The 108983-nt window shown below is 70.3% G+C and carries 122 protein-coding genes and 3 pseudogenes; 54 read left to right on the forward strand and 71 right to left on the reverse strand.

Going from position 1 to position 108983, the window contains the following annotated elements; all coding sequences use genetic code 11:
* Positions 1-68: 68 nt before the first annotated feature.
* Positions 69-218, reverse strand: coding sequence for a hypothetical protein (locus VM306_RS38060; RefSeq protein ID WP_325523794.1), 150 nt, complete (start codon positions 216-218; stop codon positions 69-71).
* 271 nt (positions 219-489) lie between these two features.
* Here VM306_RS38060 and VM306_RS38065 point away from each other — a divergent pair, with 271 nt between their 5' ends.
* Genes VM306_RS38065 through VM306_RS38075 form a run of 3 tightly spaced genes read left to right on the forward strand, consistent with a single transcriptional unit; the run spans position 490 to position 2219 of the window.
* Positions 490-906: a glycoside hydrolase family 3 N-terminal domain-containing protein gene (locus tag VM306_RS38065; protein WP_325523796.1), complete on the forward strand. Its 417-nt coding sequence runs from the start codon at positions 490-492 to the stop codon at positions 904-906.
* A gap of 28 nt (positions 907-934) precedes the next feature.
* The gene (locus tag VM306_RS38070; protein WP_325523798.1) at positions 935-1705 is read left to right on the forward strand and encodes an SDR family oxidoreductase; all 771 of its coding nucleotides are present in this window, start codon (positions 935-937) and stop codon (positions 1703-1705) included.
* Positions 1706-1742: 37 nt separating this feature from the next.
* Positions 1743-2219 carry a DUF4037 domain-containing protein gene (locus VM306_RS38075; protein ID WP_325523800.1) on the forward strand — a complete coding sequence of 159 codons (477 nt, stop codon included), beginning with the start codon at positions 1743-1745 and terminating at the stop codon, positions 2217-2219.
* Here the strand turns inward: VM306_RS38075 and VM306_RS38080 are convergent.
* The 3 genes from VM306_RS38080 to VM306_RS38090 form a co-directional block, all read right to left on the reverse strand.
* Positions 2206-3156 carry an alpha/beta hydrolase gene (locus tag VM306_RS38080; protein ID WP_325523802.1) on the reverse strand — a complete coding sequence of 317 codons (951 nt, stop codon included), beginning with the start codon at positions 3154-3156 and terminating at the stop codon, positions 2206-2208. The genes VM306_RS38075 and VM306_RS38080 overlap by 14 nt on opposite strands.
* 26 nt (positions 3157-3182) lie before the next feature.
* Positions 3183-4127: an NADP-dependent oxidoreductase gene (locus tag VM306_RS38085; protein WP_325523804.1), complete on the reverse strand. Its 945-nt coding sequence runs from the start codon at positions 4125-4127 to the stop codon at positions 3183-3185.
* A gap of 95 nt (positions 4128-4222) precedes the next feature.
* Complete coding sequence (locus VM306_RS38090) at positions 4223-4690, reverse strand: cupin domain-containing protein (protein ID WP_325523806.1); 468 nt, start codon at positions 4688-4690, stop codon at positions 4223-4225.
* A 150-nt stretch (positions 4691-4840) separates the two neighbouring features.
* Between VM306_RS38090 and VM306_RS38095 the strand changes: the two genes are divergently transcribed.
* Positions 4841-5338, forward strand: a complete 498-nt coding sequence (locus VM306_RS38095) for a MarR family winged helix-turn-helix transcriptional regulator (protein ID WP_325523808.1) — start codon at positions 4841-4843, stop codon at positions 5336-5338.
* A gap of 2 nt (positions 5339-5340) precedes the next feature.
* On the opposite strand, the gene VM306_RS38100 is transcribed toward VM306_RS38095, so the two are convergent.
* The 4 genes from VM306_RS38100 to VM306_RS38115 form a co-directional block, all read right to left on the reverse strand.
* The gene (locus VM306_RS38100) at positions 5341-7245 is read right to left on the reverse strand and encodes an ATP-binding protein (protein WP_325523810.1); all 1905 of its coding nucleotides are present in this window, start codon (positions 7243-7245) and stop codon (positions 5341-5343) included.
* Positions 7246-7274: 29 nt separating this feature from the next.
* Positions 7275-8129: a helix-turn-helix domain-containing protein gene (locus tag VM306_RS38105; RefSeq protein ID WP_325523812.1), complete on the reverse strand. Its 855-nt coding sequence runs from the start codon at positions 8127-8129 to the stop codon at positions 7275-7277.
* A 51-nt stretch (positions 8130-8180) separates the two neighbouring features.
* The gene (locus VM306_RS38110) at positions 8181-9416 is read right to left on the reverse strand and encodes a PHB depolymerase family esterase (RefSeq protein WP_325523814.1); all 1236 of its coding nucleotides are present in this window, start codon (positions 9414-9416) and stop codon (positions 8181-8183) included.
* Positions 9417-9562: 146 nt separating this feature from the next.
* Positions 9563-10330 carry a DeoR/GlpR family DNA-binding transcription regulator gene (locus VM306_RS38115; protein ID WP_325523816.1) on the reverse strand — a complete coding sequence of 256 codons (768 nt, stop codon included), beginning with the start codon at positions 10328-10330 and terminating at the stop codon, positions 9563-9565.
* Positions 10331-10670: 340 nt separating this feature from the next.
* Between VM306_RS38115 and VM306_RS38120 the strand changes: the two genes are divergently transcribed.
* The 5 genes from VM306_RS38120 to VM306_RS38140 are packed head-to-tail and all read left to right on the forward strand — an operon-like array spanning position 10671 to position 15443.
* On the forward strand, positions 10671-11801 hold the full coding sequence (locus tag VM306_RS38120; RefSeq protein WP_325523818.1) for an SIS domain-containing protein: 1131 nt from the start codon (positions 10671-10673) through the stop codon (positions 11799-11801).
* Positions 11801-12754, forward strand: coding sequence for an N-acetylglucosamine kinase (locus tag VM306_RS38125; RefSeq protein ID WP_325523820.1), 954 nt, complete (start codon positions 11801-11803; stop codon positions 12752-12754). The genes VM306_RS38120 and VM306_RS38125 overlap by 1 nt, the downstream gene beginning before the upstream one ends.
* A 9-nt stretch (positions 12755-12763) precedes the next feature.
* A complete protein-coding gene (locus VM306_RS38130) occupies positions 12764-13699 on the forward strand; it encodes a DMT family transporter (protein ID WP_325523822.1) in 936 nt (311 codons plus the stop codon).
* Positions 13696-14616: a 1-phosphofructokinase family hexose kinase gene (locus VM306_RS38135; protein WP_325523824.1), complete on the forward strand. Its 921-nt coding sequence runs from the start codon at positions 13696-13698 to the stop codon at positions 14614-14616. Before VM306_RS38130 ends, VM306_RS38135 begins: the two co-directional genes overlap by 4 nt.
* Positions 14613-15443, forward strand: a complete 831-nt coding sequence (locus tag VM306_RS38140) for a class II fructose-bisphosphate aldolase (protein WP_325523826.1) — start codon at positions 14613-14615, stop codon at positions 15441-15443. The genes VM306_RS38135 and VM306_RS38140 overlap by 4 nt, the downstream gene beginning before the upstream one ends.
* Here the strand turns inward: VM306_RS38140 and VM306_RS38145 are convergent.
* Together VM306_RS38145 and VM306_RS38150 are read right to left on the reverse strand one after the other, a co-directional pair.
* A complete protein-coding gene (locus tag VM306_RS38145; RefSeq protein ID WP_325523828.1) occupies positions 15424-16035 on the reverse strand; it encodes a TetR/AcrR family transcriptional regulator in 612 nt (203 codons plus the stop codon). The two genes, VM306_RS38140 and VM306_RS38145, sit on opposite strands and share 20 nt — an antisense overlap.
* A 13-nt stretch (positions 16036-16048) precedes the next feature.
* Complete coding sequence (locus VM306_RS38150; RefSeq protein ID WP_325523830.1) at positions 16049-16489, reverse strand: nuclear transport factor 2 family protein; 441 nt, start codon at positions 16487-16489, stop codon at positions 16049-16051.
* Between the two features lie 128 nt (positions 16490-16617).
* Here VM306_RS38150 and VM306_RS38155 point away from each other — a divergent pair, with 128 nt between their 5' ends.
* The 3 genes from VM306_RS38155 to VM306_RS38165 are packed head-to-tail and all read left to right on the forward strand — an operon-like array spanning position 16618 to position 19525.
* The gene (locus VM306_RS38155; protein WP_325523832.1) at positions 16618-17676 is read left to right on the forward strand and encodes a TetR/AcrR family transcriptional regulator; all 1059 of its coding nucleotides are present in this window, start codon (positions 16618-16620) and stop codon (positions 17674-17676) included.
* On the forward strand, positions 17673-18272 hold the full coding sequence (locus VM306_RS38160; protein WP_325523834.1) for a transcriptional regulator: 600 nt from the start codon (positions 17673-17675) through the stop codon (positions 18270-18272). Before VM306_RS38155 ends, VM306_RS38160 begins: the two co-directional genes overlap by 4 nt.
* A complete protein-coding gene (locus tag VM306_RS38165) occupies positions 18260-19525 on the forward strand; it encodes a PEP/pyruvate-binding domain-containing protein (RefSeq protein ID WP_325523836.1) in 1266 nt (421 codons plus the stop codon). The genes VM306_RS38160 and VM306_RS38165 overlap by 13 nt, the downstream gene beginning before the upstream one ends.
* 136 nt (positions 19526-19661) lie before the next feature.
* Here the strand turns inward: VM306_RS38165 and VM306_RS38170 are convergent, their stop codons facing one another.
* Positions 19662-19877, reverse strand: a complete 216-nt coding sequence (locus VM306_RS38170) for a hypothetical protein (protein WP_325523838.1) — start codon at positions 19875-19877, stop codon at positions 19662-19664.
* Between the two features lie 19 nt (positions 19878-19896).
* On the opposite strand from VM306_RS38170, the gene VM306_RS38175 reads away from it, so the two are divergent.
* Positions 19897-20091: a hypothetical protein gene (locus VM306_RS38175; RefSeq protein WP_325523840.1), complete on the forward strand. Its 195-nt coding sequence runs from the start codon at positions 19897-19899 to the stop codon at positions 20089-20091.
* Positions 20092-20189: 98 nt separating this feature from the next.
* On the opposite strand, the gene VM306_RS38180 is transcribed toward VM306_RS38175, so the two are convergent.
* Positions 20190-21323 (reverse strand): NADH:flavin oxidoreductase/NADH oxidase, encoded by a 1134-nt coding sequence (locus tag VM306_RS38180; protein ID WP_325523842.1) that lies wholly within the window; start codon positions 21321-21323, stop codon positions 20190-20192.
* Positions 21324-21448: 125 nt separating this feature from the next.
* Between VM306_RS38180 and VM306_RS38185 the strand changes: the two genes are divergently transcribed.
* The gene (locus tag VM306_RS38185) at positions 21449-22246 is read left to right on the forward strand and encodes an alpha/beta hydrolase (protein ID WP_325523844.1); all 798 of its coding nucleotides are present in this window, start codon (positions 21449-21451) and stop codon (positions 22244-22246) included.
* A gap of 12 nt (positions 22247-22258) precedes the next feature.
* On the opposite strand, the gene VM306_RS38190 is transcribed toward VM306_RS38185, so the two are convergent.
* The gene (locus tag VM306_RS38190; protein ID WP_325523846.1) at positions 22259-23071 is read right to left on the reverse strand and encodes an IclR family transcriptional regulator; all 813 of its coding nucleotides are present in this window, start codon (positions 23069-23071) and stop codon (positions 22259-22261) included.
* Positions 23072-23196: 125 nt separating this feature from the next.
* On the opposite strand from VM306_RS38190, the gene VM306_RS38195 reads away from it, so the two are divergent.
* The 4 genes from VM306_RS38195 to VM306_RS38210 are packed head-to-tail and all read left to right on the forward strand — an operon-like array spanning position 23197 to position 28010.
* Entirely contained in the window at positions 23197-24309 is a 1113-nt protein-coding gene (locus VM306_RS38195; RefSeq protein WP_325523848.1) for a CapA family protein, read from the forward strand.
* Positions 24306-25541 carry a dipeptidase gene (locus tag VM306_RS38200; protein WP_325523850.1) on the forward strand — a complete coding sequence of 412 codons (1236 nt, stop codon included), beginning with the start codon at positions 24306-24308 and terminating at the stop codon, positions 25539-25541. Before VM306_RS38195 ends, VM306_RS38200 begins: the two co-directional genes overlap by 4 nt.
* Positions 25538-26692: a M20 family metallopeptidase gene (locus VM306_RS38205; RefSeq protein ID WP_325523852.1), complete on the forward strand. Its 1155-nt coding sequence runs from the start codon at positions 25538-25540 to the stop codon at positions 26690-26692. The genes VM306_RS38200 and VM306_RS38205 overlap by 4 nt, the downstream gene beginning before the upstream one ends.
* 10 nt (positions 26693-26702) lie before the next feature.
* On the forward strand, positions 26703-28010 hold the full coding sequence (locus VM306_RS38210) for an MFS transporter (RefSeq protein ID WP_325523854.1): 1308 nt from the start codon (positions 26703-26705) through the stop codon (positions 28008-28010).
* Positions 28011-28061: 51 nt separating this feature from the next.
* Here the strand turns inward: VM306_RS38210 and VM306_RS38215 are convergent, their stop codons facing one another.
* The 5 genes from VM306_RS38215 to VM306_RS38235 are packed head-to-tail and all read right to left on the reverse strand — an operon-like array spanning position 28062 to position 33052.
* Positions 28062-29093 (reverse strand): alcohol dehydrogenase catalytic domain-containing protein, encoded by a 1032-nt coding sequence (locus tag VM306_RS38215; protein ID WP_325523856.1) that lies wholly within the window; start codon positions 29091-29093, stop codon positions 28062-28064.
* Positions 29090-29944, reverse strand: coding sequence for a mesaconyl-C4 CoA hydratase (locus tag VM306_RS38220; protein ID WP_325523858.1), 855 nt, complete (start codon positions 29942-29944; stop codon positions 29090-29092). Before VM306_RS38220 ends, VM306_RS38215 begins: the two co-directional genes overlap by 4 nt.
* Positions 29941-31077 carry a CaiB/BaiF CoA-transferase family protein gene (locus VM306_RS38225; RefSeq protein ID WP_325523860.1) on the reverse strand — a complete coding sequence of 379 codons (1137 nt, stop codon included), beginning with the start codon at positions 31075-31077 and terminating at the stop codon, positions 29941-29943. Before VM306_RS38225 ends, VM306_RS38220 begins: the two co-directional genes overlap by 4 nt.
* 23 nt (positions 31078-31100) lie before the next feature.
* Positions 31101-31898 carry a CoA ester lyase gene (locus VM306_RS38230; RefSeq protein ID WP_325523862.1) on the reverse strand — a complete coding sequence of 266 codons (798 nt, stop codon included), beginning with the start codon at positions 31896-31898 and terminating at the stop codon, positions 31101-31103.
* Positions 31898-33052, reverse strand: a complete 1155-nt coding sequence (locus VM306_RS38235) for an acyl-CoA dehydrogenase family protein (protein ID WP_325523863.1) — start codon at positions 33050-33052, stop codon at positions 31898-31900. The genes VM306_RS38230 and VM306_RS38235 overlap by 1 nt, the downstream gene beginning before the upstream one ends.
* 121 nt (positions 33053-33173) lie before the next feature.
* Here VM306_RS38235 and VM306_RS38240 point away from each other — a divergent pair, with 121 nt between their 5' ends.
* Positions 33174-34112: a LysR family transcriptional regulator gene (locus VM306_RS38240; protein ID WP_325523865.1), complete on the forward strand. Its 939-nt coding sequence runs from the start codon at positions 33174-33176 to the stop codon at positions 34110-34112.
* A 382-nt stretch (positions 34113-34494) separates the two neighbouring features.
* Here VM306_RS38240 and VM306_RS38245 read toward each other — a convergent pair whose 3' ends face one another.
* From VM306_RS38245 to VM306_RS38260, 4 genes are all read right to left on the reverse strand, one after another.
* Positions 34495-35205, reverse strand: a complete 711-nt coding sequence (locus tag VM306_RS38245; protein ID WP_325523867.1) for a maleylpyruvate isomerase family mycothiol-dependent enzyme — start codon at positions 35203-35205, stop codon at positions 34495-34497.
* A 246-nt stretch (positions 35206-35451) separates the two neighbouring features.
* Positions 35452-35772 carry a hypothetical protein gene (locus tag VM306_RS38250; RefSeq protein WP_325523869.1) on the reverse strand — a complete coding sequence of 107 codons (321 nt, stop codon included), beginning with the start codon at positions 35770-35772 and terminating at the stop codon, positions 35452-35454.
* A 98-nt stretch (positions 35773-35870) separates the two neighbouring features.
* On the reverse strand, positions 35871-36467 hold the full coding sequence (locus tag VM306_RS38255) for a TetR/AcrR family transcriptional regulator (protein WP_325523871.1): 597 nt from the start codon (positions 36465-36467) through the stop codon (positions 35871-35873).
* Positions 36460-37296: an alpha/beta hydrolase gene (locus VM306_RS38260; protein WP_325523873.1), complete on the reverse strand. Its 837-nt coding sequence runs from the start codon at positions 37294-37296 to the stop codon at positions 36460-36462. Before VM306_RS38260 ends, VM306_RS38255 begins: the two co-directional genes overlap by 8 nt.
* Before the next feature lie 1082 nt (positions 37297-38378).
* Here VM306_RS38260 and VM306_RS38265 point away from each other — a divergent pair.
* A complete protein-coding gene (locus VM306_RS38265) occupies positions 38379-38789 on the forward strand; it encodes a MerR family transcriptional regulator (protein ID WP_325523875.1) in 411 nt (136 codons plus the stop codon).
* An 84-nt stretch (positions 38790-38873) separates the two neighbouring features.
* On the opposite strand, the gene VM306_RS38270 is transcribed toward VM306_RS38265, so the two are convergent.
* On the reverse strand, positions 38874-39077 hold the full coding sequence (locus tag VM306_RS38270) for a cold-shock protein (RefSeq protein WP_030475722.1): 204 nt from the start codon (positions 39075-39077) through the stop codon (positions 38874-38876).
* Positions 39078-39770: 693 nt separating this feature from the next.
* On the opposite strand from VM306_RS38270, the gene VM306_RS38275 reads away from it, so the two are divergent.
* A complete protein-coding gene (locus VM306_RS38275; protein WP_325523878.1) occupies positions 39771-40019 on the forward strand; it encodes a hypothetical protein in 249 nt (82 codons plus the stop codon).
* 95 nt (positions 40020-40114) lie between these two features.
* Positions 40115-41029, forward strand: coding sequence for an NAD-dependent epimerase/dehydratase family protein (locus VM306_RS38280; RefSeq protein ID WP_325523880.1), 915 nt, complete (start codon positions 40115-40117; stop codon positions 41027-41029).
* Between the two features lie 16 nt (positions 41030-41045).
* Here the strand turns inward: VM306_RS38280 and VM306_RS38285 are convergent, their stop codons facing one another.
* Entirely contained in the window at positions 41046-41999 is a 954-nt protein-coding gene (locus VM306_RS38285) for a GlxA family transcriptional regulator (RefSeq protein WP_325523881.1), read from the reverse strand.
* A 70-nt stretch (positions 42000-42069) separates the two neighbouring features.
* Here VM306_RS38285 and VM306_RS38290 point away from each other — a divergent pair, with 70 nt between their 5' ends.
* The 3 genes from VM306_RS38290 to VM306_RS41500 all read left to right on the forward strand — a co-directional run bounded on the left by VM306_RS38290 (position 42070) and on the right by VM306_RS41500 (position 44760).
* Positions 42070-43035, forward strand: a complete 966-nt coding sequence (locus VM306_RS38290; protein WP_325523883.1) for an NAD-dependent epimerase/dehydratase family protein — start codon at positions 42070-42072, stop codon at positions 43033-43035.
* Between the two features lie 189 nt (positions 43036-43224).
* Positions 43225-44319 (forward strand): alkene reductase, encoded by a 1095-nt coding sequence (locus VM306_RS38295; protein ID WP_325523885.1) that lies wholly within the window; start codon positions 43225-43227, stop codon positions 44317-44319.
* 54 nt (positions 44320-44373) lie between these two features.
* Positions 44374-44760, forward strand: coding sequence for an NAD(P)H-binding protein (locus tag VM306_RS41500; RefSeq protein ID WP_414672501.1), 387 nt, complete (start codon positions 44374-44376; stop codon positions 44758-44760).
* A gap of 70 nt (positions 44761-44830) precedes the next feature.
* On the opposite strand, the gene VM306_RS38300 is transcribed toward VM306_RS41500, so the two are convergent.
* The 12 genes and pseudogenes from VM306_RS38300 to VM306_RS38355 form a co-directional block, all read right to left on the reverse strand.
* Positions 44831-45427: a TetR/AcrR family transcriptional regulator gene (locus VM306_RS38300; protein ID WP_325523887.1), complete on the reverse strand. Its 597-nt coding sequence runs from the start codon at positions 45425-45427 to the stop codon at positions 44831-44833.
* 169 nt (positions 45428-45596) lie between these two features.
* Positions 45597-45872, reverse strand: a pseudogene (locus VM306_RS38305) (MgtC/SapB family protein); the annotation flags it as partial.
* Positions 45873-45888: 16 nt separating this feature from the next.
* Positions 45889-46026: a hypothetical protein gene (locus tag VM306_RS38310; RefSeq protein WP_325523889.1), complete on the reverse strand. Its 138-nt coding sequence runs from the start codon at positions 46024-46026 to the stop codon at positions 45889-45891.
* Between the two features lie 42 nt (positions 46027-46068).
* Positions 46069-46416, reverse strand: coding sequence for a hypothetical protein (locus VM306_RS38315; protein ID WP_325523891.1), 348 nt, complete (start codon positions 46414-46416; stop codon positions 46069-46071).
* 120 nt (positions 46417-46536) lie between these two features.
* Positions 46537-46752, reverse strand: a complete 216-nt coding sequence (locus VM306_RS38320) for a DoxX family membrane protein (RefSeq protein WP_325523893.1) — start codon at positions 46750-46752, stop codon at positions 46537-46539.
* Positions 46753-46799: 47 nt separating this feature from the next.
* Positions 46800-47417, reverse strand: coding sequence for a class I SAM-dependent methyltransferase (locus VM306_RS38325; protein WP_325523895.1), 618 nt, complete (start codon positions 47415-47417; stop codon positions 46800-46802).
* On the reverse strand, positions 47404-48915 hold the full coding sequence (locus VM306_RS38330; RefSeq protein WP_325523897.1) for an MFS transporter: 1512 nt from the start codon (positions 48913-48915) through the stop codon (positions 47404-47406). The genes VM306_RS38325 and VM306_RS38330 overlap by 14 nt, the downstream gene beginning before the upstream one ends.
* Positions 48916-49063: 148 nt before the next feature.
* On the reverse strand, positions 49064-50050 hold the full coding sequence (locus tag VM306_RS38335; protein WP_325523899.1) for a pectate lyase: 987 nt from the start codon (positions 50048-50050) through the stop codon (positions 49064-49066).
* Positions 50047-51039 (reverse strand): pectate lyase family protein, encoded by a 993-nt coding sequence (locus tag VM306_RS38340; protein WP_325523901.1) that lies wholly within the window; start codon positions 51037-51039, stop codon positions 50047-50049. Before VM306_RS38340 ends, VM306_RS38335 begins: the two co-directional genes overlap by 4 nt.
* A gap of 19 nt (positions 51040-51058) precedes the next feature.
* Complete coding sequence (locus VM306_RS38345) at positions 51059-52018, reverse strand: pectate lyase family protein (RefSeq protein ID WP_325523903.1); 960 nt, start codon at positions 52016-52018, stop codon at positions 51059-51061.
* Between the two features lie 13 nt (positions 52019-52031).
* Entirely contained in the window at positions 52032-53054 is a 1023-nt protein-coding gene (locus tag VM306_RS38350; RefSeq protein WP_325523905.1) for a pectate lyase, read from the reverse strand.
* Between the two features lie 353 nt (positions 53055-53407).
* Entirely contained in the window at positions 53408-54343 is a 936-nt protein-coding gene (locus tag VM306_RS38355) for a zinc-binding dehydrogenase (protein ID WP_325523907.1), read from the reverse strand.
* A gap of 100 nt (positions 54344-54443) precedes the next feature.
* On the opposite strand from VM306_RS38355, the gene VM306_RS38360 reads away from it, so the two are divergent.
* Positions 54444-55379, forward strand: a complete 936-nt coding sequence (locus tag VM306_RS38360) for an AraC family transcriptional regulator (RefSeq protein ID WP_325523909.1) — start codon at positions 54444-54446, stop codon at positions 55377-55379.
* A gap of 181 nt (positions 55380-55560) precedes the next feature.
* On the opposite strand, the gene VM306_RS38365 is transcribed toward VM306_RS38360, so the two are convergent.
* The 5 genes from VM306_RS38365 to VM306_RS38385 form a co-directional block, all read right to left on the reverse strand.
* A complete protein-coding gene (locus VM306_RS38365; protein ID WP_325524024.1) occupies positions 55561-56037 on the reverse strand; it encodes a DUF5980 family protein in 477 nt (158 codons plus the stop codon).
* A gap of 97 nt (positions 56038-56134) precedes the next feature.
* A complete protein-coding gene (locus tag VM306_RS38370) occupies positions 56135-56431 on the reverse strand; it encodes a hypothetical protein (protein WP_325523911.1) in 297 nt (98 codons plus the stop codon).
* Between the two features lie 6 nt (positions 56432-56437).
* Positions 56438-56566, reverse strand: coding sequence for a hypothetical protein (locus VM306_RS38375; RefSeq protein ID WP_325523913.1), 129 nt, complete (start codon positions 56564-56566; stop codon positions 56438-56440).
* A 111-nt stretch (positions 56567-56677) separates the two neighbouring features.
* On the reverse strand, positions 56678-57184 hold the full coding sequence (locus tag VM306_RS38380) for a GNAT family N-acetyltransferase (RefSeq protein ID WP_325523915.1): 507 nt from the start codon (positions 57182-57184) through the stop codon (positions 56678-56680).
* The gene (locus VM306_RS38385; protein ID WP_325523916.1) at positions 57181-57417 is read right to left on the reverse strand and encodes a hypothetical protein; all 237 of its coding nucleotides are present in this window, start codon (positions 57415-57417) and stop codon (positions 57181-57183) included. The genes VM306_RS38380 and VM306_RS38385 overlap by 4 nt, the downstream gene beginning before the upstream one ends.
* 370 nt (positions 57418-57787) lie before the next feature.
* Here VM306_RS38385 and VM306_RS38390 point away from each other — a divergent pair, with 370 nt between their 5' ends.
* Entirely contained in the window at positions 57788-58183 is a 396-nt protein-coding gene (locus tag VM306_RS38390; RefSeq protein ID WP_325523918.1) for a DUF6294 family protein, read from the forward strand.
* Positions 58184-58276: 93 nt separating this feature from the next.
* Here VM306_RS38390 and VM306_RS38395 read toward each other — a convergent pair whose 3' ends face one another.
* Both VM306_RS38395 and VM306_RS38400 read right to left on the reverse strand, forming a co-directional pair.
* Entirely contained in the window at positions 58277-59044 is a 768-nt protein-coding gene (locus VM306_RS38395; protein ID WP_325523920.1) for an MBL fold metallo-hydrolase, read from the reverse strand.
* 28 nt (positions 59045-59072) lie between these two features.
* A complete protein-coding gene (locus VM306_RS38400; protein ID WP_325523922.1) occupies positions 59073-59876 on the reverse strand; it encodes an alpha/beta hydrolase in 804 nt (267 codons plus the stop codon).
* A gap of 95 nt (positions 59877-59971) precedes the next feature.
* On the opposite strand from VM306_RS38400, the gene VM306_RS38405 reads away from it, so the two are divergent.
* Positions 59972-60394, forward strand: coding sequence for a MarR family winged helix-turn-helix transcriptional regulator (locus tag VM306_RS38405; protein WP_325523923.1), 423 nt, complete (start codon positions 59972-59974; stop codon positions 60392-60394).
* A 173-nt stretch (positions 60395-60567) separates the two neighbouring features.
* Positions 60568-61095 carry a DUF4232 domain-containing protein gene (locus VM306_RS38410; RefSeq protein WP_325523925.1) on the forward strand — a complete coding sequence of 176 codons (528 nt, stop codon included), beginning with the start codon at positions 60568-60570 and terminating at the stop codon, positions 61093-61095.
* Positions 61096-61110: 15 nt separating this feature from the next.
* On the opposite strand, the gene VM306_RS38415 is transcribed toward VM306_RS38410, so the two are convergent.
* Positions 61111-63327, reverse strand: coding sequence for an MMPL family transporter (locus VM306_RS38415; RefSeq protein WP_325523927.1), 2217 nt, complete (start codon positions 63325-63327; stop codon positions 61111-61113).
* A gap of 375 nt (positions 63328-63702) precedes the next feature.
* On the opposite strand from VM306_RS38415, the gene VM306_RS38420 reads away from it, so the two are divergent.
* Both VM306_RS38420 and VM306_RS38425 read left to right on the forward strand, forming a co-directional pair.
* Positions 63703-64086, forward strand: coding sequence for a hypothetical protein (locus VM306_RS38420; RefSeq protein ID WP_325523929.1), 384 nt, complete (start codon positions 63703-63705; stop codon positions 64084-64086).
* 453 nt (positions 64087-64539) lie between these two features.
* A complete protein-coding gene (locus VM306_RS38425) occupies positions 64540-65703 on the forward strand; it encodes a cellulose-binding domain-containing protein (RefSeq protein ID WP_325523931.1) in 1164 nt (387 codons plus the stop codon).
* Positions 65704-65861: 158 nt separating this feature from the next.
* Here the strand turns inward: VM306_RS38425 and VM306_RS38430 are convergent, their stop codons facing one another.
* Positions 65862-67079 (reverse strand): MFS transporter, encoded by a 1218-nt coding sequence (locus VM306_RS38430; RefSeq protein ID WP_325523932.1) that lies wholly within the window; start codon positions 67077-67079, stop codon positions 65862-65864.
* Positions 67080-67303: 224 nt separating this feature from the next.
* Between VM306_RS38430 and VM306_RS38435 the strand changes: the two genes are divergently transcribed.
* The 7 genes and pseudogenes from VM306_RS38435 to VM306_RS38465 all read left to right on the forward strand — a co-directional run bounded on the left by VM306_RS38435 (position 67304) and on the right by VM306_RS38465 (position 72171).
* A complete protein-coding gene (locus tag VM306_RS38435) occupies positions 67304-67858 on the forward strand; it encodes a hypothetical protein (protein ID WP_325523934.1) in 555 nt (184 codons plus the stop codon).
* Positions 67859-68052: 194 nt separating this feature from the next.
* Positions 68053-68847 (forward strand): ABC transporter permease, encoded by a 795-nt coding sequence (locus VM306_RS38440; RefSeq protein ID WP_325523936.1) that lies wholly within the window; start codon positions 68053-68055, stop codon positions 68845-68847.
* A gap of 16 nt (positions 68848-68863) precedes the next feature.
* Positions 68864-69883, forward strand: a complete 1020-nt coding sequence (locus tag VM306_RS38445) for a glycine betaine ABC transporter substrate-binding protein (RefSeq protein WP_325523938.1) — start codon at positions 68864-68866, stop codon at positions 69881-69883.
* On the forward strand, positions 69876-70670 hold the full coding sequence (locus VM306_RS38450) for an ABC transporter ATP-binding protein (protein WP_325523940.1): 795 nt from the start codon (positions 69876-69878) through the stop codon (positions 70668-70670). Before VM306_RS38445 ends, VM306_RS38450 begins: the two co-directional genes overlap by 8 nt.
* Before the next feature lie 173 nt (positions 70671-70843).
* Positions 70844-70942, forward strand: a pseudogene (locus tag VM306_RS38455) (TetR family transcriptional regulator); the annotation flags it as partial.
* The gene (locus tag VM306_RS38460) at positions 70942-71163 is read left to right on the forward strand and encodes a hypothetical protein (protein ID WP_325523941.1); all 222 of its coding nucleotides are present in this window, start codon (positions 70942-70944) and stop codon (positions 71161-71163) included. The pseudogene VM306_RS38455 and the gene VM306_RS38460, both read left to right, overlap by 1 nt.
* Positions 71164-71811: 648 nt before the next feature.
* Positions 71812-72171 carry an STAS domain-containing protein gene (locus tag VM306_RS38465; RefSeq protein ID WP_325524025.1) on the forward strand — a complete coding sequence of 120 codons (360 nt, stop codon included), beginning with the start codon at positions 71812-71814 and terminating at the stop codon, positions 72169-72171.
* Positions 72172-72625: 454 nt separating this feature from the next.
* Here VM306_RS38465 and VM306_RS38470 read toward each other — a convergent pair whose 3' ends face one another.
* Entirely contained in the window at positions 72626-73015 is a 390-nt protein-coding gene (locus VM306_RS38470) for a MerR family transcriptional regulator (protein ID WP_325523943.1), read from the reverse strand.
* A gap of 107 nt (positions 73016-73122) precedes the next feature.
* Between VM306_RS38470 and VM306_RS38475 the strand changes: the two genes are divergently transcribed.
* Positions 73123-73836, forward strand: a complete 714-nt coding sequence (locus VM306_RS38475) for an SDR family oxidoreductase (protein WP_325523945.1) — start codon at positions 73123-73125, stop codon at positions 73834-73836.
* Between the two features lie 38 nt (positions 73837-73874).
* On the opposite strand, the gene VM306_RS38480 is transcribed toward VM306_RS38475, so the two are convergent.
* Entirely contained in the window at positions 73875-74441 is a 567-nt protein-coding gene (locus VM306_RS38480) for a TetR/AcrR family transcriptional regulator (protein ID WP_325523947.1), read from the reverse strand.
* A gap of 58 nt (positions 74442-74499) precedes the next feature.
* Between VM306_RS38480 and VM306_RS38485 the strand changes: the two genes are divergently transcribed.
* The 3 genes from VM306_RS38485 to VM306_RS38495 are packed head-to-tail and all read left to right on the forward strand — an operon-like array spanning position 74500 to position 77868.
* Entirely contained in the window at positions 74500-75723 is a 1224-nt protein-coding gene (locus VM306_RS38485) for a metal-dependent hydrolase family protein (protein WP_325524027.1), read from the forward strand.
* The gene (locus tag VM306_RS38490; protein ID WP_325523949.1) at positions 75720-76568 is read left to right on the forward strand and encodes an alpha/beta hydrolase; all 849 of its coding nucleotides are present in this window, start codon (positions 75720-75722) and stop codon (positions 76566-76568) included. Before VM306_RS38485 ends, VM306_RS38490 begins: the two co-directional genes overlap by 4 nt.
* Positions 76569-76584: 16 nt before the next feature.
* Positions 76585-77868 (forward strand): FAD-dependent oxidoreductase, encoded by a 1284-nt coding sequence (locus VM306_RS38495; protein ID WP_325523951.1) that lies wholly within the window; start codon positions 76585-76587, stop codon positions 77866-77868.
* Positions 77869-77900: 32 nt separating this feature from the next.
* On the opposite strand, the gene VM306_RS38500 is transcribed toward VM306_RS38495, so the two are convergent.
* From VM306_RS38500 to VM306_RS38510, 3 genes are read right to left on the reverse strand one after another with little or no spacing between them, the layout of a single operon-like run.
* Complete coding sequence (locus tag VM306_RS38500) at positions 77901-78668, reverse strand: alpha/beta hydrolase (protein ID WP_325523953.1); 768 nt, start codon at positions 78666-78668, stop codon at positions 77901-77903.
* A 28-nt stretch (positions 78669-78696) separates the two neighbouring features.
* Positions 78697-79284: a histidine phosphatase family protein gene (locus VM306_RS38505; RefSeq protein WP_325523955.1), complete on the reverse strand. Its 588-nt coding sequence runs from the start codon at positions 79282-79284 to the stop codon at positions 78697-78699.
* 51 nt (positions 79285-79335) lie between these two features.
* A complete protein-coding gene (locus tag VM306_RS38510) occupies positions 79336-80037 on the reverse strand; it encodes an SDR family oxidoreductase (protein ID WP_325523957.1) in 702 nt (233 codons plus the stop codon).
* A 70-nt stretch (positions 80038-80107) separates the two neighbouring features.
* On the opposite strand from VM306_RS38510, the gene VM306_RS38515 reads away from it, so the two are divergent.
* Positions 80108-80911, forward strand: coding sequence for a helix-turn-helix transcriptional regulator (locus VM306_RS38515; RefSeq protein WP_325523959.1), 804 nt, complete (start codon positions 80108-80110; stop codon positions 80909-80911).
* On the opposite strand, the gene VM306_RS38520 is transcribed toward VM306_RS38515, so the two are convergent.
* Both VM306_RS38520 and VM306_RS38525 read right to left on the reverse strand, forming a co-directional pair.
* Positions 80847-81653 (reverse strand): hypothetical protein, encoded by an 807-nt coding sequence (locus tag VM306_RS38520; RefSeq protein WP_325523961.1) that lies wholly within the window; start codon positions 81651-81653, stop codon positions 80847-80849. The two genes, VM306_RS38515 and VM306_RS38520, sit on opposite strands and share 65 nt — an antisense overlap.
* Before the next feature lie 66 nt (positions 81654-81719).
* A complete protein-coding gene (locus VM306_RS38525) occupies positions 81720-82457 on the reverse strand; it encodes a D-Ala-D-Ala carboxypeptidase family metallohydrolase (RefSeq protein ID WP_325523963.1) in 738 nt (245 codons plus the stop codon).
* A 218-nt stretch (positions 82458-82675) separates the two neighbouring features.
* Here VM306_RS38525 and VM306_RS38530 point away from each other — a divergent pair, with 218 nt between their 5' ends.
* Positions 82676-82861 carry a hypothetical protein gene (locus tag VM306_RS38530; RefSeq protein ID WP_325523965.1) on the forward strand — a complete coding sequence of 62 codons (186 nt, stop codon included), beginning with the start codon at positions 82676-82678 and terminating at the stop codon, positions 82859-82861.
* Positions 82862-82890: 29 nt separating this feature from the next.
* Here the strand turns inward: VM306_RS38530 and VM306_RS38535 are convergent, their stop codons facing one another.
* On the reverse strand, positions 82891-83292 hold the full coding sequence (locus tag VM306_RS38535) for a cupin domain-containing protein (protein ID WP_325523967.1): 402 nt from the start codon (positions 83290-83292) through the stop codon (positions 82891-82893).
* Between the two features lie 91 nt (positions 83293-83383).
* Between VM306_RS38535 and VM306_RS38540 the strand changes: the two genes are divergently transcribed.
* Positions 83384-84112, forward strand: coding sequence for a DUF2071 domain-containing protein (locus tag VM306_RS38540; protein WP_325523969.1), 729 nt, complete (start codon positions 83384-83386; stop codon positions 84110-84112).
* Here the strand turns inward: VM306_RS38540 and VM306_RS38545 are convergent, their stop codons facing one another.
* A complete protein-coding gene (locus tag VM306_RS38545) occupies positions 84113-84340 on the reverse strand; it encodes a DUF2188 domain-containing protein (RefSeq protein ID WP_325523971.1) in 228 nt (75 codons plus the stop codon).
* A gap of 87 nt (positions 84341-84427) precedes the next feature.
* A complete protein-coding gene (locus VM306_RS38550; RefSeq protein WP_325523973.1) occupies positions 84428-84796 on the reverse strand; it encodes a SpoIIE family protein phosphatase in 369 nt (122 codons plus the stop codon).
* Here VM306_RS38550 and VM306_RS38555 point away from each other — a divergent pair.
* Positions 84762-84992 carry a hypothetical protein gene (locus VM306_RS38555; protein ID WP_325523975.1) on the forward strand — a complete coding sequence of 77 codons (231 nt, stop codon included), beginning with the start codon at positions 84762-84764 and terminating at the stop codon, positions 84990-84992. The two genes, VM306_RS38550 and VM306_RS38555, sit on opposite strands and share 35 nt — an antisense overlap.
* Here the strand turns inward: VM306_RS38555 and VM306_RS38560 are convergent.
* From VM306_RS38560 to VM306_RS38585, 6 genes are all read right to left on the reverse strand, one after another.
* Positions 84989-86476: a SulP family inorganic anion transporter gene (locus VM306_RS38560; RefSeq protein ID WP_325523977.1), complete on the reverse strand. Its 1488-nt coding sequence runs from the start codon at positions 86474-86476 to the stop codon at positions 84989-84991. The genes VM306_RS38555 and VM306_RS38560 overlap by 4 nt on opposite strands.
* A gap of 318 nt (positions 86477-86794) precedes the next feature.
* Complete coding sequence (locus tag VM306_RS38565) at positions 86795-88039, reverse strand: RNA polymerase sigma factor (RefSeq protein ID WP_414672502.1); 1245 nt, start codon at positions 88037-88039, stop codon at positions 86795-86797.
* A complete protein-coding gene (locus VM306_RS38570) occupies positions 88003-88326 on the reverse strand; it encodes a YciI family protein (protein WP_325523979.1) in 324 nt (107 codons plus the stop codon). Before VM306_RS38570 ends, VM306_RS38565 begins: the two co-directional genes overlap by 37 nt.
* A gap of 19 nt (positions 88327-88345) precedes the next feature.
* The gene (locus tag VM306_RS38575) at positions 88346-88960 is read right to left on the reverse strand and encodes a dihydrofolate reductase family protein (RefSeq protein ID WP_325523981.1); all 615 of its coding nucleotides are present in this window, start codon (positions 88958-88960) and stop codon (positions 88346-88348) included.
* 238 nt (positions 88961-89198) lie between these two features.
* Positions 89199-89717: an SRPBCC family protein gene (locus VM306_RS38580; RefSeq protein WP_325523983.1), complete on the reverse strand. Its 519-nt coding sequence runs from the start codon at positions 89715-89717 to the stop codon at positions 89199-89201.
* Positions 89718-89809: 92 nt separating this feature from the next.
* Entirely contained in the window at positions 89810-90499 is a 690-nt protein-coding gene (locus VM306_RS38585) for a TetR/AcrR family transcriptional regulator (RefSeq protein WP_325523985.1), read from the reverse strand.
* 62 nt (positions 90500-90561) lie between these two features.
* On the opposite strand from VM306_RS38585, the gene VM306_RS38590 reads away from it, so the two are divergent.
* The gene (locus tag VM306_RS38590) at positions 90562-91428 is read left to right on the forward strand and encodes an NAD(P)H-binding protein (protein ID WP_325523987.1); all 867 of its coding nucleotides are present in this window, start codon (positions 90562-90564) and stop codon (positions 91426-91428) included.
* A 42-nt stretch (positions 91429-91470) separates the two neighbouring features.
* Here the strand turns inward: VM306_RS38590 and VM306_RS38595 are convergent, their stop codons facing one another.
* Both VM306_RS38595 and VM306_RS38600 read right to left on the reverse strand, forming a co-directional pair.
* The gene (locus VM306_RS38595) at positions 91471-91917 is read right to left on the reverse strand and encodes an SRPBCC family protein (RefSeq protein ID WP_325523989.1); all 447 of its coding nucleotides are present in this window, start codon (positions 91915-91917) and stop codon (positions 91471-91473) included.
* A gap of 176 nt (positions 91918-92093) precedes the next feature.
* The gene (locus VM306_RS38600) at positions 92094-93347 is read right to left on the reverse strand and encodes an amidohydrolase family protein (RefSeq protein WP_325523991.1); all 1254 of its coding nucleotides are present in this window, start codon (positions 93345-93347) and stop codon (positions 92094-92096) included.
* Positions 93348-93457: 110 nt separating this feature from the next.
* On the opposite strand from VM306_RS38600, the gene VM306_RS38605 reads away from it, so the two are divergent.
* On the forward strand, positions 93458-94330 hold the full coding sequence (locus tag VM306_RS38605; protein ID WP_325523993.1) for a LysR family transcriptional regulator: 873 nt from the start codon (positions 93458-93460) through the stop codon (positions 94328-94330).
* Positions 94331-94537: 207 nt separating this feature from the next.
* On the opposite strand, the gene VM306_RS38610 is transcribed toward VM306_RS38605, so the two are convergent.
* Complete coding sequence (locus tag VM306_RS38610) at positions 94538-95116, reverse strand: helix-turn-helix domain-containing protein (RefSeq protein ID WP_325523995.1); 579 nt, start codon at positions 95114-95116, stop codon at positions 94538-94540.
* Between the two features lie 85 nt (positions 95117-95201).
* Here VM306_RS38610 and VM306_RS38615 point away from each other — a divergent pair, with 85 nt between their 5' ends.
* Positions 95202-96083: an SDR family oxidoreductase gene (locus tag VM306_RS38615; protein ID WP_325524011.1), complete on the forward strand. Its 882-nt coding sequence runs from the start codon at positions 95202-95204 to the stop codon at positions 96081-96083.
* A 3-nt stretch (positions 96084-96086) separates the two neighbouring features.
* Here VM306_RS38615 and VM306_RS38620 read toward each other — a convergent pair whose 3' ends face one another.
* Entirely contained in the window at positions 96087-97277 is a 1191-nt protein-coding gene (locus VM306_RS38620) for an FAD-dependent oxidoreductase (RefSeq protein WP_325524012.1), read from the reverse strand.
* Between the two features lie 57 nt (positions 97278-97334).
* On the opposite strand from VM306_RS38620, the gene VM306_RS38625 reads away from it, so the two are divergent.
* A complete protein-coding gene (locus tag VM306_RS38625; RefSeq protein WP_325524013.1) occupies positions 97335-97844 on the forward strand; it encodes a MarR family winged helix-turn-helix transcriptional regulator in 510 nt (169 codons plus the stop codon).
* Here the strand turns inward: VM306_RS38625 and VM306_RS38630 are convergent.
* Entirely contained in the window at positions 97780-98475 is a 696-nt protein-coding gene (locus VM306_RS38630; RefSeq protein WP_325524014.1) for a response regulator transcription factor, read from the reverse strand. The two genes, VM306_RS38625 and VM306_RS38630, sit on opposite strands and share 65 nt — an antisense overlap.
* Positions 98472-99644 carry a sensor histidine kinase gene (locus VM306_RS38635; RefSeq protein ID WP_325524015.1) on the reverse strand — a complete coding sequence of 391 codons (1173 nt, stop codon included), beginning with the start codon at positions 99642-99644 and terminating at the stop codon, positions 98472-98474. The genes VM306_RS38630 and VM306_RS38635 overlap by 4 nt, the downstream gene beginning before the upstream one ends.
* A 107-nt stretch (positions 99645-99751) precedes the next feature.
* Between VM306_RS38635 and VM306_RS38640 the strand changes: the two genes are divergently transcribed.
* A complete protein-coding gene (locus tag VM306_RS38640) occupies positions 99752-101719 on the forward strand; it encodes an alpha/beta hydrolase (RefSeq protein ID WP_325524016.1) in 1968 nt (655 codons plus the stop codon).
* A gap of 57 nt (positions 101720-101776) precedes the next feature.
* Here VM306_RS38640 and VM306_RS38645 read toward each other — a convergent pair whose 3' ends face one another.
* The 4 genes and pseudogenes from VM306_RS38645 to VM306_RS38660 form a co-directional block, all read right to left on the reverse strand.
* Positions 101777-101917, reverse strand: coding sequence for a hypothetical protein (locus tag VM306_RS38645; RefSeq protein WP_325524017.1), 141 nt, complete (start codon positions 101915-101917; stop codon positions 101777-101779).
* Positions 101914-102231 (reverse strand): annotated as a pseudogene (locus tag VM306_RS38650) (SDR family NAD(P)-dependent oxidoreductase); the annotation flags it as partial. The gene VM306_RS38645 and the pseudogene VM306_RS38650, both read right to left, overlap by 4 nt.
* Before the next feature lie 173 nt (positions 102232-102404).
* Positions 102405-103304: an SDR family oxidoreductase gene (locus VM306_RS38655; RefSeq protein ID WP_325524019.1), complete on the reverse strand. Its 900-nt coding sequence runs from the start codon at positions 103302-103304 to the stop codon at positions 102405-102407.
* Between the two features lie 131 nt (positions 103305-103435).
* Positions 103436-105217, reverse strand: coding sequence for an N-acetylglutaminylglutamine amidotransferase (locus VM306_RS38660; protein WP_325524020.1), 1782 nt, complete (start codon positions 105215-105217; stop codon positions 103436-103438).
* Between the two features lie 160 nt (positions 105218-105377).
* On the opposite strand from VM306_RS38660, the gene VM306_RS38665 reads away from it, so the two are divergent.
* From VM306_RS38665 to VM306_RS38675, 3 genes are all read left to right on the forward strand, one after another.
* The gene (locus tag VM306_RS38665) at positions 105378-106820 is read left to right on the forward strand and encodes an amidase family protein (RefSeq protein ID WP_325524021.1); all 1443 of its coding nucleotides are present in this window, start codon (positions 105378-105380) and stop codon (positions 106818-106820) included.
* 117 nt (positions 106821-106937) lie between these two features.
* Positions 106938-108440, forward strand: a complete 1503-nt coding sequence (locus VM306_RS38670) for a molybdopterin-dependent oxidoreductase (protein WP_325524022.1) — start codon at positions 106938-106940, stop codon at positions 108438-108440.
* Positions 108441-108578: 138 nt separating this feature from the next.
* On the forward strand, positions 108579-108983 hold a 405-nt coding region (locus VM306_RS38675; RefSeq protein WP_325524023.1), incomplete at its 3' end, for a fasciclin domain-containing protein.

The raw sequence follows: 108983 nt of genomic DNA on the forward strand, positions 1-108983 counted from the left end.
AGGGGTGCGCAAGTGTTTTCGCGCTTGCGCGCCGCACAGGCAGGTCGCCGCGAGGGCCAGGCGTTCGGTCAGCTCTCCGAGGACGTCCGCTGGGAGGGGAGCGGCTCCTGGAACAGGTTCGTCCAGGACGGCTGGCCCGACTGCGCCGAGCCCGCGTCCACGTGCGTCTGGTGCGTCTCGGGGTGGCTGAACAGGTCGTCTGCCGGGTGCAGGTTCATGTGGGTGTTTCCGATCTCGTGACAAGAGCAAGGTGGGGACTTCAGAACGTGTTCGGGGTCCGCGTGCGAGGCCGTGGCCGGCTGTGATCGCCGGGAGAGAGCGCACTGCGTGGGAAGGCGGGGTTGCGGAGCGCAACGACCCGATGGGTCAACCGTACACCTCATCTTCCGAACACCTCTGACGAAGCGCGAAATACCCGCCTCGGTGTGTCGTTAATCCTCGTGTCACGGCGGACTTGCGGAACGAGGTCGCGTCCGTCGGACAGGCGCTTTGACCTGCGCTTTGTCCGCGCTGCCCTCGGGTGGCGACCGTGAGCACCTCTCGTGCCGGCAGGCCGGGACGTTCGGGCAGGACAGCGCCTTGACGGCCGAACTGGCCGTCGCGTACGTGCGCGGCTTCCAGGGCCCGTCGCTCGGACCGGTGTCGGTGGCCTGCACCAGCGAGCACTTCCCCGGTGGCGGCCCGCAGAAGGACGGCGAGGACGCGCACTTCCCGTACGGGCGCGAACAGGTCTACCCCGGCGGCCGCTTCGCAGACCACCTCGCGCCGTTCCGCGCGGTCGTCGAGGCGGGCAGGCTCCCGTTCGACCTGCCGCGGTCGATGGAGCAGGTGCGCCGCCACCACGAGGACGTCGCGGGCTACGAGGATCCGCTCTTCCCGTTCGGCCACGGGTTGTCGCCGCGATGACGACGAGGCGTGGCTTACGCTGCGGTCCATGTCGGATCGCAGGTCGGGTGTGCTCGTCACCGGGGCGTCGCGGGGGATAGGCCGCGCGACGGCCGTGGCGTTCGCGGAGCGGGGTTTCCGGGTGGCGGTGCACTACAGCAGCCGCCGTGACGACGCCGAGGAGACCCTCGCCCAGCTGGCCGGAGACGGGCACGCGGTGATCGGCGGCGACCTCGCCGACGCCGGCACCGCCCGTGCCCTGGTCGCGGAGGCGGTGGACCGGCTCGGCGCGGTGGACGTGCTGGTCAACAACGCGGCGGTCGCGCCGACCGCCGCCAACCGGCACCGGATCGGCGAGACCTCGTGGGACACGTGGACGGACGCGTGGCGGTCCATGCTGGACGTCAACCTCCTGGGCGCGGTCAACGTCACCCGGGCGGTGGCGCAGCACCTCATCGATCGCGGCGCGCCGGGCAGCATCGTCAACGTGGGGTCGCGGGGCGCCTTCCGCGGCGAACCCGACCACCCGGCCTACGGAGCGAGCAAGGCGGCGCTGCACGCTTTCGGGCAGTCGGCCGCGATCGCGCTGGCTCCCCACCGCATCTCGGTCACGTCGGTCGCGCCGGGGTTCATCGCCACCGAACGCCAGGAGGCGAAGCTCGCCGGTGCCGAAGGCGACGCGGTGCGGGACCAGAGCCCGTTCGGCCGGGTCGGCACGCCGGAGGAGATCGCCGCCGCCATCGTCCACCTGGCCTCACCGGGGGCGGTCTGGTCGTCCGGGACGGTCCTGGACCTCAACGGGGCCTCGTACCTGCGCTGACCCGCCCACCGGTACGGGATGGCCGGGTTCTGCCGCGGTGTGTCCGCCTGCGGCGTGCGGGTTCAGCACCACGATCTACGCGGGGGAGGTGTTCCACGACGTGTCGTTCCACGACCCCGACGGCGTGCCGGCCGATCTGCGCACCCGCGTCGACCCGTACCCGGAGCGGATGCGCGCCGCGGTGATCGAGAAGTTCGGCTGGGAGTCCGGCTCCTCGGTGACCACCGCGACCTCCGCGGCTGAACGCGGCGACGTCGCGTACGTGACGGGGTGTGCCTTCCGGACGGTCTCGTGCCCGACCCAGGTCCTGTTCGCCGCCGAACGCCGGTACCTCACCAACGAGAAGGGGTCGGTCGCCCTGGCGGACGGGTTCGCCCCGGCCCCGGCGGGCTACGCGGACCGGGCCGGCGACGCGCTGGCGTCCCTGGCCCGATCTCCGCGGGACCTCGTCTCGGTTCTCGACAGGTTGCGCGCACTGCGCGACGACGTGCTCCGCGGCGCTAGATCGACCTGAGGACCCGGACTCGGTCGGCGATCGCCCGCCGGGCCACATCGGAGTCGAAGGCGATGGAGTCGAACTCGTGCGGCGCCCCGGGGTGCAGGTGGAACTCGACCGGCACCCCGGCCCGGCTGAGCTTCGTCGCGTAGGCCATGTCCTCGTCGCGGAACACGTCGAGCTGACCGACCTCGACGTAGGCCGGTGGCAGGCCGGTCGCGTCCTCCAGCCGGGCCGGAGCCGCGGTGGCCGGGACATCGGGCCCTCCTGCCGCGTCACCGAGCAGCGCGGGCCACGCGGTGAGGCTGTCCTCGTAGGACCACAGCAGGTACGGCGCGATGTGCGCGTCGACCTCGGTGGTGCGGTCGTCGAGCATCGGCATGATCAGGACCTGACGGGCGATGGCCGGGCCGCCGCGGTCGCGGGCGAGGATCGCCAACGCCGCCGCCAGGCCGCCCCCGGCGCTGTCGCCCATCACGCCGATCCGCGCCGGGTCCACGCCCAGTCCGGCGGCGTGCTCGTGCAGCCAGCGCAGTGCCGTGTACGCGTCCTCGAGCGGGGTGGGGAAGGGGTGCTCGGGGGCGCGGCGGTACTCGACGGACAGCATCGGCACGCCGCTCGCGGACACGTAGCGCGAGACCGGCCCGTCGAACAGGTCGATGTGGCCGAAGATGTAGCCGCCGCCGTGGAAGAACAGCACGGCGGAGCCGGGCGTCGCGCCTTCCTTGGTGTACCAGCGCATCGTGATCCGCGTGCCGTCGTCCGCGGTGGCGTGGTGGTCGGTCGTGGTCACGTCGGCGGGGATCGGCTGGGCCGTCCCGGCGGCGCCGATGATCGGTTCCCACATGGCCCTGCGCGCCTCGACGTCGCCGACGGCCGGAGGGGTGGCGTCCGCCATCGCGCCGGCCATCGGGGCCAGCGCGGTGGCGATCTCGGGATCCAGCCCGAGTGACATGGTCTTCTCCTTCGAGGTGGGGGGTGTCAGACGCCGGAGACGAGGAAGACGACCTTGCCGCGGACCGCGCCCGACGCGGCCTGGACGTGGATCGCCGGCAGCTCGGTCAGCGGCACCCGCTGGGCGACGTCGACCCGCAGGTCACCGGAGTCGACCAGAGCCACGAGCTTCGCGAGCTGCTCCGCGTCGCTGCGGACGTAGAGGTTGACGCCGCGCACGTCGCGTTCCTCGTCGGACGGCGCGGGCATCCAGATCGTCGTGTTGACGACGGCCCCGCCGGGGCGGACCAGCGTGACCAGCTCGGCCAGGACCGCCGGGTCGACCGGCGCGAGGTTCAGCACGAGGTCGACCTGCTCGGTCACCGCCGCGAGCACGCTGGTGGCGGTGTGGTCGACGACCTCGTCGGCGCCGGCGGTCCGCACGGCCTCGGCGCTGCGCGGGCTGGCCGTGGCGATCACGTGGGCACCGGCCTCTTTGGCCAGCTGGACGGCGTAGCCGCCGACCGGTCCACCCGCGCCGTTGACCAGCACGCGCTGCCCGGCCTTCAGCTGACCGTGGTCGAAGAGGGCCTGGTAGGCGGTGAGGCCGACCAGCGGCAACGCGGCGGCGTCGGCCAGCGGGATGCCCTTGGGCGCCGGGGTCAGGGCGGCCGCCGGTGCGAGGACGTACTCGGCCGCGGCGCCGGGCTTGGTCATCGGCAGGAAGCCGACGACCTCGTCACCGACCGCGAGGCCCTCGACGCCCTCTCCCAGCGCGTCGACCGTGCCGGCGACGTCGAGACCGGGGGTGTGCGGCAGCTCGACCGGGATCGGGCCCTGCATGACGCCGAGGCGGATGTTGCCCTCGACCGGGTTGAACGTCGTGGCCGCCACGCGGACCAGGACCTCACCGGCCGCGGGGACCGGCTGCTCCACGTCCTCGTAGCGCAGGACCTCGGGGCCACCGAACTCGTGGAAACGCACTGCCTTCATGGCAACTCTCCCTCGTTGTTTGCTTCGAACTCGAAGCATCTGGAACTGAGACTAGCCCTGCTTCGAATTCGAAGCAAAGTGATGCGCGGCACGTGTCAGCGGGGAGGACCGAGCAGGACGTTGCCGGAGATCTCGGCGGCCTCTGCGAGCAGCGACAGCGGGATCTCGAACCCGTCGGGACGCGGTTCGCGCAGGTCGCGACCGGCGTGCCGGAACATCTTCTCCAGCCCGCCCGGCGTCGAGATGAGCAGCAGGTCGGCCCTCTCGGAGGTGATGCGGTAGGAGTGCGGGATCCGGCGGGGCAGGAAGACGATCCCGCCCTCGCGCAGCTCGTGCTCCTCGTCGCCCGCCCACACCAGCGCGGTGCCGGCCAGCAGGAGGAAGACCTCGTCCTCGTTGTTGTGCATGTGCCACGGCGGCGCCTCGCCGAGACCGGCGTCGAAGCGTCCGACGGTCAGCTGCCCGCCGGTCGCCTCCGCGTCGAGCAGGACGCTGAAGATGCTCCCGCCGATCCATTCGAGCTGTTGCTGGTCTTCCCTCTGGGCGAGGTGGGGAATGCTCAAGGCCGTCCTCGGAGCCGGTGGGACGGCGGCGCCGTCCCCCTGCTGGAGACCCTGACCCGCCGCGCTGCCCGGCCGCCACGTCCCGCGGTGCCCACCGGTGTCCAGCGCTGCTCACCTGCTCCTTCGAATTCGAAGCAGTAAGCTGGCGTCATGGCCGACTCACCGCCGTCGCTCGACCCCGTCCAGCTCGGCGCCTACTTCGCCCTCGTCGAGGTGACCAGCCTGCTGCGCCACGCGGTCGAGCAGCAGCTCAAGGACGCCGGTGACCTCAGCTACGTGCAGTTCCAGCTGCTGGCGCGGCTCGGGGACCCGCCGACCGGCAGCCACCGCATGACCGACCTGGCCGACGGCGTCGTCTACAGCCGCAGCGGCCTGACCTACCAGGTGGGGCTGCTGGAGAAGGCGGGCCTCGTCGAACGCACACCCTCGGCCGACGACGAGCGCAGCGTCACGGTCACCATCACCGACGCCGGGCGCACGCGGCTCGCGGCGGTGCTGCCCGGCCACGTCGAGGTCGTCAGCGGCCTGCTCTTCGAACCGCTCTCCCGCGACGACGTCACCGCCCTCGCCGGCCTGCTGGCCCCGGTGCGCGACCACATGCGGTCCACGCCGCCCCGGTCAGCGGCGCCACGCCGTCGCAAGAGCTGACGTCACCGGGCCAGGAGGTGCTCGACGAGCCGCTCCCTGGCGAGGGCGAGGTGACGCCGGTAGGTGCCGTAGGGAACGCCCAGCCGTCGTGCGGTCGCCTTGTGGGTGCCGGAACCCGAGACGTACGTGGCGGTGAGCGCGTCGTGCGCCTTGACGCCCGCGGGGTCGACCCGCAACGCGTCGAGAGCGGCCGTGATCGCGTCGCGCAGGTCCGTCACGGGATCGGCCGAACCCGGTGGCACCAGGTGTGAGCGCAGCAGGACGCTGGTCGCGAACTCGCGGGGAGCGCGCCACGTGCGCAGCGCTTCGAGCACTCCCTCCTCGAACGCGTTGCGCGGCAAGCGGTTGGGCGGTCCGGGTGCCCACGCGACCGCGGGCGCGGCGGCACGAGCCCGGTGCTCCACCCACTGCTCCACGGGCTGGCGCCGCCAGTCCCGGCCGAAGACGTGCTGCCGGTCCACCACCACTACCTCGTGCATCCCGGCGGTGAGGTGGTGCCGCCGCCGTCCGGCGTCCTGGAAGACGGTGAACGTCATCGCCCGTCCGCTGGCCCGCATCTCGGCCGCGACGGTCCGGCGGTCGATGAGGTCCATCAGGGGCGACGGCCGCTGGTGCCCGCCGGACTGCACCGCGAAGCGGCGGATGCCCAGGTGCTCGCCCCGGCGCAGGGGAGCGACCGCCTCGACCTGCTCCCACAAAGCCGCGATCACCGGGTCCGCGGCCAGGTCCTCCGGCGACGGCGCATCCAGCCGCAGGATCGCCATGAACCCCACGAGTGCGCCCGCGGACCGGTAGACGCGAAAGCCCTGAGGCTGATGCCGGATCCAATGCGCGACCGCGGGTCCCTCCGCCATGCGCAGGACCTCGGGCACGTCACCGGGTTCGAGCCGCGTGTCCACGATGTCGGAGTGCGGGTCGTGCGAACCGTCCTGGTCGCGGAAGAGGAACATCCACTCCGCGACGCGTCGAAGTGCGTCGTCCTCGGTGGCACGGCGCACCGCGTCCAGGCACGTGACCGAGATGCGGGTGCGGACGTCCTCGTGGCGTTCGGGGTCCCGCCAGCGCAGATCGGCGTCGAGCACCGACCGCACCGCGTCGTGGGGGAGCAACCCGTCGGGGGTGGCCTCGACGTAGGGCTGCCGGCGCAGCCAGGCGAACACCGTCGAGGCGTCCTCGTCGCCCAGCACCGCGCGCAGCAGCGACTCGCGCGTGACGCGGGCCTGCGCGAGGACGTCGAGGCCGCGCCGGTGGACAGGGCTCGGGAGATCACCCACCAGCCGTTCGACCAGGGTGGTGAGCAGGTCGCCGGTGGGCTTCCAGTGCGCGGCCGGTGCCGAGGCGGCGAGGGTGAGGACGAGCGGACTGCCCCCGGCGAAGGAGACGATGGCGCCGCGCTGGTCCGGGGTGACTCCTCGTGCCGCGAGCAGGGCATCGGACGCGGCGGCGTCGAGCGGGCGCACGTCCAGCCTGGTGAAGCGTCGTGTCCACTCGGGATCGAGCGACCACTCCGCGTCGGGAGCGGTCCTGCTCGCGAGCACCACGACCGCGCCCGCCGCGAGCCGCGGCAGGAACGTGTCGCGCAGCCACGGCTCGAGCTGCCGGCAGCGTTCGAAGGCGTCGACCAGGACCACGGCACCGGGTTCGACGCACGCGGGCGCGGCGGCCTCTTCCAGGCGGCGCGGATCGGCGTTCAGGAACCGCGCGTCGACGTGCGCCACCTCGCGTCCGTCGAGCCGTGCCTGCCGGGCGGTGTGGCGCAGGAGTGCGGACTTGCCGATGCCGCCGGGGCCGTGGAGGTGCACCACGTGCGGGGCGTCCACCGCACCGGACAGCACCCGGTCGAGCACCGCCAGTTCCGCGGTCCTGCCTGCCAGGCCCACGTCCCGGAGCGAGGCGTTGATCAACACGTCACCCAGGATCGCTGCCAGGCGAACGTTCAACCTGGGCCAGGTTGTCCCACCCTGATGATGGCCGGCCCGGTGGAGGCGCCGACGACCTCGCCGAGCCGTCCCGCGTCGGCCGAGCCCGGCGCCGGGGTGAGCACCACGGCCTGGAGGTTGTCGCCGGGCACGTCCAGCAGGTTGCCGTCGAGCGCGATGTCTCCCACGCCCGGATGACGGAACACGGCCCGGTTCTCGTACCCGGCAAAGGATGTCGGCGCACGCCACAAGGTGTCGAACGAGCGGCTCGTGGTCCGCAGCTCGTCGACGAGTTCGGTGAGCTGCTCGTCGGAGGGGTAGCGGAGGTACGTGCTGTGCAACCGGTTGACGAGCGTGGCCCGGAACGCGGCCGCGTCGTCGTCATCGCGGCTGATCTCGCGGTGGGCGTTCGAGAACGTGCGCCACGCGACGTTCCAGTCCCGGGGTTGCCGGTTCGACGCTCCCGCGCCGAGAGCCATCCATGCGCCGTTCACGGCGACCACGTTCCACGCCGCGTCCGTCAGGAACACGGGCGTGCCGGCGAACCGCTCCAGCAACCGCATCGCCACCGGCCCGGCCGCGCGCGGCACCTGTCCGTCCGCCGCGGCGTACCCGGCCAGTGCGCAGAGCCGTTCGTACTCCGCCGGTCCCACCCGCAACGCGCGGGCGATGGCGTTCACGACGGCGGCGGACGGGTGGCGGCGGCCCTGTTCCAGCCGCCGCACGTGGTCCGCGGACACCCCGGCCAGCTCGGCCAGCTCCTCCCGTCGCACCCCGCGAGCCCGCCGCGCACCGGGTCGCAACCCGATCGCGGCGGGGTCCGTGGTCTCCCGCAACCGGCGCACCTCCGCGCCGAGATCCCGCAACGCCATGACGCCAGTGTCCCTTGTGGAGCAAGTGCGGCGTCTCACATGCCCGTGCGGTCAGCCGGTGGCGCAGGTCGTGCCGTTGAGGGTGAACGAGGACGGTGCGGCTGTGTTCCCGCTGTGGGCCGCCTGGAATCCGATGTCGACGGACCTGCCCGCCGCGATCGTGGCGTTGTGACCGGCGTTGCGCGCGGTGACCTGCCCGGAGGACGGCGAGTAGGTGGCGTTCCAGCCGGAGGTGATGCTCTGCCCGCCCGCCAGGGTGAAGGCGAGGGACCAGCCGGCGATCGCGGCGGTGCCGGTGTTGGTGATGGAGATGCTCGCGGTCAGGCCGTTGTTCCAGGCGGTGACGGCGGCCTTGACGGAGCACGTGCCCGGCGTCGGGTTCGGATTACCGCCCCCGGTGATGCCGAAGAACTCGAGCGCGACGGCCGCCATGCCCGACGACGGCAGGCTGTGCCCGGCGCCCTGGATGCTGTAGGCCTCGACCTTGTCGCCGTAGCGGCTGCGGTTCCAGCCGGGACGCGGGGTGTCGGTGGACGTCGGCGTCTGGCTCAGGCCGAACACGTTCGTCCACTGCTCGACCTCCTCCTGCAGCAACGAGTACGGCACGAGCGTGTCCGCGGTGCCGTGCCACAGCTGCATCCGCGGCCGCGGGCCGGTGTAGCCGGGGTAGGCCCGCCGGACGAGGTCGCCCCACTCCTGCGGGGTGCGGTTCAGCCCGCCGCCACCGGTGCACCTGCTGCTGCCGGGCGGGAAGTCGGCGGCGCTGGCGAAGCAGTGGAACGGCACGCCCATGAACGCCGCGCCCGCCTTGAAGACGTCCGGGTAGAGGGCGAGCATCTCGTTGGTCATCATGCCGCCGGAGGACGACCCGGTGGCGAAGACGCGGTCCGGGTCACCGCCGTAGCGCTGCTGGACGTAGGTCACCATCGACACGATCGACACCGGGTCGCTGCCGCCGCCGCGGCGCTTGGCGGCGTCCGACCACGTGTCGAAGCACTTGCCGAACCCGGCTTCCTGCTGCGCGCTCGGGTAGATCACGACGAAGCCGTACCGGTCGGCGAGCGAGGCGAACTCGCTGCCCGAGTAGAAGCCGGGTCCCGAGCCGCCGCAGCCGTGCATGGCGACGACGATCGCGGGCTTCGCCGGGCGGGTGTCCGGCACGTAGACGTGCATGCGCATCCCGCCGGGGTTGTCGCCGAAGCCGGTCACCTCCACCAGGGACGCGGCGGACGCCGGTGTCGCCGGCACGACGCCGGCGAGGGTCAGCACGGCGATGACGATGGCCATGAGGGTTGTTCTGCGCGTGAACACAACCGACCTCCGGTCAGGGCTTCCGAATCCCCCCGGAGCGCGAAGCTATTCACTTTCGTGACGGTCGTCAAACTTTCGACGTACGAATGTGGTGCGGCGTTCGACGAACGACTTCCCGCGGCTCACCCGTCCTTCGTGGTCGCGACCTCGACGACGGTGACCCGGACCCCGGCCGCCCGGATCGCCGCCACCGCCGCGGGGTCGGCCGACAGGTCCGTGACGACTTCGTGCACGTCGTGGATGTCGGCGATGCGGGCGAGCGTGGCCTTGCCGAGCTTGCTGCCGTCCGCCATCACGATCACCCGCTTGGCGCGGCTGAGCATCGCGCGGTTGGTGCGCGCCTCGTTCTCGTCGTGCGTCGTGATGCCCGCGACGGCATCGATGCCGTCGACACCGATGAACGCCGTGCCGATGCTGATCGACGCCAGCACGTGCTCCGCCCACGGGCCGACGAGCTCGTAGGACTGCGGTCTGGCGACGCCGCCGACCACGACGAGCTTGTGCCGGGGGTGCAACGCCATCTCCATCGCGATGTTCAACGCGTTGGTCACGACCGTCAGATCGGCGCGGCCCGGCAGCTGCTTCGCGAGCTCGCTGGTGGTGGACCCTCCGGTGAGCGCGATGACGTGCGACCCCGACGGCAACATCCGGACCGCCTGGCGCACGATGGCGCGCTTCGCGTCACGGGAGCGGCCGCCGCGATAGCGCACCGGCACCTCGTTCCCGGCGCCCTGCGGCTTCGCCCCTCCGTGCGTCCTCGTCAGCAGCCGCTGCTCCTCCAGCTGAGCCAGGTCGCGGCGCAGTGTCGCGGAGGAGACGCCGAGTCGTGTGCAGAGGTCGCCGACCTGCAGCGAACCTGTTTCCCTGAGCACTCGCAGTATTTCGGACATGCGTTCTGCTCGCGTGGTGCGCCTTTTCCGCGCGCGCATTTCGGGTGCGGCGGAATCCGTCGGGTCGGCCATGGATCGGAGCCTACGACAACTCTTCCCGGTGAGCGATTGTGCACGGGCTGCATCGGCCAGCGTCAGTCCTGAACAGGGGAGACGCGGCGAAACGCTCATTTGAAATGCTCACTTGAGCGGCGAACCTTGCCACTCGCGCAGCGCCGGACGTACGAATGCACCACTCGTCGAACCGGTGCGGGAGCCGGGGACTCAGGGCGATCAACGGCATTCGGGGAAAGCGTCCGAATGCGTCTGGGAAGTGTCCCGGTAATCGGAAGGCGACACCATGGGTGAGCGTGGGCTCGGCACCAGCTGGACCGCGGAGGAGATCTGGCAGCAGCCGGCCACCTGGCCGCGCGTGGCGGCCGCCGTGGAGCAGGTCCGCCCGCGGGTCGAGGGCTTGGTCGGCGCGGCGCTGGCCGACGCCAGGACCCGTGTCGTCCTGACGGGTGCGGGCACGTCGGCGTTCATCGGCGAGGTCGTCGCCCCGGCTCTGGCACGGCACCTCGGCAGGCCGGTGGAGACCCTGCCCACCACGGAGGTCGTCGCCGACCCGCTCGCCGCTGCCGTGGACGACCGGCCGGTGCTGCTGGTGTCGTTCGCTAGGAGCGGCAACAGCCCCGAATCCCTTGCGGCGGCCGAACTCCTGCACCGGCTCACGCCGGGCCTGCGGCACCTCGTGATCACGTGCGACCCGCAGGGGGAGCTGGGCCGCCGGTGGGCCGGTGCGGACGACGCCGTCGTGGTCGCGCTCCCGGAGGAGACGAACGACCGCGGTTTCGCGATGACGTCGTCGTTCACCGGCATGGCGTTGGCGGCGCTGCTGGCCTTCGGGCTGGACGTCGACGTCGACGCGGTGGCACGGGAAGGAACCGCGGTGCTCGGCGAGGCCGCGGAACGGGCGTCGGCGATCGCCGGGGCCAAGCCGGCCCGCCTGGTGTACCTGGGCTCCGGGGCGTTGCGAGGCCTGGCGAGGGAAGCCGCGCTCAAGAGCCTGGAGCTGACCCGCGGCGAGGTGGTCGGGATCGCCGAGTCGTCGCTGGGCTTCCGGCACGGCCCGAAGTCGGTGCTCGACGACCGCACGATCGCGTTCGTCTTCCTCTCCACCGACCCGTACGCGCGTTCCTACGACGTCGACATCGCGCGAGAGCTCGTGCAGTCGCTCGGCGCCGATCGCGTTGTCGTGGTGGGGGATGCGGACTCCGGCGAGTGCGGGGGAGCCCAGGTGTGGCCGGTCCGCGGCTCGTTCACCTCGCCTTCCGTGTGGGCGCTGGTCGCCGTGATCACAGCCCAGACGACGGCGCTCGCGTGCTCGCTCGCGCTGGACATGACGCCGGACAACCCGTTTCCCGGCGGCGAGGTCAACCGCGTGGTGCAGGGCGTGGTCATCCACGAGTTCCCGGACGGAGTGAGCTGATGTTCCTCGGTGTCGACGGCGGCGGTACGAAGACCGCGTTCTGCCTGGTGGACTCGGACGGCCGCGTGGTCGCGGAGGCCCGCACCGCCAGCGTGTACTACCTCGGCGACGGCCTCCAGATCGTGGAACCCCTGCTGCGCCAGGGGATCACCGAGGTCTGCGCCACCGCCGGGATCTCGGTCCCGGACATCACCTACGCGTTCTTCGGACTGCCCGCCTACGGCGAGATCAGCGGCGACGTCCCGGTGCTCGACGCGTTGCCCGCGAAGATCCTCGGCGGCGGCAACTACCGGTGCGGCAACGACATGATCTGCGGCTGGGCCGGTTCGCTCGGCGCGGTCGACGGCATCAACGTCGTCGCGGGCACCGGTTCGATCGCCTACGGCGAGAACCGCGGCAGGCAGTGGCGTGGCGGCGGCTGGAGCGAGCTGTTCGGTGACGAGGGATCCGGCTACTGGGTCGCGATCAACGGGCTCAACGCGTTCAGCCGCATGGTCGACGGACGCCTGCCCGCGGGACCGCTCGTGGACGAGATGCGCACGGCACTCGGACTGGTGGCGGACTTCGACGCCATCGACGTCGTGGTGAACCAGTGGCACGGCGACCGCGGCAAGATCGCGAACCTGAGCAAGGTCGTGGTCGCGGCGGCCGACGCCGGAGACGCGGCGGCAGCGGAAGTCCTGCGCCAGGCGGGCCAGGAGCTCGCGCTGCTCGTGAACATCGGCCGCGAGGCCCTCGGGTTCCCCGCCGCTGAACGGGTCCCGGTGTCGTACTCCGGCGGCATGTTCAGCTCGGCGCACGTGCTGACGTCGTTCCACGAGTCGCTCACCCACGACTTCGACCTGCGCGCACCCCTGCTCGAACCGCACATCGGTGCCGCACTCCACGCGGCACGCCTGCACGGACACCCGTTGCGTGCAGAGCACATCTTACCCGCGGCGCTCTCCCTCTGAGGAGTCGAAATGACCGGATCCGGCGTGTCCCCCTCGTTCTTCCGCGCGAACAACTGGGTTCCGTACGCGGGACTGCTGGTGCTGTTCTGGGGCGTGTGGGGAGCGTTCTCCGCGTTGCCCACCAAGCTCTACGCCTACCCCGACCCGATGGTCTACGTCGTGTGGTCGCTGACGATGCTCATCCCCGCGTGGGTCTCGTTGCGCGGCAGGAAGTTCGACCGCAGCCGCACCGCCGCCGGATACGGGTTGCTGATCGGCCTCACCGGTGCCGGCGGACAGCTGCTGCTGTTCAAGGCGCTCACCATCGGACCCGCGTACGTCATCTTCCCGATCGTCGCACTGTCCCCGGCGATCACCGTGCTGATGGCGTTCGGCCTGCTGCGCGAACGGCTCGGAGTCCTGTCCTGGACCGGTGTGGTGCTCGCGCTCGCCGCCGTCGTGCTCTTCTCCGTGTCCACAGGGGACTCCGCCGACAGCGGCTGGCTCTACCTGCTGCTCGCGATCGGGGTCTGCGTGGCGTGGGGCGTGCAGGCGTTCTACATGCGCAAGGCGGCGCTCGCCGGGGTCGACGACCCGACGACGTTCGGCTGGATGACCATCAGCGGCCTGGTGCTGATCCCGGTGGCGCTGCTGATGATGGGCGGGCTGCCGCTCGGCTTCCCGTGGCAGGCACCGGCCCTCACCGCCGGCACGCAGCTGCTGAACGCCGTCGGCGCCCTGTTCCTCGTGATGGCCATGAGCCGCGGCAAGGCCTCGATCGTCGCACCGGTCACCAACGCCCTGGCGCCCGTGCTGACCATCGTGCTGTCGCTGCTGGTGTTCGGCGCCCAGCCCGGCGTCTTCCAGGTCGCGGGCATCGTGCTGGCCCTCATCGGCTCCACGCTGATGGTCTACCGCGCCGAGAAGAGCAGCGAGGCGGTCCCCACCGCCGAGGCGGCGCCGTGACGAGCCGGATCGTCACCGTCACGCTCAACCCCGCCATCGACGTGACCTACCGCGTGAAAGCCCTGCGTGTAGGGGAAACCGTTCGCGTCCCGGAGGTGCGGTCGCGGGCGGGCGGCAAGGGCGTGAACGTCGCGGCCGTGGTGACCGCGCTGGGCGAGGACAGCCTCGTGCTGGCGCTGACCACGACCGCGGCACCGGACGAGTTCTCCGAAGGCCTGCGAGAGCTGGGACTCGCGCATCGGCTCGTGCCCGCGCTCTCGTCGGTGCGCCGCACCATCGCGGTCGTGGCCGACGACGGCAGCACGACCATGTTGCAGGAGAACGGCTTTCCGGCCGACGAGCGCGCGGAGGCGGAGATCACCGCGGCGCTGCGGAGTGAGCTCGAAGCCGGTGCGGGCGCCGTCGTGATCTCCGGCAGCGTGCCCGTCGGCCTGGACCCGGAAGTGCCCGCACGGCTCGCGCGGTTGTGCGCCGAGTTCCATGTGCCGGTCATCGCGGACGTGTCCGGTGCGGCTCTCCGCGCCGCCGCGTCCAGCGGTGCGGTGCTGATGCCGAACGCCGACGAGCTGGCGGAGCTCGTCGGTGACGGAGCCGTCGACGACCTGGTGGCCGGGGGAGCGGCCGCCGTGGTCGCCACCGCCGGGCCGGACGGCGCGATCGCCGTGACCGCAACGGGTTCCTGGCACGCCCGCCCGGCCGAGGTGGTCGTCGGCAACCCGACGGGTGCCGGTGACGCGGCCGCCGCCGCCCTGGCGCTCCACCTCGCCCGAGCCGGGCACGCCGTGGACTGGCCCGCCGCGCTGGCCGACGTCGTGGCGACGTCGGCCGCCGCGGTGCTGTGCCCGGTCGCCGGCGAGATCGACCTCGGGGCCAGGACCCGCTGGATCCCTGTGACGACTGTGGAGGAGACGCGATGACCGCGGAGTGGATGACGCTGCTGCGCGAGATGCGGGCGGAACGACGTGCGGTGGGTGCCTTCAACGCGATCATGATCGAGCACGCGGAGGCCATCGTCGCCGGTGCCGAGCTGAGCGGGCTGCCGGTGATCCTGCAGATCTCGCAGAACGCCGTGCGCTACCACGGATCGCTGGCGCCGTTCGCCCGCGCGTGCCTGCAGCTCGCCGCCGACGCGACCGTGCCCGTTCTCGTCCACCTCGACCACGTCGAGGACGAGAAGCTCATCGACGAAGGCCTCGGCCTCGGCATCACCTCGGTCATGTTCGACGCCTCCAAGCTGAGCTACGCGGACAACGTGGCGAGGACCCGCGAGGTCGTCGACCGCTGCCACGCCACCGGGTGCCTCGTGGAGGCCGAACTCGGCGAGGTCGGTGGCAAGGACGGCGCCCACGCGCCCGGCGTGCGCACCGACCCCGGCGAGGCAGCGGAGTTCGTCGCGGCGACCGGCGTCGACTCTCTCGCGGTGGCCGTCGGGTCGTCCCACGCCATGACGGACCGGAGCGCGGTGCTCGACGAGACCCTGATCGCCGCGCTCGCCCAGGCGGTTCCGGTTCCGCTAGTGCTGCACGGCTCGTCCGGCGTGACCGACGGCGGACTGCGAGGAGCGGTCGCCGCCGGCATCGTCAAGGTCAACATCGGGACGCGGCTCAATCAGGTGCTGACCGAGGCGGTCCGCGCGGTGCTCGGGGAACGCGAGCAGCTGACCGACCCGCGCCGCTACCTGGCGCCCGGCCGGGACGCGGTCCGCGACGAGGTGGCCAGGGTGCTCACGGTGCTGGCGAAGTGAGCGCCGCGAGCGTGATGCGCTGAGCAGCCTGGACGGTGGCGGGCAAGGAGGCCGGGTCCCGGCTGATGCGGTCGCATCCCGCGCGCATGGCACCGGACAGCAGTTCCACGGTGAGCTGGACGTCGTCGACGCCGTGGAACTCACCGGAGGCGACGCCGTCCCCGACGACCTTCTCCACCTCGGCGACGAGCGCGGTGAACGGGTTGTCCCGTCCGTCCGGCAGATCGGCGACCAGAGGGCTGGAGTTCGGGAGGAACATCAGCCGCATCGCGTGGTTCGTCGACTCGGACAGGATCACCTCGATGATCTCCCGCACCCTCTCCGCCGCCATGTCCGACGATCGCGCGGCGATCGCGGACACCTGCTGTGCCAGGGGAAGGCTCGCCCGGCGGGCGAGCTCCAGGACCAGCGTCTTCTTGTCGGCGGCGTAGTTGTAGAGCGTGTTGCGCGCGAGACCGGCCGCGGTCGCGATGTGGCCCATGGTGATCGAGTCGTAGTCGCGTTCGAGCAGCAGCCGCCGCACCGCCTCGGTGAGGTCGGCCCACACCATCTCGTGGTGCTCCTCGATGGTGGCGGCGCGGATCCGCGGCATCGTGCTGTTCTCCTCAGTTCGCGGCGGTGGCGAGTTCCGGCTGGTTCTCCTGGTGGGTCGCGGTCAGCTTGACACGCGTGAGGCGCCAGCCGTCCGGCGTGCGGACCGCCTCGTTGTCGTAGAAGCCGACGACCAGCCAGCGATCGGCGCCCGGCAGCCAGTGTTCCGCGCGCACGTGGGCGTGGATCTTCGCGGTGTCGCCGTCGATCTCCACCACGTGACCGGTGATGGCGTGGTGCGTCGCCTTGAACGGCGCGAAGCTCGCGCTGAGCACCTGGACGTAGTCGGCCAGCGGGATCGTCATCTCCGGCATGCCCGTCACGGACTCGAAGTCGAGCGTGAGCGCGTCGGTGAAGACCCGGCCGGGCAGGGTCGTGAACTCCTTCAGATCCGCGATGTCGGCGTACCGGCTGATGAGCTCGATGAGTTCAGCACGGTCTTCGAGCGTGGTCATGGGTGCACTCCTCTGGTTTTGCGACGAACTGTCGCAAACATTACGACAGCTTGTCGCAAAAAGCCAAGATTCGTCTTTTTCGGACGATGGCGTAATCTGGATGTTCACAACATCCGAATGGAGTGCTGATGGTTCGTCTGACTCGGGTGCAGCAACAGGCGCGCACACGGGCGTCGGTGCTGGCAGCGGCGAAGGACGAGTTCACCGAGCACGGCTACGCGGCGGCGAAGGTCGACCGGATAGCCGAGCGGGCGGACCTGACCCGTGGCGCCGTCTACTCGAACTTCCCGAGCAAGCGGGCCCTGTACCTGGCGGTGCTGATCGACCTGGTCGAGAACGCCCGCGGGGAAGAACCGCCGGCCGAGGCGCAGTCGACGGCCGGCGCGCTGGGCGTGTTCGCCAGGGCCTGGCTGGAACGGCTGCCGCTGGCAGGCGACTCGGCCTCGGGCGGGCGGCTGCAGCTGAGGTCGCTCGACGGCGTCCTCGACGACGGGCACGTGCTCGCGCAGGTGGCCAGGCTGGAGGCAGTGCTGCTGGCCACCGCCCTCGAACGCGGCGGACCGCGGCAGGTACGCCTGGCCGAGCTGGTGCTGACCCTGCTCGACGGCGCCGGCCACCGCGCGGAAACGGCGCCGGGCTTCGGCGACCCGTTCGACGTGGCGCACGCGTGCCAACACCTGGCCGGCATCGACCTCGCGGACGCCTGGGCTCCTCCGCACCTGCCGTACGTCGCCCCGGCGCGAACGTGCGCGGACGCCTGGACCGCACCCGAAGGCCTCGTGGATCAGATCAGCGGCGCACCGGTCGGCCTCACCGACGGCCTGGTAGTGGTGCTGGGCGCGCGCAGGCTCGGCGCGGCCGAGGAGGCCGTCCGGTCGGCGACCCCCGGCGAACAGGTCGCGATCATCGTGGTGACGGGAGACCCGGAGGAGACCGGACGGCTCGTCCGGCTCCGCGTGACCGACTTCGTCGACTGCCTGCGAAAGGTGTTCAAGCCCGACCCGTGGCAGCACGTTCGCTTGGTGCTCGACGACGACGCGCTGGTGGCGTCAGCGATCGGGCTCGACGACCCAGACGACGAAACCGAAGCGGCCGTACGCACACGTGACGGCGTGATCGTCGCACGAGCACACGGCCGCGGCGCCGGCCATGCAGCCGGAGCAGCACAAAAGGAGGCGAAGTCGTGAGCCAGGTGCTGCACGCCTTGCGTTGCGTGGGAACCACCGGACTGACCCGCGTGGCCGCGTTCACCGGCCTGCCCGAGTCCGATGTGGAATCCGAGCTGATCGACCTCGCGGTAGCCGGTCTGGTCACGCACCACAGGGACTTCGGCGGCTGGGCCCTGACGGAGCCGGGCAAGGCCGCCGACGCCGAGCGGACCACCGCCGAACTGGACGCGGCCGGTGGCCCCACCGCGCTGGCCGGGCCGTTCAAGGACTTCCTGGTCCTCAACCCGGAACTGCTGGACCTGTGCACGGCATGGCAGGTCCGCACCGTCAACGGCACCACGACCATCAACGACCACACCGACACCGCCTACGACCAACGAGTACTGGGCCTGTTCACCGACTTCCACCACCGCGCTGTCGCAGTGATCGCCGGGCTGGCCGCAGTGGTTCCCCGATTCGGCCGCTACGAGTCCCGCCTGGCCGACGCCCTGGCCCGCGCGAAGGCGGGCGAACTCGACTACCTGGCCGACAACATGGCGTCGTTCCACACCGTCTGGGCCGAACTGCACGAAGACCTGCTGGCCACCCAGGGGATCTCGCGATGGCATGGGTGAAGCGGCTGCACGCCGGACTCGACGACCCGCCGGAGGTGATCGGCGGCAAGGCGCACGGCCTGGCCCTCCTGCACCGCCTGGGCCTCCCGGTGCCCGCCGGGCACGTCATCACCACAGACGCCTGCCGTGCCTTCTTGCGCGACAACCGCCTCCCGTCCGGCCTCCGCGACGAACTCCGCGCTCTGCCGCCGTCGGTGGTCTCAGTGCGTTCCGGGGCAGCCGTGTCGATGCCCGGCATGATGAACACGATCCTCAACCTCGCGCTTTCTTCTCCCGAAGAGCTGGAAGCAGCGGTGGAGTCGGTGTTCTCGTCGTGGAACACACCCCGCGCACGGACATACCGCACGCTGCACGACATCTCGCACGACCTCGGCACGGCCGTCATCGTGCAGGACATGGTGTTCGGCGACCGCGACGCCCGCAGCGGCTCCGGCGTAGCGTTCAGCCGCAACCCGGACACCGGCGAGAACGCGCCGTTCGGCGAAGTCCTCTTCGGACACCAGGGCGACGCCGTCGTCTCCGGCCGCTCGCTGACCCGGCCCCTGAGCGACCTGGCCACCCGCGAACCCGAGGTGTGGCAGGACCTGTCGGACGCGCTGGCCCGAATCGAACAGCACCACCGGGACGCCTGCTACGTCGAGTTCACCTTCGAGTCGGGGGCGCTGTGGCTGCTGCAGGTGCGACCGGGCGGGTTCACCGGCGCCGCCGCGGTCCGCCTGGCCACCGACCTGGTAGACGAAGGCCTGATCAACCGCGCCGAGGCGCTGCGACGGGTCTCACCACACGACCTCCACCACGCCCGCACACCCCGCATCGCGGACGCCGAGGTGGTGGCACGAGGGCTGGGCGTCTGCCCCGGCGTGGCCACCGGCAGGGTGGCGCTGACCGCGGACTCCGCCGTGCGCATGGCCGTCGACGGACCGGTAGTCCTGGTACGGCCGGAGACGTCACCGGAGGACATCCGAGGCCTGGCCGCCGCCACCGGCGTAGTGACCGCGCGCGGCGGACCGGCCAGCCACGCCGCGGTGGTAGCGCGCTCGATGGGAAAGCCCGCCGTGGTGGGAGTCGCTGATCTCGTCGTAGGTGCCGGCACGGCGACGTTCGGCGAACTCGAGCTGAGCACGGGCACGGTGGTCACCATCGACGGAACCAGCGGTGAAGTCGCGCTGGGCAGCCCCCGCGTCGTCACCGGCGCCGCGGATCCTCATCTGGCTCGCCTGCTCGACTGGGCGGACGACGTGCCGGGTTGCTGAAACCAGGTGGCCCGCCGTCCGGTCATTTCTCGCCGGACAGCGGGCAGGCCATCGGCCGGGCTCCCAGAGCAGAACCTGCACGTGGCAGAAGGTGGTTGTCGTCGAAGGCGTTGCTGTGCTTTCGTTGTTACCCGAATCAGGTGACACGTGTAACGCATATCAGGACGTGTCGCGACAGGCCGGGCATGCGCATCGCCGTAGCCGCCACTTTGCTGTTGCTGACCGCCGCGTGCTCGAGCACGCCGCCCGCCACCACCGCGGCGGGCACGTCCGCGCCGACCACTGCCACGCCCGTCCAGACGGCACCTGCGGCGACCACGGCCCCGCCTGCGCCGGCCGTGAAGACCTGCACGGTGCCCAACGTTGTCGGCATGATCCATCAGACAGCGCAGGACACCATGCAGAAGGCTGGTCTGTTCCTCCTGACCGAAGAAGACGCGAGCGGCCAGGGCAGGCTGCTCATCAACGACCGCAACTGGAGGACCACGAAGCAGAATGTGGCGGCCGGCGAGGTCGTCGACTGCAACACGAAGATCCTGTTGTCCGCCGAGAAGATCGACGGCTGACGACCACCGCTGATCGTGGCCCTTTCACGGTCTTGCGGTGCTGAACCGGCACCAGGTCGTCCTGTCGACCGGCCGTTCTCACTCTTCTCGATGTCCCGCTACAGCTGCCGGCTTCCCTCTGTCGACGGCACGAGGTCCGGGAAGCTCTCGTCGCGTTTCCTGAGCCAGTGGGAAATGCGTCCAGGAGCTTGGGCGTAAGGATCGGTCAAGCCGAGCTTGCGGGCGGCGTCGATGGGCCAGTGCGGGTTGTGCAGCAGTTCGCGGCCCAGGGCGACGAGGTCGGCTTGCCCGTTCTCGACGATGGCCTGGGCGTGCGCGGCGTGGACGATGTACCCGACCGCCATCGTGGTGAGGCCCGTCCGCGTGCGGATTTCTTCCGCATGAGGCACTTGGTAGCCGTAGTCGGTCTTCGTGCCGGGTGCCGGCACGCCGGTCAAGCCTCCCGAGCTGCAGTCGATGACGTCCACGCCGTGTTGCTGGAGTTCTCGCACCAGCTCGACGGTCTGGTCGATCGTCCACTCGACGTCCACGCAGGAGAGGCGGACGAACAGTGCCTTGCCGGCCGGCCAGACCGCCCGCACCCGGTCGACGATCTCGACCAGGAAGCGGAGCCGGTTCGCCGTCGAGCCGCCATAGCGGTCCGTGCGCCGGTTCGACAGCGGCGACAGGAAGGTGTGGATCAGGTAGCCGTGTGCTGCCTGCAGTTCGAGCACCTCGTAGCCGGCCTCGTCCGCTCGCCGGGCCGCGTTCGCGAACGCGGTCACGGTGTCCTCGATGTCGCGGATCGACATCTCGGCGGGCACACCGGATCCGTTCGCCGTGATGGGCAGTGCGCTGGGGCCCAGGAGCTGCCAGTCCGCGCTCGCGGGCGGCTCGTGCTCGTGCGCTGCCCACGGTGGTGTTCTGCGTCCTTTGCGGCCGGCGTGGATGAGCTGGATCCCCGGAACGGCGCCGCCGGACTCCACGACCTCCACGAGTCGTGCGTGGTGCGGGACCAGGCTGTCGTCCCAGAGACCAAGGTCGCCCACTGTTCCCCGGCCGACCCTGCTCACCGTGGTGCCTTCTTGGATGACCAGCCCCGCACCGCCTTCCGCGAGCCGTCCGTAGTGGACGACGTGGGTGGACGTGGGTCGTCCGTCCACACCGCTGTACTGCCACATCGGCGAGACGACTATCCGGTTTTTCAGTCGCACTTCACGGATCTGGAGTGGACTGAAGAGGTGTGGTGTCATTCGGCCGTTCCTTCGATCAGCGGGCTTGAGCCGAGCCGCGGTATGCGTTGACAGGTGACGCGTGCATGTCTAGCTTCATGCTACCCATCAACACGGTGTACCGCATAGTGGCACAGGGAGCGTTCATGGCGAGAGTGAGCGGCACGGTCGACCGCGAGGTGCGGCGCTCAGGGGACACGACCATCCGGTACACGGTCAGCGGCTCCGGTGAAGGGCCGACGGTGGTCTTCGTGCACGGCTGGGCGTGTCATCGCAAGGACTACGAGGCGGTGACCGGACACCTGCCGGGCGAGTTCCGCGTGATCGCGGTCGACCTCGCCGAGCACGGTGAGTCGCGCTCGACGCGTGATGTCTGGACGATCGAGGAGTTCGGCCGCGACGTGGTGGCGGTGCTCGACGCCGAAGCGGTGCGCGAGTGCGTCGTCGTCGGCCATTCACTCGGTGGCGCGGTCGCCGTGGAGGTCGGCCGGTTGTGTCCCGACGTCGTCACGCGCATCGTCGCCCTCGACGCCCTGCACTACCTCTTCCTCTTCGAGGCTCTGGACGAGGAGCAGGCCGAGGGTTTGCTGCGCCCGGCTCGTGAGGACTTCGCCGGGCTGGTGCGCGGCATGGTCGAGGCGGGCTCGCCGGCGGGCACCGACGAGGCCCTGAAGAACGCGCACTTCGAGAAGATGGTGGCCGTGCGGCAGCCGGCGGGTGTGCGCGCGTTCGAGGGGCTCGTCGCGTGGGACATGGGCGAGGCGCTGAACGACGTCAAGCAGCCGATCACGGTGTTCGGTGTGCGTTCGCTCGTCACGCGGGAGGCCGTCGAACGCCTCGGGAGCCGGGTCGAACTCGTGCTCGTCGACCTCGGCAGCCACCACTTCCACGTGGAGTCGCCGAAGGCGACGGCCGAGCTCGTCGCGGGCGTCGTGAACGTGTGACGGCGGGCGCGGTCAGGCGGAGGAGACCAGTTCGCTGATCTCGTCCGCCGCCGCGACGACCAGCCGTGCCAACGACTTCTCCCGCTTGCGGTCGTAGCGCATCGTGGGGATCGCCAGTGTCACCGCCGCGATGGGCCGCCCGGTCGCGTTGCTGATCGCCGCGCCGATCGACGCGACGTGCGGGCGGAACCACGACGACATGTCCAGCGCGTAACCGCGCTCGGCGGTCCTGGCGATCTCCTGCCGCATCTCGTCCGGGGCGAGCAAGGGCTTGTCGGCGAACGACTTCAGGTCCGAGCGCAGCAGTTCGTCGGCCTCGTCGGCGTCCAGCCTCGCCAGGATCGAGACGCCACCGGTGCTCGCGGCGAGCGGTATGCGCGTGCCGATGTCCATGAAAACGCGGACAACCTGGTTGCTCTCCTCTTGCGCGATGATCAGGTACTCGGCGTGGTCGCGCAGGCCGAGCAGGACGGTTTCGCCCGTCTCGGCGGCAAGGCGCTTGGTCACCGGCCCCGCGGCCTCCCGCAGGTCCTTCTCGCCCGCGCCGCGCAACCCCAGCATGAGCGCCTTCATCGTCAGGCCCCACCGCGCGTGTTCGACGTCCACGACCCTGAGCCAGCCGGCCTGCTGGAGCGTGACGAGGCACCGCTGCACGGAGCTCTTCGGGATGCCGGTCGCCCGCGACAGCTCCGAGACGCCGATCGGTTGGCGCGCCGCGACTTCCTCGAACACGCGAAGCGTGCTGAGCACGCTGTTCATCGAGCGGATGCCGCTGTTCTGCCTGTCCTTGTCGGCCGCGTCGCCGGCCCGCTCGTCGGTGTCCATCGCGGCGAAACGTACCACTACGACGCACGGCTGTGCCTCATGTCGGCACGGCGGTCCTTCACAAACGCCACAGTGCTGGACTACTCTGCGGCACGTCGTGCCGCTATATGGAACGAGGTATCCCTGTGGACTTGATCGTGGTGGGAGATGTCGTCGTCTCGGGATGGACCCGGCGCCCGGCCGGGGATCCTCCGATGCCGGGCGACTCGGCGTTCGGGCTGTTGCGGGGCGGCGACCTGACCATCGGCAACCTCGAGGTCCCGTTCACCGGGCGTGGACAACGCGCGGAGAAGCTGGTCGCCATGCGCGCGCCCCTCTCGGGCGCAGAGGAACTGGCGGCGCTCGGGTTCGACCTGGTGTCGCTCGCCATGAACCACGCGCTGGACTTCGGTGCCGACGGCATGCGCGACACCGTCGAGGCGCTGGACGCCGCGGGAGTCCTGCACGCGGGCTTCGGCGAGTCGATCACCGAGGCCACCCGTGCCCGAGTCGTGCCGGTCGGCGGCGACACGCTCGCGTTCTTCAGCTTCTGCTCCGCGCTCCCGTCTGGGTTCGACGCGACCGCCGACCGTCCGGGCATCGCCCCGATCCGGGTGCGCCAGAGCTTCGAGTACGACAGCGGCTTCCTGGCCGAAACACCGGGCACCCCGCCGTTCGTGCACTCCAGCGCCTACGAGCCCGACGTCCGGTTGGCTGAGGAACTGATCCGGGAAGCCAGGCGCGCCAACGACCACGTCGCCGTCGCACTGCACTGGGGCGTGCCGCACTGCTACCTGCCGGCGGCACAGGGGCCGCTCGCTCGGTACCAGCAGCCCCTGGCCCGGCGTCTGGTCGACGCCGGCGCCGACCTCGTCATCGGACACCACCCGCACTGCCTGCACCCTGTCGAGTTCTACGGCAACGGGCTGATCCTGTACTCCACGGGCAACTTCGTCTTCGACTGGTGCGACGGGTGGAACGCGGAGTCGATGGTCCCGCGGGCGGGTGCGTACGCGCCCTACGCACCCGCGTTGGTGCAGGGTCCCTGGTTCGAGAGCGCAGTGTTCCGCGTGCGGCTGGGCGGTGCCGACGGACCCGAACTGCGCCTGGACCCGATCGAGCTCGACTCCGACAGCCAGCCGATCATGCCGAGGCCGGAAGCCGCGGCGTCGATCCTCGCGCAGGTCGCGGCGATGTCGAAGGCGCTTGATCCGTCCATTGTGGTCGATGACGACGGCACCGTGCGGCGCCACCGATGACCCCGAGCGAAAGGCCGACGTCGATGTACAGCCCAGCCGCGAAACCGTCCGACTACGAGTCCTTCCCCTACGCACGCCGCGGAGCCGACTTCCCCGCTGTCGAACTGGCGGACCCGAGCAGCCGTCGAAGCCGGTTCGCCGGGCCGCTGGACCAGGACGGCGCGCAGCGGGTCGACCGCCTGCTGGCGGAGAACGTGGTGATCAGTTTCCACGACCATCCGCAACTGCTCCCGGTGGACATGTCGGACACGACCGCGTTCCTGCGGTCCAGGCACGAGTTCACCGCCTTCAGCGAGCTGCGCCGGTCCGGTCTGACCGCCGTGTTCGACAACTGGTTCGGCGTCATCGGCGGTACCCGCCGGTCGGGGTGGAAGTGGGACGACCTGGTCATGACACTGGGCCTGCGCCTGGCGGACCTCGCTCACCAGGACGGTGTCGTGGCCGCCCGTTCCGTCCAGGACATCCTCGACGCCAAGCGGAACGGCCACATCGCGTTCGTCATGGGCACCGAGTCGGCTGGGATGATCGAGAACGAGCTGGACCGCGTCGACGTCCTCTACGGACTGGGCATCCGGCAGATGGGCCTGGTCTACTCCGAGTCGAACACGCTGGGCAGCGGCCAGAAGGAACAGCGCGACGGTGGACTGACGGCCTTCGGGCGGCAGGCCGTACGACGCATGAACGCCCTGGGTGTCCTCGTCGACGTCTCCCACGCGAGCGACCGGACGTGCCTGGACGCCATCGCACTGTCGTCCAAGCCCGTCGCCATCACCCACGCCGGTGCGCGGTCGGTCTGGCCGATCCCGCGGATGAAACCCGACGAGGTCCTGAAAGCCTGCGCCGAACGCGGTGGCGTGCTGGGCATCGAGGCGGCACCGCACACGACCGTCTCCCACGACCACCGCGCCCAGTCCATCGAGTCGGTGATGGACCACTTCACCTACGCCGTCGACCTGATGGGCATCGAGCACGTCGCGTTCGGCCCAGACACCCTCTACGGCGACCACGCGGGCTTCCAAAAAGCCATCAGCGACGTCGTCGGCGCGTCCGCGGTGTTCGACTCGGGGGACCTCCGGCCGGAGCCCGTCACCCACGTCGACGGGCTGGAGAACCCGACCGAGAACTTCCGCAACATCACCGGCTGGCTGGTCGAGCACGGTTACAGCGACAGCGACATCACCGCGGTGCTCGGCGGCAACATCCTCCGTCTGCTGAACGAGGTGTGGCGATGACCGACATCGACAGCCGTATCGGAGAGGAGTTCGACCGGCTCCTGGGTCCGGTGCTGGAACTCTCCCACAAGATCAACGCCGACCCGGAGCTCGCCTTCGAGGAACACCGGACGTCCGCCGCGATCACCGCGATGCTGCGGGAACACGGGTTCTCGGTGGAAGAGCCGGTGGCGGACCTGCCCACGGCGTTCGTGGCGACCGCGGGATCCGGTGACCTGGTGGTGGGCATCTGCGCGGAGATGGACGCGCTGCCCGGCATCGGGCACGGGTGCGGCCACAACACGATCGCCGCGGCGGCCGTGGGCGCGGCACTCGCACTGGCGCCGGTCGCCGGCGAGCTCGGCCTGACGGTCAAGGTGTTCGGCACGCCGGCGGAGGAGCGGGGGACCGGCAAGGAGATCATGGTCAACCGCGGCGTCTTCGCCGGGACGCACGCGGCCATGATGGTGCACCCGTCCCTGAAGGACGTCGTCGCCCCGCAGTTCCGCGCCTCGCGGTCCTGGCGGATCGTCTACACAGGACGTGGCGGCCACGCGTCACGGCCGTGGAGCGCGCTCAACGCCGCTGACGCGACTGTGCTCGCCCAGACCGCGATCGGGTTGCTGCGCCAGCAGTTGCGCGACGGCATCAGGGTGCACCACGTCGTCAAGGAAATCGGGTCAGCCGTCAACGTCATCGCGGATCGCGCCGAGATGGAGTGCATGATCCGCTGCGACACGATCGACGAGGTCGACGACGTGTGGGAGCGGGTCCGGCGGTGCTTCGAGGCCGGAGCGCTCGCTACAGGAACCACCGTGGACCTCACCACGCTGCCATCGCTGTACCGGGAGTTCCGCCACGACCAGGACCTGGCCGCCCTCTTCCAGCGCCACGCGGAGGAGCTGGGCCGGACCTTCCCCGACTACCCGGACAAGCTGTTCGGCTCGACCGACATGGGCAACGTCTCGCAGGTGGTCCCCGCGCTGCACCCCATGCTGTCGTTCGACCTGCCGGCTGAGGACGGCAACCACACCGCCGCTTTCGCGGCCGCCGCCGGAGGTCGGGAGGGCGACCGGTTCGTGCGCGACGGCGGCCTGGCGATGGCGCTCACGATCGCGGAAGTCGCGCGGACGGAGAAGATCCGCACCCGGCTCATGACACCCGGCACCTGAGGAGACGCGCATGACCACAACACGCTCCGACGCCGTCCACTCGACGAAGCTGGACCGGAAGGGCCGCAAGGCGATCCTCGCCGGAAGCATCGGCAACGCCGTCGAGTTCGTCGACTGGGCCGTCTACACGACCTTCTCGTCCATCTTCGCGCGTCACTTCTTCCCGCCGGGCGACGACCGCGCGGCCTTGCTGTCCACCTTGGCGATCTTCGCCGTCGGCTTCGTCGTCCGGCCCGTCGGCGCGGCGGTCATGGGTGCGTACGCCGACCGGTACGGCCGCAAGAAGGGGCTCGTGCTCACGATCGGTCTGATGGCGGGAGCGACGTTCGTCATCGGCGTAGCGCCTTCGTACTCCCAGGTGGGACTGCTGGCGCCGATCATCCTGGTGCTCGCCAGGATGACCCAGGGTTTCGCCGCGGGAGGTGAGTTCGGGTCGGCGTCGGCGTTCCTGGTCGAGTCGGCGGCTCCGCGACGCCGTGCGTTCGCCGGCTCGTGGCAGCAGGTCTCCGTGGGCGTCGGCCTGCTCATCGCGTCGGGAATGGGCGCGGTCGTCACCTCCGCGCTTCCGAAAGACGCGGTGGACAGCTGGGGCTGGCGACTGGCGTTCGTGGTGGCATCGGCGCTCGGGCTCGTCGGCCTGTGGTTGCGGCGCTCGGTGGAGGAGACCGACTCGTTCCACCGCGGTGGAACGCGTACCGCGGACTCCGGCGAACGACGGCATGTGTTCACGAGAATGCTGCGGGAACACCCGAAGGCGGCGCTGCGGGTGTTCGGTCTGAACATCGCCGGAGTGGTGCTCTACAACATGTGGCTGACGTACCTGCCCACCTACGCGGCCGTCTCCACCGGCATCCCGTTGAACAAGGCCCTGCTCGCCAACGTCATCGGGCTCGTCGTGTTCGTCGTGCTGCTGCCGTTCGCGGGCCTGCTGTCCGACCGGGTGGGGCGCAGGCCGACCATGGTGGTGTTCGCCGGCGGCTTCCTGGTCTTCGCCTGGCCCGCGTTCCAGCTGATCACCGGCGGCTTCTGGCAGCTGTTGCTCGTGCAGCTCACCGGTCTGGTCCTGCTGCTGGGGTACTCGGCGAACGTCGCGGCCGTCATGGCCGAGCAGTTCCCCCCAGAGGTGCGCGCCACGGGCATCGGCCTGCCGTACGCCCTGTCCGTCGCCATCTTCGGCGGAACCGTGCCCTACCTCACCACGTGGATGACCACCAACGGGCTCGGCGGGTGGGTCTGGCTGTACTGCGCGATCGCCGCCGCCATCGGCCTGGTCATCTACCTGACCATGCCCGAGACGAAGGACAGGACGATCGACTAGATCCTCGGCTGCCAGGTCGTCCGCTCGCGGATGACCTGGCAGCCGACGGTGTCAGTCGATCGACAGCACGACCTTGCCGAAGCGATCGGGGCTGACGAGCCGTACCTGAGCCGCCGCGACGTCGTCCAGGGCGAACGTCGAGTCGATGACCGGGCGCAGCGTTCCATCCGCCAGCAGCGGAAGGAGGTCGCCCAGCTCGCGGGAATCCGCGGCGTGCGCTCCGAGGAACTCGATCTCGTTGCGGTACAGGCTGTACAGGTCGATCTCGGCACGGGCACCGGAATGCGACCCCATCCCGATCAGCCGCCCACCGCGGCGCAGCGCGTGGATGGACTCCTGGATCGTCGTGCCGCCGGCCGAGTTGTGGACGACGTCGACGCCCAGCCCGTCCGTCAACGCCCGCACGGCGCCGCTGAACTCGGGCTCCCGCCGGTAGTTCACGACTTCGTGGGCACCGAGCTCGACGAGCTTCGCGCGCTTCCCGTCGGTCCCGGTGGTGGCGATCACCCGCGCACCGAGGACGTTGGCCAGCTGCACAGCGGCGCTACCCACACCGCTACCCGCTCCGACGACCAGGACGGTCTCGCCGCGCCGCAGTCGAGCGCGCGTCACGAGCATGTGCCAGGCGGTCGTGTACGGCAGGATGCTCGCGGCCAGCTCGGTGTGGCTCAACGAGTCCGGAGCGGGAATCGCGTTGCGAGCGGGGACGTTGAGGTACTCGGCGTAGGTGCCGTCGGTGTGCTCGCCGAGGAACCGCAGCGCGCGGCACCTGCTGTCCACTCCGGACTGACACGCCTCGCACGATCCGCACACCAGGGTCGGCAGCAGCACGACCCGTTGGCCCACCTCCAGGTTCCTGACTCCGGAACCCACCTCGGCGATCTCGCCGGCGCCCTCGACGCCGAGGATGATCGGAAGTGGTGGCTGCTCGGGGAACCTGCCGTCGCGCACGATCACGTCGGCGCGGTTGAGACCGGCGGCCCGCAGCCGGACCAGCACCTCGCCCTCGCCGACCGCGGGCCGTGGCACGTCGTCGATCTCGACGACGCCGAAACGCCGCACGATGCCAGCCTTCATGGTCATTCGATTCCCTTCACCGGCTCATGCCGGTCGTTGCTCTGGCTCAGCTCGATGCGCGCGTTCGCCGTGACACGACCGGAGAGGTCGCGTACGGACGCCTCACGCCGGGAGCTGGATCTGGTGCTGCTCACCACCAGGCCCTGGTGGTCGAACAGCGGCGAGACGACCCGGTAGTCGATCGCCGTCGCGGTCGCGCCGGTGCGGCGCACGGACTCCGCCATGGCCAGCGCCTGCAGCGGGCCATGGGTCACCAGGCCGGGGTAGCCTTCGACGTCACGGGCGTAGTCGCGGTCGTAGTGGATGCGGTGGGCGTTGTAGGTCAAGGCGGAGAACCGGAACAACAGCACCGGGTCCACCGGGATCGACCATTCCCCTTCTCCGGGAGGCACGGGGGCGGCACTTGCGACCTCGGTGGGAGTGGTCGCGGCGTCGCGGTAGACGACATCCTGGTCCTCCACGACCTTCAGCTCTCCGTCCTGGCTGATGGTGTGCCGCACCACCACGAAGGACAGTCGTCCGGAACGTCCTTCCTTTTCTTCCGCGGACACGGTTTCGGTGCGCCGGGTCGCTTCTCGGCCCAAGATCAGCGGCGCGACGCGCGTGACCCGGCCGCCGGCGGCCATGCGACGACGACCCGGCCCTGGCGGAGCAGGGAGCACACCGCGGACGGGATGACCGTCGGCGCCGAGGTCCTGCCGAGGTGGCCTCGCCAGCAGGTAGACCCAGTGCCACAGCAGTGGTAGCCCGTCGGCCTCCAGGTCCGGCAGGTCGACCCCGAGCAGCCCGGCCAGGGCAGCGGCGGGTTCTGGCCGCAGCACCTCGGTGCACTCGACGACCTCGGGCGGCGGGGTCATGACGCGAACTCCGCGCGCAGTGCGTCGCTGTGCTCCCCGAGCGCCGGCACGGGCTTCATCGCCGGCTCCTGACCCGCGATCACGACGGGTGGCAGCAACGCCTGGACGACGCCGCCTGCAGCGTGCACCTGCCGCCAGCGGTCGCGCGCGACCAGCTGCGGGTGCGTCACCAGCTCCACCGGCCTGCGCAGGCGGGCGCAGGCGATCCCCGCCGCGTCGAGCAGCCGGACGACGCTGTCGGCGTCGGAAGTCGCGAAGGCCGACTCGATCAGCGGGGTGATCAGGTGGTCGTTGGCGACCCGTTCGGGATTGCGGGCGAAACGACGATCGCCGGCCAGATCAGGGCGCCGCAGCACCTCGTGGCACAGCCGCACCCACTCCCGGTCGCTCTGGATTCCGAGGAAGACCTGGTTCCCGTCACCCGTCTCGTAAGGGCCGTAGGGAGCGATCGACGCGTGTTTCGCACCGGTCCGGCGCGTCTCCAAGCCTCCGTAGGTGGCGTAATAGGCGGGCTGGACCATCCACTCCGCCACCGCGTCGATCATCGCGACCTCGACCGTCGCGCCGTTCCCGTGCCTGGCTCGATCGAGCAACGCGGTGAGGATGCCCGAGTAGGCGTACATGCCGGTCGCGATGTCGGCGACCGAGATGCCGACCTTGCACGGCTCGTCCGGCGTGCCCGTGGCGGTGACGAGCCCGGTCTCGCACTGGACGAGGAGGTCGTACGCCTTCTTCGCCCGATAGGGGCCGTCGGTCCCGTACCCCGAGATCGAACAGTGGACGAGTTCCGGGCGCGCCGCTCTGAGCGTCGCGGCGTCGAGCCCGAGCCGCTCGACCGCGCCGGGGACGAGGTTCTGCACCACCACGTCGGCCGTGCTGATCATGGCGTCGAGCACCCTCCGGTCCGCGGGGTCCTTGATGTCCAGTTCGATCGACTCCTTGCCGCGGTTCAGCCACACGAAATAGCTGGAATCCCCGTGAACCGCGCGGTCGTAGCCGCGGGAGAAGTCGCCCTCGCCAGGCCGTTCGACCTTGATGACACGGGCGCCGAGATCGGCCAGTTGCCGCGTGGCGAACGGTGCGGCGACGGCTTGTTCGAGCGCGACGACGGTGGTTCCTTCGAGAGGAAGCATGGAAGGCCTTTCACAACTGGTGCTCAGAGCTGCAGGATCGCTCGGGCGCGGTCGATCACGGGCTTGTCGATCATCCGTCCGTCGGGACCGGTGACCGCTCCTGAGGACCCCTCGGCGGCGCGGAGCACGTTCCGCGCCCACTCGACCTCGTCCGCGCTGTGGCTGAGACCGCGCGCCGTCGCGGCGACCTGTGCCGGGTGGACGCAGAGCTTGCCGCGGAAGCCGAGGGTCCTCGACCGGCGCGCGAGATCCTCCATCCCGACGGCGTCGTGGATCACCGTCGAGGGGCCGTCGACGGGCGGTGGCAGGCCCGCGACGCGGGACGCGAGCACGATCGTGGTGCGAGCCGGCAACATCGCGTCGTGGGTGTCGTCGGCTCGGAGGTCGGCGGCCATGTCCAGCGAACCGAACGCCAGCCGGCCCACACCGCGGGCGGCCGCGATCTCGTGCACCCGGTGCAGCCCGGCCGCGGTCTCGATCAGCGCCAGCAGCGGTACGTCCAGCTGCGTGGCCAGCACCGCCAACGATTCGGGGTTCTCGGCTTTGGGCACGACCACGCCCAGGAGCCCGGCCGCCCCGGTGACGGCGGCGACGTCCTCGGCGAACCAGTCGGTGCCGGCGGCGTTGACGCGGACCCACGCCTCGCCGCCGCTTCCCAGCCACCGCACCGTTTCCGCGCGAGCCGCAGGCTTGTCCTCCTGGCGCACCGCGTCCTCCAGGTCGACGATGACCGCGTCGGCACCCGAGGCCGCTGCCCTGGCGAAGCGGTGCGGGGTGTTGCCGGGCACGAACAGCCACGTGACCGCGTCGATGCCGGCCATCACCGCAGCGGGTTCCGCTTGACGAGCTGGCGCGCGATGACGTTCTTCTGGATCTCGTTGGTGCCCTCACCGACGATCATCAGTGGCGCGTCGCGGAAGTACCTCTCCACGTCGAACTCGGTCGAGTAGCCGTATCCACCGTGGACGCGGATCGCGTCGAGCGCGATCTTCATGGCCGTCTCGGACGCGAACAGCTTCGCCATGCCCGCTTCCATGTCGGCCCGTGCACCCGAGTCGTAGCGGCGAGCGGCGTACTGCACCAGCTGCCGCGCGGCCGTCAGCTGGGTCACCATGTCGGCCAGGTGGTTGCCGATCGACTGGTGCTTCCAGATCGGCTGGCCGAAGCTCTCGCGCTCCTGGCTGTAGCGCACCGCGTCCGCCAGCGCGGCCGCACCGACTCCCAGCGCCCGCGCCGCCACCTGGATGCGACCGACCTCGAGCCCGCGCATCATCTGGGCGAAGCCCAGGCCCTCCTCCGTGCCCAGCAACGCCGTGCGGGGCACGCGGAAGTCGCTGAAGGACAGTTCGCAGCTCTCCACGCCCTTGTACCCGAGCTTCGGCAGATCGCGGGACACCTCGAAACCAGGCCCCTTCCCGACGAGCAGGATGCTCATGCCCCTGTGCCTGGGCTCAGCCGCGGGATCGGTGAGACACAGCAACGCCACGAGGTCGGAGCGGCGGGCGTTCGTGATCCACGTCTTGGAGCCGTTGACCACGTAGTCGGCGTCCTCCTTGCGCGCCACCGTCCGCATCGCCTGGAGATCCGACCCGCCGCCGGGCTCGGTGAGCGCCATCGTCGCCCGGACCTCACCGGTGGCCATCTTCGGCAGGTAGTGGTCCTTCTGCTCCTGTGTTCCGTGGTCCAGCAGGAGTTTCGCGACAACGCTGTGCCCGCCCACGGCTCCGGCGAGACTCATCCACCCGCGGGCGAGCTCCTCGGTCACCGCGGCGTAGCAGGGAGTGGAGACACCGGCGTCGTTCCACGGCTCGGGGATGGCGAGCCCGAACATGCCCAGCCGCTTCATGTGTTCGACGAGCGCCTCGGGATAGGTGCCGGCGTGTTCGAGCTCGCGCACCACGGGCTTGACCTCGCGGTCAACCCAGTCGGCCACGACCTCGACGATCGCTGTCTCCTCCGCACTGAGCTCGTACATGGTCAGCCTCTCGAAGCGAAGAACGGGACACCTCATCCTGCTTCGTTATAGGACGCCATGTGAAATGCTGTTTAGTGATGCCCCCAGCCGAGAGTGGCATGACCGCACACCGGGAGCGCGGATGGACCTGAAACACCTGACGGCGCTGGTGACGGTGAGCGAGACCGGCAGCGTCACCAAGGCGGCCCGCCTGCTCCGCGTGGTCCAGCCCGCGGTCAGCCGGTACATCCGCGCACTGGAGGACGAGGTCGGTGTTCTGTTGTTCGAGCGCACCCCGCAGGGCATGACGCTCACTCCGGCGGGGGAGATCCTGGTCGAACGGGCACGACGCGCTCTGCTCGAACTGGAACGGGCCAGGGCCGAGATCCGGCCGGACCGGCAGCACGTCCAGGGGATCGTGACGCTGGGCCTGCTCGAGAGCGCCGCCGAGCTCCTCGCCGGACCGTTGCTGGAATCAGTGGGACGTCAGCACCCCGGCATAGATCTGCGCGTGCTGAGCGCGTTCTCCGGCCACCTGCAGCAGTGGCTGCTCGACGGTGTGGCCGACATGAGCCTGCTGTACGACCTGGCGTCGCCGCCGTCGATCTCCACAACGCCCGTGTTGCGGGAGTCGCTGTGGGCGGTCGCGCCACCCGGCACGGTCGTCGCCGACGACGGCGCCGTGCCTTGGGGCTCCCTCGGGCGGCAGCGGCTCGTCCTTCCCGTTGAGGGGCACGGCCTGCGCACCCTCATCGACCAAGCACTCCACACCGCCGGTGTCGAGCCCACGATCACGTGCCAGACCAACTCGATGCTCGTGCAGAAGAAGCTGGTCGCCACCACCGGCGTGTGGAGCGTCCTACCGGCCGCGAGCATCGCCGAGGACGTGGCAACCGGACGACTCGCCGGCGGTCGTCTCACCGGTCCCGAGGTCTCCCGCACCATCGTGCTCGCCCTGCAGCGAGGAATCCGGGTGTCACCCGCCGTCGAAGTCGTGGCCGTCGAAGTGGTCCGGGTGATGCGCCGATTGGTCGGAAGCGGGGCTTGGCCGACGGCGCACGTCGTTGCCCAGCCGGGATGACGCGTCGGGACGGAACCTGCATGCCATCCGCACTCCACTGGAGGAATGATGGCCATGAGGTCTTCCGCGCGGCACGAACGGGTGTTCTCCGAGAAGATCTCCAGCCGGATCCGTGTCGGCACGCAGTACGACAAGGCCGTTGAGCAGTGGGAGGAACGCCGGACGCAACCCTCCGGTTGCCTCGGCCTGCCGAGCCTTGGTCGACACCGAGAACACCGCCGAGGCGGATGGCGAAGGCGTCGGCCTTCCACCGCACGGTCCATCGGGCACGTCGCGTACCCGACGGGATCCAGGCTTCATGTGGCCTGGGGCAGGCGATTTCATCGCTGCTCGCTCTGTGGAGATGTGGTCACGCGCTCGGACCGCGCGACGACATCGCATGTCACCGTGCCGGCAGGGCGGCGCCCGACACCGGGCCGACGGTGATCTGCGTGAACAGATTCGTGTCTCCAGTCCACACCGCATCCGAAGGACGCCCCCACAACGCGCGGTAGATCGCATCCGCGCTGCCGTCGAGCGTGGCGTCTGGCTGCTGGTCGGATCGAGTCTCCAGCTCGATGTCATCGCCAGACCAGCGAATCATCGTGTCGCGCACAGCGAGCAACACCGGAGTCCGCTGCTCGGGGGGACGCAGGGACGTGACCAGGACCGTGAGCATCTCGTCGATTCCGTCCTCGGCGAACTCGGCGTCCCAGAGGCCATCGATCACCCGGTGGGCCGCGACCACTGCGTCGAAGTGATGCATCGCGGTCTCGTGAGCAATACGCCGTTGCCAGAAGCCGACGGTCTGCGGGGCGCCGGGTAGCGTCGTGCACGTGCGCTCAGGGTCGTCGGCGGCGATGTGCTCGATCAGTGCTTCCGATTGAGCGTTCCACCAGATCAGGAGGTCGTTCCACGGTGACGGCGGCCAGCGGATCTCGGCGTCACCTCGCAGACCGGCCAGGGCCATGCCATGTCCGAGAGCGATGTGCTCGGTGAGTTCGTGAACCGTCCAACCCGGACAGGTCGTTACCGGCATCGCAGGGCCGATGTCTGTCACGGCTTCACGGAGCGCGAACGTATGAGCCCGAAGTGCGGACGCATAGTTGATCATGGTTTCCTTGTCTCCGATGGAATGTTCGTTGAACCAGCGAGTGTCACTCGCCCGGAACTCGTTCTTGCTTCTCGCACAGCGGATTGCTCTGGGAACCGTGAGGGCCGGCCGCTCCGGAGGGATGCGATCAGCCGGACGGGTGCCGGGCTTTGATCGGTCCACACGCGACTGGTCCCGGCGGCCGCACTTCGCACGACCTCCGGTGTTGCCGCAGATCGCGCGGGACTTGCCGACGGCGCGGGTTGTTCATCGTGTTCGGGCGTGAATTCCGCCTGATGCGTTCATCAGCCACCGCCACCGTGGTTGTTCGGTGATCGTCACCATCAAGCAGAGCGCGGTCACTCCGAGTGCGAACCATCTCGGCCCCAGCGCCCATGCCGCCGCTGCCGCCGCCGCGAGCTGGATCAGCACCAGCAGGATCGTGACGAAGCCTGGTACCGGGACGGGTGCGACGCCGCTGGGCCTGTCGCCTGGTGTGCTGAAGACCGCCGGCAGCCCGATCAGCAGGACGACGGCGCCGATTGCCAGGAGTGCCGAGTGCGGCCACAGAGCCAGGGGAACCACCACCCATGCGACCACTTCGGTGAGAAACCGCGGACCCGCGCTGAGGAGGTCGTGTCCTGGTTGCTTCTTGTCGTTCACAGCAATGGCCGCCTGTCGTCCGTTCAGTGTGCGGGGCACCGCATGCCAGAAGGGGAGGTGATGGCACGCAGGCCGTTGTCGATGAAGGTGATCATCCAGGTGACACTGTCGTCGACGTCCACGTCGATCTGGAACCCGCCTGCCGCTTCCGCCATCGCGATCCCCGGCATCACGCTGCGCAACATCCGCAGTGCGTGAATCTCCTGTCGGGGGTCCAGTCGGTACCCGCGCAGCACTGCCGTGAAGGAGCTGAGCAGCCGGCTCCTGGCGGGGATGAGCGGGTCGTCGGATCCGTCCGGGCGTGCGCCGCTGACCGCCGCGTAGCGGCCGGGATGCTCTCTCACGTACGTCCGCAGAGCTCGTGCCGCGGCGGCGAGGGCATCGCCACCGGCCACGCCTTGCGTCGCGTCGCGGAGGGTGTCGCCGAGTTCGGTCGCGGCCAGGACGGCGATCCGGTGAGCGAGGTCGGCCTGGCTGGTGACGTGTTTGTAGAGCGAGGGGGTCTTGACCTGGAGGCGCTGGGCCAGCAGGCCCATGGTCAAACGTTCGAAGCCGATCTCGTCGACCAGCACCGCGGCAGCCTCCGTCACCGACGAGGCAGCCAGTCGCCCTCTAGACATGGGCCAGTGTCTTGGTCAGGAACGGCAAGGAGAGCGCGAGGACCTCGTCGGGTGTCTGCGCGTGCGGGTAGTGCCCGGCTCCCTCGATGACCGCCAGTTCACCGCGTCCTCGGGGCAGGTCGGCGATGATCTTCTCGCCCTCGGCGCGGGGGTCGGCCCAGTCGGGATCGGCGCTGCCCTCGATGACCAGGACCGGACAGGTGACGTTGGCCAGCTGCACACCGGCGTCCGCCGGGCTGGTCTTGCACATGGCCTGCAGGACCTTCATCCGGCCGGGTTCACGCAGCTTGGAGTCGATGCGTCCGAGTTCGGCGTCCCAGTCGGCGGGCTTGGTCGGCATTGCCAGGTCGAGGTACTTCTTCCAGCTCTCCAGGCTTCCCCCGAACATGACCTTCGCGAGCTGCGTGTAGCCCGCACGGAAACGCTTGACGCGCAACAGGCCTCCGAGGTCGAGGGACTGCGCGCGGGTGAACGGCGCGAGCTCGATGACGCCGGTGACCACGTCGGGTGCGGTGGCAGCGGCGATGGTCGCGGCGCCGCCGCTGATCGACTGGCCGATGATCACGGCCGGACCGCCGAGGTGGCGGGCGACGGCGACCAGGTCACCCGCGATGGCGGTGCGGCTGTAGTCGTCCCAGTCCGCGCTGGAGTCACCGCATCCGCGGATGTCGACGTTCGCGACGCGGTAGCCCTTCGCGGCCAGAGCCGGGGCGAGGAAGCGGTAGGAGTGGCGGCTGTCGCCGATGCCGTGGGCCAGGACGACGAGCGGCCCCTGTCCGCTCACGTCGTAGGCGATGGTGTTGCCGGCGATGTTCAGGTACTCGGTCATGCCGTCCTCCGAAACAAAGGCTAATGCCATTAGTTATAAGCTAATGCCATTAGCCAGCCGTGTCAACTGTCGTGCGCACGCCGGGTCGGGATGATCCTGAGATGATCGAGGGCGCGGGGCCGCCGTGCGTCCAGTGCCTCTCAGGGCGAGCGCCCGTGTCCAGGGCGGGCCTCGTTCCGGCCACCGTCATCGCGGCTGATACGGAAATCGCTGACGAAGTCGGCTTCGAAGCGCTGACCACGGGTCTGCCGGCACGGCGCCGACGCGATCAACGCCGCCCGTGCACTGCGTTCGTCGATGCGCGCTTCGTGAGCCGCGAGGATGTCGACGCATCGTGGCTGCCCATGAAGTCGACCGCAGCTGCCACGTGCTCATCGAAACCGTGGTGGCCGACGCCTTCTGCGGATGTGGCTGCGACGTGCATGCGGGCGACATGGACAGGCAGGCCAGCAGGCCTATGTCGTCAGATCGAGTAAACCTGTAGTGGCTGAGGTAGACATTCGCCTCTGGCTGTGTGTACTGTTCCTCAGGTCGCGAGAGAGAGAACGTCATACCGACGCGGGAGATAACGAACTACCCGTGAGTCATGCAGGACAGTCGGCAAGGCCGGGAGCACGACCGCAGTACGCAACGACCCGGCGCTGACAGTCACATGAAGCAGCAAGTGCAAGACGCAGTACGGAAGCAAGTGCACGACGGTCGTATGCCGGAGCCGATCAGCAGAACGGGCTCCGGCGGACACCGAAACCGGTCGGCGAAGTTCAACCGGCATGAGCACGAGGTCCGGTGCCGACGGTCATGCGAGGAACAGAAGTCAGGTAGCAGAGGAGAAGGGAAGGGTTGCACACCATCGGATCGCCCATCTCCGGCTGAGGTTCGCCGGGTGGGTACCGCGGTTCCATCGAGATTGGCGGGTGGTCTTCGGTTAAGCACAAGCAACGATCCCCGCAGTTCCCGCCTCTGGTGCGGATCACGCGGAAAAGGTGAGACGACCTCACGGTCGATTGATGGAAGTGAAACCCATACACCCTTGGGGCCCTGGTGCTGCTATGCATCGGGGCCCCTCGTGATGTGGAGGCGCGATGACATCAGGGACATCCCGACCGGAACTCGCCGGACCGCGGACCGCGGTCGAGAACCTCGACGACGACCACTACCCCGCCTACACCATGGGCCGGGCCGCGGACATGCTCGGCACCACAGCGGCTTTCCTGCGCAGTCTCGACGAGCAGAAGCTGATCGAGCCCCAGCGCTCCGCCGGCGGGCATCGCCGGTACTCCCGCTACCAACTGCGCCTGGCCGCCCGCGTGCGCACCCTGCTCGACGAGGGCATCGGCCTGGATGCCGCCTGCCGCATCGTCACCCTGGAAGACCAGCTCGACGAAGCCAGAAGTCACAACACCCAGACGCCGGTCCCACGCACACCCGACGAGCCGTACCCACCGCTGCGAAGCGTGCGTCCCGCGGATGCCCGCGGTGGAACGTCCACATAGGCCAAAGCCCGGCCAGATGGGTCATCCGGCCGGGCTCTGGTGTGGTCCGCGCGTGCCGCTGCTGAGTCAGCAGCGGCGACAGGACTAGGCGGGGACGATGTTCTCCGCCTGCGGGCCCTTCTGGCCCTGCGTGATGTCGAAGGAGACCTTCTGGCCTTCCTGGAGCTCACGGAAGCCCTGGGCGGCGATGTTCGAGTAGTGGGCGAAGACGTCTGCGCCGCCCCCGTCCTGTTCGATGAAGCCGAAGCCCTTTTCGGCGTTGAACCACTTGACGGTTCCGGTGGCCATGTCTTTCTCCAAGCATGAGGTGGCACCCGCACCGCGCGGGAGCCGGATGTGATCAGTCATGGCTCACGGAGACGTTGAACAGCAAAACGCCCGTGACCTGTGATCACGGGCGACCGGTACTTCGGAACCATGACTGATGACACCACTGTACACCAACGGGGCCTCACCTCGCGAGCCGCCGTGCTCACCCTGGTGGCCGCCTCCACCACCTGCCTGCTGCACGATCGAACGAACCGGTGCTCACCAGGACGTTTCGCGACAACGACACCGGCTGATCCTGCACCAGTACGCGCGCACTGGGTTGCACAACCCAGAAAAGTCGGATAGGAATGGGTTGGCAAACCCAAAAATCCCGGCTGGATGGGTGGCTCGGATGTGAGCGCCGATGCGCGGATGGGAGAGCGATGACGGACAAGGACGCGAAAGCCCTCGTGCTCGGTGGTGGCGGTGCCGCGGGTATCGCCTGGGAGACCGGGATCCCCGCGGGACTGGCTCGCTGCTGGCTGAGGTCCGCGAGATCCTGCGCAGTGGAGACGACCCGCAGGCCATCCGCCGGCGCATCGGCGCCATGTCGCTGGCGCAGGACCGCGTTCCGGTTTCGGAGCGTCGCGCACTCATCGAGGCCCGGCTCCCGGATCACGAGTGGCCCGCGCGACGCCTCGCCATCACGGCCGCCGTCTCTTCGACGGCGGCATGCGCAGCGGGACCAATGCCGACGTCGCCAAGGACTGCGGCAAGGTGCTGGTCCTCGACGTGATCGGATTTCCGGAGACCGGTGACGTGGAACCGGTTTCCGCGCCGCTGTTCACCATCACGCCCGACGAGGCTTCCCAGGCCGGGCTGCGGAACCTCCTCGCCCCGGACTCCCGCGCGATCTGCGCACGAGCCGGGTACGACCAGGGCCGAAGAACCGCGGCAGAGGTCAAGGCCTTCTGGGCCTGACCGTTGCTTCGGGCGCATGTGCGCTCCGGCCATCGGACAGGCCGGACGAACACGACGAGCCCCGCCTGCTCAACCAACCACGACGAGGAAAGCTCATGAAGATCTTCATGACCGGTGCCACCGGTTACATCGGCAGTGTCATCACCGAGAAGTTGCTGCAAGCCGGACACCAGGTCGTGGGACTCGCCCGCACCGATGCCTCCGCTCGAGCCCTTCAGGATCTCGGCGCCGAGCCCCTGCGCGGAAGCCTCCGTGACACCCAGCTCCTGACCGGCGCGGCTCAGGCCGCCGACGGAGTCATCCAGAACGCCTTCGACCTCGGCGCCGACTTCGCGACGGCCACAGCTGAGGAAGCGAAGGCCGTCCACGCCTTGATCACCGCACTGCGGGGCAGTGACAAGCCACTCGTCTACACCAGCGGCACGGGAGGCCTGGGAGACACCGGCTCCCTCGTCTACGACGAGGAAACACCCATCGCCACATCGGAATCTCCCACCGTACAAGCACTTCAGCTGCGCTTTGAGACAGAGAAGGCCGTGACCGGTGCGACTGGTCCGCGTGGCATCGCGCTGCGGCCACCGAACGTCTTCGGGCGTGGTGGCGGCCGCTCGGTCCTGTGGCTGATCGGAGCGGCGGGTCGGAAGCTGGGTGCCGTTCCCTACCCGGCGGAGGCGGCCGACAACCTGTGGTCGCTGGTCCACGTCGACGACCTGGCGGACCTCTACGTTCTGGCCGTGGAGAAAGCGCCTGGCGGCGAGTTGTTCCACGCTGCCTCCCGCGGTGGGCTTCGCACCCAGGACGTCGCCGCCGCGATCAGTCGTGGCGCAGGGCTCGGAGGCAAGACCGTCGCGCTGGACAGGGACGAGCTCGCCGAAGCTCTCGGCGCACCGCCGCTCGCGGACTACTGGTCCATCAACAGCCAGATCTCGGGGGAGAAGGCGCGTCGCGTGCTCGGATGGGCACCGCGGCACCTCGACGTCCTCGACGAACTGGGCCGGCCCACGAGCTGAACTCGCCGAACGACGGCTACCGGTGTTCTGACAGGCGGGTGAAGGAACGGCGGTAGGCCGTCGGGGTCAGCCCGACCCGCCGGACCAGGTGCTGGCGCAACGAGTCCGCGCTGCCCAGCCCGCTGCGCGCGGCGACGACGTCCATCGGTAGATCGGTGGACTCCAGCAGTTCCCTGGCTCGGATGATTCGCTGGTGCAGCAACCATTGCAGCGGGCTCAGCCCCGTCTCGTCGCGGAACCGGCGGGTCAGCGTCCGGACGCTGTTGCTGGCGTGCCGGGCCAGGTCGGTGAGCGTGAGCTGCTGGTCGAGCCGCTGCAGGGCCCAGGCTCGGGTTTCAGCGAGTGAGACGCCGGTCTCGGCGGGCAGCGGAGTCTCGATGAACTGTGCCTGGCCACCGGGGCGCACGGGAGCCACGACGGCCAGCCGGGCCACCTCGTTGGCCGCCGCCGCGCCGTGGTCGGACCGGATCATGTGCAGGCACAGGTCGATGCCGGCGGCCAGCCCGGCCGAGGTGAGAACCGGACCGTCCTCCACGAACAGGACGTCCGGTTCGAGCCGCACGGCGGGGTAGCGGCGCCGGAACACGTCGGACTTGGCCCAGTACGTGGTCGCGCGCCTGCCTTCCAGCAGGCCCGCCTCGGCCAGCACGAAGGCGCCGGTGCAGATCGACGCGATGCGCTTGCCGGCCGCGGCCGCCTCGCGCAGTGCGGTCAGGACGGCCGGCGGGACGTCCTCGCGACCGGCTCCACCGGTCACCATCACCGTGTCGGCTTCCGCCACGGCCTCCAGTCCCCTGTGGACGGACACGTCGAACGCGCCGCCGGAGCGCAGGACCCCGGGCTCCGCCGTGCAGACCCGGATGTCGTACGCAGGCCGCCCGTCGGCCTCGACCGGGGTGAAGATCAGCTCCGGAATGGACAGGTCGAAGGCGGTGACCGGGGGCACCGCGACGACGACGATGCTGTGCATGGCCCGAACCTCCGGATATGTGGCGTTCCAGCCACTACTGTAACCCCGCGCGGCTCGGCAGGGTGGGGGCATGTCATTCGTGGTTGTCACCGGGGCCGGCGCGGCCGGCCTCCCCACCGCACGTCAGTTCGCGGAGAGCGGCGAGCGAGTCCGCCAGATCACCCGCAGCGGACGCGGTGCCGAGCATCCGCTCGTCGAGCGCGTCGCCGCCGACATCACCGACACCGACCGGCTCACCGAGCTCGTCGACGGGGCGCGCGTCGTGGTCAACTGCGCCATCCCCGCGTACGACCGCTGGGCCGTCGACGTGCCGCCGATGGCGCAGGCTCTGCTGACCGCCGTGGAACGGACCGGGGCCGGCTACGTGATGCTGGGCAACACCTACGGGTACGGCCCCGTCGACGGGCCGATGACCGAGGACCTGCCGATGGCCGCCACCACGGTCAAAGGCCGTGTCCGGGCACGGATGTGGCTCGACGCGCTGGCCTCGCACGAAGCGGGCCGTGCGCGGGTCACCGAGGTGCGCGCCAGCGGGTTCCTCGGGCCGGGCCTGGCAGGCGCCTTCGCCGTGTTCGTGCTCGGTCCCGCACTGGCGGGCGAGGTCGCGTCCTATCCGGGTGACCTCGACGTACCGCACAGCTGGAGCTACACGGAGGACATCGCCCGCACGCTCGTGGCCGCGAGCCTGGACGACCGCGCGTGGGGCCGGGCCTGGCACGTGCCGGTCACGTCGTCCCTGCCGGTGCGCGCGCTGGCCGAGCGGGTGGCCGAGCTGGCCGGGATGCCCGCGCCCGAGCTGCGCCGCATCGACCGCGACGAGCTGCTCACCCTGGCACGACAGCAGCCGCTGTTCGGAGAGCTCGTCGAGTTGTTGTACAGCAACGAGAACCCGCACGTCATCGACTCCAGCCAGACCGAGTCCGTCCTCGGTGTGCGGCCGACACCGCTGGACGCGGTCCTGCGGGAGACCCTCGCCGGAGCCGTTACGTCGACCGGGAACTTCGTCGACCGGCTCGTCGGCCGCATCACGACCTAGACGCTCGCGCACCCATGAATGGGTTGCGCAACCCATATTCGTCCGGTATTAATGGGTTGATCGACCCAAAAAACGGCGGAGTGCGTGACGATCACTCGTCGCCGCCGATCCCGCGGACCAGGGCACTGCTCACCGTCTCCGGCGCCGGGAACAACCATCCCCGAAACCAGATCGATCAAAGGAACCACAATGCCCGCCAAGGCTTTTGAGCCGTATCAGCTCGCCGGGAAGACGCTGAAGAACCGCATCGTCATGGCTCCCATGACCAGGAGCCGTGCCCCCGGTGGGACGCCGACCCGGTCGATGGCCACCTACTACGCGCAGCGCGCCGGAGCCGGCCTCATCATCACCGAGGGCACCCAGCCGTCCGTGCAGGGGCAGGGCTACACCGACACCCCCGGCCTGCACTCGCCCGAGCAGGTCGACGCCTGGCGAACCGTCACCGACGCCGTGCACGCCGAGGGCGGCGTGATCTTCGCGCAGCTCATGCACTCCGGCCGCATCGGACACCCGGACCTGCTGCCCGACGGCCTGGTCCCCGTCGCGCCGTCGCCCGTGCGGGCCGGGGGACAGCTGTTCACCCACACCGGAATGCAGGACTTCGTCGTACCGAAGGAGCTCACCGAGGACGACATCCTCGCCACCATCGAGGACTACGCCTCGGCCGCGCGCAACGCCGTCGCGGCCGGTTTCGACGGCGTCGAGCTGCACGGTGCGAACGGCTACCTCATCAACCAGTTCCTCTCGACGCACACGAACCGGCGTGACGACCGGTGGGGTGGCTCGGTGGAGGGCAGGATCCGGTTCGCCGTCGAGGTGGCCAGGGCGGCGAGCGAGGCCATCGGCGCAGACAGGGTCGGAATCCGCATCTCACCCGGCACCGTCGTGAACGACATCAACGACGACCCCGACCACGACACCACGTTCCTGCCGCTGCTGCGGGAGCTTGGAGTTCTCGACCTCGCCTACCTGCACCTGGCCGAGCGAGCCGGCCGCGACCTGACCAAGCGCTTCCGCGCGGCGTGGCCGACCACGCTCATCCTCAACCCCGACACGGGTTCCACTCCGACAGGCCCCGGCGAGCTGCAGCTCATCGAGGACGGCACCACCGACCTGCTCGCTTTCGGCGCTCACTTCATCGCCAACCCCGACCTGCCGCACCGGCTCGCCACCGGCGCCCCGCTCGCGGATGGCGACCGCCGCACCTTCTTCGGCGGCGGCGACGAGGGCTACATCGACTACCCGCCGCTTGCGCTCAACGACGAAGCCGGCGTGCCGGGCTAGCGACCTCACCCACCGTCCAAAAGCTACTCCGGCGATACGCGAAGGGATGGTGGCATGAAGGTCTTCCTGACCGGTGCCACTGACTACATCGGCAGTGTCATCGCCGAGAAGTCGCTGCGGGCCGGACACGACGTCGTGGGACTCGCCCGCTCTGATGCCTCAGCCGACAAGCTCGGGGAGCAGGGCGCCGAGTCCGTTCGCGGTGAGATCAGCGACACCGACAGGCTCGCGGACGTGGTCAAGGGAGTCGACGGGGTTAGAACTGGAGGCGGCCATCGGTTTCCCGTTCGTGGGGGGAGTGCTGGGCCTCGAACAGCCAGTCGTCGAGCGACAAGGCACGTCGCGTGCTCGGCTGGAAACCGCGGCACCTCGACCTCCTCGGTGAGATCGGTGGGCCATCACGCTGACCCCGGATCGACGGCTCGCCGGTTCCGCTGCTGATGGATTGGCTCCGTCGACACGTTTGGTCGCCGGGCGGCGCACCACAGCTGACGGACTTGTGAAGGTGAGGTCAGGTGGCGAAGGTCTGGATGTAGGCGAGGGCGGCGTTCATCGCGGCGCGCATGGGCTGGGTGGTGCGGAGGGTCTGACTGAGCAGGGTGCCGCCCTGCAGTGCGGTGAGCAGGGCGAGGGCGAGCTCGTCGAGGTCTGCCGTCGAGCGCAGTTCGCCTCGTTCGCGCATGGCCTCGAGACCGTCGTGGAGCAGGGCTTGCCAGCGTTGGAAGACGTTGCAGAGGTCTTCGCGGGTCTGGTCGTCGGCGGGGTTGAGCTCGCCTGCCAGGGTGGCCAGGGTGCAGTCGCCGCGGCCGTTGTTGTGCTCCTGGCTCTCGATGGCGGCATCGGCCCAGGCGCGCAGGGCGTCGAAGCTGTCGAGTGCTCCCATCAGCGGCTGGCCGGGGATGGGGGGCGCTTCGGCCTGGCGTGTGATGACAGCTCTGATCAGGGCCTGTTTGCTGTCGAAGTAGTGGTAGAGCTGCGAGCCGCTGATGCCGGCCGCTTTGCGCACGTCCTCCGTGCTGGTGCCGGCCACGCCGTTCTGGGCGATGAGCGCGGTCGCCGCTTCGAGGATGCGTTCCCTGGTCGCCTGGCCTTTGCGGGTCAACGTCACGTCGCCAGCCTAGTCGAATGGGTTGCGCGACCCAAACAACGGGAACGGGCATCGAGCACTCCGGGGCACAGGGCGGCGATGCGAGATCGAGCACGTCGCCGCTCAGCTGTCCTCGTCGTCGTGGCGTTCGTTCGGCGTGTGCACTCGCCACCGCACGCTGGTGACCGATGGTTCCCGCGGCGGCTTCGAGGTAGAGACCGGCGCCCGCCAGCGCCCCGGCGGCGGCGGAACACCAGAGAGTGGCGGCGGTGTTCAGGCCACGCACGGTGAGGCCTTCGCGGAGGACGACCCCGCCGCCGAGGAAGCCGATACCGGACACGATCTGAGCGGCGACCCTCGTGGGGTCCGCGATGTCGCCGGTGAAGCCGTGCGCCGACAGCAGCACGAACAGGGTCGCGCCCGCCGCGACGAGCGCGTTGGTCCGCAGGTCCCCGGAAGTCTTCCGGGGACCACGGCTCATGTCAGGCCAGGGGCAGTTCCGCCATGGCGTCCGTCAACTGCCCACCCGTGCCCACCCGTGCCCATCGCACGGCGGCGGTGGGCCAGGGCAGCTCGGTCTCGTACAGCTGGAGGTCCGCGCTCGTGGCCAGGTCCTTCAACGCCGGGCCGGCGCCGGACGGCCACCGAACCGGCCTCGCGGATCAGTCGGCGAGGCCAGGCAGGTGGTAGCCGGTGTGGTCGTCCCAGTCGATCTCGTAGTCGTCGAGGGTGAACGTCCAGTCCGCGTGCGGCACCGCGCTGCGCAGCGCGGTGACCGCAGCCAGCCAGTGCACCAGCGACGGGACCGCCCGGTCATCCGCGGCGGGCAGCTTGGTCGACCCGTCGAGCACCGTTCCCGGCTCCAGCCGGTCGTAGAGGTACAGCCCCTCCTCTTCCAGGGAGAACGGCGCGTTCGCGTTGTAGGTGTCGACGACCTGGCCGACCGCCGTGAGCTCGGCTTCGGTCAGCGGAGTCGCGCGGCGAGCCGTGTAGTAGAGGGAGACGCCCATGCGGGCCACCCTAACGCGCTCCGATCAGGACAGAGGTGAAACGACAGACCCGCTCACCAGCCGGTCCAGCAGCGCGTTGCCCATCGCGCCGGAGCCCGCCCGCCGCCGGACCTGTCGTGGTCATGATCGTCGACCTCCGCACGCCGACTTCGCCCACGGCAAGGGAATTCGCCATGGAACGGATGCGGGCGGAGGCGCCAGCGCCAGCGCCACGTTGACCAGCATCGGCAGCGCGGCCAGACGAGTGAGCAGGCGTGCCAGCAGCAAAGCTCCGCAGACCGTCTCGGTCACGGCCGACAGCCCGCCGAAGAACTCCGGCGCCTCGGTCGTCGGCATGGAGCAGGGTGCGCTTCTCCAACGCCAGTGCGGTGGCCTGAACGCTGTCACACAGCGGGCTTTCGGTAGACCAGCCGGATGTTCTGCGGGCCGGCCGAGGCGCGATGGCGTTCGAAGAGATCGTCCAGCAGTGCGACGACCGGGCGGCGGCGATGCCGGGTGAACACGGGCCGCCAGAGGAACAGCACGAGTTCTCCGCCTGGTCGAAGCACCCGGTGTGCTTCGCGAATGGCCGCCAGCGGGTCGGGCATCTCCTCGAGGCTGTAGCCGTAGAACAGGGTGTCGGCCTGGTCGTCGGCCAGGGGGAGCTTGCAGCCGTCACCGGCCACATAGGACATTCGCGCACCGGGCACGCCGTTCAGCCGGTGCTGCAGTGATCGCATGGCCGACGGTGACGGGTCGAGGGCGATCAAAGTGCTCTCAAGGCCCAGGTGGGCTTTCAGTGCCGTTGTGTAGAAGCCGCCTCCGCTACCGACTTCCATGCACACCGTGCCGGAGCGGCGCTTGATCACCCGCAGGTCGTAGCGGGGCAGGTCCCACCCGAGGATCATGCGCAGGACCGGGCTGCTGATCAACCGGTACAGGCGGTCGGGTGTGCGCCAGCCGCCGCTGACACCCGGCTGGGCCGGCGCTGTCGTGCTGGTCTTGAGGTCAAGCTCGGTCATCGTGGTGTGATTCCTTCGGTTTGGGCAGGGCACGTGCCGCGGCGATCGTGGCGAGGACGAACAGGACGACGCCGACCACCAGCGCGGCCCGCAGGCCGGTCACGAACGCGGCACGGGCCAGTTCGAGCAGCTGGGAGCCCGCTTCGGGCGGGAGTCCGGCGGCAGCGGCCGTCGCCTCGGTCAGGCCGTCGCGCGCTTGTGCCGCCGCGCCGGGAAGGCTGGCAGAGTAGACCAGGGTGGCGATGCTGCCCAGGACCGTGACACCGAGCCCGGCACCGAGCTCGTAGGCGGTCTCCTCGACAGCGCCCGCCGCGCCCGCCTGCTCGGCCGGTGCGGCGGCGAGCAAGGCGTCGGAGGCGGCGGTGAGCGAGATCGAGACGCCGAACCCGGTCGCCGCCAGCACCGGCCCGAGCAGCCACAGGTTCTCGGTCACCGTCAGACCTGCGGCGGCGGCCGCCAAGGCCACCGCGCTGACGGCGAACCCGGCGACCGTCATCCGGCGATTCCCGAAGCGCTGCAACAACGGCCCGGCGACGATGCTGCCGACGACCGCCGAGACCATGACGAACATCAGTCGCAACGCGGCGGGCATGGGTTGCAGTGCGAGCACGAGCTGGAGGTACTGGGCGAACAACAGGCCCAGGCCGACCAACGAGGTCAGGACCAGCAGGACGCTGCTGACCGCGACGCTGAACGCGCGGTCACGGAACAGCGTCACGTCGAGCAGCGGAACAGGCAGTTTTCGTTGCCTCCGGACGAATGCCACGAGCAACAGGCACCCGAGCAGCCCGGCGACCGGGCCGAGCACGTACATCGGTCCGCCGTGCGAGGTCTGCTTGATCGCGAAGGCAACACCGATGATGCCCAGCCCGGCCAACACCGCGCTGAGCGCGTCCCACGGCCCGTCCGGCGGGTCAGCGGACTCCGGGATCAGCCAGTAGGTCAACGGAATCGCCACGACCATCACCGGCACGTTGATCAGGAACGCGGCGTGCCAGGAGAACGTCTCCACCAGGAAGCCGCCGAGCAGCGGCCCGAGCACCGCCCCCGAGCCGGCCACCCCACTCCAGATGCCGATGGCCGTCTGGCGTTCGGCGCGGTCGGGAAACGCCTGGCGCAACAGCGACAGCGTGGCCGGCATGATCATCGCGCCGCCGACGCCGAGCACGGCCCGCGCGGCGATCAGCACCGCGACGTCGGGCGCCCACGCGCAGGCGAGTGAGGCCAGGCCGAACACCACGTATCCGAGCACCAGAACCCGGCGCCGGCCGTAACGATCGCCCAGCGTGCCGAAGGCGAGCAGCAGGGGTGCCGCGACCAGCGAGTAGACCGCGATGATCCACAGCTGGCTGGTGGCGGTGGGCCGCAGGTCCTCCGCCAACGCGGGCAAGGCCATGTGCAGCACGGTCGCGTCCACCGACACCAGCAGCAGACTGGCGCACAAGATCGCCAGCACGAGCCAGCGCCTGCCCACCAGCACTTCGGGAGGAACGGTCACGACCAGTCGGCCTTGCGCGGATAGCGGTGCACGGGCCCAGTCTGGCCGATCCCGGCCCGTGACACCTCATACTTCAGACGCTTGTGAATCATTCTTTGGTAGGAGAAGCGCAGGTCCGACCGGCTGGGCCGCCCGCACGTCGTCAGGCTCAGATCTTGCCGGTACCCGCACCCTGGGTCACCAGCGTTTTCACGTTCGACGGCGTGTCCAGGGTGTAGGAGTAGTAACCGCGCGGGTCCTCCACGCTGCCACCCACCACCGGTTTGCCGCTGTTCACGTAGACGTTGTCCCGCTCGACGATGCTGCCCTTCGGGCCCGCGTAGCTGTTCGTCATCGGCTCCTCGACGTTCTCGAAGTAGTTGCCCTCGACCCAGCAGCCGGACTTGTTCTGGCAGGCGACGCCCGTGTCGCTGTTGGCGACGTAGTAGTTGTTGAACACGTGCACCGGGTTGCCGAAGCGGGTGCGCGGGTTGCGCTGCGGCGTCCGGTCGAAGAAGTTGTGGTGGTAGGTCACCTTGAGGTACCCGGTGTCCTGCGCGGCGTTGCCGTCGTCGTGGCCGAGCAGCATGTTCTTGGTGTGGTGGTGGGTGTGGTTCCACGACACGGTCACGTAGCTGGACCCGCGCTTGATGTCGATCAGGCCGTCCTTGCCCGCGGACAGGTCGTTGTGGTCGATCCAGACGTGGTGGGAGAACATCTGCACGTTGATCGAGTCGTCGTTGGCGTTGCGGAACACCAGGTTTCGGATGATCACGTTGTGCACGGCGTTCGCCGGGGGAGTGGTCACCGAGCTGATCGGCAGGCCGATGTTCAGGCCGCCGCCGGTGATGCCGGAGCTCGCGCCGACGCCGATGACCGTCTTGTCCGAGGAGACGTCGTACATGCCCGCCGCCAACGTGATCATGCCCTGCACGCGGACCACGCGCGGTCCGTCGGCCTTGATGGCGGCGGTGAAGTCGGCCGCCGTGGAGACCGTGACCTCCGGACCCCCGGCGCCGCCGGTGGTCCCGCTCTGGCCGAGCGCCGTCACCGAGGCGAACCCGATGGGCGCGGTCTCGGCGGCGGACGCGGTGGCCACCGACGTGGCACCGCCGACGAGCACCGCGGCGAGCGCGAGAGCGCTTGTCCTCCTCATGAAGTCCTCCGTTGGACTCGGCCGACGCCCGCGCCCGCGGTGACGAGCGCTGGTACGTCGGCGGCGTTGTCGAGCGAGTAGGCGTAGTAGGTGCGGGGTTCGACGACGGTGCCGAGGGTCTGCGGGGTACCGGAGCCGACGTAGACGTTGCCGCGCTCCACGACGCGCCCCGGTCCGCTCTTGTCGTAGCCGGACAGGACCGGGTGGGCGACGTTCTCGAAGTAGTTGGCCTCGACCAGCACCCCGGCGTCCTCTGTGGACGCGACGCCGTAGAGGGAGTTGCCTCGGTAGTAGTTGTTGTAGACGTGGACGGGCTCGCCGAACCGCACGCGCGGGTGCCGCTGGTCGGTGCGGTCGAAGAAGTTGTGGTGGTAGGTGACGCGCAGCTTGCCGCGGTCGGCGGTGTAGGTGTCGGAGTGGCCCAGCAGCGCGGTCTTGCTGTGGTCGTGGAAGTGGTTCCACGACACCGTGACGTAGTCGGACTGCCGCTTGATGTCGAGCAGGCCGTCGAAGCCGCGCGACAGGTCGCAGTGGTCGATCCACACGTGGTGCGCGGAGTTGGTGACGCTGATGGAGTCGTCCGAGGCGTCGGTGAAGCGCAGGTTGCGGATGATCACGTTGTTGCCGGGGCGGGTGGTCGAGCCCAGTTGCAGCCCGCCGCCGGTGATCTCGGCGGTGGAGCCGATCCCGAAGATCGTCTTGTTCGCGACGACGGTCAGCATGTCGTCGACCTCGATGCGGCCGGACACCGAGATGACGTAGGGCTCCTTGCGCCCGACGTAGTCCCGCAGCGCCTCCGCGGTCGTCACGGTGACGGCTTGGCCGCCCGCGCCGCCGGTGGTCCCGTTCTGGCCCAGCGCGGTCACGCCCGCGAAGCCGTCGGCCACGGCGTCGGCGGCCGGGCCGGCCCACGCGGCGCGCGGCGCGGTGGTGGCGAAGGCGGTCAGCGCCGCGCCCGCGAGCAGCCGTCGTCGGTTGATGGGGCTCATGGTGGTCCTCCGCGTCCTGTCAGATCCGGCCGACGCCGACGCCCGCCGGAACGGTGCCGGGCAGGCCGGCGGCGCTGTCGGGGGTGTAGGGGTAGTAGGTGCGCGGCTCCACCACGGTTCCGAGCGTCTCGGGGGTGCCGGAGCGGACGTAGACGTTGCCGCGCTCGACCACGCGCCCCGGCCCGCTCTCGTCGTAGCCGGAGTAGATCGGGTGGGCGACGTTCTCGAAGTAGTTGGCCTCGACCAGGACTCCCGCGTTCTCGGTCGACGCGACGCCGTAGAGGGTGTTGTTGCGGAAGTAGTTGTTGTAGACGTGGATCGGCTCGCCGAAGCGGACCCTCGGGTGCCGTTGCGCGGTGCCGTCGAAGAAGTTGTGGTGGAACGTCACCCGGAGCTTGCCGGTGTCCTGGCCCGCGTTGGAGTCGGAGTGGCCCAGCAGCGCCGTCTTGCTGTGGTCGTGGAAGTGGTTCCACGAGACGGTGATGTAGTCCGCGCCGCGGACGATGTCGATCAGCCCGTCGGCGCCGCCGCTGAGGTCGCAGTGGTCGATCCAGACGTGGTGCGAGGACTGCTGGATGCTGATCGCGTCGTCGTCCGCGCCGGTGAACCGGAGGTTGCGGATGATCACGTTCTGCCTGCGGTACAGGTCGAGGCCGCCGCCGGTGATCTCGGCGGTCGACCCCAGCCCGATGATCGTCTTGTTCGACCGCACGCCCTGCTTGCTGCTGATCCGCATCACCCCGTCGACCTGGATGACGTACGGCTCGTTGCGGTCGCAGTAGTCCAGGAACGCGTCCGCGTCCCGCACCGTGACGACCGGGCCGCCCGCGCCGCCGGTGGTGCCGTTCTGGCCGAGCGAGTTCACCCCGGCGAAGCCGTCGGCGGTGGCGAGCGGTGCTGCCCACGCGGGCCTGGTGGTCGTGGCCAGCGCGGTCGCGGCGGCGCCCGCGAGGAGCGCCCGCCTGCTGATGCTGCTCATGTGCCCGTCCTCCTCAGACTCGGCCGACACCCGCACCGGCGGGCACGACGGTCGGGACCTCGACGGCCCGGTGCGGTGTGTAGGCGTAGTAGGTGCGCGGCTCGACGACGGACCCGCGCACCTCGATCTCGTGGTTGCACTCGACGAGGACGTTGTCCCTGGCGACCATCCGGCCGAGGTCACCGCTGAAGTCGACCCGGCCGGGGTTGTTGACGCTGAAGAAGTAGTTGCCCTCCAGCACCACGCCCGCGTTCATCGCCGACGCGACGCCGTAGCTGTTGTCCCGGTAGTAGTTGTTGTAGACGTGCACCGACTCGCCGAAGCGGACTCGCGGGTTGCGTTGATCGGATCCGTCGAAGTAGTTGTGGTGGTAGGTCACCCTCAGGCGCCCCACGTCCTGCGCCGCGTTGTCGTCGTCGTGCCCGAGCAACAACGTCTTGTCGTGGTCGTGGAACCTGTTCCAGGAAACGGTGATGAAATCGGACCCGCGTTTGATGTCGACGGCTCCGTCATCACCGTTGGAGAAGTCGTTGTGGTCGATCCAGACGTGGTGGCTGAACATCTGCACGTTGATCAGGTCGTCGGTGGCGCCGGTGATCGACAGGTTCCGGATGATCACGTTGTGCACCGCGTTCGCGGGCGGCGACACCACGTCGTCGTCCACAGGGAGCCCGATGTTCAGCCCGCCGCCGACCAGCCGCGCGTCACCGCCGAGGCCGACGATCGTCTTGTCGGAAGCGACGTCGTGCATCCCGTCGCGGGTGCCGGTGGGCAGCGCGATCGTGCCGCGGACCTGCACCACCAGTGGTTCCGGTCGAGCGATGTAGTCCAGGAACTGGGCGGTCGTCGTCGCCGTGACCACCGCGCCCCCCGCCCCGCCGGTGGTGCCGCCCTGCCCCAGCGCGGTCACCCCGGCGAACCCGTCGGCGGCGGGCCCGGCCGCCGTGGCGGGCGGTGCCCCGACCGTGGCGGCCACCACGGCCACCACTACCGCGACCCGTGTGAGGGCGCGTTCGTACCCGACGTGCGTCCGCATTTGGGTGGTCCTTTCAGGAATGCAGCTCGCGTAACGGTGACGGCGCTGGGAAATCACTTTCCTGATTCGGACAATAAGACCTGTGTTTCCGGCGTGTCAACGTCGCGTCACGTATGAGAACCGGTTCACATACGTGTTCTTGCCGATTGCTTTTCGGTGGTGTTCGAATAGTCCTTTCGGTCGAACTATTCGAGGTTGTGGAGAATGGTGTCGACCCGCCGCTCTCGTTCGCACCATCCCGGCCGTCGTCCACGACGCGCGGCAGCAGCCGGTCGCTCCTCCTGGTCACGGTGGAAGCTCTCGCCGGTGGACCTGGAGTCGTTGACGCGCTGGACGCTCGCGCTCGGCGTGGATCAGGACACGTCGAGGACGATCTTGCCATGGATCCGGCGGGCGAACAGGTCGTTGGCGGCGTCGTTGACCTCGGTCCACTCGCCGCGGCGACCGATGGGCGCGGACAGGGTTCCGGCGGCCAGCAGGCGCAGGAGATCGGTCAGCTCCTGGTGGGGCGGGGAAGTGTCGCCGAAGGTGGCGATGGTGCGGGGCGCGCCGAAGCCGAACAGGGACCCTGCCGGGAACGCGGCTTCCTGACCCGAGCTGATGCCGACGAGGTGGACGGCGCCGCCTTCGGCGAGCAGGTTCCAGGTGTCGACGAGTGTCGGGCCGCCGACGGTGTCCAGGACCAGATCGAATCGAGTGTCCACAGTGGACAGATCGGTCACGACGTCGTCGGCGCCGAGTTCGGTGAGACCCGCGGAGCGCGCGGGGGAGCCGACGAGTGCGGTCACCCGAGCTCCGGCCAGGGCGGCCAGTTGGACGGCGAAGTGGCCCACACCGCCGCTGGCGCCGGTGATCAGCACTTCGCGGGCCAGCAGTGCGCGGGTGCGCAACACGCGCAGCGCGGTGACACCGGCGATGCCGAGGGCGGCGGCTTCGGTCAGTGCGACGTTGTCGGGAACGACGCCGAGCCAGGCGGGACCGACCGCGACCCGCTGCGCCCAGGCGTACGGGGCCATCCCGAGTGCGACCCGTGCGCCGACCGGTGGACCCGAGCCATCGGCTGCGGCGCGCACCACGACGCCGGACGCGTCGTGCCCGTGGATGGCCCCCTCCGGCCACTGGGCGGCGTATTTCAGTTCTCCGAAGTTGAGGCCGATGTGCCGGATCTCGACCAGCGCCTCACCTGCTGACGGCTCCGGTTCTTCCACATCGGCGAACCGGACCGGGCCGTTCTCGCCGTGATTGACCACCAACGCGCGCAATGGATCGTTCCTCTCGATCGAGTCCACAGCACCATATGAATCACCTCCTGCGTCAGTCGATACCATTTTGACGCTGATAGTTAGCTGATTGCCTCAGGTCATTGGGATGTGGCGCTACGATCGCCCAGTGGACCTGGTCGGTGACGTGCTCCGGGTGTCCGGAGTTCGAGGCAGTCTTGGTGTCCGGATCGAGGCTGGTGGTAGCTGGTCGGTCCTGTTGGACGACTACCCCGGCGCGGCCCTGCACGCCGTCGTCGCAGGCGGCGCCTGGCTCACCGTCGCGGGCGGGGAGCCGCTGGAGCTGACCGCGGGGGACGTTGTGCTGCTCTCGGCCGGCACGCGGCACGGCCTGAGCAGCGCGCCTGATGCCGAGGCCAGGCCGTGTGATCCGGCGGAGGCGGCTCGCGTCCGGTCGATCGGGGAGGCGCTGCGGCTCGGTTCGCCGCCGGCGCGCACGCGGATCGTCACCATCCACTACGACTGCGATCACGCGGCCGGCACGCAGGTCCTCAACGAACTGCCGGACCTCCTGCACGTCGGTGCCGACGCGGGGGCGGCCGGTTTCGACGACACCGTGCGGCTGCTCGGCCGCGAACTGGCGCACCCGCAGATCGCGACGACCGCCGTGCTCAACAGCCTGGTCGACATCATGCTGATCCAGTTGATGCGCGCCTGGCTGCCCACCCGGCCCGCGGATCGGCGCGGCACCTGGCTGGGCGTGCTCGACGACCCGATCGTCCGCGAGGCACTGGAACAGATCCACGCCGATCCCGGGCGTTCGTGGACGACTGCCACGCTCGCGTCCGCGATCGCGGTGTCCCGTGCGACGTTGTCCCGGCGCTTTCCCGCCGCCATCGGGCAGAGTCCTGGCGCCTACCTGACGCGGTGGCGGATGGACCTGGCGGCCGCCAGGCTGCGCGACACCCGCGATCCGGTCGAGGCCGTCGCGGCCGCCGTCGGCTACAACTCGGTTCCCGCCTTCAGCCGCGCGTTCGTGCGCGCACGCGGTCAGACTCCTGGCCGCTACCGGGCTTCCCGCGACCGGCACCAGACCTCCCCGTGAGCAGTGGTGGCGGTCAGCGGATGAACGCCCTGCCCCGAAGATGCCTCCCGGCCTCGCATCGCTGCGGGACCTTCTCGCCGGCCCGCACGGCTCAGTGCGGCAGCACCGTCCTGCGTGGACCACGCCGGTTGGGGCGCCGGTCCTGGCGGGTCGGTGCTGCCGCGCTGCGGGTGCCCGGGATTCACGGCCGGTTCATGCAGTCCACCCAGGACTCGGTGGTGACGATGATGTCGGTCGGGAGGGTCTCGGTCACGATCCCGTCCGACACCCAGATGTGCGCGTGGTAGGTCGCCAGCGGCACTGTCGCGGGTCCTTGCACGCCGACGAACCCGTTGACGGTGATCGAGCCGTCGGGGTCGTGGAAGTTGGAGCCCGGTGGGAGGTAGTGCTCGGTGGCGGTCCATCCGGGAGGCAGCTCGCGCATCCCGTACTTGAGATCGGTGGTCCACTTCCCGCTCACCACGAAGATGAAGTAGGAGGCGTGGATCCTCCCGTCGGGACCTTGCTGAACGCACATCCGGCTGGTCCTGTCGAACTGCTCCAGGTGCCACGTCCTGGTCTGCGATTCCGTCTGCGCCGACGCGGCGACGGATGTGCCGGCCAGGGCCAACAGGAGCACTGAGGCCAGGACGAGCACCGATCTGGCGACCCGGAACATCACTCTCACTGAATCCCTCCCGAGACTGGCGCGAACACGATTCGGTTCACGCTAGCGACCGGATCTCAGAGCTCTCTGAGGCGACGCGTCACCCCTGTCAGCTGTGAATTGGTTCGCGGGGGCGCTGAACCTGGTGGATGACCTCCACCGTCACCAGGGCGTTCTCCGGGGTTTTCTCCGACAGCGGTTGCAGCAGCGGTTCGATGTCGGCCAGAAGTGCTTCCGCGGCACGGAAATCTTCGGCGAGGTGCTTGCGGTGACGGCGCAGCCGGTCGGCGGCCTGGCGGGCGTCCGTCCAGTGCTGCTCGGCGGCGGTCCGGGCGCGGGTGGTGATCTCGTCGGTTTCGGCGTGGGCGAGCTCGACCGTGCGGCGCCGCGGTCGCGACCGCGCCATCGCAGGTCACGCCTCGAAGTCGAGCAGATCGGGGTGCATTGCCCGCAACGCGGGCAGGTTCTTGTCGAGGCCGACGACGTCGCGGCTCTGGAAGAACTCGAACGTCGCCGCGAAGTCGTTCGGTTCCTCGCGCATCATCTCGTCCGCGCGCCGCAGGCCGATGTGTGCGGCGACCGCGCCTTTGCCGGGAAGACGTCGATCTTCCGCGATGACCGCTCCGGTGGAGGGATCCGGCCGTGTCCCCGGTCAGACCCGCTGGGACAGGACCTGGCCCGGCCAGTCGCGGACGGTGAAGGTGTCCGACTTGGTGAAGCCGTTGCGCTCGTAGTACGCGACCAGCTTGCCGCCGCCGCCCGCCCAGCAGTCCACGCGCAGCAGCTCGACGCCGTCGGTGCGGGCGATGTCCCTGGCCTTGTCCAGCAGCACCGAGCCGATGCCGTTGCCCGCGCGCTTCCGCGAGGTGATCAGCAGCCGGACGTAGCGCTCCGGCTCGTCCACCGGCGGCACGTGCGGGTCAGGGTGGTCGCTGACGATCAACGCGCCGGCGGGCACGCCGTCGTGCTCGGCGATCCACACCTGCCCCGAACCCATCAGGTCGCCGACGCGGGACACGCGCCGCGGGTCGGTCGACCACGGTTCGGTGCCCCACTGGGTGGGCTGGCCCCGCGCGACCATCCATTCGACGGCCTCGTCGAAGAAGGCGAGCAGCAGGTCGAGGTCCTGCCGGCCGCCGCGGCGCAGAGTCGTGCTCATGCGTTTCCCTTCCGGGTCGTGCGCCTGCTGGACGGCCTGGTCACCGGGGTGGGCGCCACCAGGGTGGACATGGCCTCCATGACCAGGTCCAGGACCTTGGAGAGCGCCTGCGGCCGGGCGGTCGAGGTCCACGTGGTCAGGGCCGCCTCGACGCATCCCGGTGCGGCGGCGATGACGGCCTGGGCACGCGGGTCGGAGTCGTCGGCCGGATCGGCTCCGAGGCGGCGTGCCATCTCGGGCCGGAGGAGCACCTGCCAGCGCGCGCTCAGCCTGGTTCGACCCCATCACCGGATGGTACTACCGACCTCCGACGGCTCCCCGTGCGCAAGTGCGACCCGGTGCCGTCACGGCCTGGTCCGACGAGCCCGCAGTTACGCGGGTGGTCATCGTCCGTCGAGCCCCAGCAACATCCGCCCGAGGGCGCCAACGGCACACTGCACAACTTCGCCTACGAGATCGACGACTGACCACGAGCGGACTACGTGACTGGAACGAGACCAGGCGTCGGTATTTGGACGCGACAGTGGCCGCCTCATCCACGTGACGGTCCAAACCGGTCACTCCAGGAGGTTCCTGATGAGCCGAAAACTGTCCTTGCTCGCGGTGCTGGTGGTGTTGCTGGGCGGCTTCGCGTCGGTCGGTCCCGCCTCTGCGGCGCCGATCGTGTCGAAGTCCTTCACGTGGGCCCAGCGCAGCGAGGGAGACTGCACGCGGTCCAGCCTGACGTGGACCTTGAACTCGGACGGGGTGGCCTCGTTCGACGGGGTCTTCAAGAGTTCGAGCGACGACGACGCCTGGCTGATGTGGGCGCACATGAAGGACGCGGCCGGCCACGATATGGGCTTGATCAGCAATGCCGACAACCAGAGCGCGGACGGCAACAAGTTCATCCTGAACATGCCCGACCACAGGCAGTGGTACCGGTGGATGGGCCACGGCAGGTTCGACCCTGTCAAGTTCAGCCTGATCACCGGAATGAGTCTCGACAACCACTGTTGATCCAGGGCGATGCGGGTTCCCGGCCTCAGCGGGGAACCCGCGTGTCCGCGGAAGATGATCAGCCTGTTCCGGGATCGATGTTGTCAGGAGTTCTCAGGGGACCACCACTCGCGTTCCCGGCAGCACGAGCCGGACCTCGACCTCGGGGGCGAGGCGGGCGACCTCGTCGGCGTAGTGGCGGGGGTCCTGGTCTCCCAGGGTCAGCATGCGGTCGGCCAGCTGTCCACTGTGGAAGGCGTAGTGGTGCGGCACGGCCATCGCGGGCTTCAGCACGGCGGTGAGCGCCGCGGCCTGCTCGGCGTCCATGACGACCTGCTCGTAGTTCATCGGCCGGATGCACAGGCCGTTCGTCGGAAGGATGGCGAGGTCGATCTTCCCGAACCGGTCGGGGATCTGGTCCAGCTCGGGTACGCGCAGGGAGTCGCCTCCGAAGAAGACCGTGCGCCCGCCGGACTGCAGCACGAAGGTGACCTCGTGGACACCGTGCTTGCCCGGCGTCGCCGTCACGGTGAGATCGCCGACGGTGGCGGACTCCCAGGCCTCGACCACCCGGACGTCGCTGAACCCCTTGGCGCGGGCGATGTCCGCGACGGTTCCGGGGCCGATCACCGGGGTGGTGAGGTCGAAACCGCCTGACACGAGCGCGTCGAGGTCGCAGTGGTCGTAGTGCTCGTGGCTGATGACGAGGGCGTCGATCCGGCCGAGGGTGGCGACCGAGGCGGCAACGGGCTCACCGGGGTAGTAGGTCGCCTTCTGGGTGAACCACGGGTCGGTGAGGACCCGGAAGTCGCCGAACTCGATCAGCTGGCAGGCGTGTCCGATCCGGGTCGCGCTCAGGGTGGTGGTCTGGGTGGTGGTCACCGGGAGTTCTCCTTGCTGTGGGGTGTTTTCAGCGGTTGCCGAGGTCGAGCAGCGCGCCGAGCAGTTCCTCGGGCGTCTCGACCTGGGGGAGGTGTCCGCTGCGGGGGAGCACGGTGAACGTGGAGAGCGGGATCGCCGCGGCGAAGGCCTTGCCGTAGTCCGGGGTGACGATGCGGTCGCTCTCGCCCCACACGACCTGCACGGGGATCGCCACCTGGTTGAGGCGCTCGATGAGCGTGGGGTCGGACATGGCGGGGCCGGTGTACCCGATCAGGGCCTGCAGGTCCGGGCTGGGGCCGGGGGCGCCGGTGGCCGGCGGTTGCGGCGCCTTGCGCGGGTCGTGGAACGAGAGCTTCTGGATCTCGGGCAGGGACATCCCCCTGAGGTCGGCCTGCGGGTGGCCGTCGACCTCGATGCCGACCGCGTCGATGATCACCGCGCCGCTGACGCGCGGACTGCCCAGCAGGGCGATCTCGGCGGCGAGCCAGCCGCCGAAGGAGTTGCCGACCACGGTGACGTCGGAGAGGTCGAGCTGGTCGAGCAACGCGACGTAGGCCTGGGCCAGTGCGGCGACGCCGGTGAGTCCCGCGGGTTTCGGCGTGCCGCTGAAACCGGGGTGCGTGGGCAGCAGGACCCGCGAGTGGGTGCGCTCGGTGAGCAGGCCGGCGAAACCGGTCATCGTCGCCACGCCGCCACCGCCGTGCAAGAGGAGGAACGGCCGGGTGCGGTCGTGGTCCTGCACGGCGATCTCGACCGTTCCAACGCCGGTCTCGAGGGTGTGGGTGCCGGTGCGGGCGGGCCGAAGACTGCCGGCCGCGGGGGTGGAAGACATGTGCAGCTCCAAGAACATCAGGTTGCTTACCTAAGGAACCTTAGATCAGGTTTTCTATATAAGCAACCTGTCTTCGATCAGGTAACCTGAGTCGCATGCGACACCGTCCGGCCGAAGTCGGCCTTGCCGTCAAGCGCTTGCAGCACCGCCACCACCGGGCGCTCAGCCGGGCGCTGGCGCCGTTGGGGCTTTCCCTGGTGCAGTGGGACACGCTGCGCCACCTCCACAGCAACCCGGAGGCCTCGCTGCACGCACTCGCGGTGCTGACCTTCCAGACCGACCAGTCGTTCGGGTCGCTCGCGACGCGGATGGTGGACCGCGGTCTGATCGAGCGAGTCCCTGGACCGGGCCGAGCGGTGAGGCACCGGCTCACCGAAGAGGGGGAGAGGCTGCGGGTGGCCGGTCAGGAGCTGGCTGACGGAGTCGTGGACGTCTCCTTCCAGAACCTCTCGGCCGAGCAGCTCGACCAGCTCGGTGATCTGCTGGACCTCGCGCTCGGTCCTGATCCGGCCGACTGACCTCCGCCCGGACGAGTTCGGGGCAGGAAGTGGGCTGCGGGCAGGAAGTGAGACGTTCCGCCGGCGAACACCCGCCGGCCTGATCGATCACTCCACAACGGACTCGGTCGTCCTCGTGGAGGTCTTGTGAAGGTTTCGCCCCCACCACCCCTGCCGGTGGCATCCTCGGGTGCATGAGACATGGGGGCAAGGTCCTTGCCGCAACAGCCGTTCTGGCCGGCCTGGTCGTGAGCGGCCCGGCAGTGCAGGCGTCGGAGGATCCGGACTGCGCCGCGGGAGCGCGGTTCACCTCGAACTACACCGAGGCGGCGTCGGGGTTGCGCGTGATGTCCGTCGAGGTCGCCAACTGCGGTGCGGAAGCGTTGCAGCTCAACGGGTATCCGCAGGTGAGCCTGTTCGACGTGGAGCGGCGGCCGCTGGACGTCGCGATCCTCGAAGGCACCGGCGGCATCACGATCCTCGACGGTTTCAACGATCCGCCGCAGCCGATCACCGTGCAGCCGGGGGAGACTGCCGGCAGTGCGTTCGTGTGGCGGAACACCACCACGTTGCTGGAGCCGCCGCAGGTCGCCGAGCACATCGAACTGGTGACCGCTCCAGGCGCCGTTCAGCAACCGTTGATCGCCGTGTCGCCGCAGCGGAGCATCCACATCGACCTCGGCAGCACGGGACGGATGGGCGTTCGCGCCTGGTACCGCTAGCGGTATCGGGGTGCGCTACCGGGCGGTCTCGGGTACGGGATGAAGTGTTCGAGTCTTGCGGACGGGCGGCATCTCGCGAAGACCGATGCGTCGGTGCAGGCGGCGCATCGGTGCGGGAGCCCACCACGCGTGGCGCCCGAGCATCCGCATGCCGACCGGCATCAGCACGCCGCGGATGAGTGTGGCGTCCAGCAGGACGGCCAGCCCCGCTCCGAGGCCGAACATCTGGACGAAGCTCACGCCGCTGATGGCGAAAGCGATGAGGCTGACCGCGATCAACGTCGCGGCGGTGGACACGAGCCGGCCGGTGCGGGACATCCCGAGGATCACCGCCGCGTGGTGGTCGGCGCCCTGGTCGTGGGCCTCCTTGATCCTGCTCACCACGAACAGCTCGTAGTCCATGGACAGTCCGAGGATGATGGTGAACATCAGCACCAGCATGCAGATGTTGAGCGGCCACGGGGTGAAGCCGAGAACCTGCGACAGCCATCCCTCCTGGAAGACCAGCACCAGCACGCCGAGCGTGGCCGACAGGCCGAGGACGTTGAACGCCAACGCGCGCAACGGCTGGAGAAGGCTCCCGGTGAACAGGAACAGCAGGGTGAACGTGGTGATCGCGATCAACGCGATCGCCAGTGGCAGCCGGCTCCCGATCGCGTCCTGGCTGTCGGCCAGGAGCGCTGCCTCGCCGCCGACCAGGACCGTTGTGCCGGTCGGCTCCGGCAGCGCGCGGATCGCGCCGATCAGTTCGCGCGCCCGCGCGGAGCTGGGTTCGGGTTCGGCCGCCACCAGGAGGCGCTGGCTGTCGGCGTGGACGAGCGTGGCGCCGGCGGGAGCCGGTCCGCTGTCGTGACCGCGGACGAACGCTCCCGCGCTGGACGTCACGCGCAGCACGCCGGGAAGCTCGGAGATCCAGCGCGCGTGGTCCGCGACCGCGGCCTGCTGGGCAGTGCCCTGGATGACGATCTGGATCGCCCTGCTGTCCCCGTTCCGGAACTGGTCGCGCACCACGTCGCCCACCACCCGGCTGTGGGCCGAGCTCGGGAGCATCCGGTCGTCGGGCATGCCGAGCTCCGCCCTCAGCAGCGGCACGGCTGCCAGCAGCAGCAGGACGACCACCGGCGCCCCGGCGAGCAGCGGTCGCCGCATGGCCGTGCCGGCGAGCCTTCCCCAGAAGGCCGACCCGGCGCCGAGGGGGTACCGGTGCGCCCACGGCAGGCGGCCGGCGTCGACCTTCGGTCCGAGCACGGTCAGCAGCGCGGGCAGCACGAGCACCGCGCTGAGCGTGGAAGCGATGACCACCCCGATCCCGGCGTAGGCGAACGAACGCAGGAAGTACATCGGGAACAACAGCAGCACGGCGAGCGAGACGGCCACCGTGACGGCGCTGAACACGATCGTCCGGCCGGCGGTCTGCACGGTGCGGATCACTGCGGCGGACGTGTCGAGCCCGGCGGCCAGCTCCTCGCGGAACCGGCTCGTCGTCAGCAGCGCGTAGTCGACGGCCAGGCCGAGGCCCATCCCGACGGCCATGTTGACCGAGTAGATCGACACGTCGGTCAGCGACCCGATGACCGACAACCCGGCGACGGTGCACACGATCGCGATACCGCCCATGAGCAAAGGCAGCATCGCGGCCACGATCGTGCGAAAGGCGAGCACGAGCAGCAGCAGGATCACCGGAACGGCGATCAGCTCGGCCAGCAGCAGATCGGTGGCGAGCTGCCGGTCGGCGTCCAGCTCCACCGCCGCCCTGCCTCCGATGTGGACGGTGATCGCGCCTCGATCGCCGGCATAGCGCTCACGCAGCCGCTCGACGGTGTTCTCGCTGCTCGCGAAGGCACCGGAGAACTGCCCGAGGGCGAGCGCGTGCCGGCCGTCGCCGGAGCGCAGCTGCGGCGTCCCGGTGGCGAAGTAGGAGGTCACGTCGGACAGCACCGGGTCGGCCGCCAGGCGCGCGGTCAGCTCGCCGCCCGCCTGCCTGACCGCCGCGTCGTCGACCGTGCCCGTGCGGGCGGTGATCAGGATCAGGGCGTTGACGCGGCCGCCGAACCGCTCCTCGATGAGGGTCTGCGCCTTCCAGGACTCCGAGCTCGGATCACCGAAACCGGACGTCGTCAGAGCGCCGGAGGCAGTGGCACCGAGCAGTCCGGCACCGATCACCACCGCCACGCCGGCCAGGAGGACAGCACGTGCATGCCCGGTGACGAACCGGCCGATACCTCTGAACACGCAAGGACTCCCTCTGCGTCGGATGCCGGTGGACCGCTTGCTGTCGCACCGGAAACTATTGCCACCCGGTTTCCGCGGCTCCTCGTGTCGCCCGATCGAGCGTCCCTCAAGGGTTGCCAATTGCGATGTTTCGGAGTCCGAGCGACGGAGTTCCGCCTGAACCGAGGGACGGACAGGACATGACCTGTCCGTCCCGGCTCGGCTACCTCGCGCAGAGGTGCACGGGCTAGGAGTCGCTGACGGTGACGCTTCCGGTCAGCAGACCGCCTCCGGCCGCCCTGACCGGGCCGGCCGTGCGCCCACCATCGCGTCCCGGGGTTCGAAGCCCGCCCGATCCGCGTCGAATCGCCAGGTCACCTCCGATGGACAGGAGCGGTGACGGGGGAGAGCGAGCAGGGCGAGCCACCGGATGTCGCGGCCGGGGTGCTCGAGCTCGGCGTCCTGCACAGCCTCGGCCACCCCCACCTCGCCCTCGGTCAGCACGACCAGACCCGCGCGGTGTGGCGGGAAGCCCTGGAGCTGTACCGGCAGCAGGTCGCGACGCCGACACCGCACGCGTTCGGCGGCAGCTCGACGACCTCGACGAGGCCAGCGGACAGCTGTGACGTGGCCGGCCGCGGGGCTCGTCCGGGCGTCGCGATGGTCCAGGGCGGTCAGGCGGTCAGGCGGCCCTGCGGCCGACGGCTGTGCCTGCCACCCGGCCGCCGCGCCTCGGCCGGCGCCTCAGGATTCGCACCCTGCCCAGGCCGCGCGGGGTGACCGGCGGATCGGGTGTCGGCCGTACAGCGGGCACGGGGCGCGGCATTCGGTCACGACAGCAGGGCAGTTCGGCCGACTCTGACGTTGAGTGACGGCGGCCAGACCCGGATGGACCTTGCTTCAGCGTTCAAGAGAGGCGAATTCTGTGGTTCGCGCCAGCGTTCTCCGCCCACTGGCGCCGAAACGACAAGAGCCGCCGCCTGTGATGTCGGAGGTACTCATGTCCTCACCGGCCGTCGGTGTGGATGGGCGGGTGTGGCAGCGGCACGCGTGGTGCCCGCCGCACAACTCAGACCGCGAGCGAGCGACCCGTCCGTCCGGACGCCGGCACTCCTCGGCCTGATCGGCACCGGTGACCACAGCAGCCCGTCGGGTACCGCGACGGTGGACTGCGCCAACGAGCCTCACACCGTCTTCTTCCGCCGCCATCGGTTGACCATGACAGGAGAGCACATGCGCCGGAGAACGAGCGGTGTCTTGATCGTGACCGCGGTGGCGGCCACGGTGGCGGCCGCGATCATCACCGATCCCGTGTCAGTGCAGGCGGTCGACGCGCCCGCGTGCACGGTCGGGTACCAGGTCGACCAGTGGAGCAACGGCTTCGTCGCACAGGTCAAGGTGACCAACAACAGCGACCCCGTCGACGGCTGGACGCTGACGTGGACCTTCGCCGGTGACCAGCACGTCACCTCCGGCTGGAGCGCCGACCTCAGCCAGTCCGGAAAGGTCGTGACCGCGCGGAACCAGGCGTTCAACCGCGGCATCGCCACCGGCGCGTCCGTCCAGTTCGGGTTCCAGGCGACCTTCCAGGGAACCAACGACACACCGGCGGACTTCGCCCTCAACGGCGTGCGGTGCAACGACACTAACCCGCCGACGACAACAACCACGACAACGACAACAACCACGACAACGACACCTCAACTGCCACCAGCAGGTTGCCCGACTGGCGCGTTCTGCGACGGCTTCGAGAACCAGACCGGGACGACGCCGGCAGGCGACTGGTCGTTGGTGTTCCCGAACTGCCAGGGATCCGGCACCGCGACCGTCGACAGTTCGACGGCGCACAGCGGCACCAAATCGGTCCGGATCAACGGTCGGGCCGGCTACTGCAACCACGTGTTCCTCGCGACGTCCAAGGGGACGGGCGGATCCGGTCTGTACACACGGTTCTACGTGCGGCACACCACCGCGCTGCCGGAGGCGCACGTGACCTTCGCGGCCATGAAGGACACCGCCGACGGCGGCAAGGACCTGCGGATGGGCGGCCAGAACCGCGCCCTGCAGTGGAACCGCGAGTCCGACGACGCCACGCTGCCGGAGCAGAGCCCCGCCGGGGTGGCCCAGAGCACCCCGCTGCCGGTGAACCAGTGGACCTGCGTGGAGTTCGGGATCACCGGCTCGGAACTGCGGACCTGGGTCAACGGCAACGAGGTGCCGGGTCTGCGCGCGGACGGGGTGTCCACGCCGGACGTGGACGCGCAGTGGCTCCGCCGGAGCGGGTGGCGGCCTGCCCTGAGCGACTTCCGGCTCGGCTGGGAGAGTTACGGCAACGGTGACGACACGCTGTGGTTCGACGACGTCGTGATGGCGGCGTCGAGGGTCGGGTGCTCCTGAGACTCGGCCCGCGCTTACAGCCGGCACGATCAGGCAGATTCCCGATCGTGCCGGCCGGCGTTGTTCCTGCGTCCAGGACCACATCGCCGTTCGACGGCGGATCCGGCCTGAACGCTGGTCAGAAACCAGAAAGTCGGTGATCGCCCGCAGCGCGTTCGTCACACCCCCGTCTGCTGGCTCCGATCCGGCTCGTCGCGCTGCGGCAGCATCAGCCGCACCGCCACCACGCCGAGCGCCGCGGCGGCACCGGCCACCACGAACGCGAGCGTGGCCGAGACCTCGACCAGGAACCCGCCCACCGCGGACCCGATCGGCATGCCCGCCACGTTGAGGCTGATCGACACCGCCAGCACCCGGCCCAGCATCACCGGATCGGTGCGGCGCTGGCGCAACGTCAGCAGACCCACGTTGACCAGACCGGACGCCAGGCCGATCACCACCAGGCCCGCGATCAGCCCGCCGATGCCCGCGGCGGCGACCACGGCCGCGACCGCCGTGATCGCGATGCCCGCGACCATGGCCGCGCGTTCGCGGCCCTCGCGCAGGACGTTCCCCGCGATCAGCGCGCCGACGACGCCCGCGACACCGGCCGCGCCCCACAGCAGCCCGGCCCCGGTGTCGCCCACCACCGTCGGCACCACGATCACCAGCACACCCCACGCCACCTCGTAGAGCCCGTAGGACACGACGAGTGCGCGCAGCACCGGATGCGTCAGCACGTACCGCACACCCGCGACCGTGGACCGCAGCAACGGACCGCGGTCGATGTGCTCGGGCCGCCCGGCGGGCAGCACCACCATGAACGCGAAGGCCACCGCGTAGAGCACGGCGACGACCACCAGCGCGACCGGTCCGCCGGCCAGCGCGAACAGCGTGCCCGCGAGCACCGGCCCGAGCACCTCGACCACGTTGAACACGCCGATGTCCAGCGCGTTCACCCGTTCCAGCGCCCGGCCGGGCACCAGCCGCGGCAGCAACGCCCGCACACCGGCGATGTTCAGCGGGCTGGTCAGCGAGTACAGCGCGGCCAGCACCACGATCGGCACGATCCCGCCGGGCGCGAACGCGAGCGCGCCCACCAGCACGGCGCTGACGAACAGGTCGATCACCACCGACCGCCCGGCCCCGACCCGGTCGAGCAACGCGCCCGCCAGCGGGCTGACCAAAAGACCGGGCCCCGCCGCGGCGAACACCGCCAGTCCGGCCAGCGCGGGTGAGCCGAACCGGTCGAGCACGTGCAACACCAGCACGAGGACGAACATCTGCTCGGCCAGACGGGAGAACAGCGCCGCGCCGAGCAGCGGCGCGACGTGCGGCTCGCGCAGAACTCGGCGGTACGTCAGCGTCGTGGTGGTCGGGTCAAGTGGTTCCGGCACGGCTCGACCGTAACGTCCGACAACGCCTGGACTCATCCCTTCGCCACAAGCGAAGGCGGCATGGCGCCCTGGAACACCAGGCCGTGCAGCGCCAGTGCTGCGACGAGTCGCGGGCCGGTGCGCAGCCTGCCGATCCCGGCCACTGCCTGTCGAGAGGACGAACTCCGTGCTATACCTCGTATTCAGAGGTATCGGCCTGTTACGCGGGGTTCCACCGCACCGGCGTGGAGGAGTTCCTCGGCGTGCGGTCGGTCAGCGTCACCTCCGAGGTCGCACAGGTGGCCGACGGCGAAGCCGTGGTCGAGTCGGCACGGGTGCTGGAGGTGCTGGCCCTGGCCGACTCGCAGCCGGCGCTCGCGGACCTGGAGCTCTACCTCGCCGACCCGGATCCGGTGGTGCGCCGGGCGGCGGTGTCGGCACTGACCGAGGCGGTGCCGCAGGGGTTCGAGTTCGCCCTCGTCCAAGCCATGGCGGACAACGAGACGCGCGCCGTCGCGGCGGCAGGTCTGCGCGAACTGGTGGAGGTCGTGCCGGTCTCACCGACGACGACCTGGAGGTCCGGCAGGCGGCCGTGCGCGCGTACGCCAGGCGAGCGCTGGGGTGAACACCGTGGTGAGCGCGCGTGCTGTTTCCGGTCTACTTCGGACTCGCAGAACTCGGTGAGCGTCTCGTCCCACGACGTGCCGGCGGCCCGGAGAGCCGCTGTCGCAGGGCGTTGCCGTACAACTCGTGGGCGAGCACGCTGGTCTGCCGGTGCGCGCCCGCCGGCAGGACGATGAAGCTCGCGAGCTCGGTGCTCAGATCGGCGCCCGCGGCCTCGATGATCCGCTTCCGGCGGTGAGGATCGTGCCGCCGTGCCATCTTTCCCTTCCTTTAGTGGTCCGGTGGGCCTTCGCGCAAGAGCCGTTCTCGCCGTGGACCACGATGCGGAACGGTCCTGACCGGAGATGTGTACGTCAGTACATTCACCGGGGTGTCCAAGATCCTGGCGTCACGGTGGCTGCTGGTGCGGCTGAGCGCCGTCGCGGCGTTGTTCCTGGTGTGGCAGTTGGTCGCGCTGGCCCAGATCTGGCCTGCCGCCGTGCTGCCGAGCCCCGGCCAGGTGTGGCAGCAGCTGCTGTCCACATCGGACTTCACGAACGGTCAGGGCGGCTATGCCGGCTCGACGCTGGCCGAACGGCTCGGCGTCAGCCTGCGGCGGGTCGGCTACGGGTGCTTCTACGGCGTGCTGCTGGGCCTCGTGCTCGGCCTGGCGATGGGGCTGATCCCGGTCGTCCGGGCGGTCACCGAACCCGCCGTGGCGTTCCTGCGCGCCCTTCCGCCGCTGGCCTACCTGAGCCTGCTGGTGATCTGGTTCGGCATCGACGAGGAACCCAAGGTCTACCTGCTGATGATCGCCGCGTTCCCGCCGGTGGCCGTGGCCGCCGCGGCCGCGGTGAGCGGGGTCAACCGGCAGTACGTCGAGGCGGCGCAGGCGTTGGGCGCCAACGCGTTCGACGTCATCCGCGCGGTGATCCTCCCCGCGTCGGGGCCGGAGATCCTGACGGGTGTCCGGCTGGCCGTCGGCATCGCCTACAGCTCCGTGGTGGCGGCGGAGACCGTGAACGGCGCGGACGGGATCGGCGGCATGGTGCTCAACGCCCAGCGCTTCAACCAGACCGCGGTGGTCATCCTCGGTCTCTTCGTCATCGGCATCACCGGCCTGGTCATCGACTCGCTGATCGTGGCAGCCCAACGCGCGTTGTCCCCGTGGCGCGGACGCGCCTGATATCGAGGAGTCGTTCATGCCGATCTCGCGCAGAACCATGCTCGCCCTGCTCGCTTCCACGCCGGTGCTCGCGTCGTGCGGCGTGGGCGGCTCGTCGGCGACCGGCGGGAAGAAGGTGCGGGTCGCGTTCCAGAACTTCGCTGACAGCACGCTGCTGGTGAAGGACCAGAAGACGCTGGAGAAGGCGTTACCGGACCATGAGATCACCTGGACCGCCTTCGACTCCGGTGCGAGCATCAACACCGCGTTCCTGGGCGGTGCGATCGACCTCGCGGTCATCGGCAGCAGCCCTGCCGCCGCCGGTCTCTGCCCGCCGCTGAACATCCCCTACCAGGTGATCGAGCTGCTGAACGTCATCGGTGACAGCGAGGCACTCGTGGTGCGCAAGGCCACCGGGATCACGAAGATCTCGGAGCTGGCCGGCCGCAAGATCGCCGCACCGTTCAGCTCGACGGCCCACTACAGCCTGCTCGCCGCGCTGGAACTGGCCGGGGTGGACGCGGGTTCGGTCACGCTGGTCGACCTCGAGCCGCAGAACATCCAGGCGGCGTGGCAGCGCGGCGACATCGACGGCGCCTACGTCTGGACACCGGTGCTGAGCGTCCTGCAGCAGGACGGCGTGACGCTCACCGACAGCGCCAAGCTCGCGGCCGCCGGCAAGCCGACGCTCACGTTCACCGTGGCACGCAAGGAGTTCACCGACACCAACCCCGACGTGGTCGACAAGTGGCTGGCCGCGACGAACGACGCGATCAAGCTGATCAAGACCGACCCCGCGGCGGTCGCGGCCGCGGTCAGCCGGCAGATCGGCATCGGCGAGCCCGATGCCCTGGCCCAGCTGAAGCAGAACATCTACCTCGACCACGACGAGCAGCGCGGACCCGACTACTTCGGCACCGCGCAGGCGCCAGGACAGCTTGCGAACCGCCTGCGCGACACGGCGGAGTTCCTGCGCGCGCAGAAGAAGGTCGAACAGGTGCCGGACCTGACGACCATCCAGGCCGCGCTGCGGGCGCCGGGGGTCGGGCGTGGCTGACGTCGCCGAGCTGCACGGAGTCGAACACGCCTACCAGACGAAGGCAGGTCCGGTGCCGGCGCTCGGCCCGCTGGACCTGGCGGTGGCCCCGGGGGAGTTCCTGGTCGTCGTGGGCCCGTCCGGGTCGGGCAAGAGCACGTTGCTGCGCATGCTGGCCGGCTTCGAGCGTCCGTCCACAGGGGAGGTGGCGCTGCTCGGCCACCCACCGGTGCCGGGCCGCGAGGTGGGGGTGGTGTTCCAGCAACCCCGGCTGTTCCCGTGGCGCACCGTCGGCGGCAACATCAGCACGGCGTTGAAATGGGCCAAGGTGCCGAAGCCGGACCGACCGGCGCGGACGGCGGAACTGCTGTCGCTGGTCGGTCTCGACGGCCTCGGCCCGAGACGCACCTGGGAGATCTCCGGCGGCCAGCAGCAACGCGTCGCCATCGCCCGCGCACTGGCAGCGCGTCCCCGGTTGTTGCTGATGGACGAGCCGTTCGCCGCGCTGGACGCCCTGACCAGGGAGCGGCTGCAGGAGGACGTGCGCTCGCTCGCGGGCGACGGCAGGTCGGTCGTGTTCGTGACGCACAGCGTGGACGAGGCGGTGTTCCTCGGCAGCCGCGTCATCGTGCTCACCGACCGGCCGGGCCGGATCGCGTTGAGCCTGCCCGTCGACCTGCCCCGCCACGGCCTGCCGGCCGACGAACTGCGCGGCTCGCCGCGGTTCGCGGCCCTGCGCGGGGAAGTGTCCGCCGCGGTGCGGGCGACCCTGTCCGTCCAACCCGGCCAGCTTGCGGAGAAGTCGTGACGCTCTCGTTCGAGGCGGTGGCATGGACCAGCCCGGCGACGTTCAGCGATTGTCCGCTGACTGCCACCGGGCCGGAGGTCTGAGTCGGCTGCCCACCAGGACTCGCTGCGCGGTGTGGGCGGCCTTGGCCTCAGCGGACAGCTCGGCCCGTCGAAGTCACCGAGGTCGCGTTCCGGCTCTTCGCCGAGCAGGGCTTCGGCAACACGACCGTCGAGCAGATCACCGCCGAGGCCGGGCTGTCGCGCACCACCTCCCGGCGTCCCCGAACCTGATGCAGCTGCTCAGCGACGCCTGTGCCTTGATGACCCGCCGGTGGGAGAAAACCCAAGGCTGGCAAAGCATGCTGGTCGCGGAGATTGCCCGCCGGCTCGGCGCGAAACCCGCCGACGAGTTGCGCGCCAACGCCGTCGTCGCCGAGGAAAGGACCCAGGTCGTCTCGGCTGATCGCGCACGGGTGCGACGGCCCCGATCAGGGCATGGATGGTCGTGTTGAATTTACGCGTGACTGCTTCTATTCCTGGAGCAAGATTGTTGTGCGAAAAAAACCCGGTGCGCGTCCAACGCGCTACAGAGGTTTTGGGCAATAAATTCACCCTCTTCTCCCGGAAGTCGCTTGTACATCTCGGCCACCCGAACGGGTCTGGCGTGAATGGCATCTCAGGAAATGTTCAGAACGGCATTTCCGTAATAGATTGATGGTCGATGGCATCATCGGCAGACGCAACCGCGCGATAGGGCGGAAGTCGTCGTCGCGGTGCAGTAGCGAATCGATGTGCGGCCCGGAACGCTCCGTGCGCCGCGGAACGGGTAGCCGCAAGAGGTTCAGCTCACCCGTCGGTGTGGCCGGTGTGCGCGGCACAGCGGAACCGACCGCGCTCGCCCTTGTGGAGGGCACCGGGTCGGTCATCGACCGAACGAGGGGCAAGCCCGTACGTCGCCGACGGTGGCCAGGGGTGTGTTGACGCTGGTCACAGCGTCGCCTGCCCTACCGCCCATCCGCAATGCCCAACGTCGCGTCAGGACGCTGGGCACACGGTGATCTGCCGTGACGCGTTGCGCTTCGTAACATTGAGAACAGACGAGTGCAGATTTCGGAGCGAGGTGTTCGGTGACTTCAGACGAGACGGCGTCGACGGCCAGCATGCAGACCAGTGACCACGACGGCGTGCTCGTGGCAGTGATCAGCGGCGAACTCGACATGAGCAGCGTTGATGCGATCGGGACAGCCCTGTTCGACCACTTGGACAAGCAACCGGACGGGTTGGTCGTCGAGTTGGCCGTGGACTTCATGGGCTCATCCGCGTTGTCGATGCTGCTGGAGCTCCACGGGCGGTCACAACGTGCCGGAGTGGAGCTGGCGATCGTGGCTGCGCAGGTTGCGGCGGTACGTCCCCTGATGGCCAGCGCCCTGGGCCAGGTGCTGCCGTTGACCCAGTCGGTGGACGAGGCCGTGAAGTCGATCCGAGAGGAACGGGAGTCGCAGCAGAAGCCTGTTCAGTGAACCTGCACGGGCGTAGGCGAACCAGTCGGTGAAATCGCCGGTGCAGACGATGTTGCGCTGGGTGCCGAGGCTGGCTCGCCGGACTCGGTGGAGACCGCGCACGTGGTCTGGCCGGGCTTGACGTGCGGTGCGTTGAGCAGCCAGCCGCCGCGCTGTGTGGTCGTGCGGCACGGGCGGCTGAAGACGCCGGCGCTCGTGCCGCGCCCATCAGGCTCTGCGTCTGATCCTCAGCAGCACACACCGAGTTCGGCGGCGGCCCGCGCGGGGCGTCGACGGTCGCTTTGTCGGTGACCTCGGCCTCGCCGTCGACGAAGTTTTCCCGACCTGTGTCACCACCGCACGGACCGGCATACCTTCCCTTCGGTTGGTATTGATTTCTCCACGTGATTTTTGATGCCGGCCTCTGTGGGGTTGAGCTCCGGTCCGCTTTGGTCGTCCGCGGCGAATCTATTGATCATCGCCGGCCGGTGCGGTCGTGCGAACGATGTTGCCCGTCGAGGTGGCCGGCAGCCGCCTCGATCAGCCCGTCGAGGTGGCTGCGAGTGGTGAGCATGGCCGAGATCTGCCCGTCGATCCGCTCCCGCTCACGCCGCATCACGTGCAGCGTCTCGACTGTGACGCACGCCGCGGGAGTGTCCACACAGGGCAGGAGTGTGGCGATCGTCTCGCTCGACAGACCGGCGTCGTACAGCCGGCGCAGCCAGTGCACCCGGTGCACCGCGGTTTCGGTGTACAGCCGGTGCGCTCCCGTTGTCCGGGTCGACGTCAGCAGGCCCTGCTGTTCGTAGTAGCGCAGCGACCGGACGCTCACTCCTGTGCGGGCGGCCAGCTCGCCGATGCGCATCAGAGTGTCCTTTGTGGTCACTGTAACCTCCGCCACTTCGGGTTGAACCTGACATTGATGTCAGATTTTACCCTTCGGTCGGAACCTCAACGGAAAAGGACAGCGCCATGGACATCGAAGGATCGGTCGCCTTGGTCACCGGGGCCAATCGCGGCCTCGGCAAGGAGTTCGTCAGCCAGCTGGTCGAGCGCGGCGCGAAGAAGGTGTACGCCACTGCCCGTGACGTCAGCACCATCACCACGCCGGGCGTCGTGCCCCTGGCCCTGGACCTGCTCGACCCGGCAAGCATCGAACTGGCGGCGCAGCAGGCCGGGGACGTGACCCTGCTCGTCAACAACGCCGGGATCTCCACCGGCCAGAACCTCGTGCGCGGTGACCTGGCCCAGGTCCGCCGGGAGATGGAGACCCACTTCTTCGGCACGCTCGGCGTCACCCGCGCCTTCGCCGACATCCTCGGCCACAACGGCGGTGGGGCCATCATCAACGTCCTGTCGGCCCTGTCCTGGTTCTCCTGGAACGGCGCCACGTCGTACTCGGCCGCGAAGGCGGCGGAGTGGAGCCTGACCGCCGGCACGCGCGCCGAGCTCGCCGGCCAGGGCACGCAGGTGCTCGGGCTGCACCTCGGCGCCGCCGACACCGACATGATGGCCGGTTACGAGGGTCCCCTGCTCAAGGCGAGCGACGTGGTGAAGGCGGCCTTCGACGGCCTGACCGACGGTGCCGTCGAAGTCCTCGTCGACGAGTGGAGCCGCACCGTCAAGGCTGGTCTCGCCGCGGATCCGGCCGAGTTCTACGCGAAGGTGGCGGCGAACCTGCCGTGAACCGGAGGCCGGATCCGGGTGTCGATCCGGCCGGTGGGCTACGCCCCGCTCATGCCCAGGATCAGCGCGACCGCGTCCTCCGAGCACGCCCCCGGCGTCAGGACCTCCTGCAGCAGCAGGCCGCGGATCGCGGCGACGGTGACGGTGGCCCTGGTCAGTGCCGCCTCGGAGGGGAGTCCTTCGCGTTCCGCCAGCGAGGCCAGCATCCTGGTGAGGTCGTCGAGCGACGAGATGAACTCGCGGAACTCGTCCGGGCTGTACGCGGCCAGCCCCACGACGTGGAAGAACCCGCGGATGCGCGACAGCTGGTCCTGGCGGGTGTAGGCCCGCCAGATCGCCAGGACGAGGTCGTCGAAGGTGCCGTGGCCGGCGTCCCGGAACAGCGCCTCGTTGTCCCGGGTCCGCTGTGCCGCGAGCACGGCCGCCAGGACGCCCGTGAGCGACCCGAAGTGGTACCGCAGGAGCGCGTGGCTGGTCTCGGTGCGGGCCGCGATCTCGCGGAGTGAGGTCTCCGGTGGTGGGAGGCCGTCGTCGAAGACGTCGAGGAGGCGCGCCAGGAGGCGCTCGCGTGCATCGCCGTTGCGTGCCGTGCTTGACAGGACCACCTCCGTAGTTTATCCATTGGAAAAGCAATTTATCCATTGGAAAAACCCCGGAGGGCTCGTGGGACGGTTCCAGGTGGTGGGCGCGACGGTCGTGGACGGGTCGGGTCGCGATCCGGCCGACGTCGCCGTCGCGGTCGAGGACGGCCGCATCACCGGGCTCGGTGCCTCCGGCTCGGACGGTGAACGGCTCGACGCCGGTGGGCTGACGATGACGCCCGGCCTGATCGACGCCCACGTCCACCTGGGGTTGTCGAGCCTCATCCAGCCTCAGTTCTCGTTCCGGATCAGTGCCGCCGAGATCGCGGCGGACATCTTCGCCACGGCCGGCGCGGCGCTCGACGCCGGCTTCACGACCGTCCGGGACACCGGCGGGATCGACGGCGGTGTCGTCACCGCGATCGCGAAGGGCAAGGTCAGGGGGCCGCGCGTCGTGTCGTGCGGACCTGTCCAGTGCCAGACGGGCGGCCACGGCTACTACGGGGCCGAGTGGGAGCCCACCGAGCTGTGGAGCAGCCATCACGTTCCTGGCCTGTGCGCCCTGTCCATGATGGCGGGCAACGCGGATGAGCTGCGGCGCAACGTGCGCGAGGCGTTCCGGCGCGGGGCGTCGTTCCTGAAGCTCTGCGTGACCGGCGGGGTGGTGGGCGGCAAGGACCGGCTGACCGACACCCAGTTCACCGTCGAGGAGATCGCCGTCGCCGTGCAGGAAGCCGCGGCGCGGGGCACCTACGTGACGGTGCACGCCCACAACAACGAAGGCATCCGGAACGCGGTCGAGGCCGGGGCGCGCTGTGTCGAGCACGGCACGGATCTCGACGAGCCGACGGCCGCTCTGATGGCCGCTCGCGGGGTTGCTCTCGTGCCCACGTTCGCCGTCGTCGAGCGGCTGCTGCACGATCCTGCCGCAGCCGGCCTGGACGAATCGGTCCGCGATCGCGTGGCGGGGGCGCGGGAGCGGATGGCCGGGGCGCTCGCCGTCGCCAAGGAGGCCGGGGTGCGGATCGGGCTGGGTTCCGACCTCATCGGCCCGGATCAGGACCGCCGCGGCGAGGAACTCGCATTGCGCGCGCAGCTCGAGACGCCGATGGAGGCTCTCGTGGCGGCCACGAAGACCAACGCCGAGATCATCGGTCTGCCCGAGGTGGGCGTCATCGCTCCCGGCAAGCGGGCGGATCTCGTGCTCTGGAACGGCAACCCGCTCGAAGACCCGAACATTTTCGCCGACCCCGGCAACGCCGTACTCGTCGTCCAATCCGGACGTGTTGTGAAGGACCTCCGATGAACACCATGTGGCACGGCTGCCTGGCCGACACCGACTACTTCGAGCTGCGTTCCAGCGGTGGGCACGACTACGGCGTCTGGGTCACCACGCCGCCGCGCTACGACCCCGCCACAGCGCAGGCGCCCGTCGTGTACGTGCTCGACGGCAACTGGGCGGTGGGCCTGACGGCCCCGCTCATCGTCACCCAGCACGACCCCATGCAGAAGATCAAGCCGTACGTCCAGGTCAGCGTGGGCTACGCGGGTGAGGAAGCGGAGCACTGGGCGAGGCTGCGCAACAGGGACCTCGTGCCACCCGGCGAGCCCGTCGCCCAGGAGTTCCTCGACGCCGTGGAGATGGGAGTCCAGGCGGGCTCGATGACCCGTGAGCAAGCCGATGCCTACATCGACGAACTGCGGGACACGCAGGGCGACGCGTTCCTGCGCTTCATCACCGACGAACTGCACCCCCGGATCGAACGCGACTACGGCACGGCCGCGAGCGGTCACGGCCTTTTCGGCTACTCCTACGGCGGACTCTTCAGCCTCTACGCCTGGCTCACCGGCACCACTCTCTTCGAGAGCATCGGAGCGGGCAGCCCCGGCGTCGCCAGCGAGGACAGCCAGGTCTTCGCGCAGATCCAGGACCTGGGCGACCAGCCGGCCAAGCTCCACCTGACCTTCAACGACCGGGAGATCCTCGGGAACGTGCCCATCTACCAGAACCTCACGAAGAACGCGGCCACCGTCCTGCACCGCCTCACCTCCCGCGGCGCGGCCGTCACCAGCGAGGTGCTGCGCGAGACGCACGTGACCGGTCTGCAGGCCTCGTTCCTCAGCTACCTCAGGACCTGCCGTGCTCTGTGAGGAAAGAGGGTGACGTGTGAACACCGATGTGGTCGTGATCGGGGCAGGTGTGATCGGATCGTCGATCGCCCTCGAACTCGCACGGGCGGGGCACCGGGTGATCGTGCTCGATCGGGCACCGGGTGCCGGACAGGGATCGACCTCGGCATCGAGCGCGATCGTCCGGTTCAACTTCTCCACCACCGCCGGGGTGGCGACGGCCTGGGAGTCGCATTTCGGCTGGCTCGACTGGGCCGGCCACCTCGGGCACGACGTCGGCGACCTCGCGGTGTTCCGCAAGAGCGGGCTGGTCGTGCTGGACGTCGAGGCGGCTCCGCGTACGTCGTGGCTCCCGTTGTTCGACGAGATCGGTGTTCCCTACGAGGAGTGGGACAGCGCGACTTTGGCCGAGCGCGTTCCCGGTGTCGACGTCGGCCGCTACTGGCCGCCGAAGCGGCTCGACGACGAGCAGTTCTGGGAGGACGCGGAACTCTCGCTCGGTGGCGTGTACACCCCGGACGCCGGTTACGTCTCAGACCCGAGCCTCGCCGCCGTGAACCTCGCCTCCGCGGCCTCGGCGTGTGGAGCGGAGTTCCGCTTCCGCAGCACGGTGACAGCGGTGGAGAAGGCCGGTGGGCGCGTGACGTCGGTGCGACTGTCGGACGGCACCCGGATCTCCTGTGCCGTCGTGGTCAACGCGGCCGGTCCGTGGTCGGGCGCGTTGAACCGGTTGGCCGGCGTGGGTTCCGGCTTCACGGTCGGCGTGCGCCCGATGAGGCAGGAAGTGGCGCACGTGCCGGTCCCGGAGGGCTATGGGGGACCGGCGGTGGCGGACATGGACCTGGGCACCTACTTCCGAGGTGAGGTAGGAGGGGGTCTGCTCGTCGGCGGAACGGAACCGGAGTGCGATCCGATGCAGTGGACCGACGACCCGGACGCCGTCGGCATCCATCCGACAGCCGCGGTCTTCGAGGCCCAGGTGACGCGGGCCGCGCGGCGGTTGCCGGACCTGGCGGTGCCCAACCGGGCGCGCGGCGTGGTGGGCGTCTACGACGTCGCCGACGACTGGACTCCGATCTACGACCGCACCGAGCTCGACGGCTACTACGTCGCGATCGGGACGAGCGGCAACCAGTTCAAGAACGCGCCGGTCGTGGGGCAGCTGATGACGGAACTGATCAACCAGGTGGAGAACGGCGCCGACCACGACGCGTCGCCCGTCCGGTTCCGGGCCCCGCGCACCGGCTTGGAGATCGACCTCGGCGCGTTCTCCCGCAAGCGCGACCGGAACACCGCGAACTCGGGCACGGTGATGGGCTGAGCCCGCGTTGAACGATCTCGAAGTCGTGCGGATCAAGCCGAGGTGATCTTGAGCGGGTCGGCCAGCAGCCTCACGAACCCGTCCAGGTCGTCGTCCATCATCAAGTGCCCGGCATCGGGCACGACGCGCACGTCGCAGCCGGTCGCGCGCAGGGCGTCGAGGTCTTCGCCGCTCAGTTCGCCCGAGATGTGGCGCTTCGGCATGGACAGCGCGGTCAGCTGTTCGCGGAAGGTGACCGGTCGCTCGGCCAGCAACGACACGGCGGTGCGGTGCAACCCGTGTGGTGACCACCGGCGCAGCGTGCGCAGGCCCACCGCCGTGTCCTCCGCGTCGATGATGCTCCGCATTCCGGTCGAGACGAAGGTGTCCTCGTCGAAGCTCGCGATCTGCGCCGACATCGTCCCGACGCCGGGGTCGAGGTTCGGCTCGGCCACGATCAGCTCACCGACGAGATCCGGGCGCTGCGAGGCCAGGCTGATCGCGATCGAACCACCGAGCGAGTGCCCGACGAGAGTGATCGCGCGGAGTTCGAGTGCGTCGATCACCGCTGCGACAACGGATGCGTGCTCCTCGATCGTGTGCGCGAACGTGTCGTCGTGGTCGCTCCAACCGCTGCCCACCAGGTCGACCAGCACGTGCCGGCCCCGGCCCGCGACCTCGGGGTGGCCGATGACCGGCGCGAACGTCACGGTGCTCGCCAGCCCGAGGCCACCGAGGTAGACGCTCGTGCGGCCGCCGGTGGCGCCGACGTCGAGGTAGGCGGCATGGGCGCCGGACGGGGTGACTCGCAGCAGCTTCACTCCGTCATTATCGAGGTGGCCGTACGGCTCACGGCCGCACGCCTGGTCCGAAGCCCGTCCAGCGCAGCTCGGGTGGCAGGTGGCCCATGTCGTTGTAGAGCACCAGAGCCGGTGGCGTGCCGTCGCGGTGCTGGATCACCGTAAGTGCCGTGTTGCCGCAGCTCATCGCGAGCCACCGGGCGGGCGGGGCGCCGAGGGCGTCCCGCACCAACCAGGCCACCTGGTAGGCGTGCGTGACCAGCACCTCGTGCGTCTCGGTCTCGGCGGGTCGCGCGAACCGTGCGGTCAACGACTCCGCGAGCCTTGCGCCGGCGGCTGCCTCCCCGGCGTCGTAGCCGTCGAAGAACCCCGCCCAGGCGGGTGGCACGTCTTCCGGCACGTGCGGCACGTGGTCCACCAGCTCCGCCGCCGCACCGACGGCGACGCCCGGCAGGTGTTCGCCGAGGATCCGCGCGGTGCCGGCGGCGCGCGGCAGAGGGGAGTGCCACACGGCGTCGACCGGCAGCCTGGCCAGGCGCTCTCCGAGCAGGTGCGCCTGCTGGTGTCCGACGTCGGTCAGTTCGCCGAACGGGCTCGCCGCGCCGTGCCGGACCACGTACAGGTGCCGAGTCGCCATCCGCGCCCCCATCATGTTGCCATCATTCGGATGATGACAACATCCTAACCGCTACCAGGGTACAGCCGTGCCGTCCCAGGAGAAGAAGCCACCGGTAGGGCCGTCGTCCGGCAGTAGGGCGAGATGGACGGCTCCCGCGGCGGCTTCCGCCGGATCGCCGCCGGCTGCGGCTCGGGCGGTCAGGTCGGTGGCGCGGAGGCCGGGGGCGAGGGCGTTGACCTTGAACCCGTCGAGCGTCTGGGCGTAGAGGACGGTGAGGGCGTTGAGGGCGGCTTTGGAGGAGCGGTAGGCGGCGGCGCCTCCATTGCCGGGGGCGAACTGCGGGTTGGGGTTGGTGCTCCAGGTCAGCGACGCGGTGCCGCTGGAGACGTTCACGATGCGCGGGTGCGGGGACCGGCGCAGGGCGGGCAGGAAGGCGTTGGTCACCGCCACCACGCCGAAGACGTTGGTCTCGAACGTCCGGCGCATCTCGTCGAGGTCGGTGTCGGCCGGTGTGGCGAGGGACGGTGCGATGCCGGCGTTGTTGACCAGCACGTCCAGGCGGTCCACCTGTGCCGCGGCTCGTGCGATGCCGTCGGGGTCCGTCACGTCGAGGACCAGGAGGTGGCCGCCGATCTCCTCGGCGGCCTTCTTCCCGAGCTGCGGGTCGCGCGAACCCACGTGGACGGTGAATCCTTCGGCGACGAGCAGGCGGGCGATGTGGTGGCCGATGCCCTTGTTGGCGCCGGTGACCAGAGCGGTGCGATCGTTCATGTCGACCACGGTGCTCCGGCGGCAGGGGCGCTGCCAGGGATAACCTGTACCAGGCAGGGGAGGAGGCCGCATGGCACGGCAGGAGCTGGCCCGCTTCCTGCGGGACCGCCGGACGGCCCTGCGTCCGCACGACGTCGGCCTGACGGTGACGGGTGCCGACCGCCGCACGCCGGGGCTGCGCCGCGAGGAGGTCGCGGACCTCGCCCACATGTCGGTCGACTACTACACGCGCCTGGAGCAGGCCCGCGGCCCGCGCCCGTCGGCGCGGATCCTGGACGGGCTGGCGCAGGCGTTGCTGCTCACGCCGGCCGAGCGCAGCCACCTGTTCCGCCTGGCGGGGTCGAGCACGCCGCCCGGCGCGAGTGCCGTGCGGAGGGTTCGCCCGCACGTGGCGCGGATGCTGGAGCGGTTGCCGGAGACCGCTGCCATCGTGACGGACGCGTCCTACGGCGTGGTCGCCTGGAGTCCGCTGGCCGAGGTGCTGCTCGGTTTGCGGGACGGGACGACCAACCTCGCCAGGCGACACTTCCTGGGGCAGGGGTACGAGAGTTCCAGCGCCGAGGAGTTCGGGCGCGTGGTGGTCGCCAGGCTGAGCCGCGCGGCGGACCGCTACCCGCACGACCCGCAACTGAGGGCCCTGCTGGACGAGTTGCACGCCGGCAGCGAGGAGTTCCGGCGGATCTGGCAGACGCGACCGGTGCACGCGCCCGGTCACCGCACCAAGACCATCCAGCACCCCGAGTTCGGCGAGCTGCGGTTGAACTGCGACGTGCTCCTCGTGCCCGAGGACGACCAGGAGGTCGTGCTGATCACGGCCGACGCGGGGTCGCCCTCCGCGCGGACCCTGAGCCGGCTGGCCAGGCAGGCGGTCTGAACCCGAGACGCGTGACCAGCAGCTGAACGACGGCCGCCGCCGCGATGCCGAGCGCGAACGCCGCGATGCCGAGCGGAACCACGGCGAGCACGAAGCAGAAGGCCGCGAACCCCGGCAGGCCCGTCAGCACGCCGACCAGCGCTCGCGTGGCCACCGCCGATCCCTGCTGGGCGTGGACGAAGCCCGCCAGGACCGTCGTCGCGATCGGGAACGGCGCGAGCAGACCGGTCCAGCCGGGACCGAGCGCGCTGGACGCCGTGGTGATGACGAGCACCAGGACACCGGTGGCCACGGCGCGGGCCGGCAGGTCCCACGTCGGTGATCGCTTGAGTTCTCTTTCCGGTTCGGGCTTCGGCATGGACAGCATGGCGAGCGTGGTCGCGGCCAGGCTGCACGCGAACGCGCCGAGCGCCGGGACGTGGGCGAACGACAGCGCGAAGTCCACGCCCAGCACGGCGATCCACGTCGTGGCCGTCGTGACGACCCAGCCCGCCTGACGGCCGACGTGGGCGAACACCACGGCGAACACCGCCAGCGAGACGAGCCCGAGCAGTGAGGAACCGGCTGCCCGCGCTGCGAAGTCCGCGCCGTGCTGGCGGTAGGTGATGAACAGGATCGGCCCGGCCACGATCGGAAGCCCGACGAGCACACCGGCGACCGCGGGACCCCAGCGACGGCCCGCCAGGGCGGAGACCACGATCAGCGCGGGGGCCAAGAAGAGCTTCAGCAGCAGAACGCCCACTTGCGGGCAGTCTGCCAGACGGATCGTGGTGGTCGACGCGTCGACCACCACGATCCGTTGGGGTGACTAGGAAACGCCGCAGCTCGGTGCGGACCAGAAGCGGCTGGACTTGTGCGCGACGTGCACGTGGTCGTTGTGGCCGGTGTAGCCCGGGCCGAGGATCTCGTTGAAGCCGTGGTTGCGGGCCTGCTTGGCCAGCGCGCAGAAGCCCTGCGCCCCCGCGCCCAGGTCGACCGCGTCGCCGTAGAGGTGACGGCTGCCGGACGCGCCGCCGACGGCGTTGTTGCAGGAGACGCTGCGGAAGCCGCCGTTGACGTCGATCGGCCTGTCGCCCATGGCGTGCCGCATGGCCTGCAGCTTCCACATGGACACCAGGGCGTTGGCGCGCGCGGTGGCCGCGGAGACGTTGCCGCCGGACCAGTCGGAGTTGCAGTTGTTCAGCTCGTCGTAGCTGAAGTTGACCGGCGTGCAGTCGTTGTCCTGCAACGCGTAGAGCTTCGAGAACGTCGCGGAACCGGCGATGCCGTCCGCGCCCAGGCCGTAGGCCTGCTGGAAACGGGTCACGGCCGCCTTCGTGGCGGGCCCGAACTGCCCGTCGATGCCGAGCACGGCGCCGTAGCCGGGGTAGCCGGCCACGCGGATCTGCAGCTGGCGCACGTCCTCACCGGATGCTCCCTCCGAGAGGGTGCGTCCCCAGGTGTAGCAGGCGTCGGCCGCGGTCACGGGGTCCGCCTGGGCCGCGGCAGGTGTGACGACGACGCCGGCGAACAGGGCGAGCGCCGGTAAGAGGAAGCGGAGTTTCACGACAGGTGCACCTTTCGGTCGCAGGGAGGTGCAGCCTGTCGAGTCCGCGCTGGTTCTGTCAACGACCAACCAACTGAACTTCTAGTGAGGCGGAGGGAAACCACCCGGACAGATCTGGCCGTGCGACCAGGTCGGCCGCCGGGGTGGAGCCTGCTCCACCCCGCATCCGGCAGTGGAGGGGATCTTCATCGCGGCGTCCGTTCATTAGCGTTTCGGCCATGACGAACAACATCGCAGCCACCAACACCCGCACCCGCGCTCTCCTGTGGACCGGCCTCGTGCTGAGCGCCCTCATCAACGCGGTCGTGCAGACCACGGGCATCAGCACGGTCGTCGGCATCGCCTTCGGCGTGCTGGCGCTGCTGTTCGGCGCCGGCCTGGTCGTGCACTACCGCAAGCGCTGAAAAAGCCGGGCTGATCGGACCAATGGCGGCTACTCCTCTTGGGGTGACGGGGTTTCCGCCTGCGGTGTCGAGTAGCTCCACTCGGGCTTCCCGCCCGCCGCGTTCGACGTGATCTCCGGGCCGACGAGGAGGAAGCGCGCCTCCTCCTCGGCCACCGGGCAGTGCTCCGTGCCGCGTGGGATGACGAACAGCTCACCGGGCCCGAGCTCGACGTCGCGGTCCCTGAGCTGGATCGTGATCCGTCCGGAAAGGACGAGGAACGTCTCGTCCTGGTCGTCGTGGGTGTGCCAGTTCGTGGACCCGATGCCCTTGGCCACCTTGAACAGGTTCCCGTTGGCGCTGGCGACCTCCCGCTGCGACCAGAACTCCGTCAGGGTGGCCGCCTGTGCCGCCAGGTCGACCTTCTGCGGCCCTCGCTCGGTGTGTGACATGACGCCACTGTCGCAGCGCAGACGGGCGAACGGCCGTGACGAGACTGTCAACCTGCGCAAAAATCCTGTCATCTGCGCTTGAATCATGAGCATGGCCTACGACTCACCGCGCCGCATCGACCGGTCGGTGTTGACGCAGTGGTGGAGCGACGTGACTTTCCTCCACTGGCGCGTTCCTCCCGCGTCGGTGCGGCACCTGCTGCCTGCGGGCGCGGAACCGGACGTGGTCGGCGGCGACACGTTCGTCGGGCTCGTCGCCTTTCGCCTGTCCCCGTTGGGCTGGCCCGCGCTGACCGGGCGGTGGAGCTTCCCGGAGACCAACGTCCGTCTGTACACCGTCGACCGGTGGGGACGACGTGGTGTCGTGTTCCTGTCGATGGACGCCGCCGACCTGATGTTCGTGGCGGGCGCACGGGCCGCGACGAAGCTGCCCTACACGTGGTCGGACATGGCCGTGCGCCGGGACGGCGACGAGATCGGCTACACCTGCAGGCGCAAGTGGCCGCGCAGTCCCGGCGCTACGAGCACGCTCATCGTGCGGCCGGGGGAGAGGATCACCCAGCCGAGTCCGCTGGAGGAGTTCCTGACGGCACGGTGGGGTCTGCACACTTCGTGGTTCGGCCGGACCACCTACCTGCCGAACCACCACGCCCCGTGGGAACTCCACCGCGCCACGGTCGTCCGCTGCGACGACAACCTCGTTGCCACGGCTGGGATATCGGTCGACGGTGCGCCGATGAGCGTCCTGCACTCGCCCGGAGTGCGGGCCAGGTTCGGGATTCCGGCCGGCACCCGGACGCCTCGCCCCGCGGCCGGCTGATCAGCCGGGGATGTCGCGCGGATCGCTGCTGCGCGGGTAGGTGTTCTTCTCGCTGATCGTGCCGTCCAGGTTGCGGATGATGTGCTCGACGCCGCGTTCGATGGCCATCTCGCGCCCCTTCGCGACGGCCTCGTCCTTGGTGCCGTGCGTGCTGGATGCCTGCGAGTTGCCTTCCACCTTGTTCTTCCACGTGTCGTTCTCGTGGTAGGTCTCGACATCGCCCTGCATCAACGCCTCCTCGGATAGTGGTTGCGAGAAGGGTGCCCAGACGGCAGCTCTCCGACACCACCGGTTCGGCCGGGAAGGACGGAGTCCTCAGTGGACGGTCAGGTCAGCCGGTCGTGGCCGGACCGTGCCAGTCGAGGCACAGGACCATCGCGGCGGCGGCGGTGGTGGTGCCGGTGGTGCGGTGCCCGGCCAGCTGCTGGAGGACTTCCCCTGGGGACCTGGGGCGGCGGGCAGCAGCCGGGTCAGGTTGATCGCGCGGGCCAGCGACCGCGCTCCGTAGAGCTCACCCGCGGGCGAGGCCACGTCGTAGACGCCGTCGCTCACGAACACCAGCCTGTCGCCGGGCTGCACCCGCAACGCCCTCACCGTCACCCACACCATCCGCACGCTGACCCGCGAGAGCCACCCGTTCGAACACCTGGTGCGCCGCGCCGCCGAGATCGACGCAGGCCTCATGGCCACCGTGCTGCTCGCCCGGCTCGACCCACGCACCGGTGTGCTGCGGCTGGCCGGTGGCGGCCACCCGCCCGCCCTGCTCTACACCGACGGGCTCGTCGAGAGCCGCGGCGACGTGGACGAGGGCGAACAGCGTCTCGTCCGCGCGGCGAGCGTGTGTGCGAAGCATCCTCTCGACGCCGCGTTGTCCGGCTAGCTGAGCCGGCCGGACAGCTTGGTGTGCAGGTGTTCGCTGTCCGGGTTGAGGCCGATGATCTCCGCCTTGACGCCGCGGGAGGCGAACTTGGCGGTGACGGCGTCGAGCGTGGCGACGGCGGAGCTGTCCCAGACGTGGGCGCCGGAGAGGTCGATGACCACCTTGGACACCGTGCCGGTGTAGTCGAAGGCGTGCATGAGCTCGGTGGTGGAGGCGAAGAACAGCTCGCCGGTGACGGCGTAGACGCGGAGGTCGCCGTCGGGGTCGAGGACGCTGGAGACGTCGACGAGGTGGGCGACGCGGCGGGCGAAGAAGATCGCGGACAGCAGGGCGCCGGCCAGGACGCCGAGAGCCAGGTTGTGGGTGGTGACGACGGTGACGACGGTCACGACCATCACCGCGGTCTCGCTCTTCGGGGTGCGGCGCAGCGTCGCGACCTTGATGCTGGTCCAGTCGAACGTGCTGACCGACACGAAGACCATGACCGCCACGAGCGCGGCCATCGGGATCAGCGACACGACCGGGCCGAGCACGAAGACGAGGACCAGCAGGAACACGCCGGCCGCGAGCGTGGACAACCGGGTGCGGCCACCGGACCTCACGTTGATCATCGACTGGCCGATCATCGCGCAGCCCGCCATGCCACCGAGGAAACCGGTGGCGATGTTGGCGACGCCCTGGCCGCGGACCTCCCTGCCCTTGTCCGAGCCGGTGTCGGTGATGTCGTCGAGCAGTTGCGCGGTGAGCAGCGACTCGATCATGCCGACGGCGGCCAGCGTCACCGCGTAGGGCGCGATGATGACGAGCGTGTCCACGGTGAACGGCACCACCGGCAGGCCGAAGCCGGGCAGTGCGGTGGGCAGTTCGCCCTGGTCGCCGACGGTGGGCACGGTGATGTGCAGGAACACCGTGAGCGCGGTGACCACGACGATCGCGACGAGCGGCGCCGGCACGACCCTGGTGAGCCGGGGGAGCAGGTAGATGATCGCGAGACCGAGCACCGCGAGCGCGATCACCGGCCAGCCGCCTCGGGTGATGTGCGGGACCTGCGCGGCGAACAACAGGATCGCCAGCGCGTTGACGAAGCCCACCATCACCGTGCGCGGCACGAACCGCATGAGCTTGTGCACGCCCAGCAGTCCGAAGAGGATCTGGAACACGCCGGTGAGCACGGTGGCGGCGAACATGTACTCGACACCATGGTCGCGCACGAGCCCCACGAGCACCAACGCCATGGCCCCGGTCGCGGCGGAGATCATGGCAGGGCGGCCACCCGCGAACGCGATGATGATCGCGATGGTGAACGACGCGTAGAGGCCGACCTTCGGGTCGACGCCGGCGATCACCGAGAACGACAACGCCTCCGGGATCAGCGCGAGCGCGACCACCAGGCCGGACAACAGGTCCGCGCGCGGGTTCGCGAACCACGTGGTGCGGGCGCGCTGAAGCAGGGACGGCCGCACGGCGGCCGGGGACGACGACATCGGCACCTCGGGAGATGGGCACGGCGCCTGACGGTGCAGGACGTGCGGCTGGAAAGGGCCTGCTCCGGGGCAGGCACGGGGCCGCGGCTTCTCCGGCGCGACCGGACGAACCCTACCGTGACGTGAGGTGGAGTCGGTGCCGGACGCGTGATCGTGAGCAGCGTCAACCGGAGACGTGCCGCCTCTTCGCGACCCGTCCGAGCCCGTCCTGGACGGCTTTTCGTTGCCGGTGGAGTCGATGACGACGTCCCGGTCCGGGATCAGCACCCGTGACGCCATCTGCGACCGTGCCCGTGCTCGTCGGGACGCGAGGGCCCGCTACCGCAGCTGGTCCCGGCGACGGGTCAGGTAGGCGGTCTCCGCCGTGTTGCCCGCCAGTTCGATGGCCCTGTCGTAGGCCGCCCGCGACTCCTGACCGCGGCCCAGCCGTCGCAGCAGGTCGGCGCGGGTCGCGTGGAAGGGGTGGTAGCCGGCCAGCCTCGGCTCCAGGCGGCCGACGGCCGCCAGCGCCACCTGCGGGCCGTCGAGCTCGGCGACCGCGATGGCCCGGTTGAGCGCGACGACCGGGGAGGGGTCGACGCGGACGAGCTGGTCGTAGAGGGCGAGGACCTGCGACCAGTCGGTGTCGCGCATGTCGCGGGCGGAGGTGTGCACGGCGTTGATCGCGGCGAGGATCTGGTAGCGGCCGGGAGCCACCCCGGCGGCCAGGCGTTCGCGCACCAGGCCGTGGCCCTCGGCGATCAGCGCCGTGTCCCAGGCGCCGCGGTCCTGCTCGTCGAGGGCGACCAGCTCGCCACCGGCCGAGACGCGGGCGGTGCGGCGGGCCTCGGTGAGGAGCATCAGCGCGAGCAGCCCGGTCACCTCGCCGTCATCGGGCAGGAGGTCGCGGATCAGGCGGGTGAGCCGGATCGCCTCGGCGGTCAGGTCGTGCCGCACGGGGTCGGTGCCCGGCCCGGTGGCCAGGTAGCCCTCGTTGAACACGAGGAAGAGCGCGGTCAGCACACCGGAGACGCGGGCGGGCAGGTCCTCGGCGGACGGCACGCGGTAGGGGATGCGCGCCGCCTTGATCTTGGCCTTCGCGCGGGTGATCCGCTGTCCCGTGGCGCTTTCGGCGACGAGGAAGGCGCGCGCGATCTCGGGCACGGTCAGGCCGCCGACCATGCGCAGCGTCAACGCCACGCGTGCCTCCACCGCCAGCGCCGGGTGGCAGCAGGTGAAGATCAGCCGGAGCCGGTCGTCGTCGATGGCGCCGAGAGGCTCTGGGGGTTCGTGCACCACCTGCGCCTCCCTGTGCTTGTCGTCGCGCTTGTTCTCCCGCCGGATGCGGTCGATGGCCTTGCGGTGGGCGGTGGTGGTCAGCCAGGCACCGGGGTTGGGCGGCACGCCGTCGGCCGGCCACCGCTCGACGGCGGTCGCGAACGCCTCGGCCGTCGCCTCCTCGGCGATGTCGAGGTCACCGAAGCGCCGGGCCAGGGTGGCGACGACCCTGGCCCACTCCTCGCGGTGGGCCAGGGCGACCGCCTGGGTTACTGGAACGGCCTGACCTCGACCTTGCGGTGGCAGCTCCTCGACCCCTCGGCCGCGAGCGCGAGTGCCACGTCGAGGTCGGGCGCCTCGATGACCCAGAAGCCGGCGAGGTACTCCTTGGACTCCAGGAAGGGCCCGTCGGTGACCAGGGCATCCTCGCCGCGGTTGTCGATGACGGTGGCCGTGCCGGGCACGGCGAGCCCGCCCGCGAAGACCCAGTAACCCTCATCGCGCAGCCGGTCGTTGAACACGTCGATCGCGTCGTCCACCGCCGGGCTGGTGATGCCGGTTCCGTCGTCGATGACGGAGATCATGTACTGCATCGGATCATCATCCCCTGCTTCAGTTGCCGGGGTACTGCGGACGACCGGCCGGCCGGAAGACCTGGGTCGTGACGCCCTTCGAGTCGACGCGCGACTCCACCAGGTCGAGCGCGAGGTCGGGCCCGTTCTCCGGGAACAACCGCCTGCCCTGACCGACGACGACCGGCACCACGATCAGCGTCATCTCGTCGACCAGGCCGTTCCGCAGCAGCCAGCGGACCAGCGTGCCACTGCCGTGCACCTGCAGTTCGCCGCCGGGCTCGGCCTTGAGCTCCGCGATGGCGGTCGCATCGGGCAGAACGGTGGTGCCGGCCCACGCCGCATCCGCGAGAGTCGCCGACGCCACGTACTTGGGCTGGGAGTTCAACGCCCGCACGACGGGCTCCCAGCCGGGTGCGTCCTGTTCCGTCATGGACCCCCAGGACGAGGAGAACAGGTCGTAGGTCCGCCGTCCGAACAGGAACGCGTCGGCGCGCGCGTAGGTCGCCTTGATGAACGCGTGGGTCTCGTCGTCACCCTTGCCGAGAGCCCAGCCGCCGCGCTCGAACCCGTTCCTGCGGTCTTCCTCCGACGCGCCGCCGTTGCCCTGCACGACTCCGTCGAGGGTGATCTGGGTGTTGGTGGTGAGCTTCATGATCGGGGGCCTCCGGGTTCGGTGCCGCCTCGGTGGCGGCCTCACCCCTGCCACGAACGCGACCGGCCCGGTCCGACATGGTCTCCCGAATTTTCTTCGAAGATCTTTCCTGCGTCGTCGTGAAAGCCCTCGACGGCGCCGTCGGGGGCAGGGGTGCCGCGGTGTTCCGTGCCACGGGAGAGGCCCCACCTGGCCCGCGCAGGAACACCGCGGCGGCTTCAGCCGCCCTGAGGCGGGGTCAGAGCGCGGTTCCGGGGGCGTTGGTGCCGGGGGTGTTGGTGCCGGGGGCGTTCTGCTGGCCGGGGTGGTCGACATCGCCGCGCCAGCCGCCGGTCTCGGCGCCCCGGCGGTGCTCGATGAACTCCTTGAACCGGTCGAGGTCGCCCTGGACGCGGCGGTCGAGGACGCCGAGCTTGTCGGCGACGTTCTCGACGAACCCCTCGGGGTCGAGGTCCATCTGCACGGTGACGCGGGTGTGGCTGGCGTCCAGGCGGTGCACGGTCACCACTCCGGCGTGGTTGGGGCCGGAGTCGGCACGCCACGCGACTCGCTCGTCCGGGTGCTGTTCGGTGATGGTGGCGTCGAACTCGCGCTGCACCCCGGCGATGCTGACGGTCCAGTGGGTGTGGGTGTCGTCGAGCTGGTCGATCCTGTCGACGCCCTCCATGAAGCGGGGGAACTCGGCGAACTGGGTCCACTGGTTGTAGACGCTGGTGACGTCCGCCTCGACGTCGACGGACTTGGTGATCGTGCTCATGACTTGCGACTCCCTGCCGTTGAATCCGGAACCTGGTGACTTAGCGGTACCCGGAAAAACGACTCAGAAACGATCCGCAGCAGGGCGATCGGTCACGATCGGGTGAGCCACTCCGCAAGCAGGGTGCGTTCGGCCTCGGTGAGCTGGTGCAGTGCCGGTAGAGCGCGTTGGACCGTCTCGGTGGCCGTGGACACCGGCTCGTCCGGCGTCTCGCTGGTGAGGACGGCCCGCATCACCACTTCGTACATGGCGTCGGCGAGGCCGGGATCGCGGTCCTGCGGCGGGGTCGAGAGCAGGGCGATCATCGCGCCCGTCCCGGCGGCGTGCACCAGTTCGACCGCTCGTCGTTCGCTGACTCGAAGCCGTCCCGCCGCGGCGACGCGGGCCACGCGCGTCCGGAGGATCTCGATCCCGCTCGTCATCGCCGGGGAGCGGGACGCGCGCACCGGGTCGAGCAGCAGGCTGACCAGTTCGGGGTTGGCCAGGCCGAAGCCGAGGTGCGTCTCCCACCCCGCGCGCAGGTCGGCCACCGGGTCGTCGCTGTGCCGGGTCGTCGCCTTGTCCGCCACGTACGCGGCGAAGACGTGCTCGGCGACGGCGTCGAGCAGGGCGTCCTTGTCCTCGAAGAACCGGTAGATCGTCGGCGCCTGGGTGCCCGCCGCCTGGGCCACCGCGCGGATCGTGACCGCACCGGCCCCCTGGTCGCGCAGCAGCTGTGCCGCGACCTCCACGACGTGTGCCCGTGCCTTGTCCCGGCTGCTGCTCTCCACCACGTTGCTCATTCTAGCGATGTGTTGCTAACGTCGATAGTGTCACCGTTACTACCAGCGTTAGCGAGACAAGAATGATCATCGTCAGCGGAGCGACCGGCAAGCTCGGCGCGCAGGTCGTCGAGCGGCTGCTGGAGCGGGTTCCGGCGAGCCGCGTCGGTGTGAGCGTGCGGGACGTGAACGGCCCGGCCGCGTCGGCCGCCAGAGGAGTCCGGGTCCGGCGCGGCGACTTCGCCGAACCGGACTCGCTCGCCCACGCCTTCGAGGGCGCGTCCCACGTGCTGGTGGTCTCGACGAACGTGACCGGCCCGGCGGCCCTCGCGCATCACGTCGCCGCGATCGACGCCGCCCGCGAGGCCGGGGTGGAGCGCGTCTTCTACACGAGCCACCAGGGCGCCGCGCCCGGCTCGCTCTTCGCGCCGATGCCCGACCACGCCGCCACCGAACAGCACCTCGCGCATACCGGCGTGCCGTTCACCGCGCTGCGCAACGGCTTCTACGCCAGCACGGTCCCGCAGCTGCTCGGCCAGGCGCTGACGACCGGCGAGCTCGTCGCGCCCGCCGACGGTCCTGTGTCCTGGACCGCGCACGCCGACCTCGCCGAAGCCGCGGCGATCCTGCTGGCCGGCGAGGAACGGTTCGACGGACCGACCCCGCCCCTCACCGCCCCGGAAGCCCTCGACCTCGACGACGTCGCCGCGCTGCTGACCGAGATCACCGGCCGCACGATCCGGCGGGTCGTGGTCGCCGACGAGGAGTGGACGGAATCCCTCGTTCGGCACGGTGTTCCCGAGGCTCAAGCCACGCTGCTGCTCGGCATGTTCCACGCTTCTCGGCGTGGGGAGTTCGCGACCACCGGGGACCGGCTGGAGAAGCTCCTGGGGCGCCCCACGACCCCGTTGCGCTCGGTCCTGGAGGCGGCTTTGGAGGGCGCGCGCTGAGCCATGCCGACTGTCCGATCAGGATGGACAAGACCGCACCGGTCACCGCTGGGTCGTGACCCATTCGGCGAGCGAAGCGAGCGTCGTCTCGACGCTGGCCGCCATGTAGTCGCGCAACGCGATCACGTCGGCCTCGGTGCGACCGAGCACGGGGTCCAGGCGGAGCAGCCGCCACGACTGCTCCGCCACCGTCCCGCGACCCTGGGCGCGCAACGTCCAGCTCCACTCGACGATGCCGTCGACCACGAAGGCGAAAACGGCGCCGGGTTCGGCTTTCACGACCTGCGAGCGGCTGGTCCACTCCTTGTCGCCCCTGCGGTTGCGGCCGCTGAACCACGCTCCGGCCTCGGGTCCGGCGCCGTCGTCGTAGGCGGCGTCGGTCGCGTTCGGGCTCCAGCGGCTGATCGCGGACACGTCGCTGACGAGCCGGTAGACCTCGGCGGGAGTGGCGTCGACCCACGCCTGGCGCGTGAAGGCGAAGTCGGTCACGGCAGGTCCTCCGCGTGTCCCGTGTCCCGCGTCAGCAGGAATGCCAGCCGTAAGAGCCTTGGCGACGCGGTCGCCACGAACTCCTCGAACCCCTCAGGTGAGCGCACCACTTCCGGCCCTTCGACTCAGTCCGTCACCGCTACTACCGGTCGGGCGGCGGGAATGGTTGCCTCGTGTCAGGGACGGGACCGGCGTTCGCGGACGGCGGCGACGACCTCGGCGACCCGGGCGTCGAAGGCGTCGAGCTGCTCGGCCTCGGCGGCGCTCGCGACGAAGGCGCGTCGGTCGACGGCGATGCCCGCGCGCCAGATCCGGTCGATCGCGCGGGTCGAGGTGATGTCGGTCAGCGGGTCACCGGACACGAGCACCAGGTCCGCGCGCCGGCCGGCCGCGACACGTCCCCGGTCGGCCAGGCCGAACACCCGCGCGGGTTCGCTGGTGGCCGCGGCCAGGGCACGCGCGGGACTGAGGCCGCAGCGGACGAGCAGTTCCAGTTCGCGGTGCAGGCTCGCGCCGAACACGGTGCCGGGGTTGGGGGCGTCCGTGCCCGCCAGCAGGGTGACTCCCGCGTCGGCCAGCCGGCGCACGTTGTCCTCGGCCCGCGAGTAGGGAGGACCGCTCAGCCTCGGGATGCCCGCGGTCAGCCGCCGGACCCAGCCGTCCCCGAGCACCTCGGCGAGCCGCGGATCTCCCGCGACCGCCGCGCCTCCCGGTTCGCCGAGGGTGTTCTCGACGGTGGCCAGCGTCGGACCGACCGCGATGCCGGCGTCGGCGATGCGGTCGACCAGCCGCGGGCCGAGTGCGGCGTCCGCGGGGACGTGCGCCACCACGTCCACACCGGCCGACACGACCTGCTCGACACCGGCCACCGAGCTGACGTGACCGACGACGATCAAGCCGCGGGCGTGCGCGGCGGCGACCAGTGCCGTGATGGTCGCGGCGTCGAGCGCCGGCCACCGGCCCCCGACGCCGGAGAAGACCTTCAGGTGGTCCGCGCCCTCGGCGACCCGTTCCGAGACGAACCCCTCGGCCTCGTCGGCGGTGGTCAGTGTCGGGATCGGGGCGTACATCAACGACGGGTGCCCGCCGGGTGCCGTGGCGCCGATACCCGACGACCGCACGTCGGCCACGTTGCTGCGGGAGGCCTGCTCTTTGGCCGCGGCCACCACGTCGGGCTTGCTGAACATGTCGAGCACGGTGGTGACACCGAAGGTCGACGACTGCGCGAGGGCGCCGGGCACGAGGTGCACGTGCGAGTCGATCAGACCGGGGAGCACGGTCCCGCCACCGGCGTCGACCACCTCGTCGCCTTCGCGTGCCGCCGAGACCACCGAGCACTCGGTGATCACCCCGTCCGCGAACCGGACCGACGTCCAGTCCCGCGACCGCGTCCCGTCGAACACCTTGGCGTTCACGATCGTCGTTGCCACCACGCTGACCTCTTCCCGGCTTGTCGGAGATCCACTCCACCGGCTCCTACCAGGCCGATCAACCACCGATTCGGCCGTGGAACAATCACCGGGAGGAATCGATCGAAAGGGTGGCGGTGGAAGTCCGGCAGCTGCGCTACTTCGTCGCCGTCGCCGAGCACGAACACTTCGGCCGCGCCGCCGAGACCCTGAACATCGTCCAGCCCGCGGTGAGCAAGCAGGTCGCACGGCTGGAACGCGAGCTCGGCCTGACCCTGTTCGACCGCTCGCACCGCCGGGCCCGGCTCACCCCGGACGGCCAGGCGTTCCTCGTCCACGCGCGCCGGGCACTGCGCGCCGTCGACCGCGCTGCCGCGGCCGCCGCCGACATCGCCGCCGGCAACACCGGTCTGCTGCGCGTCGGCAGCAGCGTCGTGTTCACCCCTCGCATCGAAGCCGCTCTCGCCGCGGTCCGCTCGGCGCACCCCGGCATCACGATCCAGGTGACGAGCTCCGTCTCGACGGTCGACCAGCTCGCCGCCGTGGCCGCCAACGAGTTCGACGCCGCTTTCGTTCCGGCGCCACCCGACGCCCCGGGCGTGCGGATCCACCACCTCTGGGACGAGCCGCTGCTCCTGGCCGTCCCCGCCGCGCACGCCCGCGCTGCCCGCGATCTCGCCGCGCTGGCCGAACTCCCGTTGTCCCGGCCCGCCCGCGCGGACAACCCCGGCGTCCACGACCTGGTGACCGATGCCTGCCGGGCGGCCGGGTTCACGCCCCGCGAAGGCCCGGCTTTGGCGCGAGTTCAGGACCTTCTCGCCGGACCGGTCGCCTCGGGGGAGTGCTGGACCGTGCTCCCCGCCGGGCTGGTGTCGCAGGACTTCACCGCCGTCGCCCTCGTGCGGCCCGACCCGCCGATCCACGTTCCCGCCGCGCTCGCGCTGCCCGCCGCACCTCGCGCCGCCGCGTTGAGCCTGCTCGCCGCCGCGCGGTCTGAGATGTGACGCGTCACCGGCTGAACACCTCGGCCAGCAGTGCGTCGGCGTTGCGCGTGACGAAGTCCCGCAGCGCCAAGGGTTTGAGGTCGATCTCGCCGACCAGGTCGATCGGCACCTGCTCGATCGCGTAACCGGCGACGGTCCACTCCGCGCCGCTCGTCGTCGAACAGCAACGCTCGTCGAACAGGAGCGCCCGTGCGGAACGCCGGCCGGTCAGTGCAGTGATGCGCTGGCGGCGCGCAGCTCGTCGAGGGCCTTGCGGAGGTAGCCGGCGAAGTCGTCCTCGGGCATGCGGTCGCCCTCGGACCACCCGGCGTAGCCGCGCTTGAAGGCGAGGACGCCCAGTTCGCTGGCGAGGGCGGCGGTCGGGTCGGGCACGCCGCGGGCGACCAGGGCGGCGGTCATGGCGGCCGCGAGGCTGACGCTCTTCAGGGCGTCGCGTTCCTGCAGTTCGGCGCTGGCGGCGACGGCCGCCTTCAGCCGCGGGGCCAGCTCGCGGCTCATCGGGCCCATCGCGGTCGAGGCGCGTTCCAGGCCCGCGGCGACCGCCTCGAGCGGGGTGGCGCCGGCGGGTGCCTCGGCGATGCCCTCCGTCAGCAGCCGGCTCAGCGTCTCCTGGCCGGCGACCAGCAGTTCGCGCTTGTCCGGGAAGTGCCGGAAGAACGTGCTCTTGGTGACCCCGGCGCGTTCGGCGATCTGCGCGACCGTCGTGGCGTCGTAGCCCTGCTCGGTGAACAGGTCGACCGCTGCCACGACGAGGCGTTCTCGCGCGTTCGGCTCCCAGCGACCCATAGGAGCAGCATACGTGATGGGACTCTTGTCCCATCACTCTGGTACGGTCATGGGACAAGAGTCCCATCACTCACGGGAGAGTTCCATGCGCGTCTTCATCACCGGTGGCACCGGTCTCATCGGGTCCGCCGTCGTGGCCGAGCTCCTCGGCAACGGCCACGGCGTCCTCGCACTCGCCCGTTCCGACGCGTCCGCGCAGGCCGCGTCGGCTGCCGGCGCCGACGTGATCAGGGGAGGCCTGGCCGATCTCGACGTCCTGCGCGCCGGCGCCGCCCAGGCCGACGGCGTGATCCACCTGGCCTTCGCCAACGACTTCAGCAGCCCCGAGGCCCTGGCGAACGCGGTCGCCGAGGAAAGCGCCGCCCTCGCGACCCTCGGTGAGGCGCTCGTGGGCAGCGGCCGCCCGTTCGTCGCCTGCTCGGGCACGCCCGTCGTGCCGGGGCGCGCCGCCACCGAGGCCGACCCGATCATGACCGACGGCCCGGTCGGCGGCCGCGGCCGCGCGGTCGCGGGAGTCCTGGAGCTGGCCTCGCGCGGAGTCCGGAGCTCGGCTGTCCGACTGCCCAGGACCGTCCACAACGAGGGCCAGGGCGGGTTCGCCGGTGTGCTGACCGGCATCGCGCGGCAGAGCGGCGTCTCGGGCTACCCCGGCGACGGAACGCAGCGCTGGCCCGCAGTGCACGCCCTCGACGCCGCCGTCCTCTTCCGGCTCGCCCTGGAACAGGCCGAACCCGGCACCTCCTGGCACGCCGTCGACGACGAGGGTGACCAGGTGCGCGACATCGCCGCCGTCATCGGGCGACGGCTGGGCCTGCCCGTCGAGCCGGTGCCGGTGGAGACCTACGGGCCCCTCGGCGTCATCTTCGCGGCCGACCAGCCCGCGTCGAGCGCCCGCACGCGGGAGGTGCTCGGCTGGAAGCCGCAGCACCCGAGCCTGCTGGAGGACCTGGAGAACGTCCAGCCCTGACGGTCAGGTGTGCGCGACCGCGATGGGCGGCAGGGCCCGCTCGCTGGAGGCGACCTGGGTCATCTTGGCCGTCAACGGCGCCAGCGGTCGCGAGGTGATGACCTTGTCCGCCAGGCGGCGCAGGCGCAGACCGAACCGCGTCCGCGGGTAGGCGATCGGCATGATCCAGCGCGGAAGCGTCTGCACGTCGTCGACGAGGGGCCGCATCCACTCCTCGTAGGCGGCGAGCCCGTCCTCGATCCGCCCGGCCCCGGACAGGCACGCGGCCAGCACGTACCCGCTCACCAGCGCCAGCGAAGCGCCTCCCCCGCCCATCGGGGTGACGCACCACGCCGCGTCCCCGGCGAGGCACACCCGCCCGCGGTGCCACGAGGGCATCCGGATCTGGGTGAGCTGGTCGACGTAGACGTCGTCGGAGCCGTCGAACCCGTCGAGGACGCGCCGCGCCTCCCACCCGGCGTCGGCGAAGTGGTCGCGGAAGTGCCGCAGGGCGTCGGCGCGGTCGAGCCGGGTGAGGTCCTCGGTCCGCGCCTGGGCGAGCATGGCGCGGGTCGTGCCGTGGTTGTCCGGGCGCAGGTGGATCTGCCGCCCGCCGGTGGTGGTGTACCAGCGCCACCGGCTGTCGTCGCTCGCCGTGCGGGGGATCGTCCCGAAGACCATGGCGATGCCGAGGTCGCGGCGGCCGACGAGGTCGCGGAAGAGCCGGTCGCGGGTGGTGGACCGGACTCCTTCGGCGATGACCAGGAGTTCGGCGCGGAGTTCCTTGCCGGAAGCGGTGGTCACCGCGACGCCGCCGGTGCCCTCGTCGACCTCGGAGATGGTCTCGCCGTAGAGGATCTCGACCCCTGCGGGCAGGTGCCGCAGGATCGTGAGGGCGAAGTCGCCGCGCAGGACCTCCAGCTCGGCGGTCGCCCCGTCCGGGCCCGCCGAGGGCAGCTCCGCGAGCACCTCGCCCGACGAACCGACGAACACCGTGCCGGTCTCGGTGGTGTTCTGCTCCTTGACCGCCTCGGTCAGCCCCATCCTGGCGAGCACCTCGCGAGCCGTGCCGCGCACGTCGACGTTCTGCCCGCCGTCGCGGAACGCCTCGGCGCGCTCCAGCACGGTCACCTCCCACCCGGTGCGCCGCAGCCAGAACGCGGCCGAGAGCCCGGCGATGCTCGCGCCGGAGACCACCGCGTGTCGTGAAGTCATGTGAACCCCGTCCTTGATAACTTTGCAGCAAAGTTACTTTGGTGTGAAGGGAGCTGCATGACAGACGTCGACCCGCTCTCGGCGGACTGGCTACCGGCTCAGGCCGAGGTGATGCACCTCCTGCGCGACTGGGTGGTCGGGTCCACCGCGCTCAACCAGCACCTCGCCGCGTGGATGCGGTTGTCGGCCTCGGACGCCAACGCGCTGGGGCAGATCATCTGGGCGGCCGAGGCGGGCACGCCGCTGTCACCCGCCCAGCTGTCCCGGCAGATCGGCATGACGACCGGTGCGACCACGATCCTGCTCAACCGGCTGGAGGCAGCCGGTCACGTCCTGCGCAGCCGCGAGAGCGCCGACCGCCGCCGCGTCACGCTGAGGCCCGCTCCGGCTTCGCGCGAGCAGGCCCGCCGGTTCCTGTCCGTGGCGGGAGTGGAGATCGCCGACGTTCTGCGCACTACTTCGCCGGCTGAACTTCGCACTGTGGTGGTGTTCCTGGCGAGGATCACCGAAGCGGCGGCAGAGGCTGATCGGCGGCTCGTCGCGGGCTCTGGCTCGCGAACCCCGTGAGGTGGGCGTAGGCCACGGCGTGCGTGCGGTCCCGCAGGCCGAGCTTGCGCAGGATGCTGGACACGTGCGACTTCACCGTCTCCTCGCCGACGTGCAGGAGCCCGGCGATCTCGGAGTTGGTGTGGGCGCGGGACAGCAGGAGCAGCACCTCGCGTTCGCGGGTGGTGAGGCGGTCGACGTCGCCGGGGGGAGCCGGTGCGCTGAGGGTGCCGGCGAAGCGCGCCAGATGCCGGCGGACGATCGACGGGTCGATCAGCACGTCGTCGCGGGCCGCGATGCGCACCGCGGCGATCATCTCCTCCGGCGGCATGGACTTGAGCAGGAACCCGCGGGCTCCCGCGCTCATGGCGCGGTGCACGTACTCGTCGGTGTCGTGCGTGGTCAGCACGATGATCTTCGTGCGGTTGCCGGGGGCGGTCAGGATCGTCGACGCGGCGCCGAGGCCGTCGCGCCGCGGCATGCGGATGTCGAGCACGGCCACGTCCGGGCGCAGGCGCAGGACGGCGTCGACGGCCTGGTCGCCGTCGGCGGCTTCGGCCACGACCTCGATGTCGTCCTCGGTGTCCAGGATGGCGCGCAGCCCGGAGCGGAACACCGCGTGGTCGTCCGCGACCAGGACGGTGATGGTCATTCCTGGCCTCCGAGGGGGAACGAGACTGCGGTCCGCCACATCCTCCCGTCCGGTCGCGGGCCACGGGTGAGCACCCCGCCGAACTCCTCCGTGCGAGCGCGGATGCCGGCCAGCCCACGTCCTTCGCCGCGCACGTCGTGGTGCGGCGAAAGGGGATTGGCGGTCTCGACGTGGAGTCCGTCGTCCGCGTGGCGGACCACGACCTCGATCGGGCCGCCGTCGCCGTGGCGCAATGCGTTGGTGAGCATCTCCTGGACGATGCGGAACACCGCGGCGTCGAGTGGCTGCGGCAGGTCGCGCGGCGTTCCGGACACGTCCAGCCGCACCTCGAGCCCGGTCTCCCGCAGGCGTTCCAGCATCGTGCCGATGTCCGCCAGACCGGGGTCGCGGTCGGCCTTCGGTCGTTGTCCCAGCAGGAGGTCGAGCATCTGCCTGAGGTCGTGCAAGGCCGTGCGGCTGGAGTCCTCCACCGACCGCACGGACCTGAGCGCGGACTCGTCACCGCCGGTCCTGGCGAGCCGCAGCCGCGCCGCGCCCGCGTGCACGCTGATGGCGCTGACGTGGTGGGTGACCACGTCGTGCAGGTCGCGGGCGATCGCGGCGCGGTCCTCGGCGACGGCCGCCTCGACCGCCTCCTCCGCCTCGCGTTCCTCCCGCTCGGCCTGGCGTCTCATCTCGTCGAGGTAGGCGCGGCGGGAGGTGGTGTAGCGCCCGACGAGCCACGAGACCAGCCCGATCTTGGACGCCGCCACGAGGACGTGCCAGTCGAGGGTGTAGCCGCGGGCGAGGTGGGCGAGCACCAGGCCGCCGATCACCGCGAGCAGCGAGGCCACGGCCTGTCCTCCGCGCAGCCAGGCACCCGCCCGGTAGGACGCGACGAGGAGCCCGGCCTCGTTGAGCCGGAGGTCGCGCGGTCCGCCCAGCACCAGTGCCGCCCCCGCGTTGAGCGCCACGGCGGCCACCGCGACGGCCCCCGACCACCTGGTCCGGCCGGCGAGCGCGACGTCCGCCACGACGATCCCGAGCAGTGCGGCGGTCCAGGGGCCGTCGACCGGGAGGCCCTGCACCAGGAAGGACAGCACGTCGGCCACGGCGCAGACACCCGCGACCACAAAGGACTGACGTTTCAGGCTCGTCCTGGCACGGGACAGCGAATGGCCGTTGATCACCCGGAGACGATGTCAGGGCATCCGGTCCACGGCATCCCTCGCGCGGGGGAGACGGGGCTCCTCGGTGAGGGGAAGATCGACGAGGCGCGGATCCCTACGTTTGCCGCATGCCTTCGTTCAAGCCTTCTCGCCGAGCCGCCGCCATCGGGCTCGCCGGTGCCGTCCTCCTCGGCCTGGCCTACCTGGGCGTGCGCCCCGAGCAGGCTCTCACCGTGCCCGGCGGGGCCGCCGCCGGCTCGCTGACGACACAACCCTGCGACTTCGACACCGAGAGCGGTGCCGTCGCCGCCGACTGCGGCACGCTCGTCGTCCCGGAGAACCGGCGCGACCCCGCGTCGGACCTGATCGCGTTGCCGGTGACCAGGATCCGCGCCACCACGCCGAACCCCGGCGCACCGGTCTTCCGGCTGGGCGGCGGCCCCGGTGCCACGAACACGGCCTTCCCCGAGGCCGGCAGGCTCACCGGAGCCGGCGACGTGGTGCTCGTGGGATACCGCGGCGTCGACGGGTCACGCCGGCTGGACTGCCCCGAGGTCGCCGCGGCCATGCGCGCCGGCGACGGGCTCACCGACGCCAAGACACTGCCCGCCACCACCAAGGCGTTCGAGCTGTGCGCCAAGCGGCTGACCGGGGACGGCGTCGACCTCACCGGGTACTCCATCACCCAGCGGGTCGAGGATCTCGAAGCGGCGCGCGAGGCCTTGGGCTACGAGCGGATCAACCTGCTCAGCTCCAGCGCCGGCACCCGCACCGCGATGGTCTACTCCTGGCGGCACCCCGAAGCACTGCACCGGTCCGTGATGGTCTCGGTCAACCCGCCCGGCCACCTGTTCTGGGACCCGCGCACCACCGACTCCCAGTTCGCCCAGTACGCGGACCTGTGCCGCGCCGACGCCACCTGCGCCGCCCGCACTCCCGACCTCGCGGCCTCCATCCGCGACGTCGCGACCGCGATCCCGGACAGCTGGGGCCCGCTGTCCATCAAGGACACCAACGTCCGCGTGCTGAGCCAGTACGCCATGCACCACAACGGAAGCGGCTCGGCGCCGAACAACGCGCCGACCGTGGTCGACGCCTACCTCGGCGGCGGCACCGCTGCCCTGTGGGCGATGTCCGTCCTGGGCGACATCGTCCTGCCGGACTCGATCGTGTGGGGCGAGTTCGCCTCGTTCGCCATGATCGACGCCCCGGCGCACCAGCGGTACCAGGACGCGGGCGGCGACCCCGGCTCGATCCTGGGCAACGCCTCCACCGACTTCCTCTGGGCGGGGCCGGGCCTGACGTCGGTCTGGCCGGACAGCCCCGACAACGCCGAGTACCGCACCGTGCGGCCCACCGACGTCGAAACCCTCCTCGTCAGCGGAGAGCTCGACTTCTCGACCCCGTCCCGGTTCGCCACAGAGGAGCTGCTGCCGTCGCTGTCGCGCGGCGAGCAGGTGGTCCTCTCCGGACTCGGCCACACCGCCGACTTCTGGGAACACCGCCCTGAGGCGAGCAAGCAGCTGCTCACCACCTTCTACGGCACCGGGAAGGTGGACAGCTCCGGCTTCGACACCCGGCCGGTGGCCTTCGCCGACGTGCCGTTCAGCATGTCCGCCATCGCCGGGCTCCTGATCGGCGTGGCCGTCGGCGGCGCGCTCCTCGGCCTGGTCGTGCTGGCGCTGCTCCGCCGCGCCTCCCGCCGCGGTGGGGTCAGCGCACGGGCGAGCGCCTGGATCCGCGTCACCACCGCGCTTCCACTCGGCCTGGGAGGCTGGCTGCTCGGCGTTCTGGTGGTCTGGACGGTCAACCCGGACGACTTCGTCGTCAGCGCCACCGTGATCGTGCCCGGAACCGGGCTGCTGGTGGGACTCGGCGCGTACCTGGCGTGCGTCCGTCCCGAGTGGACGGCACAGGCGCGCCGGACAGGGATGATCGCGGCGATCGGTGCGGCACTTCTGGGTGCTTGGCTCGGCTCGTACGCGCTGCCCGGTCTGACCGCACCGCTCACGGCCGTCCTCGGCGCCGCGGTGGCCGCGAACCTGGCCCTGGTGTCGCGTGCGGGAACCGGATCCTCTCCGGCGGAGCCGGCGTGATCACGGTGACCGAGCCGATCTGGCCGACGGTTCGGCCCCTGGCGTGCCGCGGAACGTCTACGCACGCGGGTAGTGCGGGCGCGGGTTGGCCGCGAGCATCCGGTCGAGCACGCGGTCGGGGAGCACTCGGGCCAGGCGGGTGAGCATCGCGGCGTCGCGGCCGATGGTGCAGCGGACTCGGGGTTTCCGGTCCGTCACGGCCTTGGCGATCCGCCGCGCCGCGTGCTCGGCGGGCACGCCGCCCTCGGTGAAAGCGCGGCGTGCGAGGGGAGTGCCCGCAGGAGGGGGCCGTAGAGGTCGTCCTGACCGGGCGTCAGCGTGCCGGCCGTGGTGTGCGCGGCGGCGGTGCCGGGGCCCTTGCCGCGCCGCAGGGCCGGCAGGAGTGCCTGGGTGACGGCGACAGGGCCGAAGAGGCTCACCTCGAACAGGTGCCGCCACCGGTCCAGGGGCAGGACCTGCACCGGTCCGATGCCGGGGACACCGGCGTTGTTGACCAGAGCCCGCAACGGTCGCGTTCGCTGTCGACGTCGGCCATCAGCTGCTGGGCCTGCTCGACGACGTCCTGGCTGCTGGTCCGGTTATCGAGGCCGTCGACCGGGATGACGTCGGCGGCGAACACGGCCTCACCGAAGACCCCCAGCACACGGGGGTCCACGCCGCCGCCGACTTCGACCGGCCTTCAGCCTCAGGTGAGTATCTGGCCACCGGTGACGCCGAGGACCTCGCCGGTGATGTAGCTGGACTCCTGCGAGGCGAAGAAGACGTAGGCCGGCGCCAGCTCGGCGGGCTGTGCCGCGCGGCCCAACGGGGTCTGCGCGCCGAAGTCGTCGACCTTCTCCGCGGGCATGGTCGCCGGGATCAACGGCGTCCACACAGGACCTGGCGCGACGGAGTTGACCCGGATGCCCTTCTCGACGAGGTCGGCGGAGAGGGCCTTCGTGAAGTTGACGATCGCGCCCTTGGTGGCCGCGTAGTCCATCAGCTCGGGCGAGGGCGTGAAGGCCTGGATCGACGACGTGTTGATGATCGTCGCGCCGGGACGCATGAGCGGCACCGCCGCCTTGCACAGCCAGAACATCGCGTAGACGTTGGTCTTGAACACCCGGTCGAACTGCTCGCTGCTGATGCCGAGCAGACCCTCGTCCTGCGACATCTGGTAGGCCGCGTTGTTCACCAGGACGTCGATGCGCCCGAACTCCTCCTCGGCGCGCCCGACGACCTCACGGCACGTCTCCTCGGTGCGCAGGTCGCCCGGGACCAGCACGGCCTGCCGCCCGGCGTCGCGCACGAGCTCGGCCGTGCGCTCTGCGTCGGCCTGTTCCTCCTCGAGGTAGGACAGCAGCACGTCCGCGCCCTCCCTGGCGAACGCGATCGCCACCGCACGGCCGATGCCGGAGTCCCCGCCCGTGATCACGGCCTTGGTGCCGGACAGGCGGTCGCTGCCCCGGTAGGTGCGCTCGCCGTGGTCGGGCTCCGGCCCCATCCGCCGGTCGGTGCCCGGATGCGACTGCTCCTGGCCCTCCTGCGCGTCGGGACGCGGGTACTGCTCGCGCGGGTCCTGCCGGGTGTACTGGTCTGCGGTCATGTGGTGTCACCTCGCGACGATGGAACTCGGGAACCGCAGGTGTTCCCGCGGAGATCGTGTTCAACCGCGAGTCCCCCACCCGGTGACCGGCGCCGCGCGGCTGGTACCGCGCGGCGCCGGGGGAGCGCAGGTCAGCCGATGCCGTGCTGCTGCAGCCACATCTCCAGCACGCCGAGGTGCCACAGCTCGTTCCCGCCGGCCTTGGTCTCCCGGCCGTTCGGGTCGGCGAGCAGCGCGTCGACGTAGTCGCGGCGCAGGACCCCGCGCCGGCGGGCGGCGGGTGAGCTCATGGTCGAGCGCAGCAGGTCGAGGACCTCGCCGTCGAGCCGGGTGAGGGCCGGGACGGGGAAGTAGCCCTTCTTCCGGTCGACCACCTCCGGCGGCAGCACGTCGCGGCCGATGTCCTTGAGGATCCCCTTGCCGCCCTGACCGGACTTCAGCTCCGGCGGGCACGCGGCCACCAGCTCCACCAGGTCCTGGTCGAGGAACGGCACGCGCGCCTCGACGCCCCACGCCATCGCCATGTTGTCGACCCGCTTGACCGGGTCGTCGGGCATCAGCAGGTGCGTGTCGGTCCGCAGCACGGCGTCCAGCGCGGTGTCCGCGCCCGCGGCGGCGAGGTGCCGGGTGATCAGGTCACCGCTGACGTCGTGGTCGGTCAGCCAGTGCGGTTCGAGGACGTGGGCGAGCTCGTCGTGCCCCAGGTCGTGGAACGCCTCGCGGAACACACCGGCCGCCTGGTCCCGTGCCGCACCGGCGGCGGGCTGGTGGTAGCGGTAACCGGCGAACACCTCGTCGGCGCCCTGGCCGCACTGCACGACCTTGACGTGCTTCGACACCTCGCGGCACACGAGGTGGAACGCGGTGACGTCGTGGCTGCCCATCGGCTCGCTCATCGACCCGACGGTGTGCTCGACCGAGGCGGCGACCTGCTCGTCGCCGATGCGGATCTGGTGGTGGTCGGTGCCGAACTTCTGCGCGACCGCGTCGGAGTAGACGAACTCGTCGCCCTCCACGCCGTTGTGGTCGGAGAAGCCGATGCTGAAGCTGCTGGGCCGCTGGCCCTCCTCGGCCAGCAGCGCGACCAGCAGGCTCGAGTCGAGCCCGCCGGAGAGCAGCACGCCGACCTCCACGTCGGACACCGTGCGCCGCCGCACCGCGACCTGCAACGCCTCGCGCACCGCCTGCCGCCAGTCCTGTTCGGTCCACCCCTCGTGCTCGGGGCGCCGTGTGTACGACGGCTGCCAGTAGACGTGGTCGCGGGGTTCCCGTCCCCGTTCGAACACCCGGATGGTGGCGGGCGGGAGCTTGCGCACGCCGCGCAGGACGGTGCGCGGGGCGGGCACGATGGAGTGCCAGGTCAGGTAGTGGTGCAGGCCGACGGGGTCGAGCTCGGTGTCGACGCCGCCACCGGCGAGCAGCGCCGGGAGGGTGGAGGCGAACCGCGTCCGCCCGCGCACCCCGGCCAGGTAGAGGGGCTTGATGCCGAGCCGGTCCCTGACCAGCAGCACCCGGTCGCGGCGGCGGTCCACCAGCGCGATCGCGAACATGCCGACCAGGTGCTCGACGAACCGCTCGCCCCAGTGGTCGTAGGCCTTGAGGATCACCTCGGTGTCGCTCGTGGACCGGAAGCGGTAGTGGGCCGACAGCTCGTCGCGCAGTTGCTCGTAGTTGTAGATGCAGCCGTTGAACGCCACCGCGAGCCCGAGCTCGTCGTCGGTCATCGGCTGCGCACCGGCCCCGGACAGGTCGATGATCGACAGTCTGCGGTGGCCGAGCGCCACCCGTCCTTCCGACCAGCTTCCCGCGCCATCCGGTCCGCGCGACCACATGGACCGCGTCATGCGCTCCACCGCGCCGAGGTCCGGACGGCCTGCTCCGTCGGTGACGATCTCACCGGCGATCCCGCACATGGCGTCTCCTCGGTGTTCGGGTGACAAGACGCCACTCGGTTACCCCGAATGCCGATGACCATGTTCCGCCTGTGGTCAGGCTCGCGTGTGAGCAAGAGCACGGCGCATGTCGCCCGTCGGCAGGTTGACGCGGGCCGGTGGGGAGCCCGGCAATGGACCCATGGAACTCACGGCCGCCGACCTGGATCGTGCGACGATCCCGTCGCTCGTGCGGCGAATGGCGGACGGCACACTCACCTCGGCCGCCCTGACCAGCGCGTACCTGGCCCGCATCGCCGAGGTCGACCCGCTGCTGCGGGCGGTGCTCGCGGTCGAGCCGACCGCCACGAGCCAGGCGGAGGAGAGCGACCGCAGACGGGCGCACGGGCGGTCCCGCGGGGTGCTGGACGGCATCCCCGTGCTGCTCAAGGACAACATCGACACCAGCGGCCTGGCGACCACCGCCGGGTCGAGGGCACTGCGCGTGCCGCCCCGCGAGGACGCCGAGCTGGTGACCCGTCTCCGCGACGCGGGCGCCGTCGTGCTGGGCAAGACGAACATGACGGAGTGGGGCAACTTCCGCTCCCCGTGGGCGATGTCCGGCTGGTCGGGGGCCGGTGGGCAGACGGCGAACCCCTACGTGCTGGACCGCACGCCGTGCGGCTCGTCGTCCGGGTCGGCCGTCGCGGTGGCGGCCTCGCTGGCGCAGGTCGCGGTCGGCACCGAGACCAACGGCTCGATCGTGTCCCCGGCCGGTCACGCCGGGATCGTGGGCCTCAAGCCGACGCCCGGCCGGATCAGCAACGCGGGCATCGTGCCGATCACCGCGCTGAGGGACACGGCCGGCCCGATGGCACGGCACGTCGTGGACGCCGCGATCCTCATGGCGGCCCTGGAGGGCGCCGACTGCTCCTTCACCCCGGGCACCCTGCCGGGCGCGCGCGTCGGCGTGTGGCGCAGGACCGGGTTCGACCCCGAGGTCGACCGGGTCGTCGCGTCGGCGGTGGATCTGCTGCGCCACCACGACGTCACCGTCGTCGACGTCGAGCCGCGGCACCAGGACCGCATCCACGCCGCCGACCGGCCCGCGATGGTGGCCGAGTTCAAGCACGACCTGGAGCGGTACCTCCGCACCCGGCCCGGCGCCCCGCGCACGGTGCGCGAGCTGATCGAGTTCAACGAGGCCGACCCGGTCGAGCTGAGCGGGTTCGGCCAGGAGCTGTTCCACGACGCCGTCAAGGCGCGGTCGCTCACCGACCCGACCTACCGCGAGCAGCGGCGCACCGCGACCGACCTGGCGCGCCGGTCCCTCGACGAGCTGTTCACCGCCCACCGCCTGGACGTGGTCATGGCGCCGACGAACGGGCCCTCGTGGCTCGCGCGCGGCAGCGACCCGGCCGGACCGCGCACCGCCCTGCCCGCGGCGGTCGCGGGGTGTCCGAACATCTCCGTGCCCGCCGGGTACGCCGGTCCGCTGGCGATCGGGGTGTCGTTCATCGGCCCGCAGGGAGCCGATGAGGCACTGCTGCGCTTCGCGGCGGCCTTCGAGGACGCGACGCGGGCCCGCCGGACGCCCACCTACCTGCCGACGATGCCCGAGCGCCAGGTGTCTCGTCCGCGGTAGTCGCGGCGAGGGCAGCCGGGACTACCGGCCGTGACCCTCATCGAACGGACTTGCGCCCTGGTCGTGCTTGACGTTGCGGTGGGCAATCCGGCGAGCGGTCGGTTCCGAACCAGGGATGTGAAGGCAACTCGATCCATCCTCGTCGGCCTGGTGTCGGTGGCCGCGGCGCTGGCGGTGGGACACCTCGTCGCCGGGCTGGTGAGCCCGCTGGCGTCGCCGTTCCTCGCGGTCGGCAACACCGCGATCGACCTGACACCCCACCCCGTCAAGGACTTCGCGGTCCGCACGTTCGGGGAGAACGACAAGCTGGTGCTGCTCGGCGGCATGGCGGTCGTGCTCGCGGCGCTGGGTGTGGTGGCGGGTCTGGTGTCGCGCCGCAGTCCCTGGCCCGGCACGGTCCTGGCCGGTGTGCTCGGCCTGCTCGGAACGGCCGCGGTGCTGGCGAGGCCGACGACGACCGCGTGGTCGGTGGTCGCCCCGTTGGCGAGCCTCGTCGTCGGTGTCGCGGCGTTCCGCTGGCTGTGGGCGCAGGCGCCCGCGGTGGTGCAGGGGAGGCGGAGGTTCCTGCTGTCGACCGCGGCGGTCGCGGCCGGTGCCGCTGTCTCGGGACTGGGCGGGCAGTGGCTCGCCGGACGTGTGGACGTCGAGGCCTCGCGGCGTGGGATCACGTTGCGGCCGGGGCAGAAGGCGCCGGAAATCCCGTTCGGTGCCGACTTCTCCCGCGAGGGCACGCCGAGCTTCCTGACGCCGAACGACAAGTTCTACCGGGTCGACACGGCGCTGACCGTGCCGCGGCTGCGCGCGGAGGACTGGCGGCTGCGCGTGCACGGCATGGTGGACAACGAGATGGTGCTGACCTACGACGACCTGCTGCGGCGTCCGTTGGTGGAGAAGACCATCACGCTGGTCTGCGTGTCCAACGAGGTCGGCGGCCCGTACATCTCCACGTCGAACTTCATCGGCGTCTCCCTGCCGGACCTGTTGCGGGAGGCCGGTGTGCGCCCCGGTGCCGACCAGCTCGCGACGCGCAGCGTGGACGGCTGGACGTGCGGCACGCCCGTCGACGCCATCATGGCGCCGGGGTCGAACGCGATGCTGGCACTCGGCATGAACGGTGAGCCGTTGCCGCTCGAACGCGGTTTCCCCGTCCGCATGGTCGTTCCCGGCCTCTACGGCTACGTCTCCGCGACGAAGTGGCTGGTGGACGCGGAACTCACGACGTTCGACACGTTCGACCCGTACTGGGCGCAGCGCGGCTGGGGCAAGAAGGCCCCGGTCAAGGTGATGTCGAGGATCGACAGGCCGAAGTCGTTCGAGAGGGTCGCCGCCGGCCGGTTCGTCGTGGCCGGGATCGCCTGGGCCCAGCACACCGGCATCGACCGCGTCGAGGTCAGGGTCGACGGCGGCCCGTGGCAGGACACCGCGCTGAGCACCGAGGTCAACGTCGACACGTGGCGGATGTGGCGCGTCGAGCTGGACCTGCGGCCGGGCAACCACACGGTGGAATGCCGTGCCACCGACCGCAAGGGCACCACGCAGACCAACGATCGCGCGGCGCCGATCCCGGACGGCGCCACCGGCTGGCACTCGATGGTCTTCACCTCGGTCGCAGGCTCCTGACCGGCGCGGTGACGACCGTCCACAACGGACCAACGGCGAAGCCGTAGGTAACAGGTCGGTAACTCGACCCATCTGTTCGCCCGGCGGCCGCGAAGCACCATCAGAAACTGCCCGAAACCCCTTGGGAGATGTCCAGTCATGAACCAGACCGTCCGCAACACCGTCCTCGCCCTCGGAGCCGCCTCGCTCGCCCTGTTCGGCGCGGCGTGCGGCTCGGACGACATGGCCGGCAGCAGCTCCAGCACCGCGCCGACCCCGTCCACCTCGATGGCGCCGTCCACGTCGGCGATGGCCGACCCGGCCAAGAACCTCGTCGGCCCCGGCTGTGCCGACTACGCGAAGCAGGTCCCGTCCGGCGCGGGTTCCGTCTCCGGCATGGCCGCCGACCCGGTCGCCGTGGCGGCGAGCAACAACCCGCTGCTCACGACGCTGGTGAGCGCGGTGTCGGGCAAGCTGAACCCGAAGGTCAACCTGGTCTCGACGCTCAACGGTGCCGAGTTCACGGTGTTCGCGCCGGTCGACTCGGCGTTCGCGAAGATCGAC

This window comes from Lentzea sp., assembly GCF_035525475.1.
In the GTDB taxonomy this organism is placed as follows: Bacteria; Actinomycetota; Actinomycetes; order Mycobacteriales; family Pseudonocardiaceae; genus Lentzea.

Bases quoted from the DNA above. Each gene is read 5' to 3' on its own strand.
- VM306_RS38365 (WP_325524024.1), bottom strand. From the start codon at position 56,037: ATGTTCCGGGTCGCCAGATCGGTGCTCGTCCTGGCCTCAGTGCTCCTG.
- VM306_RS38140 (WP_325523826.1), top strand. From the start codon at position 14,613: ATGACCGCGGAGTGGATGACGCTGCTGCGCGAGATGCGGGCGGAACGA.
- VM306_RS38640 (WP_325524016.1), top strand. From the start codon at position 99,752: ATGCCTTCGTTCAAGCCTTCTCGCCGAGCCGCCGCCATCGGGCTCGCC.
- VM306_RS38540 (WP_325523969.1), top strand. From the start codon at position 83,384: ATGGCCTACGACTCACCGCGCCGCATCGACCGGTCGGTGTTGACGCAG.
- VM306_RS38335 (WP_325523899.1), bottom strand. From the start codon at position 50,050: ATGAGGAGGACAAGCGCTCTCGCGCTCGCCGCGGTGCTCGTCGGCGGT.
- VM306_RS38205 (WP_325523852.1), top strand. From the start codon at position 25,538: ATGACCGACATCGACAGCCGTATCGGAGAGGAGTTCGACCGGCTCCTG.
- VM306_RS38070 (WP_325523798.1), top strand. From the start codon at position 935: ATGTCGGATCGCAGGTCGGGTGTGCTCGTCACCGGGGCGTCGCGGGGG.
- VM306_RS38465 (WP_325524025.1), top strand. From the start codon at position 71,812: ATGCAGACCAGTGACCACGACGGCGTGCTCGTGGCAGTGATCAGCGGC.
- VM306_RS38230 (WP_325523862.1), bottom strand. From the start codon at position 31,898: ATGGCCGGCATCGACGCGGTCACGTGGCTGTTCGTGCCCGGCAACACC.
- VM306_RS38350 (WP_325523905.1), bottom strand. From the start codon at position 53,054: ATGCGGACGCACGTCGGGTACGAACGCGCCCTCACACGGGTCGCGGTA.
- VM306_RS38255 (WP_325523871.1), bottom strand. From the start codon at position 36,467: ATGTCTAGAGGGCGACTGGCTGCCTCGTCGGTGACGGAGGCTGCCGCG.
- VM306_RS38535 (WP_325523967.1), bottom strand. From the start codon at position 83,292: ATGTCACACACCGAGCGAGGGCCGCAGAAGGTCGACCTGGCGGCACAG.
- VM306_RS41500 (WP_414672501.1), top strand. From the start codon at position 44,374: ATGAAGGTCTTCCTGACCGGTGCCACTGACTACATCGGCAGTGTCATC.
- VM306_RS38280 (WP_325523880.1), top strand. From the start codon at position 40,115: ATGAAGATCTTCATGACCGGTGCCACCGGTTACATCGGCAGTGTCATC.
- VM306_RS38510 (WP_325523957.1), bottom strand. From the start codon at position 80,037: ATGAACGATCGCACCGCTCTGGTCACCGGCGCCAACAAGGGCATCGGC.
- VM306_RS38405 (WP_325523923.1), top strand. From the start codon at position 59,972: ATGCGACACCGTCCGGCCGAAGTCGGCCTTGCCGTCAAGCGCTTGCAG.
- VM306_RS38515 (WP_325523959.1), top strand. From the start codon at position 80,108: ATGGCACGGCAGGAGCTGGCCCGCTTCCTGCGGGACCGCCGGACGGCC.
- VM306_RS38120 (WP_325523818.1), top strand. From the start codon at position 10,671: ATGGGTGAGCGTGGGCTCGGCACCAGCTGGACCGCGGAGGAGATCTGG.
- VM306_RS38290 (WP_325523883.1), top strand. From the start codon at position 42,070: ATGTCATTCGTGGTTGTCACCGGGGCCGGCGCGGCCGGCCTCCCCACC.
- VM306_RS38240 (WP_325523865.1), top strand. From the start codon at position 33,174: ATGGACCTGAAACACCTGACGGCGCTGGTGACGGTGAGCGAGACCGGC.
- VM306_RS38105 (WP_325523812.1), bottom strand. From the start codon at position 8,129: ATGGCGTTGCGGGATCTCGGCGCGGAGGTGCGCCGGTTGCGGGAGACC.
- VM306_RS38620 (WP_325524012.1), bottom strand. From the start codon at position 97,277: ATGACTTCACGACACGCGGTGGTCTCCGGCGCGAGCATCGCCGGGCTC.
- VM306_RS38220 (WP_325523858.1), bottom strand. From the start codon at position 29,944: ATGACCCCGCCGCCCGAGGTCGTCGAGTGCACCGAGGTGCTGCGGCCA.
- VM306_RS38175 (WP_325523840.1), top strand. From the start codon at position 19,897: ATGATCCATCAGACAGCGCAGGACACCATGCAGAAGGCTGGTCTGTTC.
- VM306_RS38615 (WP_325524011.1), top strand. From the start codon at position 95,202: ATGCGCGTCTTCATCACCGGTGGCACCGGTCTCATCGGGTCCGCCGTC.
- VM306_RS38490 (WP_325523949.1), top strand. From the start codon at position 75,720: ATGAACACCATGTGGCACGGCTGCCTGGCCGACACCGACTACTTCGAG.
- VM306_RS38085 (WP_325523804.1), bottom strand. From the start codon at position 4,127: ATGAAGGCAGTGCGTTTCCACGAGTTCGGTGGCCCCGAGGTCCTGCGC.
- VM306_RS38475 (WP_325523945.1), top strand. From the start codon at position 73,123: ATGGACATCGAAGGATCGGTCGCCTTGGTCACCGGGGCCAATCGCGGC.
- VM306_RS38345 (WP_325523903.1), bottom strand. From the start codon at position 52,018: ATGAGCAGCATCAGCAGGCGGGCGCTCCTCGCGGGCGCCGCCGCGACC.
- VM306_RS38095 (WP_325523808.1), top strand. From the start codon at position 4,841: ATGGCCGACTCACCGCCGTCGCTCGACCCCGTCCAGCTCGGCGCCTAC.
- VM306_RS38610 (WP_325523995.1), bottom strand. From the start codon at position 95,116: ATGGGTCGCTGGGAGCCGAACGCGCGAGAACGCCTCGTCGTGGCAGCG.
- VM306_RS38320 (WP_325523893.1), bottom strand. From the start codon at position 46,752: ATGCCGACGACCGAGGCGCCGGAGTTCTTCGGCGGGCTGTCGGCCGTG.
- VM306_RS38585 (WP_325523985.1), bottom strand. From the start codon at position 90,499: ATGAGCAACGTGGTGGAGAGCAGCAGCCGGGACAAGGCACGGGCACAC.
- VM306_RS38580 (WP_325523983.1), bottom strand. From the start codon at position 89,717: ATGAGCACGATCACCAAGTCCGTCGACGTCGAGGCGGACGTCACCAGC.
- VM306_RS38185 (WP_325523844.1), top strand. From the start codon at position 21,449: ATGGCGAGAGTGAGCGGCACGGTCGACCGCGAGGTGCGGCGCTCAGGG.
- VM306_RS38570 (WP_325523979.1), bottom strand. From the start codon at position 88,326: ATGCAGTACATGATCTCCGTCATCGACGACGGAACCGGCATCACCAGC.
- VM306_RS38215 (WP_325523856.1), bottom strand. From the start codon at position 29,093: ATGACCATGAAGGCTGGCATCGTGCGGCGTTTCGGCGTCGTCGAGATC.
- VM306_RS38470 (WP_325523943.1), bottom strand. From the start codon at position 73,015: ATGCGCATCGGCGAGCTGGCCGCCCGCACAGGAGTGAGCGTCCGGTCG.
- VM306_RS38380 (WP_325523915.1), bottom strand. From the start codon at position 57,184: ATGAGCACGACTCTGCGCCGCGGCGGCCGGCAGGACCTCGACCTGCTG.
- VM306_RS38295 (WP_325523885.1), top strand. From the start codon at position 43,225: ATGCCCGCCAAGGCTTTTGAGCCGTATCAGCTCGCCGGGAAGACGCTG.
- VM306_RS38275 (WP_325523878.1), top strand. From the start codon at position 39,771: ATGCGCAGCGGGACCAATGCCGACGTCGCCAAGGACTGCGGCAAGGTG.
- VM306_RS38550 (WP_325523973.1), bottom strand. From the start codon at position 84,796: ATGAGGCCTGCGTCGATCTCGGCGGCGCGGCGCACCAGGTGTTCGAAC.
- VM306_RS38155 (WP_325523832.1), top strand. From the start codon at position 16,618: ATGGTTCGTCTGACTCGGGTGCAGCAACAGGCGCGCACACGGGCGTCG.
- VM306_RS38385 (WP_325523916.1), bottom strand. From the start codon at position 57,417: ATGGCACGCCGCCTCGGAGCCGATCCGGCCGACGACTCCGACCCGCGT.
- VM306_RS38575 (WP_325523981.1), bottom strand. From the start codon at position 88,960: ATGAAGCTCACCACCAACACCCAGATCACCCTCGACGGAGTCGTGCAG.
- VM306_RS38210 (WP_325523854.1), top strand. From the start codon at position 26,703: ATGACCACAACACGCTCCGACGCCGTCCACTCGACGAAGCTGGACCGG.
- VM306_RS38200 (WP_325523850.1), top strand. From the start codon at position 24,306: ATGACCCCGAGCGAAAGGCCGACGTCGATGTACAGCCCAGCCGCGAAA.
- VM306_RS38260 (WP_325523873.1), bottom strand. From the start codon at position 37,296: ATGACCGAGTACCTGAACATCGCCGGCAACACCATCGCCTACGACGTG.
- VM306_RS38630 (WP_325524014.1), bottom strand. From the start codon at position 98,475: ATGACCATCACCGTCCTGGTCGCGGACGACCACGCGGTGTTCCGCTCC.
- VM306_RS38530 (WP_325523965.1), top strand. From the start codon at position 82,676: ATGACGAACAACATCGCAGCCACCAACACCCGCACCCGCGCTCTCCTG.
- VM306_RS38110 (WP_325523814.1), bottom strand. From the start codon at position 9,416: ATGGCCATCGTCATCGCCGTGCTGACCCTCGCCGGCGTCGTGCCGGCG.
- VM306_RS38425 (WP_325523931.1), top strand. From the start codon at position 64,540: ATGCGCCGGAGAACGAGCGGTGTCTTGATCGTGACCGCGGTGGCGGCC.
- VM306_RS38145 (WP_325523828.1), bottom strand. From the start codon at position 16,035: ATGCCGCGGATCCGCGCCGCCACCATCGAGGAGCACCACGAGATGGTG.
- VM306_RS38545 (WP_325523971.1), bottom strand. From the start codon at position 84,340: ATGCAGGGCGATGTCGAGACCTACCACGAGAACGACACGTGGAAGAAC.
- VM306_RS38115 (WP_325523816.1), bottom strand. From the start codon at position 10,330: ATGTCCGAAATACTGCGAGTGCTCAGGGAAACAGGTTCGCTGCAGGTC.
- VM306_RS38130 (WP_325523822.1), top strand. From the start codon at position 12,764: ATGACCGGATCCGGCGTGTCCCCCTCGTTCTTCCGCGCGAACAACTGG.
- VM306_RS38150 (WP_325523830.1), bottom strand. From the start codon at position 16,489: ATGACCACGCTCGAAGACCGTGCTGAACTCATCGAGCTCATCAGCCGG.
- VM306_RS38315 (WP_325523891.1), bottom strand. From the start codon at position 46,416: ATGGGCGTCTCCCTCTACTACACGGCTCGCCGCGCGACTCCGCTGACC.
- VM306_RS38190 (WP_325523846.1), bottom strand. From the start codon at position 23,071: ATGGACACCGACGAGCGGGCCGGCGACGCGGCCGACAAGGACAGGCAG.
- VM306_RS38060 (WP_325523794.1), bottom strand. From the start codon at position 218: ATGAACCTGCACCCGGCAGACGACCTGTTCAGCCACCCCGAGACGCAC.
- VM306_RS38655 (WP_325524019.1), bottom strand. From the start codon at position 103,304: ATGACCGCAGACCAGTACACCCGGCAGGACCCGCGCGAGCAGTACCCG.
- VM306_RS38125 (WP_325523820.1), top strand. From the start codon at position 11,801: ATGTTCCTCGGTGTCGACGGCGGCGGTACGAAGACCGCGTTCTGCCTG.
- VM306_RS38270 (WP_030475722.1), bottom strand. From the start codon at position 39,077: ATGGCCACCGGAACCGTCAAGTGGTTCAACGCCGAAAAGGGCTTCGGC.
- VM306_RS38590 (WP_325523987.1), top strand. From the start codon at position 90,562: ATGATCATCGTCAGCGGAGCGACCGGCAAGCTCGGCGCGCAGGTCGTC.
- VM306_RS38660 (WP_325524020.1), bottom strand. From the start codon at position 105,217: ATGTGCGGGATCGCCGGTGAGATCGTCACCGACGGAGCAGGCCGTCCG.
- VM306_RS38325 (WP_325523895.1), bottom strand. From the start codon at position 47,417: ATGACCGAGCTTGACCTCAAGACCAGCACGACAGCGCCGGCCCAGCCG.
- VM306_RS38375 (WP_325523913.1), bottom strand. From the start codon at position 56,566: ATGCGCGAGGAACCGAACGACTTCGCGGCGACGTTCGAGTTCTTCCAG.
- VM306_RS38370 (WP_325523911.1), bottom strand. From the start codon at position 56,431: ATGGCGCGGTCGCGACCGCGGCGCCGCACGGTCGAGCTCGCCCACGCC.
- VM306_RS38180 (WP_325523842.1), bottom strand. From the start codon at position 21,323: ATGACACCACACCTCTTCAGTCCACTCCAGATCCGTGAAGTGCGACTG.
- VM306_RS38340 (WP_325523901.1), bottom strand. From the start codon at position 51,039: ATGAGCCCCATCAACCGACGACGGCTGCTCGCGGGCGCGGCGCTGACC.
- VM306_RS38460 (WP_325523941.1), top strand. From the start codon at position 70,942: ATGCAGCTGCTCAGCGACGCCTGTGCCTTGATGACCCGCCGGTGGGAG.
- VM306_RS38225 (WP_325523860.1), bottom strand. From the start codon at position 31,077: ATGCTTCCTCTCGAAGGAACCACCGTCGTCGCGCTCGAACAAGCCGTC.
- VM306_RS38285 (WP_325523881.1), bottom strand. From the start codon at position 41,999: ATGCACAGCATCGTCGTCGTCGCGGTGCCCCCGGTCACCGCCTTCGAC.
- VM306_RS38505 (WP_325523955.1), bottom strand. From the start codon at position 79,284: ATGGCGACTCGGCACCTGTACGTGGTCCGGCACGGCGCGGCGAGCCCG.
- VM306_RS38265 (WP_325523875.1), top strand. From the start codon at position 38,379: ATGACATCAGGGACATCCCGACCGGAACTCGCCGGACCGCGGACCGCG.
- VM306_RS38445 (WP_325523938.1), top strand. From the start codon at position 68,864: ATGCCGATCTCGCGCAGAACCATGCTCGCCCTGCTCGCTTCCACGCCG.
- VM306_RS38625 (WP_325524013.1), top strand. From the start codon at position 97,335: ATGACAGACGTCGACCCGCTCTCGGCGGACTGGCTACCGGCTCAGGCC.
- VM306_RS38235 (WP_325523863.1), bottom strand. From the start codon at position 33,052: ATGTACGAGCTCAGTGCGGAGGAGACAGCGATCGTCGAGGTCGTGGCC.
- VM306_RS38245 (WP_325523867.1), bottom strand. From the start codon at position 35,205: ATGATCAACTATGCGTCCGCACTTCGGGCTCATACGTTCGCGCTCCGT.
- VM306_RS38165 (WP_325523836.1), top strand. From the start codon at position 18,260: ATGGCATGGGTGAAGCGGCTGCACGCCGGACTCGACGACCCGCCGGAG.
- VM306_RS38665 (WP_325524021.1), top strand. From the start codon at position 105,378: ATGGAACTCACGGCCGCCGACCTGGATCGTGCGACGATCCCGTCGCTC.
- VM306_RS38400 (WP_325523922.1), bottom strand. From the start codon at position 59,876: ATGTCTTCCACCCCCGCGGCCGGCAGTCTTCGGCCCGCCCGCACCGGC.
- VM306_RS38410 (WP_325523925.1), top strand. From the start codon at position 60,568: ATGAGACATGGGGGCAAGGTCCTTGCCGCAACAGCCGTTCTGGCCGGC.
- VM306_RS38080 (WP_325523802.1), bottom strand. From the start codon at position 3,156: ATGTCACTCGGGCTGGATCCCGAGATCGCCACCGCGCTGGCCCCGATG.
- VM306_RS38560 (WP_325523977.1), bottom strand. From the start codon at position 86,476: ATGTCGTCGTCCCCGGCCGCCGTGCGGCCGTCCCTGCTTCAGCGCGCC.